Origin of the sequence: Vibrio sp. 1CM8B (assembly GCF_023161685.1) — a bacterium.
Lineage (GTDB): Bacteria > Pseudomonadota > Gammaproteobacteria > Enterobacterales > Vibrionaceae > Vibrio > Vibrio coralliirubri.
Genome location: NZ_JALNTU010000002.1, coordinates 57,672 through 173,014, shown reverse-complemented (window position 1 = coordinate 173,014; position 115,343 = coordinate 57,672). Strand labels below are relative to the sequence as shown.

The window sequence follows — 115,343 nt, the reverse complement described above, 5'->3', positions numbered from 1 at the left end:
TCTTTAAACTCCGTTGGCGAAACCAGTAAGTAGTTATCGTTAATATCCCACTGACCCGTTTCAGAGATGTTGATGACATTCGCAGGCTCAGTTTGATTACCGTAAAGTCTAACCACTGACATTCTTAAATATGTACCATTTGGTAGGTATTTCGCATTCGATGATAGTTCAACTCTACGAAGTGGGCCGATTGAGTCAGCTTGCTTGTTATCACTAATCAGCGTCACCATTTTCGATTGCCATTCATGCTGAGTGAGCAAGCGCTCTACTTTTGCATCGCTGCCCCAATATAACCAACCACTCAAGAATGCAGATAGAACCAGTAAAATAATCGATACTTTTAATTTCATGTTACTGACCACCGTTACAAATGTCGTTTAGATCCGACTGATTTGCGTAAATTCTTAGAGTTACATTTTCGCTCGAGTAATCTTGCGGATGAATGTAGTTGAGGGCAAGGTTGTTAGTTTGTCCACCTGTTGCAATCACTTCAGTCGGCTTTAGCATGCCAGTGTGATTCGTGTTGTAACGTAATACACACTTTTCTATCGCTGGCAGCCAACTGCTGAGGTCTGGGTGGTTAACCGGTGATTGAACCTTTACGCCATCGACTTCAGCCAATGTTTTGAACTCAGACTCTGCTGGGTTGGTAAACGTTAAAACGAGAATCGGCATGATGAAAGCGGCAAGCAGCAACCAAAATGTTAGCCATTTATTGGTGCTTTTAGTCGGAGCCACAACAGGCGCTGTTACTGGTTCTACTTCTACCTTGTTCTCTTGAACTTTTGCAATTGGCTCAGGTTCAACCGTTTCAGTGATCGCATCTTCAGTCGCTGCAGGCGTTGCAAACGTTAGGATAGGCTCTACGTCATTTTCTGCAATTTCAGCGGCTACTGGCTGATCATTTGATGATAGTGGGGCAGAGCGCTCAACGGTCGCAATAAATTGGTAACCGCGCTTAGGTACTGTCTTTACGAATTCAGGAGATTTAGTCGAGTCTTTGAGCATTTTTCTCAGCGTCGATACGGCTTGCGTCAAGCTTGAGTCATCCACCTCAAAACCTTGGTCTCGCCAAACATACTCGTGCAACTCATTGCGAGTGATAACTTCATTGGGTCTTTCTGACAGCATCAGGAGAATGCGGCTTTCATTGCTACCAAGACGTACGACTTCACCGTCGCTCATTTGATCAACAAGTGAATTGCTGTTTGGGTCGAATACGAACCGCTGTGCGAGAATAAACTTTGTGCCGATATTGCTCATTGAATTCTTCTATTTTGGGTTGTTTTGGGTGCGAAATAGACAAATCTCAGGTGAAGTTCCGTTAATTCTTCACCAAATCATGGCTTCTTTTATGTTCTTTTATATTTATCAGACTCAAGGATAATAAAAACAGATCAAAAAAACAGTGTTTTTATGATTTTTGACCTTGAATTTACATTTGTCATCCTCATGTTAATGAACAGAAGAGTGGCATCAAGTGTTACGCCCCTATGGTTATTCAACATAAAGTATAGATGTTTTGGAGTAAAAATGAGCGAAACGGCAACGCAAAATAAAGAGACTCGTGGCTTTCAATCTGAAGTAAAACAACTACTTCATCTAATGATTCACTCACTGTATTCAAATAAAGAAATCTTTCTACGTGAGCTGATCTCTAACGCATCTGACGCGGCTGATAAGCTTCGTTTTCAAGCTCTATCGAACGGTGACCTTTACCAAGGTGATGCAGATCTAGGTGTAAAACTTTCATTCAACGCGGAAGCAAACACGTTAACCATTTCTGATAACGGTATCGGCATGAGCCGCGACAACGTTATTGAGCATTTAGGTACAATTGCTAAGTCAGGCACTGCCGACTTTTTCTCAAAGCTGTCTGAAGACCAAAGCAAAGATTCTCAACTGATTGGTCAATTTGGTGTGGGTTTCTATTCTGCATTCATCGTCGCAGACGCGGTAACGGTTCGCACACGTGCAGCTGGCCTGCCGAACAATGAAGCCGTTCAGTGGCACTCTGCAGGTGAAGGCGATTACACAATCGAAGACATCACTAAAGAGTCTCGTGGTACTGACATTATTCTTCATATGCGTGAAGACGGTAAAGAGTTCTTAAATGAGTGGCGTCTGCGTGAAGTGATTGGTAAATATTCTGACCACATCGGCATTCCTGTTTCTATCTTCACAGCAGTGAAAGATGACGAAGGTAAAGACACCGAAGAGAAGCATTGGGAACAGATCAACAAGGCGCAAGCGCTTTGGACTCGTAACAAGTCTGATATCGAGAAAGAAGAGTACCAAGAGTTTTACAAACACGTATCTCACGACTTTGCTGATCCACTAACCTGGAGCCACAACAAGGTTGAAGGTAAGAACGATTACACAAGCCTGCTTTACATCCCAGCGAAAGCACCTTGGGACATGATGAACCGTGACCACAAGAGTGGCTTGAAACTTTACGTGCAGCGTGTATTCATCATGGATGACGCAGAGCAGTTTATGCCATCTTACATGCGTTTCGTTCGCGGTCTGATTGACTCAAACGATCTGCCATTGAACGTGTCTCGTGAAATCCTGCAAGACAACAAGGTAACTCAGTCTCTTCGTGGCGCATGTACCAAGCGTGTACTGACTATGCTTGAGCGCATGGCAAAGAATGACAATGATAAGTACCTAGAGTTTTGGAAAGAGTTCGGCCTAGTATTGAAAGAAGGCCCAGCTGAAGACATAGCGAACAAAGAGAAGATCGCTGGTCTACTTCGTTTCTCGTCAACGGAAGTGGATTCTGCTGAACAAACCATCAGCCTAGAATCTTACGTTGAGCGTATGAAAGAAGGCCAAGATAAGATTTACTACCTAACAGCAGATAGCTACGCTGCCGCTAAGAACAGCCCACACTTGGAGCAGTTCAAAGCTAAAGGTATTGAAGTGGTTCTAATGTACGATCGTATTGATGAATACGTGATGAATTACCTGACTGACTTCGACGGTAAACAGTTCCAATCGATCACTAAAGCGGGCTTAGACCTAAGCAAGTTTGAAGGTGAAGAAGAGAAAGAGAAGCAGAAAGAGACAGAAGAAGAGTTCAAATCTGTTGTTGAGCGTACTCAATCTTACCTAGGTGGTCGTGTTAAAGAAGTTCGCACGACATTCAAGTTAGCAACAACACCGGCTGTTGTTGTAACTGACGACTTTGAAATGGGTACGCAAATGGCTAAGCTTCTTGAAGCTGCGGGTCAAGCTGCACCTGAAGTGAAGTACATCTTTGAGATCAACCCTGAGCACGCTCTGGTTAAACAGATGGCCGATGAAGCAGACGAGCAAGCGTTTGGTCGCTGGGTTGAGTTGCTACTTGGACAAGCGATGCTGGCTGAAAAGGGCTCAATGGAAGATCCGTCACAATTCTTGGGTGCAATCAACGAGCTACTGACAAAGCGTTAGTCTTTCGACTTTAGGTTAAGCCAAAAATTGTAATAAAAAGCTCGCAAATGCGGGCTTTTTTTATGAACGTCGCTGAAAATCTATTAAACGTGGTCAACGTCACCGTTATCGTCACAACAAATGTTGTCGATACATTCTTTAGTCGTAAATTCAGCCTAATTGAATATTAATGTGATAGAATGCTCGACCTAATCAGCTGGAGCTAGGAACTAATTCCTTCCAGTTGTATGATTTTTAAACGTTATACCGAAACTTACCGTTTTGCTTCTGTTTACAGTTTTGCTTAACCTCAGCTGTTACCTAACTTTTCCTGTTTATCTTAAATATGAACGAGGAAGGTGGGATAGTGAGCTTCGGTATAAATCATAATTTTATAAGAGGATTAAACATGCGCATCATTCTTCTAGGTGCTCCTGGCGCGGGTAAAGGTACTCAAGCTAACTTCATCATGAACAAATTTGGTATCCCTCAAATTTCAACTGGTGACATGCTACGTGCTGCTATCAAAGCGGGTACTGAGCTTGGTAAGCAAGCAAAATCAGTAATCGACGCTGGTCAGCTAGTTTCTGATGAAATTATCCTTGGTCTTATCAAAGAGCGTATCGCTCAAGATGACTGTGAGAAAGGTTTCCTACTAGACGGTTTCCCACGCACAATCCCACAAGCTGATGGCCTAAAAGAAATGGGCATCGCTGTTGATTACGTTGTTGAATTCGACGTAGCTGACGATGTGATTGTTGAGCGTATGGCTGGTCGTCGTGCTCACCTTCCTTCAGGCCGTACATACCACACTGTGTACAACCCGCCTAAAGAAGAAGGTAAAGATGACGTAACTGGCGAAGAGCTAGTTGTACGTGATGACGACAAAGAAGAAACCGTTCGTGCACGTCTAGGCGTATACCACGATCAAACAGCTCCGCTGATCTCTTACTACGGTAAAGAAGCTGAAGCAGGCAACACTCAGTACCTTAAGTTTGACGGTACTAAGCAAGTTGCTGAAGTTAGTGCAGAACTTGAGAAAGCACTAGCATAATTGGCTAACAGCCAGTTTTAGAATTTGATATATTGGAAGCGACCTTAAGGGTCGCTTTTTTTGTTTCAATTTTTAGTACGATACCAATCTAGATAATTCGATTACACACCATTCAAGATGAAACCGTTTTTGATGAAGGTGGCTCACAATCGAGTGTAGATGTTGCGATATCCCATTTAAAGAATGATTATTCAGACATTTAGTGGGAAGCAATGATCTTAAACTTATGCAGATTAGTATATTACTTTCCAGAAAATCAAATATTGGTCTCAGGTATCTATGGAAAATAATAAAAAGCAGGGCGTTTTATTGGTGAACTTAGGTACGCCAGATTCTGCGACCCCAGCTGGCGTTCGTCGATTTTTGAGTGAGTTCTTGCACGACAAACGAGTAGTGAACCTAACTCGTTGGCTTTGGTGTCCGATTCTGCATGGGGTGATTCTTCCTATTCGTTCGCCTAAGGTCGCGAAGCTATATCAGTCGGTTTGGATGGATGATGGCTCACCTTTGCTCGTTTACTCGCAGAGACAAGCGGAAAAGCTAGAGAAAAAATTAGATATGCCGGTTGCGTTGGGAATGACCTATGGTAACCCAAGCCTTAAGATGGGCGTCGAGAAACTGATGGACCAGGGCGTAGAAGATATCATTGTACTGCCTTTGTACCCTCAGTACTCAGGCACAACGACAGCGGCTGTTTCTGATGGCTTAACCAAAGCTTTTAAGCAGATGCCTGTAATTCCAAGCTATCGCTTTATTCGTGATTACTACTCACATCCGAGCTATGCCAAAGCACTGGCTGAAAGCGTTCGCAGTCATTGGGATCAAAATGGCAGAGCCGATCACTTGGTTTGTTCGTTCCACGGCATTCCGAAGCGCTTAGCTGATGAAGGCGATATCTACCCACAGCACTGTGAAGCAACGACAAAACTGCTTGCATCAGAGCTAGGTTTATCTGAAGAAGACATCACCATGACCTACCAATCGCGATTTGGTCGAGAAGAGTGGTTGAAGCCATACACTGACGAGACACTTGAATCACTGCCAAGCAAAGGTATCAAGAAGATCGACATCATGGCACCTGCATTTTCGGTTGACTGTTTGGAAACGTTGGAAGAGATTTCAGACCAGTGTAAAGAGACTTTCATTGACGCTGGTGGTTCGGACTTTAGCTACATTATGTGTTTGAACGACAGAGACTCGCACATCGATATGATGGCAGAGTTAGTCGCTCTATATCGCTAACAGCTGCTGAGCCTTGATTACGTCTTATCGCATAAATAACAAAAGGGCTGCTCATTGAGCAGCCCTTTTTGAACTTGAAGTTTCTTCTTGAAATAGCTCTAGATATTAAGCAACAGACGTTTCTGCTGTCTCAGCTTTTGGCTCTGCTTCAAGCGTCATGTTGGTTTCTACACCATGCATCCAGGATACAAGCTTACCAGCACAAAGAAGCAATAATACGCCACTAATTGTTGCTGTAATCGCGATACCACCAAAGATAGACATCGCGCCAAGCTCACCAACGTGAGAACCCACTAGGCCTGCTACGTAGTTTGCAACCGCATTGAAGCCAAACCAAGCACCCATCATTAGTGATGCTAAACGAAGTGGAGCTAGCTTAGTGACCAACGACAGGCCAATAGGAGATAGACAAAGCTCACCAAGGGTATGGAAGAAGAAAGCACCGACTAACCATAGCATTGATGTTTTCACTGTTAGGTCGCCGCCTTGTTCCATTACCGCGCCCATCATGCATACAAAGCCAAGTGCTAAGAAGAACAATGCCATTGCAAACTTAACAGGAGAGTTGGGTTCACGCTTACCCAATTTCACCCAAAACGCGGCAATGATTGGAGCAAGTGTAATGATGAAGAATGGGTTCAAAGATTGGAACCACGCAGCAGGAACTTCAAAGCCACCAATCATACGGTCAGTATATTGTTGAGTGTAGATGTTCATTAGGCCGCCAGCTTGTTCAAAGCCCGCCCAGAATACAATCACGAACAGACCCATGATAAGAATCACTTTTAGTCTGTCGAACTCTTCTTTGGTCAGTGGCGCTTTTTCTTTAGATTTGTTCAGTGCTTTCGCTCGAGCAGCAGCAGGCACAGAACCGATGTTGCCTAACCAAGACTGAGCCATTGTCACTTGCATGATCAAGCTAATAACCATACCAATACCAGCGGCTAGGAAACCTGCTTTCCAACCAAATGAGTCGACAGCAGCGCCTGAAATTAAGCCACCAAGAAGTGCACCTAAGTTGATGCCCATGTAGAAAATGGTGAAAGCACCGTCGCGGCGGTTATCGCCTTCTTGGTACAGGTCGCCAACCATGGTTGAGATGTTCGGTTTAAACATACCGTTACCACTGATTAGCAGTGCTAAACCAAGGTACAGCGCGTTCACTTGGTCTAAACCGATGAAGCCGTTAGGTAGAGCCAGTGTAAATTGGCCAAGTGCCATTAATACACCGCCAATCAGAATTGATTTACGCTGACCCAGGTAGTTATCGGCAATCCAGCCACCAATTAATGGTGTGATGTAGACTAAGCCGGTGTAAATACCGTAGAGATCGAGTGCGTCTTTCGTTGACCAACCCAGTCCACCGTTGAGGGTAGTGTCAGTCAAAAATAAGACAAGGATGGCACGCATCGCATAGTACGAGAAACGTTCCCATAGCTCTGTGCTAAAAAGTAGAAATAGGCCTCTAGGGTGGCCAAAGATGTTGTGGTTGCTTGGCATAAGTTTTACTAATTTTAGGTATTAAAAGATTTTATAGTCATTCATGTATACACAGTGGGATAAAAGTCTGCAATAGACGTATTTTATGGTCACGACAACTTGGTTTGTGTAAGATGTTGATATTAAAGAGATTTGCTTTTAATGTTGCCCATTTTAGATGTGCTGCAAACTAATTTTCCAGATTTGAGCTGGTTGGTTAATAACCTTTATTAAATCTGTGTCGAATGAAAATCTTTAGACACATTACTTTGGTGAATTGTTTTGATATTAAATAGGATGCTATACTTATTGTGTGGGACATACATATGCTTACAACAATGAGTCTTTTGATCTCTAAATGATCTCTGTACAATGCTTAACCACTCCGACACCTATAACTTTTTGTTGATAAATTGGTCTGCTACGCATTATTTTTCGTTAGCAACGATTCATTTTATTAATGGTGATTTAACCGTTTTAGGCATGTGGTAAAATATCTAAAAATATAAAATGGCTAGTTAAATGAAACGTTGGTATTTGCTTTACTGTAAGCGTGGTGATCAAAAACGCGCTCAGCAGCACTTAGAGAATCAGGGGGTAGAGTGCTTTTACCCTCAAATAGAAGTCAAAAAGGTGGTGAGAGGGAAAGAAAAGCAGGTCAAAGAACCGCTGTTTCCGTCTTACATCTTTGTTCGCTTCGATTATGAGCAAGGTCCTAGCTTCACGACCGTTCGTTCAACACGTGGCGTTGTGGACTTTATTAAGTTCGGTTCACTGCCGCACGAGGTCCAAGGAGACTTGGTGTTTGAACTTAAAGAGTTTGAGAAGTGCTGCAGTAACGAAGTGGAAGATTGTTGTGTTGAGTTTGAATCTGGACAGGTAGTTAAGATTCAGAGTGGCCAATTTGCTGGGGTTGAAGCTATTTTCGATCAGAAAGACGGTGAGGCTCGATCGATTATGCTGGTGAAAATGATCAGCCAAGTCGTTCCAATCAGTATTGAGAACAAAGCACTACAAGCTCGCGCATAACTGCAGTAATAAAAATAGGCTTAAAACAAAAGGCGCATAATGCGCCTTTTTTAGTCTTTAGGATTTGTTCAAAACGCTCTAAGCGTTGTAAGCATCGTTGTGAACGGCTTGTACTGCACGGCCTGATGGGTCGACACAGTTTTTGAATGACTCATCCCACTCAATCGCTTTCGCTGATGAACAAGCAACTGAAGGACCACCAGGTACACACTCTGCCGCAGATTCTAGAGGGAATAGCTCCTCAAAGATTTCACGGTAAGCATAACCTTCTTTGGTTGTGGGCGTGTTGTAAGGGAAACGGAACTTAGCAGCTTCCATTTGTTGATCCGTTACTTTTGCTTCAGCCGTTGCTTTCAATGTATCAATCCAATCGTAGCCAACACCATCAGAGAACTGCTCTTTTTGACGCCATGCGATTGAATCTGGTAGGTAGTCTTCAAAACACTCACGCAGGATGTGTTTCTCCATTTTACCGTTACCACACATCTTATCTTCAGGGTTTAGACGCATTGCGACATCGATGAACTCTTTATCCAAGAATGGTACACGGCCTTCAACACCCCATGCCGCTAGTGATTTGTTTGCACGAGCACAGTCGAACATGCTTAGAGCAAGTAGCTTACGTACTGTCTCTTCGTGGAACTCTTTCGCGTTTGGAGCTTTATGGAAGTACAGGTAACCACCAAAGATCTCATCAGCACCTTCGCCAGACAATACCATTTTGATACCCATTGCTTTGATCTTACGAGCAAGCAAGTACATTGGCGTTGATGCACGAATCGTCGTTACATCGTAAGTCTCGATGTGGTAGATAACATCGCGGATGGCATCTAAGCCTTCCTGAATAGTGTAAGTCATCTCGTGGTGCACGGTACCGATCTTGTCCGCAACTTCACGAGCAGCGATAAGATCTGGTGCGCCTTCAAGGCCAACAGCGAATGAGTGCAGTTGTGGCCACCAAGCTTCAGATTGCTCATCATCTTCGATACGCATTGCCGCAAAGCGTTTAGCGACCGCTGAAGTAATTGATGAATCAAGGCCACCAGATAGAAGTACACCGTAAGGAACGTCAGTCATTAGTTGGCGTTTAACAGCTGCTTCTAGTGCTTCAGTCAGTTCTTCTTTGCTTGTGCTGTTGCCTTGTACCGCAGCGTACTCGTTCCAATCGCGGATGTAGTAGCGTTGAGGTTCCGCATCTTTCGAAGAGTAGAAGCTACCAGGAGGGAATTCACTGATCGTCTTACATACTTCAACCAATGCTTTCATCTCTGAAGCAACGTAGTAGTTACCGTGCTCATCGTAACCTTGGTAAAGCGGGATGATACCAATATGGTCGCGGCCCACTAGGTATTCGTCTTTCTCTTCATCGTATAAAACGAAGGCGAAAATACCGTTAAGCTCTTCTAGAAGGTCTGCACCCATCTCTTGGTATAGCGCTAGGATAACTTCACAGTCAGAATCAGTCTGGAACTGGTACTTATCTTCATAGCGTGCGCGAAGTTCTTTGTGGTTATAAATTTCACCGTTCACTGCAAGAATGTGCTTTTTGTCTTGGCTGTATAGTGGTTGAGCACCACTGTTCAAGCCAACAATAGCAAGACGTTCATGAGCAAGGATTGCTTTTTCACCAGCATAGATACCAGACCAGTCCGGACCACGGTGACGAAGCTTCTTAGACATTTCTAAAGCAATAGGGCGAAGTGCTGCGGCATCACTTTTAATGTCGAGAATGCCAAATACTGAACACATAGAACTTCCTTTTAAATAATTTCCAAATCAACTGCATTCAATTTGCCATTCTGGCTAAAAAAAGCAACCGGATGTGAGCAAAAAAATAATATAAAGGGTGTTCTGTTAGAAAATATCTAATTTTTATGTGCTTTTGGTGTGTGATGTTTAATTGCGGTTGGTTTTTTAAACAAAAACCTCTCAAAAGTGCGAAAAATAGTCAGTTTTGAGAGGTTTAGTTGAACACGGTCTAATACTAGATTTTATTGATATTTGGATTTAACTGTTCGCAAACGTGGCGAGCAAAACCACTACCAGCCTCGCTGTAAATGTTAAATGCCGCATCAACGCCATTCTCTTTCAGTGTTTCGAGTTGATCTGGATATTCAGCAATAGCCGCAATTTGGCCTTTAAAGTTACGTGACTTCAATTGCTCTAAAGCGGTTTGATTACCTTGGTGGTGAGGCATAGCCAGGATCACTAGCTTTACGTTTGCTGTATCTAGAATTCGTTCCCAGAAATCCGGGTCAGTCGCGTCACCAGAGATCACGTTCCTGCCATGGCTTCTGTGATTGTGCGCGGCTTCTTCGCGAACTTCAACACCTAGGCTGACTTTGCCATAGCGAGTGCGTAATTCGTCATAAGCACCAGTACCAATTCGTCCCATACCAAGAATCAGCACTTGGGCCCGACCTGGGTCAATTCGCTTATCACGTCGGTGAAGCTTTTCTGACGCATGCTCTTTTAGCCATTTACCTGACTGCTGATAAAGCTTGTGACCAGCTCGGTTTAAAGGTGCTGCGATTAAGAACGACAGTGAAACAGCAATTGCCACAGCCACCAAGATGTCACCTGACATCCAGCCCATCTTGAAGGCGAGACCACCAACGATGAGGCCAAACTCGCTATAGTTAAACAGTGATAGCGAGGCAAGTAGAGACGTTCGAACACGGAACTTGAAGCGGTTGAGTACCAAGAAGTAGAGAACACCTTTCACTGGCAGCATCAGCAAGAACAAGATTGCGAGCATAAAGCCTTGAATGGTTGGTTGCTCTGACAAACCAATGTTCAAGAAGAAACAGACAAGGAAAAGTTCTTTAAGGTTAAACAGCGACTTTGATAATTCTGAGGCTTTTGGGTGGCCAGCAAGTAACATACCTAAAACAAGAGCCCCCAAGTCTGGTTTCACACCAACCAAATGGAATAAACCAGCACCGACGACTAATGCGAAGAAGATGCCGGAAAGAACCAGCATCTCACCGTGACCAACCCAATCGAGCACTTTGTAGAACAGTGGGCGTAATAAGGGTAGGGCAAACAGAGCAATCGCATACCACTCAGGTATTTTGCCCGTAGAAGCCGTTAAGAATACTACGGCGAAGATATCCTGCATGACCAAGATACCAATCGCTAACGTTCCGTAGGTCGCATTCATTTCGCCTTTCTCTTGCAGAGTCTTAACCGCAAATACGGTACTAGAGAATGAAAGAGCAAAACCGAGCAGAACGATCTGTTCTACCGACATGGCAGCTAGCGATGAAATACCTAAGAACTTAAAGCCAAACAGGGCGACGGCGAAAAACAGAGTGGATAAAAGGTTGTGGATTGTCGCGCCAGCCCAGATCTCTTTAGAGAGTAGGGTTTTGATATCGAGCTTTAAGCCGATAGTAAATAGAAGCAGCGTGACACCAAGGTCAGCTAAAGTAATGATGGTGTCATTGGTTTCAAAGCCAAAGGCAAAAAGCCCAAAGCCTGCAACCAAAAAACCAACTAATGGGGGAAGGTGACACTTTAAAGCAATAAATCCTGCGATAAACGCAGTGGATATTAATATAAGTTCCATAACTTGTTGTTGTAGTTCCCTAGCTTAAAAAAACGGGCCGTGTTTATACAAACACGGCCCGCGGAAAATCAGAATTGTTTTTCTCTAGTCTTCGAGAAGCTTCTGCAGTAACACGCCGTTGAGCATAGCGCGCTTAATCATGGCAAAAGCTCCCATCGTAGGATGTTTATCGATCTGTGATGCTACAATAGGCAAGCCGCTATGGAAAGTCGTTAACGACTGATTCTCTACATTGCGCTTAATTGCAGGGAAAACAATCTCTTGTGCCTTGGTAATATCACCAGCAATGATCACTTTTTGAGGGTTAAATAAGTTAATCGTCATCGCGATAGCCTTACCTAACTGGTTTCCTACTCGAACTAAGCTTTGCTTGGCTAGCTCATCACCATTAATCGCGTGGTCACAAACATCTTGAATCGTAATATGCTCAAGCTCTGTTAAAGAAGACTCATAGCCTTGTTTAATCAGCTTCTGCACGCGTTCAACGATAGCTGGGTTTGCCGCTACGGTTTCAAGACAGCCGAAGTTACCACATTGGCATTGCTCGCCTAGCGGATCAATTTGGATATGACCAATTTCACCCACATTACGGTTATGACCTAGGAACACCTGGCCATTAACGATAATACCTGCACCTGTACCACGGTGAACACTGACCAAAATAGAATCTTGGCTGTCTTTACTTGCACCGAAGTAGTGCTCTGCAAGCGCCATTCCGCGAACATCGTTACCCACAAAACAAGCGACATGGAATGTGTCGCGAATAATGTCACTTAAAGCCAGGTTATCAATATCCGTGTTTGGCATGTACTCAACAACACCAGTCGTTGGGTTAACCAAGCCTGGAAGTGTGACACCAATAGCAATCAGCTGATCGATCTTTGGTTGGTGTTCAGCAATGAAAGCCTTCAAATTATTAACCAAGCCTTGGGTAAGGTCTGACTGGTCTGAATAATTCAGGTCTTGCTGTTGGAAAGCCAACTCACGACCGCCAAGGTCATGAAGGCTTATTTGAATGTAGTCTCGACCTAAACGCACAGCGACAGAATGAAAAGGTTCTACTTCTGTGGTTAGGGAGATAGCGCGTCTACCGCCAGTAGACGCTTGCTGCGCAACCTCTTTAATTAGGCCGCGCTCTAAAAGTTGGCGGGTAATTTTTGTAACACTTGCCGGTGCGAGTTGGCTTACATCAGCCACTTGTATACGACTGATAGGCCCTTGTTGGTCTATAAGTCGGTATACCGCCGCACTGTTTAGTTGTTTAACTAAGTCTACGTTACCTATTTGTCCGCCATTCATACTTAATTGTGCTCGTATTGTCCGTTAACAACAGTCGCTTTAACGTTAAAGTCTCGGTCAAATACAGCTAGGTTTGCAACCATGCCTTTTTTGATTCGACCTAGCTTGCTTTCTACACCGATAGCCGTAGCTGGGTATAGCGTAGCCATGCGAAGAGCTTCGTCTAAAGCGATACCAGCGTGCTCAACTGTATTCTGAACTGCTTCAATCATAGTCAGAGCTGAGCCGCCCAGTGTGCCGTTTTCATCAACACACTTACCATCACGGTAATATACTTTCTTACCGACAAAAATAAAGTATTCCATGTCAGCACCTGCAGGAGCTGTGGCATCCGTCACTAATACCAACTTTTCTCCCTTGATTTTATGCGCAATTCTGATGTTTGCGTAATCAACGTGGAAACCGTCGGCAATGATCCCAGCGTAAACCTCTGGTGTGTCGTAAATCGCGCCTACAACGCCCGGTTCACGACCGACCATAGGGGTCATTGCATTGAATAGGTGAGTAGCGAACGTGATACCAGATTCAAAACCTTGGCGTGCTTCTGCGTAAGTTGCGTTGGTGTGGCCGATAGAAACCACAACGCCAGCTTTGTGCAGGCGTTCAATGTGTTCAGGGTCGTTTAACTCTGGAGCTAATGTAACTTTTGCAACAAGGTCACTGTTGCCACAGATAAGCTCAATCATTTCGTTGTCAGACTTACGAATGTGATCGACGCTATGGATGCCTTTTTTCGCAACGTTCAAGTACGGACCTTCTAGGTGCAGACCTAAAGATTGGTTTTGGTACTGGTTGTGGTACTCACGAGCTGCCGTAATAACCGCACGCATATCTTCGTCTGAAGAGGTGATAAGCGTTGGTAAGAAGCTAGTACAGCCAGATTTCAGATTTGCTTTGTGCATGATCTGCATGGTTTCTGCAGTGATCTCATCGTTAAGCATTACACCGCCACAACCGTTCAGTTGTAGGTCAATGAAACCTGGACTTAGGTTTGCTCCGTCTAGGTCGCGAACCTCGATTCCCTCTGGCAATTCAGAGATAGGACAGACTTTTTTGATCAGTTCGTTTTCGATTACAACAGCATGATCGGTTAGAACATCACTACCAGTGTAAATTTTACAGTTACTTAGCGCGTACATAGTCAGCTAATCCTTATTTCGTGAGATCTTTTAAATTCGTTCGTTACCTAAATGTGGACTTAGTTTGCGAGCATCATTTACGTAACGATTTATCTTTTATGGGCAAACGGCTTCAAAACGGGAATCGATTTAAGTTGTTGAAAAATATATGAACAATTGATTGTTATTATACATTTAGGTTCATCGATAATGATTATTCACGGTGCTCTATAAGCCCGGAGATACCATCTTTTTGCCTAATGATTAGATTTGGATTTTATCCATAAATGTTCATTTTTTTGAATGATAAAATAAGTTTTATGATCTCGCTAGCAAAAACCTCTGGATTTGGTAAAAACTGGTGATTAGGATCACAAATGGTAAGGTTTTAATTTGCGGAGCAAAATTAATTGAATACACTGAATAGGACTAAATTGAGCGACTAAAATAAGTTTCTCAAACGAATTCTAAAAAATCCTATAGGGGGAAACAACTGGTGAATATTCTAGGATATGCACAGAAGCTTGGTAAGGCGTTAATGCTACCAATCGCAACGCTTCCGATTGCGGCGCTTCTTTTACGTTTAGGTCAAGGCGATCTACTTGATATTCCATTCATGGCGCAAGCTGGTGGTGCTATCTTCGGTAACCTACCATTGCTCTTTGGTCTAGGTATCGCGATTGGTCTTTCTAAAGACGGTAACGGCGCAGCAGGTCTTGCTGGTGCAGTTGCTTACTTCGTACTAACTGCTACAGCAACGACAATTAACGCAGACGTTAACATGTCATTCTTCGGCGGTATCTTCGCAGGTATCATCGCAGGTCACTCTTACAACGCTTTCCACGCGACACGCCTTCCTGAATGGCTGGCTTTCTTTGCGGGTAAACGTTTAGTACCTATCATGGCCGGTCTATTCGCACTTGTTGCAGGTGCTGTGTCTGGTGTGGTATGGCCTGGTGTTCAATCTGGTCTAGACGCACTTGCTCATGCAGTATCAACGTCTGGCGCTATCGGCCAATTCGTTTACGGTACTCTTAACCGTGCACTTATCCCTGTAGGTCTACACCACGTATTGAACTCATACTTCTGGTTCGGTATGGGTACATGTCAAGAAATCATCGTTGCTGGTCAAGGCGCATTCGCTAACATCACTCAACTTTGTGTTGACCCAGCACTTGCTAAAACTCTAGTTGTTGGCCAAGAGCACACATTCACATTCGCTAACTCTGTAACTCCAGAAATCACTACTGTAGTTAAAGAAGTGACTGAAACTGTTAAATCTGGTGACCTACACCGTTTCTTCGGCGGCGATAAAGGCGCTGGCGTATTCATGAACGGTTTCTTCCCAGTAATGATGTTCGGTCTACCAGGTGCTGCACTTGCAATGTACCTAGCTGCTCCTGCTGAAAAACGTAGCCAAGTTGGTGGCGCACTATTCTCAGTTGCATTCTGTTCATTCCTAACAGGTATCACAGAGCCGCTAGAATTCATGTTCGTATTCCTAGCTCCTGCTCTATACGCAATGCACGCTGTATTTACAGGTCTGTCTCTAGTAGTTGCTAACATGTTTGGTACTCTGCACGGTTTCGGTTTCTCTGCTGGTCTTATCGACTTCGTATTGAACTGGGGTCTAGCAACTAAACCATTCGTACTACTACTAATCGGTCTTGGCTTCGGTGCTCTATACTTCTTCACTTTCTCTTTCGCAATCCGCGCTTTCAACTTGAAATCGCCAGGTCGTGAAGATGATGACGAAGCTGTTGCTGCTCCTGCTGGCGACGCACCAAAGGGCGACCTTGCACGTCAATACCTGAAAGCTCTAGGTGGTCACGACAACCTAACTTCAATCGACGCTTGTATCACTCGTCTACGTCTAACTCTTAAAGACCGCTCTGTTGCAGATGAAGTTGTTCTTAAGAAACTAGGTGCTAAAGGTGTGGTTAAACTAGGTGAAAACAACCTACAGGTTATCCTAGGCCCACTAGCTGAAATCGTAGCTGGCGAAATGAAAGCTATCGGTGCAGGTGAAGACCTATCTGATGTAAAACTTCCATAGTAAGGGAAGTACTTAATTAAGATGTAAAGTTACTCTTAAGTAAGTGTCAAATTGAAAGCCTCCCACATGGGAGGCTTTTTTGTGCCTGCAGTTTAAGACCAGCGAACACGGTTCGTTCTATTCTTCATCGAATAGCAGAAATAATCGCAATTAACGGACGGTTCTTATTGTGCAAAGGCTAAGAATTGTGGATGATTAGCAACAATGATCTTTCTATCTTTGACTGGCGCTATAAGCGACCGTTTTCTTGGGGACGAAAGATAACTTTCTCTGACAATACTAAATACATAGAGGTGCTATAGATGAGTGAAGCTGAGGCTCGTCCATCGAATTTCATTCGCCAAATTATTGATAAAGATTTAGCGGATGGTACACACAGTAGCGTGCATACTCGTTTCCCGCCGGAGCCAAATGGCTACCTGCACATTGGTCACGCTAAATCTATTTGCTTGAACTTTGGTATTGCTCAGGACTACCAGGGACAATGTAATCTTCGTTTCGATGATACAAACCCTGAAAAAGAAGACGTTGAATACGTTGAGTCAATTAAGAATGATGTAAGCTGGTTAGGCTTCGAATGGTCTGGTGATATTTGTTACTCATCAAACTACTTCGATACGCTTTACGCTTATGCTGTGGAATTAATTAATAAAGGCTTAGCGTATGTTGACGAGCTAAGTCCTGATCAAATCCGTGAGTACCGTGGCACACTAAAAGAGCCAGGTAAAGCGAGCCCATACCGTGACCGCAGCCCTGAAGAGAACCTTGCGTTGTTTGAAAAAATGCGTGACGGTGGCTTCGAAGAAGGTAAAGCGTGTCTACGTGCTAAGATCGACATGAGCTCTTCGTTCATGGTTATGCGCGATCCTGTTATCTACCGTGTTCGTTTTGCTCACCACCATCAAACGGCTGACAAGTGGTGCATTTACCCAATGTACGACTTTACTCACTGTATCTCTGATGCGCTGGAAGGTATTACGCACTCTATCTGTACGCTTGAGTTCCAAGATAACCGTCGTTTGTACGATTGGGTTCTAGATAACATCACGATTGATTGCCAACCTCGTCAGTACGAGTTTAGCCGCCTAAATCTTGAATACACAGTGATGTCTAAGCGTAAGCTGAACCAACTTGTGGTTGAAAACCTAGTTCAAGGTTGGGATGACCCACGTATGCCTACTATTTCTGGCCTACGTCGTCGTGGTTTTACTTCAAGCTCGATTCGTGAATTCTGTAAGCGTATTGGTGTGACTAAGCAAGAGAACATGATTGAGTTCGGTTCACTTGAATCTTGCATCCGTGATGATCTGAACGAAAATGCACCTCGTGCAATGGCTGTTCTGGATCCAGTTAAGATCGTTATCGAAAACTACGAAGCAGATACAGTAGAAACGCTAACGGTTGCAAACCACCCGAACAAGCCAGAAATGGGTACTCGTGAAGTTCCATTTACACGCGAAGTTTGGATTGAACGTGACGACTTCCGTGAAGAAGCAAACAAGAAGTACAAGCGTTTGGTTCTAGGTAAAGAAGTTCGCCTGCGTGGTGCTTACGTGATCAAAGCTGAACGTATCGAAAAAGATGCAGAAGGCAACATTACGACTATCTTCTGTTCTTACGACAATGAAACATTGGGTAAGAACCCTGCAGATGGCCGCAAAGTGAAAGGCGTTATCCACTGGGTATCTGCTGATAAAGCATTACCTGCTGAGATTCGTTTGTACGATCGTCTATTCACAGTGCCAAACCCAGCCGCTGCTGATGACTTCGCTGCAACGCTAAACCCTGAATCACTTGTTACGCTAAATGGTTTTGTTGAACCTAGCTTAGCAGAAGGTGTGGCAGAACAAGCGTACCAATTTGAACGTACAGGTTACTTCTGTGTGGATTCGAAAGACTCTAAAGCAGACGCACTAGTCTTCAACCGTACGGTTGGTCTACGTGACACTTGGGGTAAAACTGAAGCTTAATGCTTGAGTGCTTAGTTTGTTAAAAGCGACCCAATAAAAAACCGGCTTAGAGCCGGTTTTTTTGTGTCTGAATAATATGGGATAAGTATCGGAGATCGTACTTATGTAGGGCCATATAAAAAACGCCGGCCTAAGCCAGCGTTCTGTATTACTTCTTCGCTTTATGCGCGTCTGGATTGCCTTTGCAATCTCCGCTAATGCTTTTTCCGTACAAGTACAAACTGTGGTTTGTTAGTTGCACGTTGTAACGCTGAGCAATCTCTTTCTGTCTTTCTTCGATAAGATCATCAGAGAATTCGATCACTTCGCCACAATCTAAACATACAAGGTGGTCGTGGTGGTGCTGTGTAGAAAGTTCAAATACAGACTTGCCGCCTTCGAAGTGGTGACGAGTTACAATGCCAGCGTCATCGAATTGGTTAAGTACTCGATAAACGGTTGCAAGACCGATTTCTTCACCTAGGTCGATCAGCTTCTTATATAAATCTTCAGCACTAATATGTTGGCAGTCTGGCTGTTGTAATACTTCTAAAATTTTGAGCCGTGGAAGGGTCACTTTAAGACCTGCATCTTTTAGCGCTTGATTATTGTCTGACATATACTTTCCTGTTGATGATCTGCAGCAATTAACAGAATTCAATATTAATACCATTATAGTTTAGTCAGGCATAACAATAAACCACGAACTTCAAAGGGTTACTTACTGACATCACAATCTGTTTTGTAAATTGGAAGTATCTCACTTATAGTGGAGGTACGACCAGTCAAGGTGACGGTGTTTCTGATATGAACATGGAATGTTGTTATGAATAAGCAACTCGCAAAAATATATAAACCCAACATTGTAAAATTTGCTCTTAATATTTGGCCTCCCTTTTGGGGAGCGGGTATTCGAATAGCCCACATTAGCGCTGACTTTAGGGTTGTTAAGACAGTACTTAAACTACGCTGGTGGAATAAGAACGCCAATCGTACTCAATATGGCGGCAGTATCTTTTCTCTTACCGATCCCGTTTACTCATTGATGTTAATGGGAATTTTAGGTGAGCGATATTATGTTTGGGATAAAGAAGCGAGCATTAACTTCATCAAGCCGGGGCAATCGGACTTGTATGCAGATTTTGAGATAAGCCAAGGGCAGCTTGATGATATCTATCGTCAGACACAGCTCGGTGAAAAGTGTTTCCCCGAATTTATTATCCACGTGAAAGATAAGCAGGGTAATGTGGTTTCTGAAATTCAACGCACCCTCTATGTAAGAAAGAAGCCGCAATTTAGAGATGACGATGAAGCATTAGAAGCTGAGTGCTAATTAATAGATTTTAAATAGCAAAAAACCTCCCATAAGGAGGTTTTTTCATATCTACATAATGGTTATTAATTGTAACAATTAACAACCACTAGAGAATTAGTCTTCTAGCTCTGCTAGGCACATCTCTTCGTGGATTTGTTTAACCCAGTTAGATACTCGCTCATCAGTTAGCTCAGGTTGACGGTCTTCATCGATACATAGACCAACGAATTGGCTGTCATCGCCTTCAACTAAACCTTTCGATGCTTCGAATTCGTAGCCTTCAGTTGATGTGTGACCTAGGATAGTACCGCCTTTCGCTTCAACGATGTCACGGATAGTACCCATAGCATCACAGAAGTATTCTGCGTAATCTTCTTGGTCGCCACAACCAAAGATAGCAACAAGCTTAGTTGAGAAATCAATAGCTTCTAGCTCTGGGAAAAAGTCATCCCAATCACATTGTGCTTCGCCGTAGTACCACGTAGGGATACCAAGCAGCAGTAGATCGAAGTTATCGATATCTTCTTTGCTGCTTTTTGCAATGTCTTGAACGTGAACGAGCTGTTTGCTCAATTGCTTTTGAATCATCTTAGCAACAGCTTCAGTGTTACCTGTATCGCTACCAAAGAAGAGACCTACACTTGCCATAGAATCATTACCTTTCATTTTGTCTGTTGTCGGTGTAATAAAGTTCGGAAGAGAATCGTTAGATCCCAGTTCCTTCCCAGCTTAGTTGGATTATCCCTTTGGCGATAAAACCCGCACAGCCAAGGAAAAGTACTAACCATACGATGCGACGACCAAATGGAGGAACATTTCCCTGCTTGAGAACGTCCTTAATTGCCATACCGATTAAAAAGAAAATCGCGGCAAACAGGAGATCTAAACCAACAGATTCGATGATGTTCATGTAGTCGTAAAGCATGGGAACCTTATATACCAATTTTGCTTGGGCGCACTATATCACTGTTGTGAGATAAAGTTAATCTGCAGTAATTACACAGCTCTCATTTATCTGCACGAAAAAGTGCAGTTAAGCGATGAATTTTCTAATTGCTCGAAGTACTTCTGCTGGTTTTTCAGCATGCAGCCAGTGACCGGTGTTGGCAATGACGTGCGCTTTTGCATTAGAAAATTGCTGTTGAACGGCTGCTTGATGTTCTGCGGTGAGGTAATCAGAATCCCCACCTTTTATGAATAAGGTTTTGACCGAGGTTTTCTCGAACGGTTCCCAGCCAATGATGTGCGCGTAATTAGCTAGCAGTGATGCGACGTTAAAGCGCCACTCCATAATGCCTTGCTCTGTTTTGAACAAAGATTTGGTCAAAAACTGGCGAACGCCATCGATCTCGATATGTTTTGCGAGAACCTTGAGTGCGTCTGAGCGTGAAGTCGGTTTTTCTTCTATCACGGCTTGTAGGCCTGCGAATACGTTGTCGTGGCGACTTTGAGTGTACGCGACTGGCGCCATATCCAAGACAATCAATTTATGCAGCGCAAGATGCTGTGTCAGTGCCATCGCTACTTTGCCACCCATCGAGTGACCAATCACAGTGACGCCTTCTAACTTAAGATCATGCAGCAGTTGAGCCACGTCTTGTGCCATCGCTTGATAGTTATGAGTGTCACTATGGAAAGATTGACCGTGGTTGCGGAGATCGATACTAAGTACCTGATGATCGGCTTTTAGATCCCTAGCGAGCAAGCCAAGGTTGTCCAGATTACCGAATAATCCATGGATCAAAACAATGGTGTGACCCTCACCTTCAATTTTATAGTTGAGCTGTACTGACATTTTTATCTTATTCATGGTGGGTTTGACGTAGAGTATCCGCGCGGATCTCGCTATAATCCCCCAGAGTTTAAACATTGAGATTGTGAAAAGCGAATGAAAACAATTGAGGTTGATGAGGACCTATACCGTTTTATTGCGGGTCAGACAGAACGTATTGGCGAAAGCGCTTCAGATATTCTGCGCCGCTTGTTACAGGTTGATAGCCAAGGCATGGCTCCGATCGAAGAGATCGTTGAGCCAAAAGGTATCGTTGTTAGCAAAGAGGTAGGCTTTACTCCAGAGAAGTTCGATGGCGTTAAAGAAATGCGCTCACTACTAATATCAGATGAGTTTGCATCACTAAAGAAAGCCATTGATCGTTTCATGCTTGTGTTATCAACACTGCATAAAATCGACCCTTTAAGCTTTTCAGAAGCAACTCAAGTAAAAGGCCGTAAGCGCGTTTACTTTGCAGATAACGAAGCGACGTTGCTAGCAAACGGCAACACGACTAAGCCTAAAGCTATTCCACAAAGTCCTTTTTGGGTTATTACTAATAACAATACAAGCCGAAAAAGACAGATGGTTGAGCAGCTTATGAGCCGCATGAATTTCCAAGCAGAATTGATAGAAAAAGTAACAGGTTCAATTTAACGAAATCTGATTTAAACCTCATAATATCCATGGATAAGAAGATATTATGAGGTTTTTTTGTTTTTAAATTTTATATATAAGGATGTCGAAAAATGGCTATGCACCCTCGTGCTGGGCAGAAAGCTCAGCAGGAAGATCTTCATAATATCCCGGCTTTAGTTGCTAACTATTTCTTACAGCAACCGGATGCTACGAACCCAGATCATAAAGTACTTTTCGGTACTTCAGGTCACCGCGGTACAGCAGACAAATCAACATTTAACGAAAACCACATTCTAGCAATTGCACAAGCGGTTGCTGAAGTTCGTGCCGAGCAAGGTACAACTGGCCCTCTTTTCTTAGGGAAAGATACTCACGCTCTATCTGAGCCTGCGTTCTCTACGGTTATCGAAGTGCTTGTAGCGAACGGTGTTGAAGTTATTATTCAAGAAAACAACGGCTTTACTCCAACACCTGGTATCTCGCACGCGATTCTTACGCACAACCTAGTGAATGACAAAAAAGCCGACGGCATTGTTATCACGCCTTCACATAACCCACCTCAAGACGGCGGTATTAAATACAACCCGACACACGGTGGCCCAGCTGAAGCTGAACTGACTCAAGCGATTGAAGACCGTGCGAACGTGATCATTGCTGAGCAAATGCAAGGTGTTAAGCGTACGCCTATCGCACAGGCTAAACAGTCTGAGCTAGTAAAAGAAGTTGACCTAGTCGCGCCATACGTCGCTGATTTGGTTAACGTCGTGGATATGGAAGCGATCCAGAAAGCAAACATTAAGATTGGTGTTGATCCACTGGGTGGCAGCGGTATTGATTACTGGCGTCAAATTGGTAAAGCGTACAATCTAGATCTTACTCTGGTAAGTGAAGCGGTTGACCCTTCATTCCAATTCATGTCTCTAGATAAAGATGGCGTAGTTCGTATGGACTGTTCTTCTCCATACGCAATGGCAGGCTTACTGGCGCTTAAAGACGAGTACGCTCTAGCATTTGGTAACGACCCAGATTACGATCGCCACGGTATCGTGACACCTAAAGGTTTGATGAATCCAAACCACTTCTTAGCGGTTTGTATTGATTACCTATACCGTAACCGTGAAGGTTGGGGTAAAGACGTTGCTGTTGGTAAGACACTAGTATCAAGTGCATTAATCGATCGCGTAGTTTCTGACTTAGGTCGCGAACTTTGTGAAGTGCCAGTTGGTTTCAAATGGTTCGTTGATGGCTTATACAACGGCCAGTTTGGTTTTGGTGGCGAAGAGAGCGCAGGTGCTTCTTTCCTACGTAAAGACGGTACGCCTTGGTCAACAGATAAAGATGGCCTGATTCTTTGTCTACTTGCGGCTGAGATCACTGCTGTAACAGGTAAGAACCCACAAGAATACTACGAAGAACTTGCCGCTAAACACGGTGAATCTAAGTACAACCGTATTCAAGCGGTAGCAAATGGTGCACAGAAAGACGTGCTGAAGAAACTATCTCCAGAGATGGTTTCTGCTGAGACGTTGGCTGGTGATGCAATTACTGCACGCCTAACACACGCTCCAGGTAATGGCGCTGCGATTGGTGGCCTGAAAGTGACAACTGAAAACGGTTGGTTTGCTGCGCGTCCATCAGGTACTGAAGACATCTACAAGATCTACTGTGAAAGCTTTAAAGGTGAAGAGCACCTGAAAGCAATTGAAGCAGAAGCTCAAGAGATTGTGAACCAAGTATTTGCAGCGGCTGGCCTATAATCGAATCTCGATTACTAGAGTTGCTACGTAAATAGAAGAAGGGTTGATGTGAAAGCATCAGCCCTTTTTATTTGTGTTGATTTTGTATAAGCGGGAAAGGTAACTGAGTTAGCTCAAACGACTAACCGTGTGGCCAACTTTGTGGCATCACAAACCAGAATTGCCCCGACTTTGTTTGCCCATGGACGAAGCGATCACCAAATTCGGTGATAGGTTCACAGGTGAAGTCATCAGTGCCAGCTGCCCATTGCTCTTTGGTGAGTGGATACAGTGGTTCACTGATTAAATGAGCCTGATCTTGATAGCACCAAAAGCCGTTTATTTGGCTTGGGTTAATGTCGTAGCCCAAACATGCAGTAGGTACGTTTTGTTCTAAGAATGGGTTGGTGTACAGACGACCTTGCATCAGTAAGTGCTTTGAGTCGACATCGATCTCTGGATATTGCTCAATAAACGCTGAAGAAGAGGACATTGCCAACTGGTGGCTGAACATCCTGTCGAGTTTCTTATCCAATTGGTCGTGAGAGTTGGGTCCAAACCATGTTTGTTCGTGGAGCAGATAAAACTTAATCGCCACTTCCCAATGTTCCAGCTTTTGGCTGCTCTCTTCTTCAAGAATAAAGTCGATTGCACCAAGAGTTCTGCCTTCCACATTGATCTGAATCTCGTCGTGCTTTATCGAGTAATTCGGTGAGGCAGCGATCACTTGCTCGCATAGATATTGGTAGAGGAAACCTAATCTAGGATTACCATCATAAGTATGTGATGAGTCGATGGCATGGTGGCTAGAGAATGCACTGAGATCCGAAACTGGTGGCTTGATTTCTAGTAATGGCGGTGAGTCGATGACCCATTGGTAAAAACGTTGCAGTGCTGTCATCTCTTCCTCATAAACTCATCGTGGGGCTTTCGACATTCTACCCGTAAATTGATATAACGACGTTATTATAAAGGTAAGCTGGAAAGAAAAATGAATAACTTACAATTAGAAAAGCTACTTAACGAAAAACTGCAGCCACAGCAGATTAAAGATTACTGTCCTAATGGTCTTCAAGTTGAAGGCGCAACAGAAGTGAAGCGAATTGTTACCGGTGTGACAGCTTCTCAAGCCTTAATTGATAAAGCGGTAGAACTGAACGCAGACGCTTTGTTAGTCCATCATGGTTTTTTCTGGAAAGGCGAGTCAGAAGCCATTCGTGGCATGAAGGGCAAGCGCATTCGTACTCTGATTAAAAATGACATCAACCTTTTAGGTTATCACTTGCCGCTTGATATTCATCCTGAGCTTGGTAATAACGCGAAACTGGCGGAGTTACTTGAGATAGAAGTTGAAGGCGGCTTGGAAGGCCATCCACAATCGGTTGCTATGTTTGGTAAATTAAAAACACCAATGACAGGTACTGAATTTGCAGCAAAAATCGATAAAGTTTTGAATCGTAAGCCATTGCATATCGCTCCAGAAAACCAAGACAAAATGATTACGACCGTCGGTTGGTGTACTGGTGGCGGCCAAGATTACATTGAACTTGCAGCTTCTCAAGGTATTGATGCGTTCATCTCTGGTGAAGTTTCAGAGCGCACCACTTATTCAGCACGCGAGCAAGACATTCATTATTTTGCTGCTGGTCACCACGCGACTGAGCGCTACGGTGTAAAAGCGCTAGGTGAATGGTTAGCGAGAGAGCATGGCTTGGATGTTGAGTTTATTGATATCGATAATCCGGTATAAGAGCAGATTCGGGATGAGGGATGTGATGTGATGTGATGTGAGTCGAGTGTATGCGTCATTCTCTAGAATTGAGCAGGAAACCTGTAGAGTTTATCTGCTCGCTTAAGGAGATCCCCAACTCGCTCGTTCCTCGCTCTTGAGGATGACGACATTGTTTCGTTTTATAGGCTCCGTCATTCCCTAGGCTGACGGAGGAAGGAATAGGGAATCTCTTAAGTTTCTTTATAAACTAAATGAGATCCCCAACTCGCTCGTTCCTCGCTCTTGAGGATGACGACATTGTTTCGCTCTATAAGTACCGTCATTCCCTAGACTGACGAAGGAAGGAGTAGGGAATCTCTTAAGGTTCTCTATAAATTAAATGAGATCCCCAAGTCACTCGTCCCTCGTTCTTGAGGATGACGAGTAACTATAAATTTGTATCCTTCGATTAGGCGGGCTAATTAGAACTCTAATGGACTCAACTTAGAGAGTTCATAAGTAATTCGTCATTCCCTAGACTGACGGAGGAAGGAGTAGGGAATCTCTCAAGGTTCTCTATAAACTGATTGAGATCCCCAACTCACTCGTCCCTCGTTCTTGGGGATGACGATATTATTTTATTCGTTCACTTCGCATTCTTGAGGATGACGGGGTTGAGAGCTTACAAAAGAAAAGGGGTTGATGTTCTCACATCAACCCCTTTTAACATTATGATTTATAGAAACTATTCACGTTCGTGAAGTGCTTTAAAGTCACGTTGTTCTTCACCAGTATACAGCTGACGAGGACGACCGATACGGTTCGTCGGATCGCTGTGCATTTCGTTCCAGTGAGCAATCCAACCGATGGTACGAGACATCGCGAAGATTACAGTAAACATAGATACTGGAATACCGATTGCCTTCAGAATGATACCTGAGTAGAAATCTACGTTCGGGTATAGTTTCTTAGAAACAAAGTACTCATCAGAAAGAGCGATACGCTCAAGTTCCATTGCCACGTCTAGTAGTGGATCTTGGATGTTTAGCTCTTTCAGTACTTCGTGACACGCTTCGCGCATTACTGTTGCACGTGGATCGTAGTTCTTGTAAACACGGTGACCGAAGCCCATCAAACGGAATGGGTCATCTTTGTCTTTTGCTTTCGCAACGTATTCTTCAATGTTATCTACGCTACCGATCTCTTCAAGCATGCGCAGACAAGCTTCGTTTGCACCGCCGTGAGCTGGGCCCCAAAGTGATGCGATACCTGCTGCGATACACGCAAACGGGTTAGCACCAGATGAACCAGCAAGACGCACTGTAGACGTAGAAGCGTTCTGTTCGTGGTCAGCGTGTAGAGTAAAGATTTTATCCATTGCACGAGCAACGATAGGGTTCACTTCATACTCTTCACATGGGTTTGCAAACATCATGTGTAAGAAGTTTTCTGCGTAGCCTAGGTCGTTACGTGGGTAGATAAACGGCTGACCGATTGAATATTTGTAACACATTGCAGCCAGTGTTGGCATTTTTGAAATCAGGCGGTATGCCGCAATTTCACGGTGTGTATCGTTGTTGACATCAAGTGAGTCGTGGTAGAACGCCGCTAGAGCGCCTACAACACCACACATTACAGCCATAGGGTGAGCGTCACGACGGAAGCCGTGGAAGAAACTAGCGATTTGCTCATGCACCATAGTGTGACGTGTCACGGTAGTCTTGAACTTTTCGTACTCAGTTCGAGATGGGGCTTCACCGTAAAGAAGTATGTAACATACTTCTAAGTAATCAGCGTTATTGGCAAGTTGGTCAATTGGATAACCACGATGTAAAAGAATGCCTTTTCCACCGTCAATAAAAGTGATTTGAGACTCACAGGATGCAGTGGCAAGAAAACCAGGGTCAAAAGTGAAAAAACCATTAGAACCTAGTGTACGAACATCGATCACTGGAGTACCAAGTACACCTTCTGTAATCGGCAGCTCGATTGGCGCTTGACCTTCAATGTGAAGGGTAGCTTTCTTATCCGCCATAACAATCTCCTTTGTTTATTATTTAATCCGTCCAGGATGTTTATGTGCCATTTTTTTACTGGTCTTACGTGGGAAAGTCAATTTTTCTGAAGCTTTGTGTGCACTTGTTAGTGTTTTTTACATTAAATTCGTTAAAAATCTGGTCTGTGTAGCATTATTTGTTACATCAATTGTATTAGAATGTTGCCAGTCGTATAGTGGCGCTGAAAAGTTTGGTTAAAACCTTATAAATGCAAGGCTAAGAAGAAATGTGAGGTGTCTTTCTTAATCGAGCAGTTAACAATTATTTTACAATTATCTAAGGCTCAACTTCAGTTATTTGTTAACTTAATGTTAAATTTTGAAGGTTTGCAATCAAATTTTGTCCATAACAATATCATAAGGTTATTTAATGACCATAATGCTCAATGGAGCTGAGTGAGCAAGCCCGTGAAAGAAAGAAAGACAAGACCTGTTAATTTAGATTTACAGACCATCCACTTTCCAATCACAGCAATAGCTTCCATCCTACACCGTGTGTCTGGGGTGATAACTTTTGTCGCGATTGGAATTTTGCTTTGGTTACTATCCATTTCCCTCTCATCCCCAGTAGGCTTTGCCGAAGCTAGCGACATTGTCGATGGTTTCTTCGTGAAGTTTATTCTGTGGGGCATTTTAACCGCTTTGGCTTACCACATTGCTGGTGGTATTCGTCACCTTCTTATGGACCTTGGTCACTTTGAAGAGCTGGAATCTGGCGCTAAGAGCGCTAAGGTTGCATTCGCAGCAACAGCGGTATTGTCTCTACTAGCGGGGATCTTAGTATGGTAAACAACGTTTCTACTTTTGGTCGTAATGGTGTCCACGATTATCTATTGATTCGTGCTACTGCCATCATTATGACGCTTTATACTATCTACCTAGTTAGCTTCTGTGCTTTCTCTGGTGATATCTCTTACGCATCTTGGACGCAATTCTTTGGTGGAACCTTCACTAAAGTCTTCACTATGTTAGCGCTTACTTCTGTTTTGGTTCACGCGTGGATCGGCCTATGGCAAGTACTAACTGACTACATCAAATGCGCAAAACTGCGTGTTGGTCTTCAAGTCGGTGTTGTTGCAGTTCTTCTTGGATATTTCTTCTCTGGTCTGTTTATTTTGTGGGGTGCGTAAGTGACTATTCCTGTTCGTGAGTTTGATGCCGTAGTTATCGGCGCTGGTGGTGCAGGTATGCGTGCCGCACTGCAAATTTCTGAGCAAGGCCTTTCTTGTGCATTGCTTTCTAAAGTTTTCCCTACTCGTTCTCATACGGTTTCAGCGCAAGGCGGCATCACTGTTGCTCTTGGTAACGCGCATGAAGACCATTGGGAACAACACATGTATGACACAGTAAAAGGTTCTGATTACATCGGTGACCAAGACGCTATCGAGTACATGTGTAAAAACGGTCCTGAGTCGGTAATCGAACTTGAAAAAATGGGCCTACCTTTCTCTCGTTTTGAGAACGGTACTATTTACCAGCGTCCTTTCGGTGGTCAATCTAAAAACTTTGGTGGTGAGCAAGCGGCTCGTACCGCAGCTGCAGCCGACCGTACTGGTCACGCTCTGCTACACACGCTTTACCAACAAAACATTAAACACAAAACGACCGTTTTCTCTGAGTGGTATGCACTGGATCTTGTTAAGAACGAAGATGGTGCAATCTTAGGTACTACTGCGCTTTGTATGGAAACCGGTGAGGTTTGCTACTTCAAAGCGAAGGCAACAATCCTTGCTACTGGTGGTGCTGGTCGTATCTACGCATCAACAACCAATGCACACATTAATACTGGTGACGGTGTTGGTATGGCGATTCGTGCTGGCGTTCCTATGCAAGACATCGAAATGTGGCAGTTCCACCCAACGGGTATCGCTGGTGCAGGTGTATTGGTAACGGAAGGTTGTCGTGGTGAAGGTGGTTACCTTCTCAATAAAGACGGCGAACGCTTCATGGAACGCTACGCACCAAACGCTAAAGACTTAGCGGGTCGTGATGTTGTTGCTCGTTCAATGATGGTTGAAATTCGTGAAGGTCGCGGTTGCGATGGCCCTTGGGGTCCACACATCAAGCTTAAGCTTGATCACCTAGGTAAAGAGACACTTGAATCTCGTCTTCCTGGTGTATGTGAACTTTCTCGTACCTTTGCTCACGTTGATCCAGTGAAAGAGCCAATCCCAGTAATCCCGACATGTCACTACATGATGGGTGGTGTTCCAACACAAGTTTCTGGTCAAGCTATTAAGCAAACTGAAGACGGCAGCGATGTTGAAATCCAAGGCCTATTTGCTTGTGGTGAAATCGCATCAGTATCAGTACATGGTGCCAACCGTCTAGGTGGTAACTCACTGCTTGATTTAGTGGTATTTGGTCGTGCGACAGGTCTACACCTAGGTGAGACACTGAAGAAGCAAGACGAAGCGAAACCTGCAACTGAAGCTGACATTGAGCGTTCACTAGAGCGTTACAACCGTTGGGAAAACAGCACAGACGGCGAAGATCCAGCGCAAATCCGTAAAGATCTTCAGCAATGTATGCAGAACAACTTCTCGGTATTCCGTGAAGGCAAAGCAATGGCTGAAGGCCTAGAAGAGCTAAAAGCGATTCGCGAGCGTCTGAAGAATGCACACCTATCTGATAAGTCTACAGAGTTCAACACTCAACGTATTGAGTGTCTAGAGCTTGAAAACTTGATGGAAACGGCATTCGCAACCGCTGTTGCTGCAAACTTCCGTACAGAGAGCCGTGGCGCACACGCTCGATTCGATTTCCCTGACCGTGATGATGAGCAATGGCTATGCCACTCACTTTACAACCCAGAGTCAGAGAGCATGACTAAGCGTGGTGTAAACATGGAACCTATCCATCGTGAAGCGTTCCCACCAAAAGCACGTACGTACTAAGGAGATATGACCATGAAACTGAATTTCTCTTTATACCGTTACAATCCAGATGTCGACCAGAAGCCTTATATGAAGGAATACACTCTAGAAGTGGATGAAGGTTCAGACATGATGCTTTTGGACGCGCTTATTCTGTTGAAAGAGCAAGATCCAACAATCTCATTCCGTCGCTCATGCCGTGAAGGTGTATGTGGCTCGGATGGTTTGAACATGAACGGTAAAAATGGCCTAGCGTGTATCACGCCATTGTCTGCGCTTTCTGGCCAAGACAAGATTGTGATTCGCCCACTGCCTGGCTTACCTGTTGTTCGTGACCTGATTGTAGACATGACTCAGTTCTACGATAACTACGAAAAAGTGAAGCCATTCTTAGTGTCTGATGGCAATGTGCCACCGGCTCGTGAAAACTTACAAAGCCCTGATGAGCGTGCTCATTTAGATGGATTGTACGAATGTATCATGTGTGCATGTTGTACAACGTCATGCCCATCATTCTGGTGGAACCCTGACAAATTCATCGGACCAGCAGGCCTGCTTGCAGCGTACCGTTGGCTAATTGATAGCCGAGATACAGCGACAGATGAACGTTTGTCCGATCTTGATGATGCATTTAGCGTTTTTCGTTGCCATGGCATCATGAATTGTGTAAGTGTTTGTCCTAAGGGATTAAATCCGACGAAAGCGATTGGTCACATCAAGACCATGCTAGTGAATCGTTCGGTTTAAGTTATATAAAAATTGCCGCCCTAGAAGTTTTGGGGCGGCCTTTTAATAGCTCGGCATAGACCGCAGCAAACGTGAAAACTACTGGTTAAGGGAAAATATGCACAACGGCGTGATGAAGGCATGGCTCGAGTCTTCACACTTGGCTGGCGCCAATGCAACGTACGTAGAAGAACTCTATGAACTGTATCTAAGTGACCCAGATTCGGTAAGTGACGAATGGAGAAGTGTTTTTGAAGAACTGCCTGTGCAAGCTTCAGAGACAGTGGAGCAACCACACTCTCGTGTTCGTGAATACTTCCGTCGACTCGCTCAAGAAACAAAGCATTACAGTGTCCAAGTTAGTGATCCAGATGTCGATGCGAAACAAGTAAAGGTTCTGCAACTTATTAATGCCTATCGATTCCGAGGGCATCAAGCAGCAAATCTAGACCCCCTAGGTTTATGGAAAAGAGCGACAGTTGATGAACTGGACCCTTCTTTCCACACTCTTACCGAAGATGACCTCAATGAGACGTTTAACGTCGGCTCTTACGCCATTGGCCAAGAGACTATGGTGCTTAAAGATCTCTACAAATCTCTAAAGCAAACTTATTGTGGCTCTATTGGTGCTGAATACATGCACATGACAAATACAGAGCAAAAGCGTTGGATCCAACAACGTTTAGAGTCTGTATCTGGTCAACCCTCTTTCAACAAAGAAGAAAAGCAAGCTTTCCTAGAAGAGCTAACTGCTGCTGAAGGTCTTGAGCGCTATCTTGGTGCGAAATTCCCAGGCGCAAAACGCTTCTCGTTGGAAGGTGGTGATGCTCTTATCCCAATGACGAAAGAAATTATTCGTCATGCTGGCGGACAAGGCATGCGTGAAGTTGTTGTCGGTATGGCTCACCGTGGTCGTCTAAACATGTTGGTCAATGTGCTTGGTAAAAAGCCACAAGACCTGTTTGACGAGTTTGCGGGCAAGCACGATGACACCTGGGGTACGGGTGATGTGAAATACCACCAAGGCTTCTCTGCGGACTTCGCAACGCCAGGCGGCAACGTTCACTTAGCACTAGCATTTAACCCATCTCACTTAGAAATCGTAAACCCGGTAGTTATCGGTTCAGTACGTGCACGTCAAGATCGCCTTGGTGATAATGATGGTAGCCGTGTACTTCCAATTACTATCCACGGTGACTCAGCTATCGCTGGTCAGGGTGTAGTACAAGAGACGTTTAACATGTCTCAAGCTCGTGGTTTCTGTGTTGGTGGTACGGTTCGTATCGTTGTAAACAACCAAGTTGGTTTTACAACGTCTAACCCTCGCGATACACGCTCTACGATGTACTGTACCGATATCGCGAAGATGGTTCAGGCTCCGATTTTCCACGTTAACTCTGATGATCCAGAAGCGGTTGCGTTCGTTGCGCGTCTTGCATTGGATTACCGTAATACGTTTAAGCGTGATGTTGTTATTGATTTGGTTTGTTACCGTCGCCACGGTCACAATGAAGCCGATGAGCCGAATGCAACACAGCCTTTGATGTACCAAAAAATCAAGAAGCACCCAACACCACGTAAGCTTTACGCTGACGTGCTAATGGAGCGCGGTGAGTTTGGTATTGATACAGCAACTCAGCTAGTTAACGAATATCGTGATGCACTTGATCACGGTGAAGTTGTGGTTAAAGAGTGGCGTCCGATGGCTCTTCACTCAGTAGACTGGTCTCCTTACCTAGGTCACGACTGGAACATCGAGTGGGATAACAAGATTGATATCGAGCGCCTGAAAGAGCTTGGTACCAAACTTTGCCAATACCCAGACAGCCACAAGCTGCAAAGCCGAGTAAATAAACTGTACAACGATCGTACTGCCATGGTGAATGGTGAGAAACAAGTCGATTGGGGTATGGCTGAAACTCTGGCTTACGCAACACTTGTTGATGATGGTAAGCGTATTCGTATCTCAGGCCAAGATTCAGGTCGTGGTACGTTCTTCCACCGTCACTCAGTACTGCACAATCAATCAGATGCAAGCACGTATGTTCCTCTTGCGAACATTCATGATAAACAAGGGCCATTCCAAGTGTTTGACTCTGTGTTATCTGAAGAAGCGGTACTCGCATTTGAGTATGGTTATGCAACAGCAGAGCCAAGTGGTCTAACCCTTTGGGAAGCACAATTTGGTGACTTCGCAAACGGTGCACAAGTTGTTATCGACCAATTCATTTCATCAGGTGAGCAAAAGTGGGCACGTCTATGTGGTCTAACTATGCTGCTTCCTCACGGTTATGAAGGCCAAGGCCCTGAGCACTCTTCTGCGCGTCTTGAGCGTTACCTTCAGTTATGTGCTGAACAAAATATGCAGGTTGTTGTTCCTTCAACACCGGCACAGGTTTACCACATGATTCGCCGTCAGGTTGTTCGACCAATGCGTCGTCCACTGATTGTAATGTCACCTAAGTCATTGCTTCGTCACCCTCTGTGTACTTCTTCTCTTGAAGATTTGGCAGAAGGCACGTTCCAACCAGCTATCGCAGAAATTGATGATCTGGCACCTGAGAACGTAAAACGCGTCGTGTTCTGTTCAGGTAAGGTTTACTTTGACCTGCTTGACCAAAGGCGTAAGAACGAGCAAGACGATGTCGCTATTGTACGTATTGAGCAACTTTACCCGTTCCCTTACGAGGACGTGAGAGCTGCCATCGCACAGTACACAAATGTAGTCGATTACGTTTGGTGTCAAGAAGAGCCACAAAACCAAGGTGCTTGGTACAGTAGCCAACATAATTTCCGAGCTGCTATCCCAGTAGGTGCTGATATTCAATACGCAGGTCGTCCTGCATCAGCATCACCAGCTGTTGGCTATATGTCAGTACACTTGAAACAACAAAAAGCGTTAGTTGACGACGCTTTGACCCTACTTAAGAACTAGAAGTAAAAGGAAAATACGCACATGACAATTGAAATTCTGGTTCCAGATTTACCTGAATCTGTGGCTGATGCAACAGTTGCTACTTGGCACAAAAAACCGGGTGAAGCGGTTGCACGTGATGAAGTCATTGTAGATATCGAAACAGATAAAGTAGTTCTAGAAGTACCGGCTCCTGAAGCGGGTGTTCTGGAAGCTATCATCGAAGAAGAGGGTGCTACGGTACTTTCTAAGCAGCTTCTGGCTAAAATCAAGCCGGGTGCTGTCGCTGGTGAACCAACGAAAGACACCACTGAAGATACAGAAGCATCTCCTGACAAGCGTCATAAAGCTGCGCTAACAGAAGAGAACAACGACGCACTAAGCCCAGCAGTTCGTCGCCTGCTTGCTGAGCACAACCTACAACCAGCTGACGTTAAAGGCACTGGTGTTGGTGGTCGTATTACTCGTGAAGACATCGACGCACACCTAGTAGCTGCGAAAGCGGCTCCGGCAGCAGCATCTGCACCAGCAGTTGAAGCGCCAGCAGCGGCTCGCAGCCAAAAACGCGTGCCTATGACTCGCCTACGTAAGACAGTTGCAAACCGTCTTCTAGAAGCGAAAAACAGCACAGCTATGCTGACTACTTTCAACGAAGTTAACATGAAACCAATCATGGACCTTCGTAAGCAGTACAAAGACCAATTCGAGAAGCGTCACGATACGCGTCTTGGTTTCATGTCTTTCTACGTGAAAGCAGTAACAGAAGCACTGAAGCGTTTCCCTGAAGTTAACGCTTCTATCGATGGTACAGATATCGTTTACCACAACTACTTCGACATCAGCATGGCGGTATCTACGCCACGTGGTCTAGTGACTCCAGTACTGAAAGACTGTGACACACTAGGTTTCGCTGATATCGAAAAAGGCATCAAAGAGCTAGCAATCAAAGGCCGTGACGGCAAGCTAACTGTTGATGAACTGATGGGCGGTAACTTCACTATCACAAACGGTGGTGTATTTGGTTCTCTAATGTCTACGCCAATCATTAACCCGCCTCAAGCGGCAATTTTGGGTATGCACAAAATCCAAGACCGCCCAATGGCTGTTGATGGCAAGGTAGAAATTCTACCAATGATGTACCTAGCGCTTTCTTACGACCACCGTCTAATCGATGGCCGTGAATCAGTTGGCTTCCTAGTGACCATCAAAGAGCTTCTAGAAGATCCTGCACGTCTGCTATTAGACGTTTAGTATCGCTAAAACGTCTAGTTAACCCCGTTAGCTGGACGTAAAAAGTTTCAAAGGCTAGGCTGCTCAACGTCTGGCCTTCAATTGAACTGTAAAGCCATTAGAAAATGGACAGCAGTTGATTTGAGAAGACCCTACAGACGTAACACAGGAAACTGTGTCGTTATGGAAATAATAATCCCTTAAGGGAAAATAAACGGAATATCAAAATGAATTTGCATGAATACCAAGCCAAACAGCTGTTTGCAGAATTCGGTTTGCCTGTACCAGAAGGTTTCGCATGTGATACTGCACAAGAAGCTTTCGAAGCTGCAGGTCGTATCAGTACAGCCAAGAAAGTCGTTAAGTGTCAAGTACACGCTGGTGGTCGCGGTAAAGCGGGCGGCGTAGAGCTACATGACACCAAAGAAGGCGTTAAAGAGTTTGCACAAAAGTGGCTAGGTAAAAACCTAGTGACTTACCAAACAGACGCTAATGGTCAGCCTGTAACAAAGATCCTAGTTGAAGAAGCATCAAACATTGCTAATGAACTTTACCTAGGTGCTGTTGTTGACCGTGCAACGCGTAAAATTGTATTCATGGCGTCAACTGAAGGCGGTGTGGACATTGAGAAAATCGCTGAAGAAACTCCAGAGTTGATTCACCAATCTGCGATCGATCCTCTAGTGGGCCCTCAAGCTTACCAAGGCCGTGAACTGGCGTTCAAACTTGGTCTAGTTGGCGATCAAATCAAACAGTTCGTTAAGATCTTCATGGGTCTTGGCCAAATGTTCTCTCAGTACGACCTAGCTCTACTAGAAATCAACCCGCTTGTAATTACTGGCGAAGGCAACCTGCTTTGTCTTGACGGCAAGATCAACATCGACTCAAACGCGATGTACCGTCAGCCAAAACTTCGTGAAATGCACGATCCTTCACAAGAAGACGAGCGCGAAGCTCACGCAGCACAGTGGGAACTGAACTACGTAGCACTAGATGGCAACGTTGGCTGTATGGTTAACGGTGCAGGCCTTGCTATGGGTACGATGGATATCGTAAACCTACACGGCGGCAAGCCAGCAAACTTCCTTGATGTAGGCGGCGGCGCGACAAAAGAACGTGTAGCTGAAGCATTCAAGATCATCCTTTCTGATGACAATGTTAAAGCAGTACTCGTAAACATTTTCGGTGGCATCGTTCGTTGTGACATGATCGCTGAAGGTATTATCGGTGCAGTTAAAGAAGTAGGCGTAACAGTTCCAGTAGTTGTTCGTCTAGAAGGTACAAACGCAGACCTAGGTCGCGAAGTACTTGCTAATTCTGATGTTGATATCATTGCAGCTGAATCTCTAACAGATGCTGCTCAGAAAGTTGTTGCTGCTGCGGAGGCTAAATAATGTCTGTATTAATTAACAAAGACACTAAAGTAATCTGTCAGGGTTTCACTGGCGGTCAAGGTACATTCCACTCAGACCAAGCTATCGCATACGGTACGCAAATGGTTGGTGGTGTTTCACCTGGTAAAGGTGGTCAAACTCACCTAGGCCTTCCAGTATTCAACACAGTACGTGAAGCAGTAGAAGTAACTGGCGCAACAGCAACAGTTATCTACGTACCAGCTCCTTTCTGTAAAGATGCAATCCTAGAAGCGATTGATGCAGGTATCGAACTGATCGTAACGATCACTGAAGGTATCCCTACAACAGATATGATCGACGTTAAAGTGAAGCTAGAAGAAACTGGCGTTCGCATGATCGGTCCTAACTGTCCAGGTCTTATCACTCCAGACGAGTGTAAGATTGGTATCATGCCTGGTCACATCCACAAGAAGGGTAAAGTAGGTATCGTATCTCGCTCAGGTACCCTTACTTACGAAGCAGTTAAGCAAACAACAGATGAAGGCTTTGGTCAGTCTACATGTGTTGGTATCGGTGGTGACCCTATCCCAGGTTCAAACTTCATTGATATCCTAAAACTTTTCCAAGAAGACCCAGAAACTGAAGCAATCGTAATGATTGGTGAAATCGGTGGTACTGCGGAAGAAGAAGCTGCTGAGTTCATCAAAGCAAACGTGACTAAGCCAGTTGTATCTTACATTGCTGGTGTTACTGCTCCTCCGGGTAAACGTATGGGCCACGCTGGCGCAATCATCTCTGGCGGTAAAGGTACTGCTGAAGATAAATTTGCAGCACTAGAAGCAGCAGGCGTTAAGACTGTTAAGTCTCTTGCTGACATCGGTAAAGGCCTACGTGAAATCACGGGTTGGTAATCAGCTGGCTTTTATCGATTGAGATAGAAGTTAACTGAACGATATTAAAAAGGCTTGGTCACTGACCAAGCCTTTTTTATGTTCTCGGGATACGAGATACGAGATTCGAAATCGTCCTGCTAAGTGCTAAGCTCGGCTTCTAACCATTTGAGATAACATAAACATCGCAGCAGCACTGATAACAACAGACGGGCCAGCAGGCGTATCATAGAACCAAGACAAGCTTAGCCCTCCGAAGACTGCGATAGAGCCAATAACCGACGCGAGGAAGGCCATTTGCTCGGGTGTATTCGCGAATTTCCTTGCTGTAGCTGCTGGGATGATCAGTAGCGATGTCATGATTAACGCACCAACAAACTTCATACCGACAGCGATCACGATACCGACCAATAGCATCAGAATCAGACGCATTAAATCAATGTTGATGCCATCAACCGCCGCGAGATCTTCGTTAACCGTCGTTGATAGTAGTGGTCGCCAAAAGATAGCAAGCACCAATCCAATCACAGCAGCACCCGCATAGATGAACACTAAATCCGTTGGAGATACTGCCAGCAAGTCACCAAATAGGTAGCTCATTAGGTCAACACGAACGTTATCTAAGAAACTCACGGCGACAAGACCCAAAGACAGAGCGCTATGCGCCAAAATACCGAGTAGGGTATCGGTCGCGACCAGCTTTTGTTTTTGTAAAGTCACTAGCAACACGGCCAGCATCAAACAACAAATCAGCAGCGCGAAATACAAGTTAATGTTGAACAGGAAACCAAGTGCTAAGCCCATCAAAGAAGCGTGAGCAAGCGTGTCACCAAAGTAAGCCATCTTACGCCACACCACGAATGAACCTAGTGGGCCTGCAATTAGTGCAATACCCAAACCCGCCAAAATAGAGGGAAGAAGAAACTCAAGCATTAGTGATGTCCGTGTTTATGGTTTGAACATTCATGTGCACCGCCCGTTACTGGTTGGCCTGCAAGGTCATGATGGTGATGTTCGTGTTGGTGATGATAAAACGCTAGTGTCTCTTGGGTCGCAGTGCCAAAGAGCGCAATATACGAAGGATGGTGTTTGATGTCTGCAGGTGCGCCTGAGCAACAGATGTGGTGGTGTAAACAGATAACATCATCTGTTTTTGCCATCACTAAATGCAGATCGTGTGAAACCATAAATACGGCACAACCAAAGCGGTGGCGAATGGTGTCAATCAAGTCATACAGGTCTATTTGCCCTTGAACATCAACGCCTTGAGCCGGCTCATCGAGAACCAGTAGATCTGGTCTTCTTAGCAATGAACGAGCAATCAGCACACGTTGGTTTTCTCCGCCAGATAGCTGGTGCATGTTACTCTTCTGCAGATGTTCAGCACCAACGAGCTTCAATGCTTCAAGGATTTCTTGCTGACTGAACTTGCCAGTGAGCTTTAGAAAACGCTCTACGTTGAGCGGTAGTGAATCATTGAGCTTTAATTTTTGTGGTACATAGCCAATTTTTAGTTTTTTAGCTTTTGTTATTGTGCCTGAAAATTTGGTCTGTAGACCCAGTACCACTTTTACTAATGTCGACTTTCCTGCACCGTTTGGCCCAATCAGGGTGGTGATTCTGCCGCGCTCTAAATTTAGAGAGATGTTGTCTAGAACTTTTCGACCGTCAAATTCGACGCTCACAGAATCTAGTTGGATTAAGTTATCCATGAATAGAACTCATTTGCAATTCGCTAATGTTATAATGTAACATTTACCTCAAGCCTAAGCTACTTTTCTATTATCGAGGGATTATGTCACGTTCATCTTTTATACTTGCTACTTTGCTTTTAGCGCCAAGTGTCGCAAGTGCCAATACTATTCTAACAAGCTTTAAACCAATTCAAATGATTGTGACGGAATTAACGCAGGGCGTTAGTGAACCGGATGTGCTAATGAACAGTAATGCTTCGCCGCACGATTATGCGCTTAAGCCATCTGATGTCAAAAAAGTTCACAGTGCCGATATGGTTATCTGGTTTGGTCCTGACCTAGAAGCCTTTTTGACTAAGGTGATTGGTTCAAAAGAAAACGTTATCAAGATCAGCGAGATTCCAGGAATTAACTTGCGAGAATTCGGACATGATGACCACGATTCTCATGAAGGACATAATCATGGTAGCCATGACCCGCATTTTTGGTTAGGTATCGATCAAGTTGAAGTAGCCGCAAAATATATCTCAGCAAAGTTGATTGAATCTGACCCTGATAACGCAATGGCGTATCAAGAAAACCTAGATTCTTTTCTGCTTGCTTTGAAAGAAAAGCAGCAATCCATTCATGAACAACTTGCGCCAGTGAAAGACAAAGGTTACTACGTATTCCACGATGCGTATGGTTACTTTGAGCAAGAGTTTGAACTGAATAACTTAGGCCATTTCACGGTGAGCCCAGAGCGTAAACCGGGTGCAAAAAGCCTGATCGCTATTAAGAAAACGCTAGTACGCGACAATGTTCAATGTGTATTCTCAGAGCCTCAATTTACTCCCGCTGTGATTGAATCAGTGACTCGCGGAAGTAACGCTAAGCAAGGTCAGCTTGATCCTATCGGTTCAACGGTTGAAGTGAAGAGTGGAAGTTATTTCGATTTTCTTCAGCAACTTACAGACAGCTACACAAGTTGCTTAAGCGGGAAGTAATTCATAACGAGTATTCTTTACTCTACTTTGCTCTCGTTAATTTATGAATCATGCCGCTTTTTGCGGCATTTTCGTGACCGCTAAGATAAAACCTCCCAACAAATAGCAAACCTCCTTTCTCCTTTTCTAATTTCCGCTAAAATAGAAAGATAATAATAAGCACAAAAAAACTCAGTTTTTGGTTAAGCAACGATAAGACGTTGTGGTGCCCAAAATTTCATGCGTTGTTGCTGTTCAGGATTAAGAGTTGTATCGAATTATCTTCAAAATGTTCATCTTAATGAGCATTTCATTTAGCGTTCTAGCGGTAAATACCTCACCCTCCGTTTTTTATCCTTTGCCCGTTCAAGCGCAAGGGAATTTCCTTGCGGCTAAAAACTTGTACTTAGGTGCCGGAGGTGGGCTCTGGGTTCATGATGTGCATGGAAAAGTACTCTTTTACGATGGTCGAACTCTATTCCCTCGTAAGGGGAGCTTACTGCAATTTTCTTCGGAAAGAGTCGCGTTTCTGAACGATGAGTTTTGGACATTTTTCGATAACGAGGTGTATCGACATAACCCTGGAATTGGCAACGAATTGGCGTTTAGCCTAAGTCCCGGAGCTGAAATAACCAATATCGGTGCATCGGGCGATTATATTTGGGTCACTGACGGCAGTAATTTCTATACCTACAACACTCAATCTTTAGAATTCAACACCTACTCTCTACTCAAACTGTACCGATACAATAACAGCAGTGACATTACGATTAACGACGCGGAGTGGGTGCTATCAAAGTGGGTGCTAGCGACCAGTTCTGGCGTTTACCTTTCAGAGAATCAAGAGTTTACCCATGTCACCGCATCCGACAAAAACCATATTGAGACGGTTTATTTTTCGAATGCTCGACGTGAGTTAGTGATCGGTACTTTAAATGGTGCTGTGATTGTAGATCTCGCGAACCCAGATAAAGAGACCATCGTTAAAGGGTCGCATGTTCTCTCGCTGGCCGAAACTTCGGACCAGTATTGGATTGGTACAGAGCACGGCCTTATTAGCTACAACTTTATTACGGGACAAATTACTCGATTCGAACAGGCCGCTAATCAAGACTTCTCGCTACCGGGTGAGAAAATATATTCGTTGATAAACGATCATGCTGGTGGCATGTGGATTGCGACAAACAACGGTATCCGATATTTCTCACTATTCAGTAAGACCTTCTCGAGAACCCCCCTAACTGGAATGGGCATGCATTCGAGTAGTGTGGTGATCAATAAAGTACTGCCTGTCAGTGACCAGTTATCTTGGGTCGCGTCCTCAATGGGGCTCTACTTGGTTGATTCTGAAAGTGAAGAGAACCCAATTCGTGTTTACTCTAACCCTGTTAATGATTTTGAGATCTTTGGCTCTTCCATTTGGTTGGCGACCGAACAAGGCATCATCAGTCTAAATACGGAAACGCTACAACCCGAAGCCCTTGATTTACCAAGGCCGATTAAGGGAGTGCACGTTGAAAACTTTGCACTTCAAGCTGATAACGTTCTTTGGATGACCTCGGGGCAAAACCTGTATTCGTTATCTATCGAAACCATGAAGCTGACGAGTTATGGCACTGACTGGTTAGTCGACAAGTTCTTGCCTGCGAAGATCACCGCTCTCAATGTCGGCTTGCTAGGTCGCATCTATATAGGAACAGACCATGGTTTCTACTCGTTCATTGATAAACGAATTAGCTTTAGTCGTTCAAGCGAACGGTTTGGTAAAGTCGTCGATATTGAAAAAGCGAAGGATGGAGCGCAGTGGTTTGCTAGCAGTTATGGCGTGTATCGAATCCCGGATGACAGCTCTGTTATTCAAGAAATCACTCTTGTTGAAGACAATATTAGCCCCAACTGCCTGATCAGCGATGACAATGGTGTTTGGTTAGGCTCTTCGAAAGGCATCAGTTATTACGGATTGGATGGGCAGCTGCATAAACACATAGGTTCGCCATTTGGTTTGATCACCAATGAATTGGCGGCGGGTGCATGTGCTCTGTTTTATAGCGAAGAGAGCCAACTTTCAAGGCTTGTTTTCGGCTCAAAGTATGGTGTAGTCAGCGCGTTGTCTAACGAGTTACTGGTATCAACAACACCTCATAACCGTGCCTTGTTGAGTAAGATAAGTGTCGACCAACAAACGGTGTCACTTGGCGGGAAAACGGCTGAACTGGATGAGATTCCTTATGGCTCATCGATGGGGTTTAAGCTGGGCATCTTACCAGCAACGTTCGCACCAGCGATGGAATATCGACTGAGCGACGATGAACCATGGAGTGAGTTTGAAGGGGGCTTGTTAACGCTCGACCATCTTCTTCCGGGGGATTACACACTTGAAGTGAAGCCGGTTAAGGACTCCCATTATCGCTTTGTGTCAACCAATCAAAGCTTCTCGATTGCAGAGCCTTGGTATCTGACCAATTGGGCTGCAGCAAGCTCTCTGATGTTACTGATTGGCGTTGTGACTATCTTAGTCTTTTGGCGTTCGCGTTATGTCACTTTTGCCAACAGGCACTTAAAAGCGCAAGTTGCACTGAAGACAGACCAATTGAGGCACCAAAGCCGGATATTACTCGCGACTAATCAACAGCTTAAAAAGCAGCTGTCCGTTAAGAATGCGCTTGTGTCTCACACTGCCAATGAACTCTCTTCTGAAGTGAATCATATTGCTGCGATGATTCCTAATTGGAATGACGAGCACGGGAAGTCGCCAATTCTAACCTTGAAAAATGGCTTAGCCCAATTGAGCAATACTCCTCAAGGGAAAGGGCAAGTTTGTTACGATATAATTTTAATCTTAGAAGCGGTACTCAAAGCCTGGCAGGATGATTTAGCCAAAGCCGGTATTGAACTGGATATTAAAGTTGAAACAAAACAACGATATGTCTCGTTGCTGTATTTTAATCTCGATATTATCTTCAATAGCTTGGTTGCGAGCATCATCAAGAGAAACTTTAAGTCGCAGAGTATGGTGGTTCTGGTTGAAGAGGTTAAGGAGCATCTTGTTGTAACCATTCGAGATCATGGCATGCCGTTCCCTAAGCTGGCATCAAGCATGGGTGACAATACCGGAAAGTCGACCGACCTTAACATCGAAAAGCTGCCGCTATTGATGAATCAGAGCGGTGGCGAGCTTAATGCCTTTGTTTCGGAGTCTCAAAATAAGGTTCAGCTTTCGTGGCCAATTGAGTACCAAGTGCTCGATAATCTGGAAGCCAGCACAATTGAACAGATTGAAACCATTAAGCTGGCCGCTTCAACGCCAGAGCAGCAAAAACTGACAGCGGAACAAGAGTGGAAGAACAGAGTGTCGCAGCTTGTGAGTGAAAACTACGCTGATGCCGAGTTCAGTACTGCAACTGCCGCTAAGTATTTGTTTATGTCTGAGAGAAGCTTACAGAGACGCTTTAAATCGGCTTACAACAAGACCTTCAAAGAGCACTTGAATGAAGTACGTCTAGAGCATGCGTGTGAGCGCTTACTCGCTGGAGAGAAGATCTCTGATGTGGCGTTTGATTCAGGCTTCAATGACCCTTCCTATTTCAGTCAAAGGTTTAAGCACCACTTTGGCATGTCACCATCTAAGTTTGCTGAAAACAACGAAGAGTAGCGTACAGCGGATACTCTGCTAGAACATAAATAAAGATACTTTAGCCTCGACATTCGTGTTGGGGCTTTTTTATGCTTCTACGAGATACGAGATACGAGATACGAGATACGAGATACGAGATACGAGATACGAGATACGAGATACGAGATACGAGATAAATGGGGGAGTTTAAAAGGTTGTTGGGATAAAAAAAAGGGAAGAAAAAAAATATCGTGGCATAGCCGGGGGGACTATACCACGGGTGCCAATGACACCTTCGCTTGCTGCCGGAGTGATATAGCAAAGCCATATCACCTCTGGAATAAAATTAAAGAGAAGTAGTTTCTCTTCGACGGAGTAACTATACGTCCAGGTACTTATTTTACTTATAAAATTAACGACAGATGCCTATGAGAAAACCGACATTATTCTAAATTATTGATAATTAATGATTTGTTGTTGTCTGGGAGGGTTTGTACTAGTGAGGTAGTTCTCACTAGTTGTTGAAAGTAACGTTTTTGACGTAAACGTTTTTAACGAAATTTACGAGTATGTATTTTCGAAAACATTGATTTCACACAATAGAATTGTGGGCATGTATGTGTATCATAGCGTTAATAACAATCTTTCTCATTATCAGTCACGAATTGGGTACTTATGAAACTCTCACAACTAGAGCAAGGAAAGGCGGCTTCTATTGTTGCACTAACAGGTTTAACACCAGACGTAAGAAAAAAACTTATGGTCATGGGTATGTTGCCAAAAACCGAGGTAACGCTTATCCGCCGTGCACCTATGGGTGACCCGCTTCAAGTTGAAGTGAGAGGTGTTTCTATCGCCATTCGTGAAAGCATTGCAGAACAAATCGAGGTTATCTAAATGGATTATCAAGTTCTTACCGTTGGTAACCCGAATAGTGGTAAAACAACACTGTTCAACGCACTGACTGGTGCCAAGCAGCACGTTGGTAACTGGGTTGGTGTCACTGTTGAAAAGAAGACGGGTTTATACTCGCACGCAGGTGATCAGTTTCAACTAACGGATTTACCGGGTATCTACGCACTAGACAGTGGTAATGATGCGAACAGCATCGATGAGTCTATCGCGTCTCGCGCTGTTTTAACTCACCCAGCAGATGTGATCATCAATGTTGTCGACGCTAGCTGTCTAGAACGAAGCTTATACATGACATTACAACTACGTGAGTTGGGTCGTCCAATGATCGTGGTGCTGAACAAAATGGATGTATTAAAGCGCGAACGTCAGGTGATTAACCTTAAAGCACTAGAGAAAGAGCTAGGTTGCCCAGTTCTAAGCTTGTCTGCAAACGACAAAGGTCAAGTGGTTCGCTTTAAAGAGCGTCTGCATAAACTGCTTGTTCAAGGTGTGAGCCTTGACCCTATCTCTATTGATTACGACGCCGCGTTAGAAGCTCTTATCCCTTCTGTTGAGTCACAATTTGATGATGCTGACGTATCTCACCGAGCGCTCGCGATTCGTGCTTTAGAGAATGATTACTTGGTATTGAATGGACTGGCTCCACAAACTCGCACTCAAATTGATAGCGTGCGTCTTGGTGCCGATTTCGATATTGACCTTGCTGTTGCTGACGCTAAATACACTTTCTTACATGACCTTTGTAAACGTGTTCGTCGCAGCGAAGGTAAACTAAGCCGTAACTTTACAGAGAAAGCAGACCAATTCATTTTGAACAAATGGGTCGGTATTCCTTTCTTCTTCGTCATCATGTACCTAATGTTCATGTTCTCTATCAATATCGGCAGTGCGTTTATCGACTTCTTTGACATTGGTGTTGGGGCAATATTAGTTGATGGTGGACACCACTTATTAGATGGCCATTTACCAGTTTGGTTAGTTACTGTACTTGCTGATGGTATTGGCGGTGGTATTCAAACGGTTGCGACCTTTATTCCTGTTATCGCTGCGCTTTATCTATTCTTAGCGGTACTAGAAAGCTCAGGCTACATGGCTCGTGCTGCATTCGTACTTGATAAAGTGATGCAGAAGATTGGTTTACCGGGTAAAGCATTTGTCCCACTTGTACTGGGCTTTGGTTGTAACGTGCCTTCAATCATGGCAACTCGTACTCTTGACCAAGAGCGCGAACGTAAACTGGCAGCATCAATGGCGCCGTTTATGTCATGTGGTGCTCGTTTACCGGTATACGCACTGTTCGCAGCGGCGTTCTTCCCTGGTGCAGGACAAAACGTAGTATTCGCTCTGTACATCATGGGTATCGTTGCTTCTGTGTTTACGGGTTTGTTCCTGAAAAACACGATCTACCCAGGTAGCAGTGATAGCTTAGTGATGGAAATGCCAGATTACGAATTGCCGACAGTGCAAAACGTAATGCTGAAAACTTGGCAGAAGCTGAAGCGTTTCGTACTTGGCGCAGGTAAAACAATCGTGATGGTTGTGGCTATTCTAAGCTTCCTAAACTCTCTAGGTATGGACGGTAGCTTTGGTAACGAAGACAGCGAAAACTCAGTACTGTCTAAAGCGGCTCAGGTTGTAACACCTGTATTCCAACCAATTGGTATTACTGAAGAGAACTGGCCTGCAACGGTTGGTATCATCACAGGTATTTTCGCTAAAGAAGCTGTTGTAGGTACATTAAATAGCCTATACACAACGCCTTCTGATGAAGAAGCGGCTGAGTTTGACTTAGCAGCAAGCCTGCAAGAAGCGGTAATGACAATCCCTGAAAACCTAGCCGGTTTGAGCTACTCAGATCCATTAGGTATTGAAGTTGGCGACTTGTCTGATTCTAATTCTGTAGCAGCTGACCAAGAAGTCGATACCTCTATCTTTGGTAACTTGAAAGACAAGTTTGTATCTGGTCATGCGGCGTTCGCTTACTTGATTCTTATCCTGCTTTACACGCCTTGTGTGGCCGCGATGGGTGCTTATGTTCGTGAATTTGGTCAGACGTTTGCACGCTTCATCGCGGTTTGGACGATGGCTCTTGGTTACTTTGGTGCGACTTTCTACTACCAAGCGGCAAACTTTGCTGCGCATCCTGTGACAAGTGCAGTATGGATGGTGGCGATTGCTGGTGGTTTTGTGGTGACGTATCGCGTCTTCAAAAAAGTGGGTAGTAAGCAGAAAGCACTAGAGGTGCAAGTAGTATGATTTTAACTGAACTTCATCAATACATTGATAGCCAAGGCGTTGCGGCTCGTAAAGAGCTCGCTGCAAAGTTTGGCATGAGTGAAGATGGCGTCGATGCGATGCTGAGTGTGTGGGTCAAGAAAGGGAAAGTTTCTCGCTTGGTCGATACGAATAAGCATGGTCATACAACGCGTATTCGCTACACCATCAGCAAACAAGATGGTTTGTCGCTTAACGTGATGATGTAGTTCGGTCTTCATTATCTCGTTAAAAAAGGCGAGATTAGAAAATTAAAAAGCCGCTTATCTAAGATGAGCGGCTTTTTGTTATGTGTCTTTTCTGAAGTGTTTTGCTTTTAAGCTCAACGAAACCAAGTCGAATTATGCTTTCTTGAAGATAGAGCTCAGTGACAGAACGTTTTGAATACGAGTCAGGATAGCGGTTTGATCTTCTTCACTGCGCTGTTCGCCCTTTGTATTTCCCCATACTGGGCCAGGCCAAGCAATGTCGTCTTTGAAGCGTGCAATATGGTGGATGTGCAGTTGTGGCACCATATTACCCAGCGCACCAAGGTTCAATTTGTCTGGTTGGAACGTGGCTTCTAGTGCTTGGCTTACCGCCTGAGATTCATGTAGGAACTGCTGTTGCTCTTTCATTGGTAAGTGGTGCAACTCTTTTAGGTTGGCACGTTTTGGTACCAAGATAACCCAAGGCACAGCGTTATCTTTGTGTAGCAGGGCTAAGCTCAGTGGAAATTCGCCGATAAGTGTGGTGTCTTTCGCAAGTTGCGGGTGAAGTTCAAAGCTCATGTTCTTTCCAATTAATTGTTTTACATGAGTATAAGGTCGGAGTTTGAATGTGGCTAGGGCTTACGTTCTCAATAAGCAGATTCCCTATCACGTTCGTGCCTCACTGTAGGGAATGACGTTTGGGGAAGTGATGGTGTATTGCTTTGCTAGTGTTACGCGCCTAGAGGTGGATTCTCAATGATGTTGGTTCTTCACTAAAGGAAGTGACGATTGGGGGGAGTGATAACGAATTGGTTTGCTGTTGTTAGGGGACTCCCTATCACGTTCGTGCCTCACTGCAGGGAATGACGGGCGTGGAAAGTGATGGTGCATTGCTTTGTTGGTGTTATTCGCTTGAGGTGGGTTCTCAATGACGTTGGTTCTTCACTAAGGAAGTGACGGTTGGGGAAAGTAATAACGATTTGGTGTGACTTGATGGCGCATTATTGATGCTGTTTTGGGTCCACAACACCTATTCTCGTCATCTCCTAGAGCGACGAAGGAGCGTAGTAGGAGATCTCTTGTTAAGTCGGACTAGGGCGGCTAGCAGTATAAATAACCGAGTAAAACGAAACCTCCAGATAAAACAAAAGGTTGACGCTTTCACGTCAACCTTTCTAATTTTCTCGAATCTCGAATCTCGAATCGTTTACATGCGCTCTAGAGTATCGATACCTAGAAGCGATAGACCTTGTTTGATTGTCTTCGCTGTTAGTGCTGCAAGCTTCAGACGGCTCTGCTTAACAGTTTCGTCTTCAGCAACTAGGATTGGGCATGCTTCGTAGAAGCTAGAGAACTGACCTGCTAGTTCGAATAGGTAGCTACACATGATGTGTGGTTGACCTTCACGAGCAACAGACTGTACTGCTTCTTCGAATTGTAGAAGTTTCGCGATAAGCGCTTTCTCTTTCTCTTCAGTGATTTTGATTTCACCTTCAAGAGAGTCCATAGAAATGCCAGCTTTAGCAAATACAGAAGCAACACGAGTGTATGCGTACTGCATGTAAGGTGCTGTGTTACCTTCGAATGCAAGCATGTTGTCCCAATCGAACACGTAGTCAGTCGTACGGTGCTTAGAAAGGTCTGCGTACTTAACCGCTGCCATAGCAACTGTATTAGCGATCGCTTTCTTCTCGTCTTCTGCAAGTTCTGGGTTCTTAGATTCGATTAGCTGTGCTGCACGAACTTCTGCTTCATCAAGAAGATCAGCAAGACGAACAGTACCACCCGCACGAGTCTTGAATGGCTTGCCGTCTTTACCTAGCATCATGCCGAATGCGTGGTGCTCAAGAGAAACAGATTCTGGGATGTAACCTGCTTTACGAACGATAGTCCAAGCTTGCATTAGATGTTGGTGCTGACGTGAGTCGATGAAGTAAAGTACGCGGTCTGCGCCTAACTCTTCAAAACGATATTTTGCACAAGCAATATCAGTTGTTGTGTAAAGGAAACCGCCGTCGCGCTTCTGGATGATAACGCCCATTGGGTCGCCATCTTTGTTTTTGTATTCGTCTAGGAATACAACTTGTGCGCCGTCATCTTCTTTAGCAAGACCTTGTTCTTTTAGGTCTGCAACGATGGTAGGAAGCATGTGGTTGTACATGCTCTCGCCCATTACGTCATCACGAGTTAGTGATACGTTTAGACGATCGTAGTTGCGTTGGTTTTGAATCATTGTTACGTCAACAAGCTTCTTCCACATCTCAGCGCAGAACTCGTCGCCGCTTTGCAGCTTAACAACGTAGCCACGTGCTTTAAGTGCAAACTCTTCGTCTTCGTCGTAAAGCTTTTTAGATTCACGGTAGAAGCCTTCAAGATCAGCAAGTTCCATCGAAACTTCGCCAGACTCAGCTTGAACGCGCTCAAGGTTTGCGATAAGCATACCGAATTGAGTACCCCAGTCACCGATGTGGTTAGCACGGATAACGTTATGGCCTAGGAATTCAAGAGTACGAACAACCGCATCACCGATGATCGTTGAACGTAGGTGACCAACGTGCATCTCTTTCGCAACGTTTGGTGCAGAGTAATCTGCAACAATTGTTTGTGTTTCTGCAACGGCTACACCAAGGCGAGAATCAGCTAATGCTGCGTCTGCTTGTTGTGCTAGGAAAGCTTCATCTAGGAAGATGTTAAGGAAACCTGGGCCTGCGATTTCAACTTTAGAAGCGATACCGTCTAGGTTTAGAACGTCCAATACTTTTTGAGCAAACTCTCGAGGATTAGTGCCTAGTCGCTTAGCAACGCCCATAACGCCGTTTGCTTGGTAGTCACCAAATTGTGGTTTTGCAGATTGGCGAACAGCGGCAGGAGAGCCTGCAGGTGCGCCAGCGGCTTCTAGAGCCTGAGATACTTTGTCATTAATAAGTGCTTGGATATTCACACGCGTTTCCTTCAATTCAAGGATGATAAGAGTGGCCGTTATTTCGAGGTCATTAAATTGGTTAATTATGCGTCTAGTTAACGATTTAATGCCGAAATGAACAACAGACACTGTTTAAGTTCACAAAAATGGCGTTAATCATACCAATTTTGTAGGGTTTCTTATAGGTCGAATTGATAGAAAATTAACATTTCCTGAGTGGTTTTTGGCAATCGACTTTTACCAAGACACGTTTGCATGTTTAAGGATCGGAAAGAACATACTTATTGAGTCTTTTTTGTAAAAGCAACGCTTGTTGCAAAAGGCAAAACTGATAACATGCAGCCATTATTTGGAGAACGCAGACAATGATGATGAGCCTGAAGCAAGCTGAACTAGAACCACAACAAATGATCGCCCGCCTTGATACCTTTATGGCAAAAATCGAGAACCTAGGAAATACATTAGGTTTGGATTTAAGCTTTGCTCAAGCGGATCATATTGCGCTGCGAATCAATGACACTGAGTTGGCCAAATCTGCGCATCAAGCATGGTCTGAGTACGGCTCTACAATTTCAGAGGCGATGATCAATGGTCGTCCAATTGTGGTGTTGGCTTTCGATGAACCCTTGCAAAGCCTTGGCTGGAAAATTGAATGCTTGGAGTTGCCATATCCAGCAGAAGGTAAGATTTATCCAAGCCAAGATTGGGAACATGTCGAGTTTGTGATTCCTTCTCACGCCCAAACGGCTGATGAGTACTTAGCGGATCTTAAAGAAACTTACCCGCAGTTCGCTGCTAACTTTGAAACGCTGGCTGAACAAGGCGTTAAGATCAAACTCTCTAGCCCGAAAGGCGAGGGTGAACGTTTGAATAACCCAACAGTGGCTTTTAAACATCAAGGGATTTGCATCAAGCTGCACCCACATTCGTTGAAGAAGATTGTAGAATCAGAGCAAGCTTAGTTTTAGTCGATAGTTTAAAGGGGCGAGATTCCTGATCTCGCTTAGGCTCGTCGGAATGACGGATGTTTGCAGTGGCTGTGTGGGTCTGCTAACTATCGCGAGTGCTTTTAAAATATAAAAGTATCTAGATAGAGATCCGATGGTTGAACACCGTCATTCCCGATAGCGACGAAGGAGCGTGGTCGGGAATCTCATAAAGCTGGTCTGATTATCAGGTACAAAAAACGCGTAATGGGGCAATCCTATTACGCGTTTTTTTATTGGGTTCTAATAGTTGTTGAACCTACAGAATCACAGTCTTGTTGCCGTAAACAAAGACGTGATCATTGATCACCTTGTTTAGCGCCTTACTCAATACGTTCTTCTCTACGTCACGACCGGCTTGTGCCATGTCTTTCGCGCTGAAGTTGTGATCCACAGGGATAACATCTTGCTTAATGATTGGGCCTTCATCCAAATCATTAGTCACAAAGTGCGCTGTAGCACCAATGATTTTTACGCCGCGCTCATACGCTTGTTGATATGGCTTCGCGCCAATAAATGCTGGCAAAAAGCTGTGGTGGATATTGATGATCTTGTGGTTGTATTTTTCAACAAACCCTGGAGTCAGCACTCGCATGTACTTAGCCAAAACAAGGTAATCAGCCTCGTATTGGTCAATCACTTCTAGCATCTTCTTCTCATGTTCTTCACGGTTTAGCCCTTCGTGAGAAACATGATGGTAAGGGATGTCAAAACGTTCAGTTAGGCTTTGCAGAATGTCGTAGTTACCGACAACCGCCGCGATTTCAACGTCTAAACTGCCATCGAAGTTCTTCATTAGAATGTCGCCAAGGCAGTGTGCTTCTTTGGTCACGAGTATCACAACACGCTTGCGAGATGAATCAACAAGCTTACGTTTCGTGTTTTGTGGCAGGGCTTGGTCTAAATCGGCAAGCAAGGTTTCATCATTGAAATACCCTTCAAGCTCGGTGCGCATAAAGAAGTGGCCACTTGTGTTATCTACGAACTCATTGTTGTGAATAATATTGAGTTGGTGCTTATAACAAATGTTGGTGATCTTAGAGATGAGGCCCGGGGCATCAGTACAATGTGTTAGTAAAGTTTTTCTTTCCATTTGCATCTTACTTCCATGAAATATTTTTATTCTTCAAATTAAATGCAGGCCGTCGAACGGTGAACTGAGCCGCAATATCACCGTTATAATTAATCTATTATCAAGTTGGTTTCAACAAATTCTGCTGCTGATTTATCGCTTTGATAAATTGTTTGATATAGAAATATCAGTTTTTAGATAGAAAAACAGGCAGAAGCTTCATTTTTTAAAGTTTTGACCGTAGTACGCATTTGAACTTCAACCGAGGCATTTACGCCTTGGCCAAAAATAGAGGTGATACTTATGGATAAAGAGTTATTAGCCAAAAAACTGTACTGCAAGCGAGTGAATTCATTGGCGGGTGGCACTGCGTTAGATGGTAATGTTCTAGATGAAATGTGGGAAAGCAAGACCTCGCCAACCGATGCAGTGAAGGCCATGCAACCTTGTGATAACCATTTTGAAGGCGCCTCTTGGTTGTCACGTTATCTAAGTCGAAAATAAAAACGATTCTCTGATTCTTACTTCTTCAGTTCTTACCTTTAAGGTAACTCAAGTTACGTCAAACCAAACCAAACACCTCCGGTGCGAAGTCATTCTTGATTCGCGCCGGCTCACTAAACCTGCCATAATTCGTCTTCTATTTTTCTAAACTTCGTACTCTATGATATCTAAAACGTTTTCTGCTGATGGTGCTCTGGGTAAAGCGATCCCAGGGTTTCAACCACGACAAGCTCAGCTAGACATGGCTGAAGCGGTTTCACAAGCTATTGAGCAACAGAGCCAATTAGTTGTTGAAGCGGGAACGGGTACCGGTAAGACCTTTGCTTACTTAGTGCCAGCGCTGCTTAGTGGCAAGAAAACCATCATTAGTACGGGGTCTAAAAACCTTCAAGAACAGCTGTTTCACCGAGATTTACCATTGATGGTCGATGCGCTTGGCTTTTATGGTCAGGTTGCGTTACTCAAAGGGCGTTCAAACTATTTGTGTTTGGACAGGCTCAGCCGTCAAATGATCGAGAGTCATGGCGCTCATACCGATCCAACACTGCTGGCTCAGTTAGTGAAAGTTCGTAGTTGGTCATCATCAACACAAACAGGTGATTTGGGCGATTGTGATGATATCGCTGAAGACAGCCCGGTTATCCCAACTATTACCTCGACCAATGACAACTGCTTGGGCAAAGAGTGCCCAAGTTATACCGATTGCTTCGTGCTTAAAGCGCGTAAAAAAGCGATGGATTCTGATGTTGTTGTAGTGAACCACCACTTGTTCTTAGCGGATTTAGCGATTAAAGAGACCGGATTTGGTGAGCTGATTCCTGAAGCCGATGTGTTTATTTTCGATGAAGCGCATCAACTTCCCGATATTGCCAGCCAATACTTCGGGCAATCGGTTTCCAGTCGACAGATCCAAGAGTTAGCCAAAGACATTGAAATCGCTTACCGCACTGAAGCGAAAGACATGCGTCAGCTACAGAAAGTGGGGGATAGGCTCGTTCAGTCTGCAGCCGATCTGCGCATTGTGCTCGGTGATACTGGCTTTCGCGGCAACTGGCGTGAGGCCTTAAAATCCGAATCGATTGCACGAGAGTTGGTTCGTTTGCAAGATGCTCTACAACTAGCTGTTGATGTATTGAAATTAGCTCTTGGGCGAAGCCAGCTGTTAGATACCGCTTTCGAACGTGCAAACATGATTAAGTCACGTATCGAACGTGTGTGCGATGTGTCGATTACTGGCTATTCGTATTGGTATGACACCACGCCACGCCACTTTGCTTTGCACATCACACCATTGTCGGTCGCGGATAAATTCCACGAACAGATCGAGCTTAAACCGGGCGCTTGGGTATTTACCTCAGCAACCTTAGCGGTGTCGGACGATTTCGATCACTTTACCTCTCGACTCGGGTTAAAACCGTCGGCACAGTTTTCACTGCCAAGCCCGTTTGATTACCCAAATCAGGCGCGTTTGTGTGTACCTCGTTATCTTCCTGAACCGAATAGCCCAGGCCTCGCGGATAAGCTAGTAAGAATACTGACTCCCGTGATTGAGCAAAACCAAGGCCGCTGTTTCTTTTTGTGTACTTCACACAGCATGATGAAAGAGTTGGGGGAGCGATTCCGTGAAACACTCTCGGTTCCAGTGCTGCTGCAAGGTGAGACAAGTAAGCAAAAAACCTTAGCCGAATTCATGGAATTAGGTAACGCATTGCTGGTGGCTACTGGCGCTTTCTGGGAGGGGATAGATGTTAGGGGCGACGCATTAAGCTGTGTTATCATCGATAAATTGCCCTTTACCGCCCCTGATGACCCTTTACTTAAGGCTCGCATCGAGGACTGTAAGTTAAAAGGGGGTGATCCTTTTGCACAGGTACAGTTGCCAGACGCCGTGATTACCTTGAAACAAGGTGTCGGCCGATTGATACGTGACAAGCGCGATAATGGCGCTTTGATTATTTGCGATAACCGATTGGTGACTCGTGATTACGGTGGCATATTTTTGGCGAGTTTACCGCCTATCCCACGTACCCGTGACTTAGGGATCATTAAAGAATTCTTAGCTAAAGACCATTCAACCGCTGCTGAGTAATTGGCATTGTTGAGCTTAGCCATTATTTTTAGACTAGATAACAGATATTTGAGACACAAATGAGCGCGAAAATTCTTGCAGTAGATACCGCAACTGAAAACTGTTCAGTTGCACTAGTAATTGGTGACCAGGTGTTCGCACGTAGCGAAGAGGCTCCTCGAGACCATACGAAAAAAATTCTACCAATGGTTGATGAAGTACTGAAAGAAGCGAATGTCGCTTTAACCGATATTGATGCTATCGCGTTTGGCCAAGGCCCAGGCAGTTTCACGGGTGTACGTATTGGTATTGGTATTGCTCAAGGCTTGGCTTTTGGTGCGGATTTACCGATGATCGGTGTCTCTACACTGGCTGCGATGGCGCAAGGCAGCTACCGTAAATTTGGTGAAACTCATGTTGCGACAGCGATTGATGCGCGTATGAGTGAAGTGTACTGGGCTCGCTACAGCCGCGAACAAGATGGCCGCTGGAATGCTGTTGATGCAGAGTGTGTTACACCACCAAGTGAATTGGCTGCGCAGCTTGAAGCGGACTCTGAAACATGGGCAAAAGTAGGTACAGGTTGGGAAGCGTACGCAGAACACATGGATACGCTAGCGATCAACACCAAAGCATGTGAAGTGCTATTCCCAGAAGCTCAAGATATGGCTTTCCTTGCTCAATTCGCTTATGCAGAAGGCAAGGCGGTTGCAGCAGAAGAGTCTGAGCCTGTTTATCTTCGTGATAAAGTGACTTGGAAAAAACTGCCTGGTCGCGAGTAAATACGTATTATTTTGGCTCTGCATTTACTTTGCAGAGCCGCTATTAAAACCAGACACAAAGTCATTAAATTAGGTACAAAATTTCTTAAGCATGGTTTCAATAAACGGCTTACCTCCTTCTTCGATAGGTAATACATCCAAAACCAATCGAACCAATAAAAAGAATGAGGTAAAAAAAGGCGATGCAAAAACCTCAGTTGGCCAGCCAACTAAGGTCGCAAATGCTGTCTCGCATTCTATTCGTCAAGTCAAAGAGTCTGAAATTCATAAAGCTCAGGTTCAATATGATCTTCCAGAAGGGCGTGGACGACGTGCGATGGAAGAGTATATGGATGTAATGAATCAAGCTAAAAAAGAGGAACTTGCGAAGCTTATTGGGGTCGATATTTACATCTAGCTTTGTACTTTCATCTATCCTGTTCTAAGGACCAGCATTATGTTTTCTCTCATGTCTAAATCTCGCTTATTTTTCCTTGTTGCCTTCTCATCGTTAGTGATGGGGTGCTCATCTCTACCTGAAGAACTCAATGCAAATTCCGAACAAGTAGTGACAGACTACCAAGAGTGGGTTAATACAGTGCCTGATGCGGGGGATGTTCGTTTAGGTGGCGTGATTGCGAAAGTGACTAACTTGGAGAACAAGACTCGCGTTGAAGTGGTTAATTTACCTATTTCTAGCAGCGGTAAGCCGGATATTGATGCAGAGCCAAAGGGACGCTTTGTCGGTTACATCGATGGCTATGTTGAACCATTGAGCTTTGCTGAAGGCCGCTTAGTCACCTTAGTTGGAACATCAAATGGCACTGAAGATAGCACTATTGGTGATTACCCTTATACCTTTCCAGTCATGAATGTCTACAACCAGCGCTTATGGCAGATCACCGAGCGAGTAGTTATCAATGACTTTGCGCCAACTTATTATTCTTGCCGCAGTTTGCACTGTCGCAGCTTTCAAACCATGCCTAAGTCAGGGCGTGTGATTCAAGATGTGGAATAGTCGAACCTTAACTCAACACTCTCAACGACAGGGGCACTATACAATCAATGATTGAAAAGTCATATTCCCTTGCGAGCGGTACGCTTGCGACACAACAGATGGGCAACCTAGAAACGACCGCTACGACGGTCGTTTTTATTCATGGGTGGTTAGATAATTCAGCCAGTTTTAATCAGGTTATGCAGCAATTAGCCAAGTGTTCTTCTAGCGCTCACCTTGTTGCTATCGATCTTTTCGGACACGGTTTTTCGTCGCACAAATCGGGAAGCTACTACCCATTTCACGACTATATTGATGATTTGCATCAGTTGGTGACTAAATTATCGCCAAACAGACTGGTGCTAGTAGGACATTCACTTGGTGCATTGATCGCAAGTTGTTATAGTGCCGCCTTTCCTGAAAAGGTGTCGGGATTAATTCAAATTGAAGGTCACGGACCTCTTTCCGAAGCTCCCCAAGAAACGGTTTCTCGTTTGAGAGATGGGGTACTCAGTCGTCTTCGACAGCGAAGAAAGCCTTCACGTCCTCTAGCAAGCCTTGAGGATGCTATTAAGCTGAGAGCTCACGCCAACCAAATTAATGCTGAATTAATCGCTCCTATTGTTGAACGAGGTATTGTCGAGTTCGAGAACTCTTGGCAATGGCGATGCGACCCTAACTTAAAATGTGACTCGTTATATCGAATGTCACAGGCGCACGCTGAAGCGATTATGGCGGCTATTGAATGCCCTCAATTAATAATTTTAGGGAATGATGGATTTCGACATTTGCAGCATAATCGCTACAAATCAGTGCATAGTCCTCTGAATATAGAGACTGTTCCTGGCGGACATCATTGTCATTTAGAGAGCCCAGAGCTAGTTTCAGAGCTAATTCTTGGTGTAGTTAACAAAATTTAAACAAGTGTTTGAGCCTTTTAGTGCTCATGCACTAAAGCTGTGCTGTAATACCGCAATGATAAAAAGCGGCGAAGCAGTCGTCAGCTGATAAACGAGGAGTAACATCGTGGATAAACCTTGGCTTTCACGTTATCCAAGTGACGTACCAGAAACGATCAACCCAGATCAGTACCCATCTCTTGTAGAAATGTTTGAACAGTCGGTACAGAAGTACGCGGATCAACCTGCATTTGAGAACATGGGCTCGATTATGACATTCCGTAAGCTTGAAGAGCGCAGCCGTGCTTTTGCCGCTTACCTACAGAATGACTTGAAACTGAAGAAGGGCGATCGCGTCGCGCTAATGATGCCAAACCTACTGCAATACCCAATTGCACTATTTGGTGTATTGCGTGCCGGTATGATTGCAGTGAACGTCAACCCACTGTACACACCTCGTGAGCTTGAACATCAACTGAACGATTCTGGTGCAAAGGCGATCGTTATCGTATCTAACTTTGCGAGCACGCTAGAGAAAGTGGTGGATAACACTCCGGTTAAACACGTTGTCCTAACTAGCCTTGGGCAAATGTTGCCACGCGCTAAAGGGACTATTGTCGACTTCGTAGTGAAATACGTAAAAGGTATGGTGCCTAAGTATGACCTACCGGGTGCTATCTCATTCAGGAAAGCATTGCACAAAGGCCGTCGTCTTCAATACGTGAAGCCGTTTATGGCTGGCGATGATATTGCGTTTCTACAGTACACGGGTGGTACAACGGGCGTAGCGAAGGGCGCAATCCTAACGCACCGCAATATGATTGCAAACGTACTTCAAGCGAAAGGGGCATACGGTCCTGTTCTGCAAGAAGGTCGTGAGTTGGTTGTAACGGCATTACCGCTTTACCACGTATTTGCTCTGACAGTGAACTGCTTGCTGTTTGTTGAGATGGGTGGTCGCAACCTTCTGATCACAAACCCTCGTGATATTCCTGGTTTCATTAAAGAGCTGCAAAAGGTTCCGTTCACCGCGATTACGGGCGTAAATACCCTGTTTAATGCGTTAGTGAATAATGAAGACTTCCACGAGTTGGATTTCAGTAACCTGCGCTTATCTGTTGGTGGCGGTATGGCCGTTCAACGCGCTGTTGCAGAGCAATGGAAGAAAGCGACAGGTATTCACTTGCTAGAAGGCTATGGCTTGACCGAGTGTTCACCATTGGTAACAGGTAACCCATACGACCTTAAAGATTACACGGGCGCTATTGGTTTGCCTGTACCATCGACAGATGTACGTATTGTTGATGATGAAGGCAAAGTGGTTGCTAATGACCAAGTAGGTGAGCTACAAGTTCGCGGTCCACAAGTGATGCAAGGCTACTGGCAACGCCCAGAAGCAACCAAAGAAGTGATTGACCAAGACGGTTGGTTATCTACGGGTGACATCGTTAAATTTGATGACGAAGGCTTGCTGCATATTGTTGACCGTAAGAAAGATATGATTCTTGTGTCTGGTTTTAACGTTTACCCGAACGAGATTGAAGATGTAGTCGCGCTACATGGCCAAGTGTTAGAAGTAGCGGCTATCGGTCAACCTCATGAAGTATCTGGTGAGCTGGTTAAGATTTACGTTGTGAAGCGTGATCCGAGCCTGACCAAAGAAGACATTATTGCGCACTGTCGTGAACACCTAACGGGTTACAAGATCCCTAAACTAGTTGAGTTCAGAGATGATCTTCCAAAGACTAACGTAGGTAAGATCTTGCGCCGCGTACTACGTGAAGAAAACGATGCAGAACTTGCGAAACGCGCTAGCGAATAATTAGTCAGTTTACGAGAAAGCACTGCACTAAAACCTTTGAGGCGCTTAATCTAAGCGAGCGCTGAAAAATGGTGTTAGAATGCCGACAGTTAATGTCGGCATTTTTGTATCCGGCGATCAAATAGAAACCTGTGAGAGTTTTTGTGGATTATCAAATCATTACCCAATTGAAAGACCTTGAGCGAGTTTGCCAACAAGCACGTGAAGCCGATGTCGTTATGCTTGATACGGAGTTTGTTCGTACAAGAACCTATTACCCTCAATTAGGCTTGATTCAGTTATTTGATGGTGAAACGCTATCACTGATTGACCCTATTGCTCTTGGTGAAATGACACCATTTGTTGGGTTGTTGAAAGATGCTTCTGTTCTGAAAGTGCTGCACGCTTGCGGTGAAGATTTGGAAGTGTTCCAAAACGCATTTGGCTGCACACCAACACCAATGGTCGATACACAGATCATGGCGGCTTTCTTAGGTCATGGCTTATCAACGGGCTTTGCTGCTCTTGTTTCAGAGTTTGTCGGTGTTGATCTCGATAAGAGTGAATCTCGCACTGACTGGCTAGCTCGTCCGCTTTCTCAAAAGCAATTGGACTACGCAGCGGCAGACGTGCATTACCTAATGCCAATGTACAACAAGCTTCTAGAAAAAGTGATGGAAGCAGGTTGGTGGGAAGCGGCTCAACAGGAGTCTGATTTACAAGTTGCCAAGCGCATCCGTAAAGTAAACCCAGATACAGCCTACCTTGATATTAAAGGGGCATGGCAGCTTAAACCTAAGCAGCTAGCGATCTTGCGACCTCTAGCAACTTGGCGTCTAAAAGAAGCTATAAAGCGCGATTTAGCGCTGAACTTTGTCTTCAAAGAGCAAGATTTATGGGCTGTAGCGCGATTTGCAATGAAAGACCCCAAGCACATGGAGCAAGAAGGTTTTGATTACCGCTCTGTGCGTCGCCATGGTGCCAAGATCAGCTCAATCGTTAAGTTGGCTGAACATACACCAGAAGAAGAGTACCCAGCACCAGTAGAACGTCTAATGGACTTTCCTGGTTACAAGCAACTGTTCAAAGTGTTGAAAGATGAAGTGAAAACTGCGTCACAACACAGTGGCTTAGCGACGGAATTTTTGGCATCTAAGAAGCAACTTAACCAAGTGTTAAGCTGGGTGTGGAAGCACGATCGTAACCCTGAGAAGCTGCCTGATGTTATGCACGGTTGGCGTTTAGATGTGGTTGGCGAAAAACTGAGTAAAGCGATCAAATAACCGTTTGCTGCTTTAAAGCCTAACTTAGTTACAGCTATAAACTGCACATATAAAAAAGAGAGCCTAGGCTCTCTTTTTTATTCAATCAATACAAGCAAGTGTATTACCTGCCGATCTTGTACAGAAAGATTATCGCTCTTCTTCTGGAAGCTTAACATTCAGCTCTAGCACTGAGATGTCGTCATCTTTGTGTTCAAAAGTCAGATCAACCATTGATGGATCAACCTCAACGTACTTGGCTATACACTTCAAGATGTCTTCTTTTAGTTGCGGCAGGTAAGACGGCGCTGGGTCGTCATGGCTGCGTCGTTCGGCAACAATGATCTGCAAACGTTCTTTGGCTAGATTTGCGGTTGTCTTTTTCTGTGGTCTAAAAAACTCTAATAATGACATTGTGCATTAGCCCCCGAACAGTCGTTTGAAGATGCCTTTCTTCTGTTCCGTTAAGAAGCGGAAGTCAACTTGGCTACCCAGTAGTCGCTCTACAGTATCATTGTAAGCCATACCTGCGTCGGTTGCTTCGTCAAAGATAACTGGAACACCCTTGTTCGATGCATTGAGTACCGCTTGGCTCTCTGGAATTACACCCAGTAGAGAGATGTGCAGGATTTCTTCAACGTCTTCAACACTGAGCATCTCACCTTGAGTAACACGTGCTGGGTTGTAGCGAGTCAATAGAAGGTGTGTTTTCACTGGTTCTAAGCCATCTTCTGAACGACGAGACTTAGAGTCAAGAATACCTAGAATACGGTCTGAATCGCGTACTGAAGAGACTTCTGGGTTCGTGGTTACAATCGCTTCATCAGCGAAGTACAACGCCATCAGAGCGCCTTGTTCGATACCCGCAGGAGAATCACAGATGATGAAATCAAAGCCCATTTCATCCAGTTCACCAAATACACGACGAACACCATCTTTTGTTAGTGCGTCTTTATCACGAGTTTGAGAAGCAGGAAGAATGAACAGGTTCTCTGTGCGCTTGTCTTTGATCATCGCTTGGTTCAGCGTTGCTTCACCATTGATAACGTTAACGAAGTCGTACACAACACGACGCTCACAACCCATAATTAAATCTAGGTTACGCAGACCGATATCAAAGTCGATAACTGCGGTTTTCTTTCCTTTTAAAGCCAGACCCGAGGCAATAGCTGCACTGGAGGTCGTTTTGCCTACCCCGCCTTTACCTGACGTTACAACGATAATGCGTGCCATTCTGTTTTCCTTTTATTTCTCTTATATTGCGAGGACATCAACGTGTAATACATCGTTTGCCATACTGAACATGGTTTTCTTCTGCCAGTACTCGCTTTCAATTTGATCGCTGAGCCAGTAATTTCCAGCAATGGAAACCAGCTCGGCTTGTAAGTCATTACAAATTATTTTTGCTTCAGTTTGACCACTTGCACCCGCAATCGCACGGCCGCGTAAAGTGCCATGAATATGGATGCTGCCATCGGCAATCACTTCCGCGCCTGCACTCACATGGCTGAGTATCAATAGATCGCCATCTTTCGCATAAACCTGCTGACCAGAACGAATCGGGGTTCTAATCACCTTGATTGGTGCCATCTTCGCTGGAGCTTGAGACGGCGACTTGCTTGCCGTCATCACCGCAAAACCGGCTTCTTTAGCGAGGTTTTGCATTCGCTTATCAGAACAGCCTGCCACACCAACCGGGATCATGCCCGCTTGAGATATACCATTTTTAAGTTGCACAAAATCGATATCGCCCGCGACTTTGCTGATGTTGATAACAACAGGTGCGGCAGCGAAAAACGTAGGTGCTTGGTCTACTTTCTCTTGAAGAAAAGAGACTGCATTTTCGACTTGATCATCGGATAAGTGCAAAACAGATAGCGTGAAACTGCTACCTTTTAGATCTGGGTTACTAGACATCGAAAAACTACAGGACCTCAATAGCGGATTGGTACAATTTCTTTATCAATAAAATAAAGGGCATTGCCTGAAACTAGGTTTATCATGTTATATTCCCAAACCAAGCACAGCAAGTAATCTTGTTGTCAAATGAACGTTTTGTTCCCAATATTTCCCTAACATAAACTATTGATCTCGCAAGTGAGAGTTTTGTAGTCATAAACATTTAAAAAAGGTTTGTCATGCTGTGTTCTATATATAAAAGTTCAAAGAAAGAAGGAACATACCTTTATATCCCTAAGAAGGATGATTTTTCACAAGTTCCTGACGCATTGATGCAAATGTTTGGTAAACCTAGTTTTGTAATGGTAATTAAAATGGACGGCCGTAAACTTGCTCAAGTGAACATCGATAAAGTGAGAGAATCACTGAACACCGATGGTTTCTTTTTGCAGGTTCCGCCACCACCAGTTAACGAACTTGAGCTTCATAAAGAGCGTAAAGCTCAAAATAAAGGTCAAGACGAAGAGTGATAGCCACCTCAATTCAAGGAGGAGTGATCGTTGAGTAAATTTTCGAAAACCATATTGGCTGTGTCGGCATTACTATTGGGTAATAGCCTGACCATTGGCTCAGTTCAAGCTGAAGAGCTTAGCTTTGAGCAATATGTAGAAAAACTAAAGCAACAAGGTCGTGAAGAAGGTATTTCTGAAGCGATCATTGATGAAGCCTTTGATGGTGTAACGTTTAAGCCACGTGCGGTAAAAGCCGACAAAAACCAACCTGAGAAAAAACTGACTCTGGATGAATACATTCCACGAGCGGTTCCAGATTGGAAAGTGAAGCAGGCAAGGTCACTCTATAAGGAACACTACACCGCGTTAAAGCGTATTGGTGATGAATATGGTGTTCAACCAAGGTTCATTGTCGCGCTATGGGGTGTTGAGAGTAATTTTGGTAAGTTCACGGGCAATTACAGCGTTATCGACGCCCTAACGACCATGGCTTATGAAGGCCGCAGAGAAGCTTTCTTCCGTAGCGAAGCGATGGCGGCATTGAAGATTCTTGATCAAGGCCATATTGCACCAAAAGAGATGAAAGGCTCTTGGGCTGGTGCGATGGGTCAGCCTCAGTTTATGCCAAGTTCATTCTTAGCGTATGCCGCTGATGGCAGTGGCGACGGTAAGAAAGACATTTGGGGTACTGAAGAAGACGTATTTGCTTCAGCGGCCAATTATCTCAGCCAATCAGGATGGGATGACAAATATACTTGGGGTCGTCAGGTTCATGTTCCGTCAACTGTGTCTATTGACTTACAAGGTCGAGACGCAGACAAAGCGAAATACTTAAAAGAGTGGTCTGAACTCGGTATTAAACGCTATGACGATCGCCCACTGCCAACGCTTGATGAAGACATTAAAGCTTGGTTGATAATGCCAGATGACGAAGCGGGTCGTTCGTACCTCATTTACAACAACTACAATGTGTTAATGAAGTGGAACCGTTCTTATTACTTTGCTTTGGCTGTAAGCCATCTAGCCGACAGAATTAAGTTTGATTAACAGACCTAAGTCGCTTTGAATAGCATTTGGCCTACCATAGGCAGAACGAACTAAAGGACTCTTCGGAGTCCTTTTTGATTTTATATTTCAGAGATTTAATAAGGTGATCTTGTGCTAACAGATAGAGCTGCACAGATGGTGATATTCCATGCGCTAATCAAGCACGAAGGCTTTACCAGTGCTGCAAAAAGCTTGAACGTTTCGGTGTCTCATATCAGTAAGCAAGTCGCTTTGCTTGAAGACTCAATCGGCATCAAGCTGGTGCAACGAACCACACGAAGCCTCACGCTGACCGAAGCGGGAGACGTGTTCTATCAACATTGTGAGCAGCTGTTTAACACGGTGAAAGCAGCTCAGATGGATATGGACAGCCAGCGCGATGATATCTCTGGAATACTACGCGTCGGGTTGTCGCAGTCATTTGGCACACTCCATATCATTCCGGCGATTGATCAACTCAGACAGCTTTATCCTCAATTGAGAATCGAGGTCCACTTGTTCGACTATAAGGTGGACATGATTGAAGAGCGATTGGATCTCTGGATCACCAACAATGAAGACTTGCCTGAAGGTTACATTGCGCAGCGTTTAGCAGACAGCCAGTTTGTGGTGGCTGCGTCACCGGATTATCTGATTAAGGCCGGGACGCCACATGTACCTTCCGATTTGATTGACCATAACTGCCTTATCTATCGCAGCCGTGAACGAGATTACACATCGTGGGCGTTTGATAACGGGCAAGAAAACCTTAGCGTTAAAGTTGCGGGTGATTACTCAGTCGATTTGGCTGAGGCAGTACGAGACGCGGCAGTATCAGGGTGGGGCGTTGCTTATTTGGCGACTTACTTAGTGAAAGAAGAGTTTAGAACGGGCAAGTTGATTCAAGTATTACCAGAGTGGAGAGCCAGTCAGTTGATGCCATTTTATGCCGTTTACCCGAGTCGAAAGAACATGCCGAAGAAGCTTTCAGCTGTGATTGAGTTCATCAAAGATCATATTGGGTCGCCGACGTATTGGGACAAAAACCTCAAAACTTGCGTTGAACTGCATCGTTAACTGTTTCCTAATCTATAAATATAATTTCCATATGGAAAAAGTATGCTTTTTAATCAAAGTTAATTATTAAAATTCAATAACTTAATTATATTCATGGTTATATCGTGATTACCCCAACATCACGTTAACAACCTCAGCTTGCCGCAAACGATTTCCTCTATAGAATGCGTCGCCTTTCCTATCTACAACTTTTAGGTTGACGCACATGGCTTCCCTACTTGGAATTATCACTATTTTAGTTGCCGCTTGGTTACTATCTACGGACAGAAAAAATATTCCACTAAGAACAGTCTCTTTGGCTTTCTTATTACAAATCTCATTCGCGCTATTGGTTCTGTATGTACCAATGGGTAAAGAAGCGTTGAATGCAGCCACGGGTGCGGTATCTAGCTTGATCAACTACGGTCAAGAGGGGATTAACTTCCTATTTGGTGGCCTAACGAATAACGGATTTGTTTTCGCGATTAATGTTCTCGGCATCATTATCTTTTTCTCTGCACTGATTTCAGGTTTGTACCACATCGGCTTTATGCCAAAGGTGATCAACCTTATTGGTGGTGCGCTACAGAAATTCTTGGGCACAGGTCGTGCGGAGTCACTGTCTGCGACTGCCAACATCTTTGTCGGCATGATTGAAGCGCCATTGGTGGTTAAACCTTACTTAAAACACATGACAGATTCACAACTGTTTGCTGTGATGGTGTGTGGTTTGGCGTCTGTAGCTGGTGGTACGCTAGTGGGTTATGCATCGCTTGGCGTTGACCTAAACTTCCTGATCGCTGCGGCATTCATGTCTGCACCAGCCGGTCTATTGATGGCTAAAATCTTAGTACCTGGCAGCTCAGATGACGCTCAAGAAAATATTGAGTCTGATGTAGAAATTCCACGAGCAACAAACGTAGTTGAGGCAATGGCAGATGGGGCTATGTCTGGACTTCGTATTGCCGTTGCGGTGGGTGCAACACTTCTTGCCTTTATCAGTGTGATTGCAATGCTGAATGGCTTGCTAGGTATCGTTGGCGGCTGGTTTGGCGTAAACCTAAGCTTCGAACTTATCCTAGGTTATGTGTTTGCACCCGTTGCATGGCTGATCGGTGTACCGTGGTCTGAGGCTGTGGTTGCGGGCTCATTGATCGGTAACAAGATTGTTGTGAACGAGTTCGTGGCTTTCATCCAACTAATGGATGCTAAAGAGGCGCTAAGTGAGCACTCACAAGCGATCGTAACTTTTGCTCTATGTGGCTTTGCTAACATCTCTACCATGGCGATTCTTATCGGTGGTTTGGGCAGCTTAGTTCCAGAGCGTCGCTCTTTCATCTCACAATATGGCTTCAAAGCAATTTGTGCAGGTGTGTTTGCTAACTTAATGAGTGCCGCTATTGCTGGTGTTGTACTTTCTCTATAGCTAACGGATCATGACTTTACTCCCCCTATAGTAAAGTGACTGATTAATCACAATAATATTCGGTTAGCGTGAAAAAGAGAGCCTATAGTGTAAGAACGTAGGCTTTCTTATTTCATTGAATAGTTTGTACCACAGGGTGTGGTGCAAACCTTTTAGGGGCACAAATGGATTTGTCGATTACTTCATCTTTGGCGTTAATTGGACTCTTGTCTTTAGCTTGTCAGCTGCTCGGTTGGCGTTTACGTCTTCCCGCTATTCTTCCTCTCCTTATCGTCGGCCTGTTGCTAGGTCCCGGCCTGAATATCTTAAATCCCGATGCCATTTTCGGTGATGTGCTGTTTCCTATGATTTCATTAGGGGTTGCTATCATCCTGTTTGAAGGTGCATTGACCCTAAATTTCAAAGAAATCAGAGGCCATGGCCGGATGGTGACTCATCTCGTGAGTTTCGGCCTGTTGATAACATGGGCGTGTATCGTAGTGGGTGCTTACTACTTTGTGGACTTCAGTTGGCCGTTAGCCGCTCTATTTGGGGCATTAGTCGTGGTAACTGGCCCTACTGTAATCGTACCGATGCTTCGCAGTATTCAGCCTAAATCTTCCTTAGGCAGTATCTTGCGATGGGAAGGGATAGTGATTGATCCGATTGGCGCTCTGTTTGCGGTTCTCGTCTACGAGTACATCGTTTCTTCTGCCGACCCTACTGGACACGTTCTGTCTGCTCTGGGCCTGACGCTAGTAATAGGTTTAGGCTTAGGGATCATCGGTGGCCATTTGATTGCCAAGATGCTGCAAGGGCATTGGGTACCGCATTATTTACGTAATGTGGCTGTGCTGACGCTAATGTTGGCGGCGTTTTCTTTCTCGAATGACTTGAGTGAAGAATCGGGTTTATTAACCGTGACCATAATGGGGATCTGGCTTGCCAACGTGAAGGGCTTGGATATCGAAGACATCATCGAATTCAAAGAAACCTTGACCGTGTTGCTCATCTCAGCGTTGTTTATTCTGTTAGCGAGCAGGCTCGATTCCGGAACCTTCCTCTCGATAGGTTGGGGTGGTGTTGGCTTGTTAGCGGTAGTGATGTTGGTGGCGCGTCCTTTGAGTGTATGGATCAGCGGGATCGGCACGGATCTTACCTCTGCGGATAAATGGTTTTTAAGCTGGATGGCACCGCGCGGGATCGTGGCAGCCGCGGTTTCTTCTCTGTTTGCAATCAAGCTTCAAGAGAAGCAATTAATCGAAGGCGCGGATTTACTGGTGCCAATGGTGTTCTTGGTCATCATAGGTACGGTTGTGATTCAGAGCCTTACCGCGAGTTGGTGGGCGAGAAGGCTAGGTGTGACTCAAGAGAAGGCGCAAGGTGTTATCTTCTTTGGTGCGACTCAGTTTTCACGCCAGTTTGCCAAAGTGCTAGCCACACACAACATCAACAGTGTGCTTGCGGATACCAACTGGGAAAGTATTCGCTTGGCGCGTATGGAAAACTTGAATGTTTATTTTGGTAACCCGGCTTCGAGCCACGCTGAAAATAATCTGGAATTGGATGGAATAGGGCGTGCGATGATCGTGTCGCCTTATCGTCAAACTAACCCGTTAGTTAGCATGCACTATCAAGATGAGTTTGGTGGAAATAAGGTGTTTGAGCTTGAATCTTCAGAGAATAAACATGAAAGGCACCAAGTGAGTCGCGATGGCAATAGAAGTCTGTTTTCGGAAGGGATTACCTATTCTAAGCTTAACTCACTGATGGCTCAGGGTAGCCAAATTAAAAGTACAGGTTTGACCGAGGCATTTGATTTAAACGAGTTTAACGCGCTGTACCCTAAAGCTATCCCTCTTGGGGTGATTAATGGCGGTGATTTCCGTTTAATTACACAAGGAGCTGAGTTGGAAAAACTTATATCAACGGAGTGTGAGCTTATTAGTTTATTACCGCCTTCTGAACAGGTGGAAAAAGTCGAGACTCCAGATAAGTAGCAATGAGCACTTCATCAAAAGCGCGTCGCCTTGTTTCAAAAACGAATAGCTAAGTATCAAAAAAGCCGCAACGTTCATCACGTTGCGGCTTTCTAATTCTATTTATATGCGCTGCGGACTACTTCGAGTGAAATTGCTCACAAGCGATCATGGTGTTCTCGATTAGGCTCGCAACCGTCATTGGACCAACACCACCCGGTACTGGTGTGATGAAGCTTGCGCTTTCTTTCGCTACGTCGTATTCAACGTCACCCACTAATTTGCCAGATTCCAAACGGTTGATACCCACATCGACCACAACAGCGCCTTTCTTAATCCAAGCGCCAGGAATGAAGTTTGGTTTACCTACGGCAACTACAACAACGTCTGCTTGACGTACGTGGCCTTCAAGGTCTTTGGTGAAGCGGTGACATGTTGTCGTCGTACAACCTGCTAGAAGAAGTTCTAGCGTCATTGGGCGACCTACGATGTTTGATGCGCCAACCACAACCGCGTGTTTACCACGTAAGTCGATGTTGTAACGGTCAAGCAGCGTGATGATGCCTTTTGGCGTACAAGAGCGAAGCTTGGGCATGCGCTGAGCCAAACGGCCGACATTGTACGGGTGGAAGCCATCAACGTCCTTTTCTGGCGTGATACGCTCAAGTACGTGAGTGCTATCAATGCCAGCTGGTAGAGGCAGTTGAACAAGAATACCGTCGATCTCTGGATCGTCGTTCAGTTGGTCTACCAGTGTTAACAATTCGTCTTCTGTCGCAGTGGCTGGCAAGTCGTAAGATTTAGATACGAAGCCAACTTCTTCACACGCTTTACGCTTACTTCCAACGTAAACCTGAGAAGCAGGGTCTTCACCCACTAAAACAACCGCTAGGCCCGGAGCGCGTAATCCAGCTTCAGTACGAGCTTTTACACGTGCAGCAACTTCGGAGCGAACCGTTTGAGAAATTAGCTTTCCATCAATATTTTGAGCAGTCATGAATTTCCTTAGTATTGATATTCAAGTTAGTGGCTGATGTTTTTGGCGCATTATTCCAGAAAATCTTTTTGATTACCATCAAGCAAACGTTTGCTTTGGTCTATTTTCCAACACTTATATGTTTGTTGGCCTTTTTTTACCCACTTAGATCAGAATGTTACATAAAGCCGTTGCTTTACTGATTCGAATTCGTATAATTCGTTCCTGTAGCGCGCCCTTAGCTCAGCTGGATAGAGCACCTCCCTTCTAAGGAGGTGGTCGAAGGTTCGAATCCTTCAGGGCGTGCCATTATTTAAAGAAACCCGATAACTCTCCGAGTTGTCGGGTTTTTTGCATTTAAGGGCAATCTAATCTTCTTTGTCTCAGTGGCCTTCTTTAGCAGTGTATCTGTTGGCTTCTGTTATACAGCCACGACCTCTGGAATGTATCGAAGGCCTAACATCGTACACCCATCTTCTAAGTAACTATCCGTCACCACGTCGAAACCGAATTTACCATAGTAGTCTTTAAGGTGTGCTTGTGCCGAAATAAAAATTGAGCAGTCAGGATAAATCTTTCGAGTTGCATCAAAACTCACCTGCATGAGTTGGTTACCTATCTGTTTGCCTCGATAGTCCTTCGCGACAATCACTCGTCCGATACAAACATCGTTGGCGTCTGAATCGAGCAGGGGAAGAACATCGGTTGGATACCCAAGTTTCTGAGCCATAATTCGACTGTAAGCCACTAAGTGTCCGTTCTCGTAGCCCATGACGTGATAAGTCTCTGGATGGTTATCTTTGCCATCCAAATCGCTGTAGGGCGTGTTCATATCCACGATAAAAATATCAACTCTTTGCTGCAAGAAATCATAGAGCTCTTGAACAGACAGATCTGCGAACTTTTTAACTCTCCACTCAATCATTATTCTTCTCCTTATTATTGTGGGCTACAACATAGAGAGTATTTGAAGTGACTTCATTAACCTTTGTTAATTGGGCAATGTTGCTGGTGAAAACAGCCACTTCAAAGCGACGCTCATTTCTCTTTGTCATTCATTTCATTCGGCTCATGTAATAGAAAGTTAAAATTGTTCGTTTTTTGGGGTTTACATCATTTGGTAATAAAGCCACTATGAATTCACGAAGAATAGACAAGTAAAGTTATTAGCCAGTCGGTTTAGGAATCAAACCTTCTGCTCAATAGCTGATTTAGAGGAAGTAATGGCAGGAAACAGTATCGGACAACATTTCCGCGTGACCACGTTCGGAGAAAGTCACGGTATCGCACTAGGATGTATCGTAGATGGGTGCCCACCAGGATTAGAAATTACCGAAGCAGACCTTCAAAGAGATTTGGATCGTCGTCGCCCTGGTACTTCTCGTTATACAACGGCTCGCCGTGAAGCGGATGAAGTGAAAATCTTATCAGGTGTGTTTGAAGGCCAAACTACGGGCACTTCTATTGGTCTATTGATTGAAAATACAGACCAACGCTCTAAAGACTATTCCGAAATTAAAGACAAGTTCCGCCCAGGTCACGCTGACTATACCTACCATCAAAAGTACGGTGTACGTGATTACCGTGGCGGCGGTCGCTCTTCTGCTCGTGAAACTGCAATGCGTGTTGCGGCAGGTGCAATTGCGAAGAAATACCTGAAACAAGAATTTGGTGTTGAAATCCAAGCTTACCTTTCTCAAATGGGCGATATCTCAATTGATAAAGTGGATTGGAATGAGATCGAAAACAACGCGTTTTTCTGCCCAGATGCCGACAAAGTGCCTGAGTTTGACCAACTGATTCGTGACTTGCTAAAAGAGGGCAACTCGATCGGCGCGAAGATTCAAGTGGTTGCGACTAAAGTGCCTGTAGGCCTTGGTGAGCCAATCTTTGATCGTCTAGATGCAGACATCGCGCACGCTCTAATGAGCATCAACGCGGTGAAAGGTGTTGAGATAGGTGATGGCTTTGATGTGGTTAATCAACGCGGTAGTGAACACCGTGATCCATTAACTCCAGAAGGTTTCAGCAGCAACCATGCTGGCGGTATCTTAGGTGGTATTTCTACTGGCCAAGATATTGTGGCAAGCATTGCGCTTAAACCAACATCAAGCATTACCGTTCCTGGTGACACGATCACTAAAGACGGTGAAGCAACGCAGCTAATCACTAAAGGTCGTCATGATCCATGTGTGGGTATTCGTGCCGTGCCAATCGCAGAAGCAATGTTAGCGATTGTATTGCTTGATCACTTGCTACGTCACCGTGGTCAAAACTTTGGTGTGACAACTGAAACGCCAAAAATCTAGTTCTGCTTCGTTTAATTCAGAACAGATTTGAAACTGATTTGATAAAAACAAAAAGGGTTGCTTCGTAATGAAGCAACCCTTTTTATATTGTGCGTAATTGAGAATATATTACCTAATGTACCGAGCTTTCCGGATCAAGCTGGAACGAAGGTAAACGCCACTTGAATCGTACGGCCGCCATGCGCAGCAAGTAACCAACCACAAGCGTAACAATCGTCGCAGTTACGTCGTTAATGCCAAGCTCAAGCAAACCTAGGTATAAACCTGAAGCGACAAGTGCGACAGATGCATACAGCTCTTCATGCAGAACCAATGGCGTTTGACGACAGATAAGATCGCGCAGCAAACCACCAAAGACACCGGTGACTAGCGCAGACACCATACAGATCATTGGGTGCAGACCCATGGTCATCGCTACCTTAGTACCAATAATACTGAACACGATAAGCCCTAGTGCATCTAAACGAATGAACAAGCCTTTTAGCTTGATTACCCATTTAGCCAGTCCGGTTGTAATAACACCTGCGATACAGGTGATCGCCAGATACTGCGGGTTTTCAACCCAACCTAAAGGGTAATGGCCAAGTAAGATATCTCGTACTGTACCGCCGCCAATTGCCGTTGCACTCGCAACCAACATTACACCAAACCAATCCATTTTTTGTTTGCCAGCACTGAGAGCGCCGGTCATGGCTTCTGCCGTGATGCCAATGATATACAAAACACTTAGTAGCATTGCTGTAGCTCTATAATTTAGGTCTATAAATTGGAGTCTTATAGGCCATAGGGATATAAAAATGAAGCGCGAGTGTAGTAGTAAAAACGCTGATTGACGAATGAATATTTGTACCGTGAATAGGCATTTCAGATTAGCTAAACTAATCATTCACCTCAAAGTAGTGTAATCTGGGAGCTGCAATCGATTGTCACGGTAAAGTATTGTGGTCAACCCAATGCCATTGCTTGTGATAGGGCTTTACCGAGCGCTGAAAAAAACGCAAAATGCCCCAGTTATTTTTACTTAAATTTGATTTTATGACGCACCAATACCCAGACATCATCGATATTTTCAATCAAACCTTTTTCGAGAGTTACAATACCAAGCTCGAATTGGGTGCAGACGAGCCTATTTACCTGCCAGCTGATGAACAGATTTCTCACCACCGTATCGTATTTGCTCGCGGCTTTTATGCGTCTGCCCTTCACGAAATAGCACACTGGTGTGTCGCGGGACCTGAACGTCGTTTGTTGGAAGATTTTGGCTATTGGTATGAACCTGATGGTCGAACTGAGGCGGTTCAAGCTGAGTTTGAAAAAGTAGAAATTCGCCCACAAGCGTATGAATGGATCATTGCGATGAGTGCGGGCTTTCCTTTTAATGTCAGCTGTGACAATCTACACGGCGATTTTGAGCCAGATCGTTTGGCCTTTATGAATAAAGTACACAGTGAAGTCATGGGTATCTTTGAAGCTGGTCTTCCGCCTCGCGTGAAAATGCTCTCTGAAGCATTACGCAGCTTTTACGATGTAGAACCTTTATGTACTAGCCAATTTATTGTGAAATAAGAGAATATTATGATTATCGAATTTGAAGAAAAACTACTTGAAGTAATTGATGCTCGCATTGAAAACGCATCAGACGATGAACTGTTTGCTGGTGGTTACTTACGTGGTCATATTTCTCTTTCTGTGGCTTCATGTGAAGAAGAAGGCATTGAAGATGTGGCAGAAGTAAAAGCTCGTATTGAACAGAGCCTAGACGACGCTCGCTCTGAACTAACACCAGCAGACCGCACTATCGTTAATGACCTTTGGGTTGAGCTACAAAACCAAGCTTAATCTCGATGCATTGATACTATCCGCTCAGTCCTTTCCTTTCCATTTTGCTGAGCGAACTGGTTTATTTGAGACTCGTTCGAAATTTTTGAATGAGTCCGTTCATTTCTTGTGATGGTTCCATTTTCTTACTACGTTATTCTAATCCCACTTAACGGAATTACAGAAAAGGTCACATCATGAAAGTTATCGCATTTGGCGCAAGCACAAGTTCTACCTCAATCAACAAAACACTAGCAACTTACGCAGCAAACTTGATTGAAGGTGCTGAAGTTAAAGTCCTAGACATCAACGATTACAATGTTCCTATGTTCAGTGAAGACACTGAAAAAGAGATTGGCCAAGCGGAAGGCGCTCAAGCGTTCTTGCGCGACCTAGCTGAAGCTGATGCGTTTGTTATCTCGTTCGCAGAACACAATGGTCACTACCCAGCAGCGTATAAAAACCTATTTGATTGGGCGACACGCATTGAGCGTTCAGTATTTGGTGAGAAGCCGGCGGTTTACCTAGCAACTTCACCGGGCCCTGGCGGCGCACAAACGGTACTGGGCGCAGCATCAGGTTCTGCACCTTACTTCGGTGGCAACGTGCAAGCGTCAGTTTCAGTACCAAGCTTCTACGATAACTTTGATTTTGAGTCTGGCTCTATCAGCAACGAAGAGATCGCTCTACAGATTAAAGACGCGGTTGCTAAGCTGTAAATACTACTTCGTTTAGAGCAACACGAACAACAAAAAGCCCGAGCGACATAATGTCGTTCGGGCTTTTTAGCTTTTTAGTTTCAGATATTTCAGATGTTCAGAATAGCTGAACTAGAAACTACGGCTTTGATTTAGAGTGCTTGTCAGCAACCCATCCAGCCGTTAATGCCTTACCTTTACGCAGTCTGCGTACCCACATTCGACTTGGGTGAATCGCCTCAAGCACATCAACAGGCAAGGGCAGCGGATCGCCACAGATCTGTGATGCTAATACTTCAGCTAATAATGGTGCAGAGCTTAAACCACGCGAACCCAGTCCGATAAAGCAATAAAGATTAGGGAAGCTTGTTACCGTTTGAACATCCTCAACCGAGTCACGCTGCGGGTTGAAATTGTGCAGATCTTGATACTGTTCCTTAATGGCTTCAAAGTCACCAACGTTTCCGACAAACGGAAGGTGGTCACGGCTTACGCTTCGGATACCTTGGCGCGCTAAGTTGTCACTGGTATCGACATCTTTTGTCCACGCTTGGTCTGGTAGTGACCCATGTAGGCGCTCGCCATTGTGCTGCTGAACCTCAATATCAAATTCTTGATCGATATTGGTTTTGTCGTAGTTAGCACCAATACAGTGATGACCATTGTTTGGATTCTGTGGCGTCAGGTAGCCATCAAAGCACAACACGGTTTTTAGCTGGCTGAGATTTTCCGTGGTCGGAATATGGCTCACTTGGCCTTTAACCGGAGTCAGTGGTACCGGCTGAGTTTGTTCAAACTGAGTGAACTTGTGTCCATTCGCGACAACCACTTGGTCGTGCTTGGTTTGAACCTCACCTTGAGGTGTCTCAATCGTCAGTAACCATTGCTGCTCTGCTTCTAACCATTCAAGTTGCGTTACTTGATGTTGATAGTGTGCGCTCACTTGGTTGCTCTCTTCTAACTTGCCAATCAAGCCTTGAGTAAGCTGAAGAGGGCTTAGCCAGCCGCCCAACGGAAAGTAAACACTCTCTTTATCGACCGGTAAGCCAATTTTTTCGTTGGCTTGCTCTGGTGATAAACGTTGAATTAGGTCGGTGTGGAAGTTGCCTTCCAACATGCGGTTGAGCTTTTTAGTGGAGCCTTGATCCCACATCAAGATGTTCACGCCACACCAGCTGTGATCAAATTGGATAGACTGAGCCGCTTGATTAATAAATTGACGAGCAAACAGTAATCCTGGGCCAAACACGCGAGACACGTTCGAGGTCGCTTCACTCAATAACGGGTAAATCGCTCCTTGGTTGTTACCCGAGGCATTGCCCGCAGCTTGTGGGTGTTCACAATAAAGGGTGATGTTTTTACCACGACGGCTTAGCGTTTTGGCTAATGCAGCACTGGCGACGCCACCACCAATGATCGCAATGTCTTGTGATTCACTGGGTTTAGAAAGGCCATACCAAGGTTTGATGTTGGTATGAGCGTGCTTTTCGCCAAGTCGGCCGGCAATCATTTCTCGCTTAGTACCAAAGCCTTTAACCTTTTTCATTTCAAAGCCAGCTTCAATTAAGCCACGGCGAACAAAGCCAGCAGCGGTGAAAGTGGCGCAACTACAATCTTGCTTAGCGAGCTTGGCCATGCCGTTGAATAGGTTTTGATTCCACATCTCTGGGTTCTTGCTCGGAGCAAAACCATCTAAGAACCAAGCATCAACCAAGCCTTCACGTGGGGTTGGTACGTTAGGCATACAATCTTTAATATCGCCAAACCACAAATCAAGCGTGATTGCGCCGTCGCCCAGCACAATGCGGTGACACTCAGGTAGAGCGATAGGGTAGTGTTCTTGGAGTTGCGTCGCATACTCGGCTAATTCTGGCCACGATTGGTGTGCTTTGATGAGATCCTCTTTATTTAAAGGATATTTTTCAAAACTGATGAAATGTAACTCTTTGGTCATCGCTTGTGGGTTATCTTTAAGAAAAGCATCGAACCATTGCCAAACGGCAAGAAAGTTCAAACCTGTGCCAAAGCCGGTTTCAGCAATCACAAAGCGGCGTTGTTCATGTTCAAGCCAACGCTCTGGAAGGTGGTTTTGCTTTAAAAAGACGTAGCGAGTTTCTTCTAAACCGTTAACATTGGAGAAGTAAACGTCGTCAAATTGGTCTGAAACTGGCGTGCCAGACTCATTCCATTCCAGTTCTGCATTAGTAATTGAAGTCATAAAATCTATCATTTTGTGATTTGAAGCGATATGTTGGTAGGGATTGTACGAATTTCTAGGAAAGCTGACCACTTTTGTTAGGCTTCTTAGTTATCATCTAGCTGAATTTAGAATTATAGGAATGTCACATGAAACGAGTCGTAATCACCGGTATGGGTATTGTTTCAAGTATCGGTAACAACGTCGAAGAAGTTTTAGCATCACTGAAAGAGGGTAAATCTGGTATTACCGCTTCAGAGCAGTTCAAGGAAAATGGCTTGCGCTCTCAAGTATGGGGTAACCTAAAAATGAACCCTGCTGACCATATCGATCGCAAAAAAATGCGCTTTATGGGTGATGCAGCGGCATTCGCTTATCTTTCAATGGAGCAAGCAATTGCTGATTCTGGTTTAACTGAAGATCAAGTATCTAATGACCGCACGGGTATCGTTGCGGGTTCAGGTGGTGCTTCATCTCTAAACCAAGTAAACGCGGTAGACATCATCCGTGAGAAAGGCGTGAAGCGCGTTGGTCCATACATGGTTCCACGAACAATGGCTTCTACGGTTTCTGCTTGTCTAGCAACTCCTTTCAAAATCCGTGGTGTGAACTACTCTATGAGCTCTGCATGTGCGACATCTGCACACTGTATTGGTCACGCAATGGAGCTTATCCAACTTGGTAAGCAAGACGTTGTATTCGCTGGTGGCGGTGAAGAACTGGATTGGTCTCTGACTATGATGTTCGACGCAATGGGTGCACTTTCTACTAAGTACAACGACACGCCAGAACTGGCTTCTCGTACCTACGATGCAGACCGTGACGGTTTCGTTATCTCTGGTGGCGGCGGCATGCTAGTTATCGAAGAGCTTGAGCACGCCGTTGCTCGTGGCGCGAAAATTTACGGCGAGATCGTAGGTTACGGCGCAACTTCAGATGGCTACGACATGGTTGCTCCTTCTGGTGAAGGCGCGGTTCGTTGTATGAAGATGGCAATGCAAAACGTTGATGGCGTTGACTACGTGAACACTCACGGTACTTCAACTCCAGTTGGCGACGTGAAAGAGCTAGGCGCTATTCAAGAAGTATTTGGTGGCAACAGCCCAGCAATTTCTGCAACTAAAGCGATGACAGGTCACGCTTTAGGCGCTGCTGGCGTACACGAAGCAATTTACTCAACGCTAATGCTAGACAACGGCTTTATCGCTCCAAGCATTAACGTTTCTAACCTAGACGAAGCTGCTGCTGGCCTAGACATCGTAACTGAAGCTCGTGATCAAGAGCTAACAACGGTTATGTCTAACAGCTTTGGTTTCGGCGGTACGAACGCAACGCTAGTAATCAAAAAGTACCAAGCTTAACTTAAGCTTGAGTTACAGAGACAAGGTTAATCGTTAAAGGGTTGCGCTAGTGCCGATTCAACACGCACAGGTCACCCAGTAATAATGACCATCAGAACAAAGTTTTTAGACGTAGGTTGGTAAACGTGTTTTTCAAACATAGTTTTTAAATCTGGGTTTAGAAATTGAAAGGTTTCCAGAGCTTGACCAGTCCTGACCTTGGTTAGTACTGGTTGAACAGACGCAAGACTCTGTCTCCTGGAGAGCGAGATAGGATCCTTTTGTTCTGGATGTTTGCCCGATTGTTTATTCAATCGGGCATTTTTCGTTTTAGCCTTTCGATCTTGGGTGTTCACTTTGGTTTCGGTTCTTGTCTACCAAGGTTAGGTGATTCGGCCCTTTATTTATAATGTATTCCAATTGCTACTCGACACCGTGTGTGGAATTTTGCACAATCATTTCAATTCACATTTAGGTCGATAGACCCCAACAAAAGTACTCGCCAAATGAAAATCTTAATCGACGAAAATATGCCTTACGCTGAAGCGCTTTTTAGCCAGCTAGGGGAAGTGAGAATGAAGTCTGGTCGCACATTAACAGCTGACGACCTAGTTGACGTAGACGCATTGATGATTCGCTCTGTTACCAAGGTAAACGAGTCATTGATCAGCAAAGCCAATAAGCTGAAGTTTGTCGGTACTGCGACGGCTGGTATGGATCACGTTGACCAAGAATTGATGAAAGAGCGTGGCATTTTCTTTACTGCGGCGCCTGGCTGTAACAAGGTGGGTGTTGCTGAGTACGCGTTCAGTGCGATGATGGTGCTTGCGCAGCAACAAGGCTTCTCTGTTTTTGATAAAACGGTTGGTATTATCGGCTGTGGTCAAGTGGGCAGTTACTTAGCGAAGTGCCTAGAAGGCATTGGTATCAAAGTTCTGCTGAACGATCCTCTAAAACAGCAAGAAGGTGATACTCGCGAATTTACTGAGCTAGAGACTCTGCTTGAGCAATCAGACGTTATTACATTGCATACACCGATCACTAAGACGGGTGAGTTTCCAACGCATCACTTGATCAATGAGCAAGTGCTGAACAACTTACGTGCTGACCAAATCCTGATTAATGCAGCTCGAGGTCCTGTGGTTGATAACCAAGCGCTAAAAGCTCGCCTGCAAAAAGCCGATGGTTTTACTGCAGTGCTTGATGTGTTTGAGTTTGAACCTGAAGTCGACTTTGAGCTTCTTCCGTTACTCGCTTTTGTAACGCCTCACGTAGCGGGCTACGGTTTAGAGGGTAAAGCGCGTGGTACCACGATGATCTTCAACAGTTATTGTGAGTTTTTAGGTACTGAACAGCGTGCGTATGCAAGTGACTTATTGCCGACAGCGCCTGTACCTCAAATGAAATTAGATAGAGCTTGGGATGAAGCAACACTGCACAATTTGACTCAGTTGATCTATGATGTGCGCAAAGACGACGCCTTATTCCGTCGCAATATCGCTACGCCGGGTTCTTTTGACAAGATGCGTAAAGAATATTGGGACCGCAGAGAGTACAGTGCAGTCGAGTTAACGGGCGACGAATCTTGTAATTTAACGCCGTTATCTAAACTCGGTTTTATGGTAAAGCCAACTTTATAAAAGAGAGAAACAATGAGCCAAGAATTTAATATTGCTATTTTAGGTGCGACTGGTGCGGTTGGTGAAACCATTCTTGAAGTACTTAAAGAGCGTAAATTCCCTGTCGGTGAAATGCACTTACTAGCAAGTGAACGTAGTGAAGGCAAAACTTCCCGTTTTAACGGCAAAACAATACAAGTACAAAACGTAGAAGACTTCGATTGGTCTCAAGTACATATTGCGTTTTTCTCTGCAGGTAGCGAGCTTTCAGAGCGTTGGGCTCCAATTGCGGCTGATGAAGGTGTTGTTGTTATCGATAACACATCACGTTTCCGTTACGAATACGATGTTCCTCTGGTTGTGCCTGAAGTGAACCCTGAAGCAATTGCTGAGTTCCGTAACCGTAACATCATCGCGAACCCTAACTGTTCTACTATCCAAATGGTAGTAGCTCTGAAACCAATTCACGATGAAGTGGGCCTTGAGCGTATTAACGTTTCAACTTACCAATCTGTGTCTGGTGCAGGTAAGCCAGGTATCGATGAGCTAGCGGGTCAAACGGCTAAGCTTCTTAACGGTATGCCAGCTGAAAATTCAGCGTTCTCACAACAGATCGCCTTCAACTGTATTCCTCAAATCGATGAATTTACCGAGAACGGCTACACGCGTGAAGAGATGAAGATGGTTTGGGAAACTCAAAAAATCTTTGCTGACTCTTCAATCACAGTGAACCCGACTTGTGTTCGTGTACCAGTATTCTACGGTCACGCAGAATCTCTACACATTGAAACTCGCGCACCAATCGGTGCAGAGCAAGTGGTTCAGCTTCTAGAGAACACAGAAGGTGTTGAAGTATTCCAAGCGCTAGACTTCCCAACTCAAGTTCGTGATGCAGGTGGTAAAGACCACGTAATGGTTGGTCGTATTCGTAACGACATCAGCCATCACAGCGGCGTGAACATGTGGGTTGTCGCTGATAACGTTCGTAAAGGCGCAGCAACAAACGCAGTTCAAATCGCTGAAGTTCTGATTCGCGATTACTTCTAAGCTTTATTGCTTTGATAAACAAGCCTCACTCTTTAGTGGGGCTTTTTTAATCGATTAAAAATATTGTTAGTCAAATTGTGTGAAATTGCTGCGAATATTGTTGCTGCAACACATTTTTTGTTTTCATCTCTATAGTTTTACGTCATTTATCCGATATATTTAATAGATCATCACTTTTCCGAATTTAAGCACCTAGCTGAGCCTTTTATGTTTCAAATTTTCAAGCCGTGGTTAATGCCTTTTGCCTTTATCATTGCGACTCAGATTTCTGTTGTTCGTGCAGATTCCATTCGAGTTGTAGGGCCTAATGGCCAGATACAATCAGCGCCTACGTTTTCAGAACCACTTCAAAGAGCGCAATCGAATAGCGCTGAGCCTTCACGTTTCTATGGTCCAACTCGCGGCTCAGAAACATTGTGGTCTATTGCTTCAAAGTTACGCCCTGATAACTCCGTGTCAGTCCAACAAACTCTGTTGGCTATTTATCGCTTAAACCCACAAGCGTTTGAAAACCAGAATATCCATAGCCTGCTGCCTGCCAGTAATTTACGAGTGCCTTCTTTAGAGCAAGCACGTGCAAGCTCGACGCAGCAAGCTATCAACATCATGAACTCACATCTTGCTAAGCTTGATGCTCCTGCAAGTAAGCCTGTCGCTTCAAAACCCAAAGCGCCGAGTTCTGATGCAAAAAATGTTGCTCCTGCTAAGCAAGTAAGCACTACTGAAACCGCTAAAAAGCCATTGTCTCCAACTCAATCATCTATAGCTCCATCTGCTCCAACCCAAGAGATGAACAAGTTAGAGAAGCAGCTAGAGCTTTCAGAAACTGAACTCCTGTCACTTGAAGAGAAAAACCACCAACTTCGTTTGATGTTATCGAATGTTCAATCGGAAGTTGATGAGCTAAAAACTGAGCTCAGCGATGAAGATCGCATTCGTAGCGAAGTGGAAAAACTGCTTGATGAAGAGCGCAGAAAGAACGCCGAAATTGAAAAAATGGCACCAAGTGCCATGGACGAACTGTTATCGAATGGTTGGTTAGTAGCGGCTCTGGCGATTATTCCAGGCCTGCTAATTGGTTTGATCGTTGTGATGCTGTTAGGCCGTCGTTCTAAAAATGATGAGCAACAGCAAACTGCTCAAGAGCAACCGATTCAGCCAGAACCAAGCACCGTTGCGCCTATTACATTGGGCGACGAGATGGATGACCTTAACGAGCTGTCTTTAGACGATGACTTGTTTGGTACGGAAGATGACGCCAACAAGTTGTTTGACGATCAAGCGCTAGCTGAGGAAGACGATGTCTTTGCCGGCTTAGATGAATCTGATCTCGATTTTAATCTAGATGGTGAAGACGATGACCCGTTCGCCAGTATTGGCGAAAACGGTGATTTAGACACCAACTTCGACGATCTAGATTTAGACAGCAGCAACGGCATTAGTGTTAATGGTGAAGAGAAAGCGCTTGGCCTTGAAGAGATGGAGCGTGCGCTCGATAAAACAGCGGAAAGTGCCGTCGATACTGATGATGTCGACTTCGACCTTTCTGATGATAACGCAATGTCTGCGGATGACATTGAAGCTTTACTATCTCAAGAGTCTGAAACTGAAGATCTCGGTTCCAACGAGCTAGACCAATCTTTATTAGATGATCTGTTTGCTCTTGATGACGAAGATGATGATAGCTTCGATATTGATGCTCTGATTTCGGAAGAGCAAAGTGATTCGCCTTCTAGCACTGAAACACCAGCAAGCGATGATTTTGACATCGATGCGCTTATCTCTGAGCAACAAAGTGAGACCAAGCCTGCTGATTTGAGTAATGACGACTTTGATATTGATGCTCTAATCTCTGAACAACAGTCTCCTGAGCCTGAGCCTGAGCCTGCGTCACCAACAGCGAATGATGATATTGATGACATCTTTGCCCAAGTTGCCGCTCAGAACGATCAAGCGAATGACCCTTTCAACCTCGATAGCGACGATGAGATTGCCACTAACCTAAACAGTGGTTTGGCGTCTGATGATGATATCGAAAACATTCTGTCTCAGTTCGATAAGCCAATCGTAGATGAAGAACCTCAAGACAGCGTTGACCTGCTTGATGAGCAATTGGCAGGAGATGACGTTGATCTAAGTAACTCGACCGACCTTCTTGATGAAATGTTGGAAGACGAATCGGGTGATGAGTCTGAAAGTGAGCCTTTAGGCTTTGATTCTCTGTCTGAACTGGAAGAGCTCTCTGGTTTATCGACCGATGATGACATAAACATCGCAGAAGACAGCACGGAAACCTTGGATGAATTGATAGGTGATTCTGACGATGATGATTTCGAACTTGATGCCGAAAGTACCGACTTACTGGATGATTTCCTTGATAGTGAATTGTCAGATGATGAGCTTTCAGAAGATGCCCCAAAATCAGAATCTCTAGACCCGTTTGATGACTTACTGACAAGTGGCATTGAAGACGTGCTTGAATCTGAAGATAAGACGTTTGATAAAGAGCTAGACGCAGCCTTTGGTTTTGACAACGCTAACGATGAGCCTGAAAAGGACTCAGACGTTGAGCTTACTCCGTTAACCTTTGAAACATCCGAAGTTGAGCCTGAGCAAGCATCGGACATTAGTGAAACACCACAACCTGAAGTCGTTACTGATGAATCGTTAGATTCTGAAATGACTCAAGAAAGTTCTGACATTAAGCCAGAAAATGATGAAGCCTTTAATCGTGATGGTTTTATCGATGATTTGTTTGGTGTCGCACCGGCAACGGATGCTTTGCTTGATGAGTCGCTAGAAACAACAGACGAAGCGTTGATTGATGAGTTGATGACTTCTGATGACAATGATTTGTTGCCAGCAATAGAAAAGCCTGTTGAACCATCAATTGAAAATACGGTTGAACCAGAGCAAGCGTCTCTTTCAAATAGCAACGAAGTATCAGCGCAAGAAACTGCATCATCGGTGGAAGATGATGAATTGGATATCGACTCGCTGTTATCTGAGAATTCTGATTTTGATAAACCAGATTTTGAAGAGCGAGTTCAAGAAGAGACCGCACAACAAGAATCAGAGCCAGAGCCGAAAGAAGCCGACGTCCAAGAGCAGCGTGAAGGCGAAGACATTGCTGCTAGCTTTGAAGAACAAACTTCGCCATCCTCTTTAAATGATATCTCTGAAGATGAAGAAGAGACGGTTGAAGACTGGTTAGCTGAAGCCATCGACGATGTAGAGTCGCCAGCGAACGTTACCTCTGATTTTGACTTTGAACCGAAAATCCAAGGTAGCGATCAGCTTGAAGATGTCGTTGAATCCTTGCCAGAGCCAGAGCCAGAGCCAGAGCCAGAGCCAGAGCCAGAGCCAGAGCCAGAGCCAGAGCCAGAGCCAGAGCCAGTTCGTGCTGCAAACATGCCAGAGATCATTCCGAATGAATTTGGTGTGCCACAAGACGATGATTGGCTGATTGAAGATGAGGCGTCTGAACCAGAAGCATTAGCGGAAACTGACGTAACACCAGAGCTAGTGACACCTGTCGCTGAACCGCAAGTTGAAGCTACACCACAAGCGGAAGTAGCAGAACAAGCTGAAGTTCTAGGACAAGAAGGCGAAGAAGAATTCTCGTTTGATGACTTTGAACTACCAGAGTTTAGTGAAGAAGATGCACTAGCGGAAGCTGATGCTGAATCAACAACAGAATCAGTATTGCCAGCTATTGATGCTCAACCAAGTGTTGAACCTCAAACTGAAGCCCAAGTTACAGCTCAAGGGCAAGGCGACGAAGAGTTTTCGTTTGATGATTTCGAGTTACCTGAGTTTGGCGAAGAAGACGCACTAGCGGAAGCTGATGCTGAATCAACACCAGAACCAGTAACGCCTGCTATTGATTCTCAACCAACTGTTGAATCGCAACCAACCGCTGAGCCTCAACTAGATGCTGCACCACAGGCTGAAACTGCGAAACCAGAAAGCGAAGAAGAGTTCTCGTTTGATGACTTCGAACTCCCAGAGTTTGGTGAAGAAGACGCGTTAGCAGAAGTGGTGAGTGAGCCTGATGAAGCGCAGTTAGAGCAAGACTTAGCGCCTGACACCGAGAAGTTCGAGTTCGATGATCTTGATCTTCCTGAGTACGATGAAGAAAGCGCAAAAGCGGATTCTGTTTTAGATGATATTGAGCAAAGCAATGCTGAGCCGGTGGCGGAAGACCAAGGCGTAGAGTTTGATGAGTTTGATTTACCGGAATACGGTGAAGACGAAGCGATCTCTGATGCGTTTGCAGAGAAGCCAACACCACTGACTTCTTTCAGTCCACAAGGAGAAGAGCAAGATGCGTTGCATGATCTGTTCTCAAATCCTCAGAGCTACAGTCAGGCTGATGATTTCTCGAATGCACAAGACTCTGAGCCGGCTGGTTTTGCACAGCCAGAACAATCACTGAGCGCGGCTTCAGAACCAAACTCAACGCCAACAGCGCTTCAAGACGAACCACTAGAAGGCTTTGATGACTTTGATGAGACAGCATTAGCTGAGTTGCTTTCTGAAGATGTTCAAGACTCTGTCGACAACATGTTCGATAAGCCATTGGACGCAACTTCTATTGATAGCGCAGGGCTAGATATTGACGCCATGCTTGAAGTTGGCGGCGAAGACTGGAAAGGCTTTAACCTAGCGCCAGAACAACAATCGAGCATGCATAATGATGTGCCTGATGACCAACAAGAGATTTGGGCATCGGCTGAGCAGCAAGCTGAACCGAAAATCAAAGAAGAGAATTGGGCTCAACAAGACAACCTAACCGAATCAGGCAACAGTCGTGATAAGCAGTACATGACGATTGATGAACTGATGGCTCAAGTCGAGCAAGAAGGTGAAGAAGTCATTAATCCAGACGATGAAGAGCTTAAACTGGATGTTGGTCTAAACGAATTCCCTGATGTTATCGGTGATATTGGCAATTATGATGTCGACAGCAATGCAGAAGCTGCAGGTAAGCTTGATTTGGCCAAAATCTACATCGAGATGAGTGACTCGCAAGGGGCAATTAAGCTTCTAGAAGAGGCAATCGTTGACGGCAGCGATGATATTCGTCGAGAGGCCAAAAATCTTATCGATACGCTAAACGGTCGATAAATTAACAAATCAGAAAGGGTAGCGTTGGCTACCCTTTATTTTAAGGCGATACAGAGCACTATTGTTTGATTTGGTTTTTCAAAAGCACCGTATCAGTCGACGCTGATTGTTTATTGAAGTTTTAGCCCCATCCTATTTGGGCTAGCACTGATTTCCGTATATACTTCTCGCCCATTTTCAAAGAGAACAAGAACATGAAAATTGCTTTAGGTATTGAATATAACGGTACCCACTACTTTGGTTGGCAGCGCCAACGAGACGTGAAAAGTGTCCAAGAAGAATTGGAAAAGGCTCTTTCAGTTGTCGCGAATCACCCTGTAGAAGTTATGTGCGCAGGTCGTACAGATGCCGGTGTTCACGGTACGGGACAAGTCGTTCACTTTGAAACTAATGTTGATCGTAAAATGGTGGCATGGACAATGGGCGCGAATGCTAACATGCCAAAAGATATTGCGGTTCGTTGGGCGACAGAAGTGAATGAGGATTTCCATGCTCGTTTCTCGGCAACAGCTCGCCGTTATCGCTACATTATCTTTAACCATGCACTACGCCCAGGTATTTTGAATTCAGGGGTGAGCCATTATCATGGTCATCTTGATGAGAAAAAAATGCATGAAGCGGGTCAATACTTACTTGGTGAGAATGACTTCACTTCGTTTAGGGCAACACACTGTCAATCTCGTAGCCCATGGAGAAACATGATTCACTTGAACGTGACTCGTCATGGACACTACATTGTGATCGATATTAAAGCGAATGCGTTTGTTCACCACATGGTGAGGAATATTACTGGTAGCCTTATTGCCGTAGGTAAAGGTGAGCAGAAACCAGAGTGGATCCAGTGGCTTTTAGAAGCTAAAGATCGAAAAGTAGCCGGCGCAACTGCAAAAGCGGAAGGTTTGTATCTGGTGGATGTTGATTATCCTGAACATTTTGAGCTACCACGAGAGCCAATTGGTCCTCTATTTTTACCGGATAATTTGAACTAAATGTGAGACTTAGGTTCAAAAATTATTACGGTTTAGTGCGTAAGATAGTCCCAGAAAATAGGTACAACCAGTTTTTTATCTACAGTCGCTGTTTTATGTGCTTTAATTCCCACGCATAATTCCCAAATTTATTTCTTTCGCAATCAAGCGGAAGAATCGAAACAAAAAGGTCTTCCATGAGTTGGCTTGAAAAGATTTTAGAAAAAAGCAACATCGTAACATCTCGTAAAGCGTCTATCCCTGAGGGTGTTTGGACTAAATGTACTTCTTGTGAGCAGGTTCTGTACCATGCTGAACTAGAGCGTAACCTAGAAGTATGTCCAAAATGTGACCATCACATGCGCATGAAAGCACGTCGCCGTCTGGATACATTCCTAGACAAAGGTGAGCGTGTTGAACTAGGTGCTGATCTTGAGCCACAAGACAAGCTGAAGTTTAAAGACTCTAAGCGTTACAAAGAACGTATCTCTGCTGCTCAAAAGAACAGTGGTGAAACAGACGCATTAGTTGCAATGAAAGGCGAACTATTGGGTTTACCTATCGTAGCGTGTGCTTTTGAATTCTCATTCATGGGCGGCTCAATGGGTTCTGTTGTTGGTGCTCGTTTCGTGAAAGCGGTAGATGCTGCTATCGAGAACAACTGTGGTTTAGTGTGTTTCTCTGCAAGTGGTGGTGCTCGTATGCAAGAGGCATTGATGTCTCTAATGCAAATGGCGAAAACCAGTGCTGCGCTTGAGCGTTTGTCTGCGAAAGGCCTACCGTTTGTTTCAGTCATGACTGATCCAACAATGGGTGGTGTTTCTGCAAGTTTGGCAATGCTTGGCGATATCAACATTGGTGAGCCAAAAGCACTGATCGGTTTTGCTGGACGTCGTGTAATCGAACAAACGGTACGTGAAGACCTTCCTGAAGGTTTCCAACGCAGTGAGTTCCTACTAGACCACGGTGCTATCGACATGATCGTTGACCGTCGTGAGATGCGTCAGCGCGTTGCAAGCCTTGTTGCTAAAATGACCAACCAGCCTTCACCATTAGTAGTTTCTGTGAACGATTCACCGAATGAAGCTACTTATGAAGTACCAGAAGCGCCAGAAAAAGGGTAAAGTACCTTCTAACAAACCAACTTTATTATGGTTATGAGTTAGATGAGTCAACAACCTATTCCTCAAGCCACATCCTCTTTGGAGATGTGGCTTGATTATTTATCAAACATCCACACAAGCGCTATTGATCTTGGATTAGACCGAGTTCAGGCCGTCGCCTCTAAGGCAAACCTCACCAAACCTGCTCAACATGTTATTACTGTTGCCGGAACCAATGGCAAAGGCTCAACATGTGCACTGATGGAAGCGATTCTATTGGACGCTGGTTACTCAGTTGGTGTCTACAGCTCTCCTCACTTAATTCGCTATAACGAACGTGTTCGTATCAACGGCCAAGATCTATCTGATGAAAAGATGGTTCAGTCTTTCGATTTCATTGAGAAAGAGCGTGGCGAAATCAGCCTGAGTTTTTTCGAATATGGCACTTTAGCGGCGTTACGTGCATTTCAAACTGAAGCGGTTGATGTTGTGCTTTTAGAAGTGGGTTTAGGCGGGCGCTTAGACGCGACCAATATCGTTGAGCATGATGTTTCTGTGATTACTAGTTTGGCTGTCGACCATGTTGACTGGCTAGGTGATGACATTAATGTGATTGGCTTTGAGAAAGCGGGCATTTATCGCAGCGGTAAACCCGCTATCTGTGGTCAACCCAAGCCACCAGCAACGGTTGCAGCGCACGCTGATGATATTAAGGCTGAGTTCTACCAAGTCGGTATTCAATACACTTATGATGTTGACGGTGATACGTGGAACTGGCGCAGTGGGGCATTCCAACTAGAATCACTACCTATTCCAAGCCTGCCGCTACCTAACGCGGCAACAGCATTAATGGCATTGGGCACATCAGAGCTTAGTATTAGTGACGTGAACGTGGTTAACGGCATGAAGAATGCGCAGCTTCCAGGGCGTATGCAGCAAATTAGCGAACAACCCGTGATTGTGCTGGATGTGGCGCACAACCCGCATTCTGCTGAATACTTTGCGCAGCAAGTTACGAAAAAGTATGCAGGTAAAAATTTACACGTTGTAGTCGCCATGCTTCATGACAAAGATATCCCAGCGACATTGGAAGTATTAGCGCCAATCGCAACTCATTGGTATCCAGCTTCATTGCAAGGGCCACGCGCTGCGACAGCCGCTGAACTGTGTCAAAGCCTACCAGAAGGCGTAGAACAGCATTCAAACCCTGTCACAGCTTTTGAAGCGGCTTTAGCTTCTGTTAAAGGTGACGATGTTGTGTTGGTTGTCGGTTCTTTCCATACCGTGGGTGAAGTGTTGGAGCATTGGCAGAAAAAAGGAAACTAAATGGCAAGTAAATTCCAAAGCCGATTAGTCGGCACCATCATTTTAGTGGCCATTGGCGTGATTGTATTACCCGATGTGCTAGATGGTAAGAAGCTCCACTATAAAGAAGAGTTTGCAAGCATTCCGATTAAGCCTGAGCTTGATAGTAATGTTGAAGTGTTTGAAGTACTCGATCCCGTTGAAGATCAGATAGCGCTACCAGATTCTCCGGTTGAGCAAGTGGTTGAAAGTGGTCGTACTGATAATTCAGATTCGCAAACGGCATCGGTTTCTGAAAAAGAAGCAGATAAAGTAGCAGTCGTGGTTAAGCCAGTACCGGAAAAAAATGAATACCAAGACAGTGCTTGGATTATTCAATTGATGGCTTTGAAGAATGCTGACAATGCAAAAAACGTTGTTAAGGATCTGCAAAAGCGTGGTTATCAGGCTCACACCAAGCAAGAAAAAACATTTACGCGAGTAATTATTGGCCCGGATGTCTCTAAATCCAAACTTGAGCGACAAATTAAGGAATTAGAAAAAATTACGGGTTCAAAAGGCCAATTGCTCAAATTTAAACCGTTAAACCCATAAGAAAACGTTTGCGTCAGCATTTTTTCTGTTAAAATGCGCGCCAACTTAAGATGAAGAATTCATGAATTGGTTAGATTTTGTCATTTTAGGCGTGATCGGCTTCTCTGCCGTGATCAGTTTAGTCCGTGGTTTCGCTAAAGAAGCCTTGTCACTCGTTATTTGGTTTGGAGCATTTTTTATTGCTAGCCAGTACTACGCTAAATTAGCGATGTACTTCACCAATATCGAAGATGAGATGTTTCGAAACGGAACTGCGATAGCAGCATTGTTTGTTGCAACGTTAGTTGTGGGTGCCTTAGTTAACTATGTCATCGGTCAACTAGTTCAGAAAACAGGCCTGTCAGGTACAGACAGAATCCTCGGTGTCGTCTTTGGTGGCTTACGTGGTGTTTTGATTGTTTCTGCAGTGTTGTTTTTCATGGATGCGTTTACTGCATTCCCAAGTTCTGAGTGGTGGAAGAATTCGCAATTGGTTCCGGAATTTAGTCGAATCATTGCGCCGTTCTTCGAGCATTTACAAGCAACATCTAGTTTCTTATCTGGCGCGCTCTAGCGCCAGTTAATGTCGAAAAATCGAGGATTAGGACATGTGTGGTATTGTTGGAATCGTGGGTTCAACACCTGTAAACCAGTCTATTTATGACGCTTTAACGGTATTGCAGCATCGTGGCCAAGATGCCGCTGGTATTTGTACCATAGAAAGCAATCGTTTCCGTCTGCGTAAGGCGAACGGTTTAGTAAAAGATGTTTTTGAAGCAAAACACATGCAGCGCCTACAAGGTGAAGTCGGTATTGGCCATGTTCGTTATCCTACTGCGGGTAGTTCAAGTGCGTCTGAAGCTCAGCCTTTCTACGTAAACTCTCCTTTTGGCATTACGTTGGCGCACAACGGTAACCTGACGAACGCAAACGAAGTTCGTGAAAAGTTGTTCGAAAAAGACCGTCGTCATGTAAACACAACCTCTGACTCTGAAGTTCTACTGAACGTATTAGCTCATGAGATCGATACCGTTAAAGGTAACGTAACTTCAGATGACGTTTTCCGTGCTGTGGCAAATGTGCACCGTACAATTCGTGGTGCTTACGCTGTAACGGCGATGATCATCGGCCACGGTATGATCGCATTCCGTGACCCACACGGTATTCGTCCACTGTGTCTTGGTAAGCGTGAAGTTCAAGGTAAAACAGAGTACATGGTTGCGTCTGAATCGGTAGCACTCGATGCTGTTGGTTTCGACTTCATGCGCGACGTAGCACCAGGTGAAGCTATCTACGCAACGTTTGACGGTGAGCTTTTCACTAAGCAATGTGCAGACAACCCACAACTAAACCCATGTATCTTTGAGTTTGTATACTTTGCACGCCCAGATTCATTCATCGACAAAATCTCGGTTTACAGCGCACGCGTTGAGATGGGTGAGATGCTTGGTAAGCGTATTAAAGAAGAGTACGCAGACTTAGATATTGATGTGGTTATCCCAATCCCTGAAACATCAAACGATATTGCGCTACGAATCGCTCAAGCGATCAATAAGCCATACCGTCAAGGTTTCGTGAAAAACCGTTATGTTGGCCGCACGTTCATCATGCCTGGTCAGCAACAGCGTAAGAAGTCGGTTCGCCGTAAGCTCAACGCAATCCGCTCTGAGTTTAAAGGTAAGAACGTTCTTCTGGTTGACGATTCTATCGTTCGCGGCACAACATCAGAGCAGATCATTGAGATGGCTCGTGATTCTGGCGCAAACAAGGTCTTCATGGTTTCAGCTGCTCCAGAGGTTCGCTTCCCTAACGTTTACGGCATTGATATGCCGAGCGCGACAGAGCTGATTGCTCATGGTCGTGATAACGAAACGATTTGTAAGCAGATTGGCGCAGACGCATTGATTTTCCAAACGCTACCAGATCTGATTTCTGCAGTGGGTATGGGTAATCAAGACATCTCTCGTTTCGATACTTCTGTATTTAACGGCGAGTATGTAACGGGCGATATCGACCAAGCGTACCTAGATTTCCTAGACTCTTTGCGTAATGATGACTCAAAGGTTCAACGTGAGATTCAACAAGATCTTGCTAACTTAGAGTTACACAACGAAGGCGCTTAATTAGCGTTTCGTCAGTAATAAAGAGTTTTAGTTAGCCATGATTCATTATTGCTAGCGATAAAGAAAATAAAAAACCAGAGGTTCGGCTCTGGTTTTTTTGTTTATAGAGAAGGGGATTGACCTTAATGAATGTGGTATGCGATCACAAAATCAATAAACAATCTCACTTTCTCTGGTAGATGGTCTTTGTGGTTATAAAGCATGTAAATATCACGAGGGTTAGCGCTCCAGTCTTCTAAGACTTGTACCAAGCTGCCATCTTCAATGTATTCACGGATCATCACGTCAGGCATTAGGGTGATACCTAGGCCTTCTGAGCACGCTTGTCTCACGACATTAAGCGCATTGGCGTTGAAACGACCTTTTTCGCTATTCACCACCGTTTCTTCATTCGAATTACTCAGCTGCCACTTAATCAGCGGATAGCCTTTGAGTAGCGAATGGTTCGCTAGCTCTTCAGCATGGCTTGGAGCTGGGTTCTTCGCTAAGTACTCAGGGCTCGCGATAAGAATATCTTTGACTTCACTGATTTTTCGAGCGATTAGGCTTGAATCACGCTGCGGTCCGACACGGAAAATCACGTCCCACTCCGTTGGATCCAGCTGATCTGCTTGGTTGTTCATCATCAGCTCAATATTGATATCAGGGTATTGAGTCATGAATTCACTGAACATTGGCATCATCATGCGCTTGGTCAGATTTGAGGGTGCCGTAATACGAATCTTACCGGAAGCGCCTTTGCACACGTCGGTTAACTCTTCTGCAGTAGAAGAGAGACGTTGCAACAGCGGAGAGCATTCATTGAAGAAACGTTCGCCTGCCTCTGTTAAAGAAAGTTTACGCGCGTGTCTATTGAGAAGCCTAAGGTTCAAAGAATCTTCTAAGGCTTGGATGCGTCGTGTGATGGTCGCAACCGGAATCATAGTCTTGCGCGATGTTGCGGTGTAGCTCCCATTTTCAACGACGAGTCGAAAGAGGTTTAAATCATCTAATTTCATAAATCCAGACACATTTGTTTACAATCTCATCTAATTTATACGTAACAGTGAGATCAATGTTTGCGTTACGTCAACTCGTTGCACTATTTACAAGTATTCCAACCCTCGTCACGAATTACCAGTAAAGAGTGCAAATTTGTGTATTTAGCATTTTATTACTAAGTTTTATATTAGTTCTTAGAACAGATAACAATAATAATTCGACTTAGTTTTGTGAGGTTATAGATTATGTACAAAACTCACAGTCAGCCAGTAATGACCTCGGCTCAGGAAGTAATTAACCAAAAATGCGTGATGTTGGTTGATGATGATCCTATTTTTCGCCGTATAACCAGCGCGTACCTAGATAAGGTCGGTTATAAAGTGGTTGAGGCTGAAAATGGACTGGACGCTTTGCAGAAACTTAGAGACTCAGCGCCAGATTTAATTGTGTGTGACTTATCAATGCCAATACTTGATGGCATCGAGCTTGTGGAAGAGCTCAGTTTGGAGTACCCGTCACTGCCTATGATCGTGGTGTCCGGCACTGATGATATGTCTGATGTGGCTAAAGCGTTGCGATTTGGTATTAAAGACTTCTTAGCGAAACCGTTAGAGGATCACCGTCACCTAGGAAGTGCGATTGCGAATACATTGACCGATTCGTTCGATAACATTTCAGACCAACGAGATTTTTCGAGCCAGTGGTTCTGTGTGGATGATGGGGGAGAGATCCCTGAAGACCAAGAACTGCATTGGCATCTGGATTACCTTCAAGATAATCCAAGCGCAGCAAAAGACTTACTGCATGCGTTGCTTCCAGAGAAAGATACGCGACAAGGATCATGGCGTTGCAGTTACCGGTTACTGCAATCAACAGAGATGATGCCACTTGTGTTTGATTATGCGTGGATGATGAACGGGCAGTTTGCTTTTTACCTCGTCGATTCATCGTCGTCTGATAATGGCGGCTCCGCGACAACATTGTTAGTGAGAGCGCTGTTCCACGATTACATAAGAAACAGAAAAGATTTTAACGTTGATCTCAAAGATATCGCTGAGATCTTAGAGAAGGGGATTCGTTGCTCTAAATGTTCCACCCCAGTGAATGCTTTGTTTGGTGTTGCGGACCTTGCCGAGGGAACCATCTCCATTTTACCTGCGGGTTTAGATGGGCAATGGTCGAATGGTGAATTGAATCAACATATTGCAGCAGGTGAGCGCTTGGGCGAGAACTGCAAGAAGAACTTTATTACGCGGGACCTTCCGATCGAACAGGGCTGCCAACTTTCGTTGAGCCTACTTGGATCGGCAAGTTTTAGTTTAGACATACACCAAGGGTCTACTGATTAACCCTATATTTCCTCGGTTTTTGTGAATAATTGATTAAGGTATAGTTGCGCAAATGGTGTAGCTATGCCTTTTTTGTTAAATGTCGATTTAGCAAAGCGGGTTTGGTTCGCCGGATACTTACCTTTACTAACAAAAACAAGAAGCAATCATGGCAGATAACAAAGACTTTCAAGACCCGTTTAATGTATTCTACTTTTTAGGATTTTTAGCCGCATTTTTAATGATTCCATTGCTACCAGCAACACTTACGTTGATCCGTGTATTCAATGGTTACGCAACATTCTAGTTAAGCTGTCGTCGCCGGTTGGTGATAGCTAACTCAAGGAGGCCACAATTAGCGTTCGAGTTTTAAGCCTCAATATTGCTGGTGGCCTTTGTATATTTCTCGCAGTTCTAGGGATAGTTTTGCCCGTTCTGCCAACCACTCCTTTTCTCCTTCTTGCTAGCGCATGCTTCATGCGAAGCAATCCGAAAGTTCATAAATGGATGCATGAGCACAAAACGCTGGGTCCTTTGTTGAATAATTGGTATCAACACGGTGCCGTCACCAAACAAGTTAAAACGCGTGGCGTATTCTTTATCTTGTTGAGTTTTGCGTTATCCATCTACTTTGCCCCTATCATTTGGGTCAAGGCTTTCCTAATTTGCGTACTTGTTATTCTTCTCACATGGTTTATGCGACTTCCAACCCATGAGTTGGTTGCTGACAGCAAAGAAAATCACTACCATTAAGCCAGTGTGCCTGCTTGTATAGCGGGCGTTTATTATTTCAGCAATCAGAGTTATGACTCTCGTTGCAATGAATACCAATCGTACCTTTCCTTAATTCCGAGCGTTGATGTTTGATTCGTTAACGAGAGTTTGGAAAGCGGCCTAATGAAGTGCATAAGATTATGAACACAGAAAAAATCTCTCTGATCAAAGCAAGCATCAAAAGCATTCCTGATTACCCTAAAGCGGGTATTTTGTTCCGTGACGTAACAAGCTTGATGGAAGATCCAGTAGCTTACAAAGCGACTATCGACCTGCTAGCGGAAACATACAAGGACATGGGCTTTACTAAGATCGTTGGTACTGAAGCTCGTGGTTTCCTATTTGGTGCGCCTTTGGCACTTGAGCTAGGTGTTGGCTTCATTCCTGTTCGTAAGCCGGGCAAGCTGCCTCGTCAAACTGTGGCACAATCTTATGAGCTTGAGTACGGCACCGACACTCTAGAAATCCATACTGATGCTATCGTTGAAGGCGATAAAGTGCTTATGGTTGATGATTTGCTAGCAACGGGCGGTACGATTGAAGCAACAACAAAGTTGATTCGTCAGCTTGGTGGTGTGGTAGAACACGCTGCATTTGTTATTAACCTTCCAGAAATCGGTGGTGACAAGCGCTTACAAGGCTTAGGTCTAGAAGTGTTTAGCATCTGCGAATTCGACGGTCACTAATCCTTTTCGGAATTATTCATGAGCTATCTTGCGTTAGCGCGAAAATGGCGACCAACCAAATTCAAAGAAGTGGTTGGTCAAGCCCATGTTTTAACAGCATTAGAGAATGCCCTCAGCCAGAATAGGTTGCACCACGCATACCTGTTCAGCGGTACACGAGGTGTTGGTAAAACAACCATCGGCCGTTTGTTTGCTAAGGGACTCAACTGTGAAACAGGCATTACCTCAACACCTTGTGGTGAATGTGCAACCTGTAAAGAAATCGATGAAGGTCGCTTTGTTGACCTACTTGAGATTGATGCGGCATCACGTACAAAGGTAGAAGATACCCGCGAGCTTCTGGATAATGTTCAGTACAAGCCTGCACGTGGCCGCTTCAAGGTTTACCTAATCGATGAAGTCCACATGCTTTCTAGGCACAGCTTTAACGCACTTCTAAAGACGTTAGAAGAGCCGCCTGAGTATGTGAAATTCTTGCTTGCAACAACGGATCCACAGAAGCTTCCTGTAACGATTTTGTCGCGTTGTCTGCAGTTCCATCTTAAGCCGATCAGCGTTGATAATATTCACGAGCAGCTCGATCATATTCTTGAACAAGAAGATGTGACGTCTGAATCTCGTGCGCTTGGAATGATTGCTCATGCTGCTGATGGCAGTATGCGTGATGCACTAAGCCTTACAGACCAAGCTATCGCATTGGGTAACGGCAATGTCGTAACCGATACTGTTGCTCACATGCTCGGAACACTGGATACCGACCAAGCTATCCACTTGCTTGAAGCGATTAGCAGTAAGCAGCCACAGCAAGCGATGGCGTGTATCCAAAGCCTTGCTGAGAACGGTGTTGAGTGGGATGGTTTGCTGAATCAGCTTGCGGCCCAACTGCATCGTCTTGCGATGTTCCAAGCTTTGCCATCTACATTAGATAAGGCACAGCCTGATGCAGAGAAGCTTGAACTACTGAGCAAAGCGCTTAGCCCACAAGACATTCAACTCTACTACCAGATCGTGTTGAAAGGACGTGAAGACTTACCATTGTCGCCAACCGCTCGCGTTGGTATTGAGATGGTGGTTTTACGCATGTTGGCATTTAGACCAGCTGAACAAGCGGTTGCTACTGCAATCTCGACTCAGTCGGCAAGCCCAGCGCCAGTTCAAGCAGCTCAAGCTCAGAGCGTTGCTCAATCAGTGAGTCAACCTGCGCCAATGGCAGCTCCGAGACAGCCTCAGATGCAACAACAGGCGCCTCAACAGCAGCCTATGCAGCAGCAACCCGTACAACAGGCTCCGCAGCAGAATCCAGCACAGTATTCAGATTCGCAAGGTTGCGCTGATCACTCAGGCAACCAAGGTTATCCAGAACAGGATTACCCGCATAGCCAGTATGATGCGCCTCCTGCTTATGATGAGCGTCCAAGCTACGGTGCAGAGCAGCCTCAGCAGCAACAAACGAATTATCAGAACCAGAGTCCGGTTCAACAGCCAAGCGCTGCACCTTCTGCTCCGCAAGAGCAGCCAGCGCGTGCAACTTCGCCTGTGAGTGGTTTACGCCACCAATTACGTTCTCAACGTAGAGGCAGTTCGGCAACAGAAAACAAAGGCTCGGCGCCAAAAAAGGCTAAAGCGACACCAGCTAAAACTTCAGTTCTTGATCGAGTTGCTCAGCAACACGGTGGTTCTGAGCGGGTGTCGCCAGCTTCTTTATCAGCCTCTTCGACAGAAAATGTGACCAACGATAATGAACCTTATCGCTGGAAACCGTCTAAACCTGTAGTGAAAGAGGTGAGCAAAGAGCTTACACCTACTCAAATCAAGCGTGCGTTAGAGCATATTAAGACACCAGAAATGGTCGACAAATTGCTTCAAGAGTCGATTGCTCAAGATGAATGGTCCGCCACGATTCAAAAGCTAGAGACAGCCAAGCTTGTTGAACAGTTAGCATTGAACTCAGTGTTTGCTAAAAACGACACATCAATCACTTTAACGTTAAGAGCGAGCCAAGCTCACTTGAATACGGACCGTGCACAGAGTGAGCTATTGCAGTCTCTCAATACTGTGCTTGGGGAAGAGTGTCATTTGAGTGTTGAAATCGGTGATGGTGGAGAAACGCCGCTAGAATTACGAGAACGATTGTATCAAGGTAAGTTGAAAGACGCGTTTACCGCTTTAGAAAACGATGCCAACGTACAGTTCATTGAAAGACGTTTTGCCGCTGAACTCGACAGAGACAGCGTTCGTCCTATCTAGAACGTTTTCTTGTTTAGTGACCGGCGTATCATCCCAGATAAGCAAACCTGAGAACTGAACATCGAGGGGTTGAATCACACTGTTTTAACCCCCATTTAAGCTCGTATAGCTTAATTAATTTTAATAAACCAATTAGACCAGAGAGTATTAACATGTTTGGTAAAGGCGGTATGGGCAACATGATGAAGCAAGCCCAGCAAATGCAAGAGCGCATGCAAAAGCTTCAAGAAGAAATCGCAAATATGGAAGTTACAGGTGAGTCAGGTGCTGGCCTTGTAAAAGTAACGATCACTGGTAGCCACAGCGTTCGCCGTGTTGATATCGATGAAAGCCTAATGGAAGACGATAAAGAGATGCTTGAAGATCTTATCGCTGCTGCTTTCAACGATGCGGCTCGTCGCGTTGAAGAAACTCAAAAAGAGAAAATGGCTAGCGTAACTGGCGGAATGCAACTTCCACCAGGTATGAAGATGCCTTTCTAAGTAACTTATTCTTAAAGGTTAATTCAGGTGGTGGTTTGTGTTGAACAGGCTATTACCTGAACATTAGAACGGTTAAATATGCGTACCAGTCATATGCTGGAGCATTTGATGGAGGCCTTACGTTGTCTACCTGGGGTTGGCCCCAAGTCGGCGCAGCGTATGGCCTTTCATTTGTTACAGCGCGATAGAAAAGGCGGCCTACAGTTGGCTGAAGCTCTTAGCCAAGCAATGACCGAAATTGGTCACTGTAATGAGTGCCGTACTTTTACTGAAGAAGATACTTGCCACATTTGTACCAATCCTAAACGTCAGGAAAATGGTCAAATCTGTGTAGTAGAGAGCCCTGCAGACATTGCAGCAATAGAAGCGACAGGCCAATATTCAGGCCGTTACTTTGTATTGATGGGTCACCTTTCACCACTTGATGGCATTGGTCCAAGTGACATCGGTCTCGATGTTTTGGACTACCGCCTGCGTCGTGGTGATATCTCTGAAGTAATCCTAGCGACTAACCCAACAGTTGAAGGGGAAGCAACAGCGCATTACATTGCTGAGCTATGTAATGCCCATGAAGTGAACGCTAGCCGTATCGCTCATGGTGTTCCCGTTGGTGGTGAGCTAGAGCTGGTGGATGGCACCACGCTTTCGCACTCCTTACTCGGTCGTCATAAGATCTAAAAAAGCCGCTTGGTGAATCATCACTAAGCGGCTTTTTCTTTTATTGCTTTAGACGTTTTTCAGCGCTTAATCTGAACCTCTTACCGCTTTGTATATCATCGCGCCAATCACGGCACCAATAATCGGTGCAACCCAGAATAACCATAATTGCGAAACGGCCCAATCACCGACAAACACCGCCACGCCAGTACTTCGAGCAGGGTTCACAGAGGTGTTAGTGACAGGGATACTGATAAGGTGAATCAAGGTCAAACAGAGACCAATTGCAATGGGTGCAAACCCAGCAGGCGCTTTTGAATCAGTTGCGCCCATGATCACGAATAGGAATACCATGGTCATGACCACTTCACAGACCAGTGCAGCAGTTAGTGAGTAGCCGCCCGGTGAGTGTTCACCGTAACCATTTGAAGCAAAGCCAGATGCCGCAGCGTCGAAACCTGCTTGGCCTGAAGCAATCACAAATAACACTCCACCCGCGATAATACCGCCAATGACCTGGGCAATAATGTAAGGTGCGACGTCTTTGGCATCAAAGCGACCACCGCTCCACAATCCAATAGTAACAGCAGGGTTGAGGTGACAGCCGGATATATGGCCAATAGCAAAAGCCATGGTGAGTACGGTTAAACCAAAGGCGAGGGAAACCCCGAGCAAGCCGATACCTACATCGGGAAAAGCGGCGGCTAAGACGGCACTACCACAACCACCTAACACCAACCAAAATGTACCGAACATTTCTGCGATATACCTATTCATAACGATCCTTATTAATCTGTACCAGTATCAACAAGATAGTTTAGATTTCGAAGAATTGTGAAATCTTGGGCATATAGGAGGAAGAAAAGGTCAGCTAATCTTAGGTAATGGCTTCTAACTCGATCAGGTTATCAAGGGCTTCTTGGTCGGTTTGACCACAAATGATAGGGCAAGCTTTGAATTGGTGACATACCTTCGGGCGTGAAGGTTGACCAAACAATTTGCAGAGATCTTGCTCATTTAATTGGATGCAGCGTACGCCAGCAGGCTTACCATTAGGCATTCCAGGAATAGCAGATGTAATACTCGGAGCGATACAACATGCTCCACAACCAAGACGACATTCCATCAAATTAAACTCACTAAATAACAGGGTGCGCGATAGTAGCAAAAAATGATGAGAGTGACAGCTGTTGATTGAATCAAAGAATGAACAATTATTATCCTTGAACTTTTTATGGGCTAGCGGTATAACACGCACCCCAGTAAAAGAGTAAGAAGTAATCCTATGACGAATCCATTTTGGCAAGAAAAGACACTAGAGCAAATGACCGAGAATGAGTGGGAATCACTTTGTGACGGTTGTGGTAAGTGCTGCCTGCATAAACTAATGGATGAAGATAGCGATGAAGTTTACTACACCAACGTTGCGTGCAGCTGGTTAAACGACAAAACATGCTCGTGTAAAGACTACCCGAACCGCTTCACTTCAGGTGAAGAGTGTTTGAAGCTGACTCGTGACAAGATCGATGAATTTCACTGGCTACCAGACACTTGTGCTTACCGTCTTCTATCAGAATCTAAGCCGATCCCTGAGTGGCACCCATTGATCACCGGATCAAAAACAGAGATGCATGCAGCAGGTGAAAGCGTTCGTAACAAAGTAGTGTACGAAATTGATGTTGTCGATTGGGAAGACCACATCTTGAACCACCCAAACCGCTAGTTAACGAAGGCTAGTCAATCACCCGAATAAAAAAAGGCTCACATATCTGTGAGCCTTTGTCGTATTTAGGAGGGTCCAAATCAATGGACTGTGTCATGGCTAATGTCAAGCAAGCGGTAAGTCTGCAACCACCTGGTTGAACGTGATACGAGCATTCTGAGCTTGCTCAGATAACTCGATCTTTTTCGCTTGTGCGGCACTAAGATTACTCTCGGCCTGCTCAAGTGCTTGTTGTAGGTTCTCTGGTAACTCATGAGTTTCCATTTGTGAACCTTGCTCTAACACATAAGCGCGAATTTCTTTCTTCACTGCGGCAAGTTCTGTGTAAGCAACACGCTCAAGTTCTGCAGCTTCTTGTGCTGCATCTCTTTCTTTCTCAAATTGAGCCAGCGCCATACCTTCTGCAGACCATGGATCCATGTCTGGCAGTTCTTCGATGTTAATCGTTGGTTCGATGTACGCGTCTTGATGGCGCAGGTCGAGGTTAGTTGCACGAACTGCAGAGATCATCAGCATCACAGAAATAGCCAATAGCGGTAAACCACCAACAATTGCTGCAGTTTGTAGTGTACTTAGGCCACCTAGGAACATCAGAATCGTTGGTAAGAACGACAGAGTGAATGCCCAGAACATACGGTTCCAACGCATTGGCTCTTCAGTCACATTGTTTTGAACCACAGACGCAAGGATGTATGAGATAGAGTCAAACGTCGTTGCTGTAAAGATGATACAAAGCAAAGTGAATACTGCGATAACTAGAGTGCTCATTGGCAACTGCGCTAGCATCGAGAAGATTGCTTTGGTTGCGCCTTCAGCATTCAGGATAGCAACTACATCTAATTCACCAGAAAGCTGAAGTGATAAGCCGTAGTTACCTAGAATCATGAAGAATAAGAAACAACCTAGTGAACCGAAGAAGATCGAACCTGACACCATTTGTTTGATGGTTCTGCCGCGAGAGATACGCGCAACAAACAGACCCATACTCGGTGCAAATACTAGCCACCATGCCCAGTAGAAAATCGTCCAGTCTTGTGGGAAGTGAGTGTTTTCGAATGTACCGTAGCCACCAAATGGTTCAGCCCACGTTGCCATCACGAAGAAGTTAGACAGTAGACGACCAATTGAGTCTAAACCTGTTTCTAACATGAAGATTGTTGGACCCGCGATCAGAACGAAAGCCAACAGACCCATTGCACCCCAGAAGTTGATGTTACTTAGGATCTTGATGCCTTTTTCCAATCCAGCATAAGATGAGTAAGCAAAAATCGCAGTACACACTAAAAGCACCATCACTTGCGTTAGGTTATTTTTAGGTAGACCAAATAGGTGATTCAGACCTTCAGTGATTAGAGGTGCAGCTAAACCTAACGTTGTTGCAGCGCCGCCTAATAGACCGAAAATGAAAAGGATATCGACGATTTTTCCAGGTACGCCTTTACTGCGGTGTTCACCAAGAACAGGCATTAACGCACTAGAGATCTTTAGAACTGGCTGTTTACGTACATAGAAGAAGTAAGCGATAGGAATCGCAGGGATCAAGTAGATAGACCACGCGATTGGTCCCCAGTGGAACAAACCGTAAGTTGCAGCCCAACGAACCGCTTCTTCACTGCCCGGCTCTAGTTGGAAAGGCGGTGATTGGTAGTAGTAAGCCCACTCAATACAGCCCCAGTACAAGATACTTGCACCGATACCGCCACAAAATAGCATTGCAGCCCATGATGCTGTTTTGAATTCAGGCTCTTCATCAGCTTCGCCCAGTTTAATTTGTCCCATATCACTGAACACAACGTAAACCATAAATGCACAGGCAGCGAGGCCTAGCGCAAGATATAAAAATCCAAGTTGGTCCGTCATGAATGTTTTCGCAACCGCAATCCAGTCTGCGCCCTGTGCAGGGAACAAAATGAGCGGGAAAACTATCGTGAGTAGGAGTGCAATCGCACCAAAGAAGGTAGGCTTATCAATAAGCTCAAAAGTGTTTTTCACGAGTATTATTCCATTAAAATGAGAGCGGAATTATGGAATGAACTCGTTTTTTAGACCAAATCTGGTCTGTTGTCGTGACGACAAATCGCTTTAATGCAGAGAGGAAGGTGCAGTAACAGAGGGGAACGTTAGATTAAGGCAAGTAGAATGCCACCCACGGTTGCCGCTGCGGATAAGTATTGCCCAGCTGAATAAGAACCATCGTCCTCTTCTTCAATCTTATCTGGGTGATCCATACCTAAAGCGCCATGAGCAAATGACTCAACCTTATCGGTCACGGTCGCGTTTTCAGCTTCGACTTTCTTGGCTTCTTTATCGATTTCTTTAAGGGCAGATAATAGGGCTTTGCCTTCATCAGAAAGCTTGACGGTATTTTGCTCAACCTTTAGCGGTGCAGGCTTTTCAGCTTCAGTGCTTTTAGCTTGTGCATTCATTTGCGAAGGTGAATACAGCTGAGTATTACTCGTTCCTACTGGCGTCATATCGCTCTCCTTACCTATCCTTAAATATAGTATCGGCAGAGGTGTGAAAAACTTGTGCAATTAATTATCGGTAGTGATGTTTTTTTATTCGCACATTACATTTTCATCTGCTTGGTTAAATCGTCTATTTACTAAGCAAGTCTTGTGCCGATAAGAATGTTTGATTTAGATAGAGTTAGGATGAATGACGGGAACGTGATCAAGTCTTGACGATGGACTAATTATCTAGGATTAGCCCACCGACTCTTCGGCTTAGAAGAGTGGTTTAGTCACATTCTAGGCTAGCGCTGCGTTTTGATAGGTGCTTGTATGCCTTCATTCGGTTCTCTTTCTTAACAAAGCGAGCCGGTGGCGAAAGCACTTCAAGCTGATAATCGCTGCTATCCGATGAGATCTCTTCAACTGGGCTGATGATGGCGATTTTCAAATCAGGGTTACGACGTAGAATTGATGCCGCTGTGCCTAAGCCACCTTCTGTATGGAATTTGCCGGCTACATGAATCACTTGTTTCTCTGGGTTTGATGCTAGGTAATCCACAATCGACTCAGCCATGGTTTCATCCCAGGTTACCTGAGCGGCAAACTGTTTTTCTGTTTGCTCTGGCGTACCGTGGTGCATAGAAGCCATTAACTTTTCTTTGTAAGGGCTATCGCCAGTATTCACTTCGGCAGCTATCCATTGGCGTTGCTCGGTCGATAATTGGTCTAGGTAAGGCAATCCTTTACGGCCAATACACTGCACGAATGGCTTTGGTGCATTTGCCGCAATAACATCGACGTCGTTGGCTTTTGCGAACTCAACTAACGCGCGGTAATCACTTTCGTAATTTGGCCAAGCTGCCGCTTGAGACATGAGAATTTGTTCGCCAATTTCGCCGTTTAAGTATTGGTCAAGTGTGGCTTGGTGCTCTCGAGTGAATTGTTCCATTGAAAGCGCAATGTTTGATGTTGCGTTGCGGCGCGCTTTTAAGAAGTCGGTTTGGAAGCGGTGAATGGCAGAATGCGTGTGCCATTCGCCAATTAGAACCACATCAGCGTCAATCAGCTGCTCGGGTAATGCATCGAGAGAAAGTGTTTCGCCTTGTGGAGAAGCGAACTGGTAGTCATAGAATGTGGAAACGGATTCCGTTTGAGCCACTTTTTGAGAAGTGTCTTTTGCAGGTTGACTAGCACAAGCCGTGAGAAGAGTAGCTAATCCGATAAGAATAATACGTTGCATGAAATGCCTCCTTGAAGAACACGCATACTAAAGGAGGCAAGATAAGATTTCAATGCAAACGATAATCAATATCAATTAAATTTGTTTGCGGTACACTCGCAGCATAAAGTCAGCTTCACAGTTGAATTGCTCTGCCTCGGTGAGTTGTTGTTTAAACTCTTCACTCGCCTTCCAAGCAAACGGCGTCATCTGTAGCAGGTCGAATGCATCTGACCCCGATAGTTCCATCATATAGTTTAGTTGCTCTTGGTGCTCAAGCGTAAAACCTTCGATCACTTCTGGATCTTCATCGTGCAAACGAACGCCATCATAAATTACATCACGCAGTTGATACAGGTGTCGGCTAGCTGGTGTCACGGTGATCACCACACCACTGTCTTTGATGGTGCGTTGTAACTCTTCAGCCTTGCAAGGCGCATAAATGCGTAGAATGCCGTCTAAGCTGCTTTCAGCAAAGGGTAGGCGATGACTTGATGCAACTGAGAAGTCGACAGCAGGGTAGCGTTTAGCGGCGTATTTGATAGCAATCTTAGAAATGTCTAGGCCAAAAGTCGCACCATTCTTTTCTTGAAGATTCACAGCAATTTCGTTGGTGTAATACCCTTCGCCACAACCAATATCCAATAGGCTAGGTGCCTCAGCTGGTAGATAGCGAGAACACAATGTCACCACCGCATGGCGCATTGGGTCATAGTGGTTACCTTCAAGGAAACGACGACGTGCCTGCATCATCTCTTTGTTGTCACCTGGATCTTTTGAGCGTTTGTGGTGCGCAGGCATCAAATTGACATAGCCTTCTTTCGCTAGGTCGAACTGATGGTTCTTTTCACACTTAAACGTACGATCGTTTTGAGATAAAGGTTGGTGACACAAAGGGCATTGGTAAGTCATTGCGAACTCGAGGTAGAAATTTCAAGTCCAAAATTTTAACAGGAAGCATAGTGGGGCGCTAGAATAAACGCAGCTGTGTTGGTTAACGGCAATCCGAGAGTAGATAGAACCAGTCAGTGAAGAGATAGAGCCAACGAATGGTTGGCTCTATTAGTTATGAGCGAGTCGCTGATAAAACAGAGAACTCAGCTTTTAGCTAAAGAAGTTAACTTGATTCTTCAACGATTCCGCTTGTTTCTGAAGTTCATCAGCACTGTGTGAGGTCTTAGCGCTGGTTTCACGGCTTTGTTGGTTCAAGTCGCTGATCGCATGCGCGTTCGCTGCTATCTCTTGAGAAACCTGAGCTTGCTCTTCTGATGTCGCAGCAATGGTTTCAGCTTGAGAAGCAATAGATTCAACTTGAGAAGCAATCGACTCTAGTGCGGTGCCTGCTTCTTGCGCTTTATCGAGTACTTGGTTGGCGTTCGATTGGCTTTGCGTCATAAGGTTTACGGCATTGTGGGTCGAAGACTTTAGCTTCTCGATGATGCTCACTACATCTTGTACTGATGTTTGTGTTCTATGAGCGAGCGTTCTTACTTCATCAGCAACAACGGCAAAACCACGACCTTGTTCACCCGCTCGTGCCGCTTCAATCGCAGCGTTCAATGCAAGCAAGTTGGTTTGCTCTGCGATGTCATCAATCATCTTGGTGACGGTTTGAATGCTTTCGCTATCAGAGCTTACTTGCTCGATAGCCGATGCTGACTTGTCTAATTGATCATTCAGTTGGGCAACATCAATACACACACCTTCAACGACTTCTAAACCTTTCTGGCTGTCTTCATTGGCAAGGCGAACATTTTCCGCAATGCTGTTTACCTGCTGCGCTACTGATTCAGCGGAGGTGGCCATCTCTTCTATGGCAGTAACGACTTGCTCAACTTGTGCTTGTTGGCGATCGGATTGACTCAAGTTGTGGCTAGCATCTTGTGACACACTGCTTGAGCTGTTCTGTACTTGGTCACTGGTTGCACGAATCTCGCCCACGAGTGTGCTCAGCTGGGCTGCCATGTTCGCAACACCGGTATTCAGATTGCTGATCTCGTTCTTGGTCTGCTTACCATTGTTTGGAATATGCAGGCTTACTTCGCCTTTTCCTAGACGTAGCATGTACTCGTTTAAAGTCGTTAACGGTGTCAATGTGCGGTTCAACACGAAGGTTAACGCGACGATGGTGGCGGCAGCAATTAAGGTCGCAATAATGGCGATGAGCTTGAGCAATTCGTCGCTACCTTTAGTCACTTCCTTGATAAAAGTACCGCCAAGCAGTTTCCAATCCCACCCAGGAACTTCAGTGTAGACAAGGTACTTCTCACCAACGGTTTCTTTAACCTTGTATGGATATAGAATTAGACCTGATGGCTGTTCAAAGATCTGATAGAAAGGTTTGTTGCCGTCGTAGTCAGCCACGTCAACAATCGATTTACCATCGCCAACGTTAGTCGGATGCAACAAGTACTGCCCTTGGTGCTCTTTCTCATTATCAACAATGATGGTGTATCCGGTGTCACCCCAAGAAACAGAGCGTAGAGATTCAAACAGGCTTTGAGTCGCCTCTTCTACTGGCAGACCAATGAAAGAGATACCGTTTACTTTGCCTTGAGCATTGGTCAAAGGCGCATAGTAGGTGATGTAACGTTGACCGAAGAGCTTAACTTGAGAGTAATAAGGCTGGCCATTTTTGAGCTTGCTATAGCCTGGATGATTTTTCCCTAGTGTGGTCGCAACGACTCGTTCGCCTGAAGGTTTTTTAAGAGAGGTCGACACACGAATAAAGTCGTCGCCAAATGGAGCAAATAGGGTCGCTACGGCACCGGTGTCGCGGGTGAAGCTATCAACGAGTTTCGTGTCGTTTATTAGGCTCTCACCGTATTGAGTCATGTTAGGAATGGAATGACCGTTGAACTCAACGTCATAACTTTCAACATAAACACCTGCTAGGTAACCGTTGCGAAAAGTGGACTCTAAAACTTTGGCGGTGTGCAGGTAGGCATCGAACTGACCAGAGATGGTTTTGGCCATCGCTTCTACCTTGGATTGGTGTTCTTTTAACGTGTTGTCTAATAACACCTGAGAGGCATTTCTATACACGAGTGTTGCAATGGAGCTAAAGGCGACAAGCAAGCACAGCAAAATGACCAACTTAAGTTGGAAGCCAACACTTTGATTTTTGTATTTCTCGAACATGAATTCACTATCCTGTCTTCATTGAGGTGTTGTTAAGTGGTTTTACGGAAGTTTGTTATTGAGCTTTCTATCATAGGTACTTATTTATCGGCAGTAATTGATAATAATTAATGAATTGATAGTTATATTTATAAACTAGAGTGATGAGAGCTAAATGGTGTGGGGTTGAACAAAGAGGTGATGGGCTAATCGGCTTGTGTTAAAGCATTGATTACTAGGCGATGCGAGTGAGGTTAGGGGCAATAAAAAATGCAGCTCAATGAGCTGCATTTTTGTTTTTAATTAAACTCGCTAGCGGTCTAGTTTGAGGCAATTACCGTAATCAGCTGGTGGCTTTCACCTGGCTTTAACGTTTTGCCTGCTTCTAGGCTTGGTGCGTGCAGTGTTGATTCAACACATAGCATGGTTAGGTAACCGTCGTCTTGCATGTCGCCCATACCAGCAGCACCTTCTGCCCACGGGTTCCACAGTACTGCAGAGTTATGGCCGTGGTTTTCAACTGTTAGTGTACGATCAAGTTTTTTGTCGGCAACAAGAATTTGCGCTTCTGGTTGTGTGTAAACACGGTCAATAGTGTCAGTCAGTACCAGCTCAGCACCGCCTTGGCAGATCTTGCCACCTTGCAGGCTATCAATGTACTCAGCACCCATACCTGTGGTCTTTGTGCTGTGAATATCGCCAACATTTAGGTAAGTGTGCAGCGCGCCAGAGAAAGTCCATGGTTGCGAATCTGTGTTCTTCACATCCAAAGTTACTTTTAGTTGGTCGCCAATCTCAACGTTTAAGCGAGCATCGAATTGATGATGCCATACTGCCAGAGTCGCTTCGCTAGGTTTCAGACCTAAGCTTACAATCACGCCAGCTTCGCTTTCACGGTGCTCAACCAATTGCCATTCACTTGAACGGGCAAAACCATGCGCTGGTGCTGCAATGCGACCAAACCAAGGCCAACATACTGGAATACCACCACGCAGAGCTGTTTTACCATCGAACTTAGCTTGTTGGCTCATCCAAATTAGGTCTTCTTGACCTTGCGGTTGGAATGACACCACATGAGCGCCAAACAGTGAAATCGCTGCGTTTGCTTTATCGTGGATAACGCGAACCAGTTTTACACCTTCGTGTTCAACGATAGTCACGTTGTCAGAAAGTACCGCTAGTGCAGGTAGAGTAGATAAATCCATTACATGATCCTTCTAAGGAAATTGAATTCAAATGCTGACTAGAGTGATGCTTGTGTTTTCATGAGTGATAAACAGAGCCAGTATTAGAATTGAATTTTACGTTTGGGCTATCTTGATGAGCTTAGATAGACGCGGTTTAAAAGATAGCAGGCATTAAAAAGGCGACACTAAGGTCGCCTTTTTCAAAGTCTGCTCAAAACAGTCTTCGCTAATGCTTATCTAAAGCGATTTCTAAAAAGAAATTACTTAGAGATGTGAGCGATTAGGTCTAGAACTTTGTTTGAGTAACCGATTTCGTTGTCGTACCAAGATACAACTTTAACGAATTTGTCAGTTAGAGCAACACCAGCTTTAGCATCGAATACTGAAGTTTGAACTTCACCGATGAAATCTTGTGATACTACTTGGTCTTCAGTGTAACCAAGAACGCCAGCCATTTCGCCTTCAGAAGCTTCTTTCATTGCAGCACAAATTTCTTCGTAAGATGCAGCTTCTTTTAGGTTAACAGTTAGGTCAACTACAGATACGTTAGCAGTTGGTACACGGAAAGCCATACCAGTTAGAAGGCCGTTTAGTTCTGGAAGAACAACGCCTACAGCTTTAGCAGCACCAGTTGAAGATGGGATGATGTTTTGAGAAGCACCACGGCCACCGCGCCAGTCTTTAGCAGAAGGGCCATCTACAGTTTTTTGAGTTGCTGTAGTAGCGTGAACTGTAGTCATAAGACCAGACTCAATGCCCCACTTATCGTTAAGTACTTTAGCGATAGGTGCAAGACAGTTAGTAGTACAAGAAGCGTTAGAAACGATGTCTTGACCAGCGTAAGATGCTTGGTTAACGCCCATTACGAACATTGGAGTTGCATCTTTAGAAGGACCAGTAAGAACTACTTTCTTAGCGCCAGCAGTGATGTGCTTACGTGCAGTCTCGTCAGTTAGGAAAAGACCAGTTGCTTCAGCAACTACGTCTACGTCGATAGCATCCCACTTAAGGTCTTCTGGGTTACGCTCAGCTGTAACACGTACAGTTTTACCGTTAACGATTAGGTTACCGCCTTCAACTTCAACAGTACCGTTGAAACGGCCGTGAGTTGAGTCGTACTTAAGCATGTATGCCATGTACTCTACGTCGATTAGATCGTTAATACCTACTACTTCGATGTCTGCACGCTCTTGAGCTGCGCGGAATACGAAACGGCCGATACGGCCAAAACCGTTAATACCTACTTTGATAGTCATTGTAGTTGCTCCACAACTTAATTTCTGATTAAAGATAACTGGTAGTAAAATTACAGAATCCAGTATACATCTGCAATAGATAATCCGACTTAACTTGTTTAATGTCAAAAAAAAGCGACGCTTTTCTTAACAATTGGGTGTAAGTGGTTGAAAATTGACCATTGCAAGTGGCTCTGTACCCTTCCAGTTGGGTAAAATACCCCTAAATGATGATTCACTTATGAGTGTATATGTACAATGTTTCCTGGTGAGAAAGTATGTGCTACAAAACGACTGATATGCAAGCCTTTATAGAAAAAAGTAAATATAATAACTGAGAATGTGGAGAGATATTAACGTGATTCAAAAGGGAGGAAATATGATAAAGCCTGATGAATACTGGCGTGAACGCCTAACAGACGACGAATTTGCAGTGTGTCGTGAACGTGGTACTGAAGCCCCATATAGCGGTAAGTTACTGCACAACCATAAGACTGGCGTCTATAGCTGCACATGCTGTGAAAGCCCTTTGTTCCTGTCGGATAACAAATATGACTCTGGGTGTGGTTGGCCAAGCTTTGATGCCCCAGTGAATGATGAAGCAGTACGCTATATAGAAGATCTAAGTCACGGAATGAAGCGTGTAGAGATCCGTTGTACCGCCTGTGATAGCCATTTAGGTCACGTTTTTCCTGATGGTCCGAAGACCACAGGTGAACGGTTCTGTGTTAATTCAGTGTCGTTAATTTTCAACAAAAATGATGAAAGTACGAAATAACTTGTAACTATTGTCTAATCCTTACAGGTCGCATTTGTCGATTTAGGAATGCTGAAACGTCCAAGATTTCAGATTTAACTCTAGTACAAATAAAAACAGCTACCAAAAAGGTAGCTGTTTTTATTTGAAAGCAGGAGAATAAGAAGCTTAAGTTAGAACACTATAAATGAAGCGCTCAGTAACTTGGGACGATTGAAGGGCTGTAAATTCCATCCTCAATCGCTTCGACAATGTTGTCTGCGTCTTTATTTAGCTTCTTATAGGTTGCCTTGTCGAAATGATACAACACGGTGAGCTCGGCTTCAGAAGCAATCGGCACATCAAAGTCTTTGGCAACCATTGCCCAAACGTACGCTTTTTCCATATGACCCAGGCTGTGGTTGATACTGGCCATCGACTTGAAGATTTCAGTGTTGGCTGCCGAGCCATTAGAAAGCGTTAACGCATTATTGAGTAGCTTAAGTGTCTTTATATGATTGCGGGTAGTATAGAAGGTTGCCAAGGCATACTGCATCTCGGCTGTGTTTAACGCTTCAGAGCCTTCTAGTTGTAGGAAACTGCGTCTGGCATTGGTGTCCCCAGTTTGCGACCACAAGAAGTACAGCGTTTCCGGTGTATCGGATTTCGATAGCTCATCAACAATGCGCTCAGACTCTTCGATACTGTGCATTAAAGAGGTAAAGCGACGCTCTTGCAGCTTAGATTGATCGATCGTTTCGATCTGTGCCGCGAGCTCTAGACACTTTTTGTAGGCAGTGACTAATTCGAATTCTTTAATTTTGTTGATTTCGGTGGGTTGCTTCTGAACTTCAAATCGATGCCAGATGAGGTCGGTACGTGCGACACGACATTGCCCATCGTTCATGTTCAATTGTTCACACTGAAGACCCGGGTTGCTTTGGCACAGTTGATCGGTATTTTTGTTCCCTTCAAGACACCCAACCAGAGTGAAAGGCAATAGGCTAATCGCCAACCATTTCATAATTTTCATATTCCTTCACTTGTGATCAGATGCACTTATTATTGGTCAGGTTCTTGACTCAATTCTGTTACGGGTTATTTTCTGGTGAAAATTGTTAAAACTAAGGCTTTACCATGGATGCAGAACAACTTCTTAGCGCAATGACACCCGAGGTCTACGAACGTTTAACCTACGCAGTTGAAACGGGTAAATGGCCAGAAGGTACGGCGCTCTCAAAAGAACAGCGCGACTCGTGTATGCAAGCGGTTATGTTATACCAATCTAAACATAACTCTGAAGCTCAACATATGACAATTGCAGCTGGTGGTGAGATTAGCTTTAAATCTAAGTCTGAACTAAAGAAACAGTTTAAGTCAGATCAAGAAGACATTGTTAGGGTTAACCCGAATCATTAAGCTTAAATTACAACAAAGGGGTGGCAATGTGCCACCCCTTTTAGTTTAACTCGTTTATTTATAAGCAATAAAACGATTTAGTTCACGTTAAGCCGCCGTTACTTTCATAGAATAATTGGGTTTAACGTGAACCCTTGAACAGGTTATAAGCTCATCTCACCGCGCAACACTTGTTGCATCTGAGCCTTCACTTCTTCGTAGCCTAGGTTTTGGCTTAATAGATAATGCAACTTCGCCAGTGCCGCTTCTGGTGTCATGTCATAACCACTCACCACGCCCGCTTCTGCTAGTGCACAACCTGTCGCGTAACCACCCATGTTGACTTTACCAGCCAAACATTGAGTTAGGTTCACCACAATAACACCGCGCTCTGAAGCATCTTTAAGGTGCTGAAGCAGTTCTGGGTTTTGTGGTGCGTTACCCACACCAAAAGTAAGCAGAATCATCGCGTTAACAGGTTGTAATAGCGTGTTACGGATCACTTCGTGTGAGATGCCTGGGTACATTGTGATTACGCCGATAGGTTGCGGAGTAATGTTATGAACCTTGAAAGCACCTTCAGGTTGTTCGTTTACCTTGACGTTATTGCTAAGTTGGATATTGATACCCGCTTCTAGCAATGGGTTCAGGTTTGGAGATGTAAACGCATTGAAGCCATCTGCGTGTGATTTTGTGCTGCGGTTACCACGCATCAACTTGTTGTTGAAGAACAGTGTCACTTCGTTGATTGGGTAGTTTGCTGCAATGTGTAGCGCATTCAGCAGGTTTGCTTGTCCGTCTGAACGAAGCTCTGCTAATGGGATCTGAGAGCCCGTAACAATCACAGGTTTGCCGAGGTTTTCAAGCATGAAAGACAGTGCTGAGGCAGTGTAAGCCATAGTGTCTGTACCATGCAGGATAACGAAACCATCGTACTTATCGTAATTCGCGCGAATGTCATCAGCGATAGTCTGCCAATCAAGTGGCGTCATATCTGAAGAGTCCATTAATGGAGAGTATTCGTGAATGGTGTACTCAGGCATCTCTGGGCGATGGAATTCAGGCATGCCAGCTAGCTGCTTATCCATGAAACCTGCGACAGGAACATAGCCGTGGTCAATAGACTTCTGCATGCCAATTGTGCCGCCGGTGTACGCGATATAGATGTGTTTTCTTTCCATGGCGATTAATACTTAGTGTGATGTAGGGAACAGGGGGGCGATTATAGCGAATTATCATGCAATAAAAAGAGGCACCTCACACAGAGGCACCCCTTAGTTATTGAGTTATTGGCTCAACTTATTGAACTTGGCAATTTAAGCAGAAAGCGTATCGGCCTTGTGGGTCGTTAAAGTTGCCTAACAGCTGGCTATCTTGAGCTAACTGCTGAGTAACCGGCTGTAAACTGCTTGGTATCATCGATTGAATATCTAGGCCTATCGACATCTGAACTTGGTTCATAAATTCTTGAATAAATTGTTCAGTAGCCGAAAGTGGCTCTTCTACCCAGTAGATGTTGTAACTTTCAAGCTCTGCAAGTGAAGCTGCTGCTGCAACCGCATCATCGAAATCACCAATCTCATCGACTAAGCCTTTCTGAATCGCATCTTGACCTGTCCAAACTCGACCTTGAGCAATCTTGTCGACAGCATCGACTTCCAGACCGCGATTTTCTCCAACTAGGCTGATGAATCGGCGGTATCCGTTTTCAATGCCCATTTGGAACGCGTCTTTCGCGCCATCGCTAAGTCCAGTTGTAATACCAAGACCTGAGAAAGGTGAGGTGCCAACGCCATCAGTGTAAACACCAATATCGTTCAACCCTTTTTCGAAGGTGGTGATAACACTGAAGATACCAATTGAACCCGTTAGTGTGGTTGGTTGAGCTAGGATCTTATCCGCACCCATCGAAATCCAGTAACCACCCGAAGCCGCAAGGCTAGACATCGACACAACAACCGGCTTACCCGCTTGCTTGATCGCTTCTATTTCATTGCGAATAACTTCAGAAGCAAAGGCACTGCCACCTGGGCTATCGACACGAAGTACAACGGCTTTTACTTTGTCGTCGTTACGTGCTTGGCGCAGTAGGGCTGCTGTGGTATCTCCGCCAACGGTGCCACGTGGTTGCTTGCCATCCATAATTGCGCCGCTCGCTACAATCACGGCAACGTCGTGTGATTCACTGGTCATGTCTGGAAGCATGGTTGCACGGTATTCGTAGTAACCAAACGCGTTGTAGCTGTCTTGGCCGTCACTGCCGAAAACATCGGCAAGCTCTTGCCGAACTTGTTGGCGTGTCGCTAACTCATCCACTAAGCCAAGTTTCTCGGCCAGTTTTGCAATGTCACCGTCCACAGACTCCAGCTCTTTCAAGAAGGTGTCCATGCTTGGGTTCAGTGTTTTAGCATCGATCTGGCGGTTGTTGCTGACGTCATCAACGTACGCACCCCATAGCTGGCTTAACCAACGAGAAGCGGACTCTTTCGCTGCGTCTGACATGTCGTCACGAATGAAAGGCTCGATAGCTGACTTGTAAGTACCCACACGGAACACGTGCGTGTTTACGTCTAGTTTCTCTAACAACGTTTTGTAGTAAAGCGAGTAAGCGCTATAACCTTTAAGAAGAACTCCACCATCTGGTGATAGGAAGACCTTAGTTGCGTAGCTGGCTAGGTAGTATTGGCTTTGGTTGTAAAAGTCACCCACCGCATAAATCGGTTTGCCTGTAGCTTTGAACTCATTCAATGCTTTAGCAATGTAGCGTAGCTTGGTCAGGTTAGTTTCTGGCAACTCTTTGAGTGCTAAAACGATACCTGTAACCTTGTCATCGTCTTTTGCGTAGCGAATCGTTTCGACGATATCAAACAGGATGTTCTCTTTTGGAAGGTCTTTGCCAAGCAGCGAACCGGTGACCGAATCCATCGGATTGATATAGCGACTTTGTTCCACAATAGGGCCAGACAGGTTAAGCACTAAAGCCGAATCCTGTGGAACAGTCGGTTGAGCCGTATCTGAATGGAAGTACACAAAGTAGATGATGGCGATACTGAGTAAAAAGACTAGGTTAACCAGCGCAAGACGTACAAACGTAATGAGCTTCCAAATCCCTTTAAAGATCATACCTATAAATTTGAATATTTTTTTCATTCTGTCTCCGCAGTGAGATCACGTCGCTTTAACAAGCCGTAGTACCATTAATCTCAATAATATGAACTGCTTAGTATCCTACGATAATTCCCAAGCTCAAACTACACCAAGAATTGTTAATCGATATATATTCTCATTAAGTGTAGTCAAATTAAGGGTTTCTGAACGATTAATACCTTCAGCATTATGATCGGTGTTACAAAAATGTAAACGGTTGTTTGAACTTTTGGTAATTGAACTATACTGTGGTCAGACCACAAGGATAAAATAATAGAAGTGATGTCTGCCATGTACCCACATTTACTTGAACCACTCGATCTTGGATTTACCCAGTTACGTAACCGTGTATTGATGGGATCAATGCATACAGGTTTAGAAGAAAATAAAGAAGGTCTCCACAAACTCGCCGCGTTTTATGAAGAGCGAGCAAAAGGAGGCGTTGGCCTTATTGTTACCGGTGGTTTCTCTCCTAATTTACGTGGCAGATTGACCCCATTTAGTGCTGAATTCAGTAAAGTGAAGCACG

The 115,343-nt window shown here is 44.7% G+C and carries 100 protein-coding genes and 1 tRNA gene (2 of these 101 cut by a window edge); 63 read left to right on the top strand and 38 right to left on the bottom strand.

Going from position 1 to position 115,343, the window contains the following annotated elements; translation table 11 throughout:
• Together MSG36_RS04515 and MSG36_RS04510 are read right to left on the bottom strand one after the other, a co-directional pair.
• A protein-coding gene (locus MSG36_RS04515) for a regulatory protein ToxS (protein WP_017066005.1) crosses the window boundary here: on the bottom strand, nucleotides 1-350 show its 5' portion. Its footprint begins 166 nt before the window's first position; only the first 350 of its 516 coding nucleotides appear in the window; the start codon lies at nucleotides 348-350; its stop codon lies off the left edge, out of view.
• Nucleotide 351: 1 nt separating this feature from the next.
• The gene (locus MSG36_RS04510; RefSeq protein WP_048617831.1) at nucleotides 352-1,263 is read right to left on the bottom strand and encodes a transcriptional regulator; all 912 of its coding nucleotides are present in this window, start codon (nucleotides 1,261-1,263) and stop codon (nucleotides 352-354) included.
• Between the two features lie 270 nt (nucleotides 1,264-1,533).
• On the opposite strand from MSG36_RS04510, the gene htpG reads away from it, so the two are divergent.
• From htpG to hemH, 3 genes are all read left to right on the top strand, one after another.
• Nucleotides 1,534-3,438: a molecular chaperone HtpG gene (gene htpG, locus MSG36_RS04505; RefSeq protein WP_248366513.1), complete on the top strand. Its 1,905-nt coding sequence runs from the start codon at nucleotides 1,534-1,536 to the stop codon at nucleotides 3,436-3,438.
• Between the two features lie 388 nt (nucleotides 3,439-3,826).
• A complete protein-coding gene (gene adk / locus MSG36_RS04500; protein ID WP_048660860.1) occupies nucleotides 3,827-4,471 on the top strand; it encodes an adenylate kinase in 645 nt (214 codons plus the stop codon).
• Nucleotides 4,472-4,750: 279 nt separating this feature from the next.
• Nucleotides 4,751-5,713 (top strand): ferrochelatase, encoded by a 963-nt coding sequence (gene hemH, locus MSG36_RS04495; protein ID WP_248366511.1) that lies wholly within the window; start codon nucleotides 4,751-4,753, stop codon nucleotides 5,711-5,713.
• A 105-nt stretch (nucleotides 5,714-5,818) separates the two neighbouring features.
• On the opposite strand, the gene MSG36_RS04490 is transcribed toward hemH, so the two are convergent.
• Complete coding sequence (locus tag MSG36_RS04490; RefSeq protein WP_065675883.1) at nucleotides 5,819-7,213, bottom strand: peptide MFS transporter; 1,395 nt, start codon at nucleotides 7,211-7,213, stop codon at nucleotides 5,819-5,821.
• 501 nt (nucleotides 7,214-7,714) lie between these two features.
• Between MSG36_RS04490 and rfaH the strand changes: the two genes are divergently transcribed.
• The gene (gene rfaH, locus MSG36_RS04485) at nucleotides 7,715-8,221 is read left to right on the top strand and encodes a transcription/translation regulatory transformer protein RfaH (protein WP_065675884.1); all 507 of its coding nucleotides are present in this window, start codon (nucleotides 7,715-7,717) and stop codon (nucleotides 8,219-8,221) included.
• Nucleotides 8,222-8,299: 78 nt separating this feature from the next.
• On the opposite strand, the gene asnB is transcribed toward rfaH, so the two are convergent.
• From asnB to nagA, 4 genes are all read right to left on the bottom strand, one after another.
• On the bottom strand, nucleotides 8,300-9,970 hold the full coding sequence (asnB, locus tag MSG36_RS04480; protein ID WP_017062196.1) for an asparagine synthase B: 1,671 nt from the start codon (nucleotides 9,968-9,970) through the stop codon (nucleotides 8,300-8,302).
• Nucleotides 9,971-10,205: 235 nt separating this feature from the next.
• Complete coding sequence (locus tag MSG36_RS04475) at nucleotides 10,206-11,792, bottom strand: cation:proton antiporter family protein (RefSeq protein WP_065675885.1); 1,587 nt, start codon at nucleotides 11,790-11,792, stop codon at nucleotides 10,206-10,208.
• 84 nt (nucleotides 11,793-11,876) lie between these two features.
• On the bottom strand, nucleotides 11,877-13,091 hold the full coding sequence (locus MSG36_RS04470) for an ROK family protein (protein ID WP_017062194.1): 1,215 nt from the start codon (nucleotides 13,089-13,091) through the stop codon (nucleotides 11,877-11,879).
• 2 nt (nucleotides 13,092-13,093) lie between these two features.
• A complete protein-coding gene (gene nagA, locus MSG36_RS04465; RefSeq protein WP_065675886.1) occupies nucleotides 13,094-14,230 on the bottom strand; it encodes an N-acetylglucosamine-6-phosphate deacetylase in 1,137 nt (378 codons plus the stop codon).
• A gap of 475 nt (nucleotides 14,231-14,705) precedes the next feature.
• On the opposite strand from nagA, the gene nagE reads away from it, so the two are divergent.
• Together nagE and glnS are read left to right on the top strand one after the other, a co-directional pair.
• Complete coding sequence (gene nagE / locus MSG36_RS04460; RefSeq protein WP_048612171.1) at nucleotides 14,706-16,265, top strand: N-acetylglucosamine-specific PTS transporter subunit IIBC; 1,560 nt, start codon at nucleotides 14,706-14,708, stop codon at nucleotides 16,263-16,265.
• A gap of 302 nt (nucleotides 16,266-16,567) precedes the next feature.
• The gene (gene glnS, locus MSG36_RS04455) at nucleotides 16,568-18,235 is read left to right on the top strand and encodes a glutamine--tRNA ligase (protein ID WP_017063407.1); all 1,668 of its coding nucleotides are present in this window, start codon (nucleotides 16,568-16,570) and stop codon (nucleotides 18,233-18,235) included.
• A 148-nt stretch (nucleotides 18,236-18,383) separates the two neighbouring features.
• Here glnS and fcrX read toward each other — a convergent pair whose 3' ends face one another.
• Nucleotides 18,384-18,833: a ferric iron uptake transcriptional regulator FcrX gene (gene fcrX / locus MSG36_RS04450; protein WP_048612168.1), complete on the bottom strand. Its 450-nt coding sequence runs from the start codon at nucleotides 18,831-18,833 to the stop codon at nucleotides 18,384-18,386.
• 207 nt (nucleotides 18,834-19,040) lie between these two features.
• Here fcrX and MSG36_RS04445 point away from each other — a divergent pair, with 207 nt between their 5' ends.
• The gene (locus tag MSG36_RS04445) at nucleotides 19,041-19,547 is read left to right on the top strand and encodes a DUF4442 domain-containing protein (RefSeq protein ID WP_019820496.1); all 507 of its coding nucleotides are present in this window, start codon (nucleotides 19,041-19,043) and stop codon (nucleotides 19,545-19,547) included.
• Between the two features lie 96 nt (nucleotides 19,548-19,643).
• On the opposite strand, the gene fldA is transcribed toward MSG36_RS04445, so the two are convergent.
• The 3 genes from fldA to MSG36_RS04430 all read right to left on the bottom strand — a co-directional run bounded on the left by fldA (nucleotide 19,644) and on the right by MSG36_RS04430 (nucleotide 21,324).
• A complete protein-coding gene (gene fldA, locus MSG36_RS04440; protein WP_010436745.1) occupies nucleotides 19,644-20,177 on the bottom strand; it encodes a flavodoxin FldA in 534 nt (177 codons plus the stop codon).
• Nucleotides 20,178-20,235: 58 nt separating this feature from the next.
• Nucleotides 20,236-20,454, bottom strand: coding sequence for a DUF2788 domain-containing protein (locus tag MSG36_RS04435; RefSeq protein ID WP_004737900.1), 219 nt, complete (start codon nucleotides 20,452-20,454; stop codon nucleotides 20,236-20,238).
• A 108-nt stretch (nucleotides 20,455-20,562) separates the two neighbouring features.
• Complete coding sequence (locus MSG36_RS04430; protein WP_248366746.1) at nucleotides 20,563-21,324, bottom strand: alpha/beta fold hydrolase; 762 nt, start codon at nucleotides 21,322-21,324, stop codon at nucleotides 20,563-20,565.
• A 93-nt stretch (nucleotides 21,325-21,417) separates the two neighbouring features.
• On the opposite strand from MSG36_RS04430, the gene seqA reads away from it, so the two are divergent.
• Both seqA and pgm read left to right on the top strand, forming a co-directional pair.
• Nucleotides 21,418-21,957: a replication initiation negative regulator SeqA gene (gene seqA, locus MSG36_RS04425; RefSeq protein WP_017061953.1), complete on the top strand. Its 540-nt coding sequence runs from the start codon at nucleotides 21,418-21,420 to the stop codon at nucleotides 21,955-21,957.
• A gap of 92 nt (nucleotides 21,958-22,049) precedes the next feature.
• Nucleotides 22,050-23,696 (top strand): phosphoglucomutase (alpha-D-glucose-1,6-bisphosphate-dependent), encoded by a 1,647-nt coding sequence (pgm, locus tag MSG36_RS04420; RefSeq protein ID WP_017061952.1) that lies wholly within the window; start codon nucleotides 22,050-22,052, stop codon nucleotides 23,694-23,696.
• 121 nt (nucleotides 23,697-23,817) lie between these two features.
• On the opposite strand, the gene MSG36_RS04415 is transcribed toward pgm, so the two are convergent.
• Nucleotides 23,818-24,576 carry a DUF1853 family protein gene (locus MSG36_RS04415; RefSeq protein ID WP_065675889.1) on the bottom strand — a complete coding sequence of 253 codons (759 nt, stop codon included), beginning with the start codon at nucleotides 24,574-24,576 and terminating at the stop codon, nucleotides 23,818-23,820.
• A 90-nt stretch (nucleotides 24,577-24,666) separates the two neighbouring features.
• On the opposite strand from MSG36_RS04415, the gene MSG36_RS04410 reads away from it, so the two are divergent.
• Complete coding sequence (locus MSG36_RS04410; RefSeq protein WP_065675890.1) at nucleotides 24,667-25,425, top strand: Nif3-like dinuclear metal center hexameric protein; 759 nt, start codon at nucleotides 24,667-24,669, stop codon at nucleotides 25,423-25,425.
• Nucleotides 25,426-26,131: 706 nt separating this feature from the next.
• Here the strand turns inward: MSG36_RS04410 and MSG36_RS04405 are convergent.
• On the bottom strand, nucleotides 26,132-27,421 hold the full coding sequence (locus MSG36_RS04405) for a citrate synthase (RefSeq protein WP_048617859.1): 1,290 nt from the start codon (nucleotides 27,419-27,421) through the stop codon (nucleotides 26,132-26,134).
• 417 nt (nucleotides 27,422-27,838) lie between these two features.
• Here MSG36_RS04405 and sdhC point away from each other — a divergent pair, with 417 nt between their 5' ends.
• The 8 genes from sdhC to sucD all read left to right on the top strand — a co-directional run bounded on the left by sdhC (nucleotide 27,839) and on the right by sucD (nucleotide 37,454).
• Nucleotides 27,839-28,231 (top strand): succinate dehydrogenase cytochrome b556 subunit, encoded by a 393-nt coding sequence (gene sdhC, locus MSG36_RS04400; protein ID WP_017061948.1) that lies wholly within the window; start codon nucleotides 27,839-27,841, stop codon nucleotides 28,229-28,231.
• A complete protein-coding gene (gene sdhD, locus MSG36_RS04395; protein ID WP_010436768.1) occupies nucleotides 28,225-28,572 on the top strand; it encodes a succinate dehydrogenase, hydrophobic membrane anchor protein in 348 nt (115 codons plus the stop codon). Before sdhC ends, sdhD begins: the two co-directional genes overlap by 7 nt.
• The gene (gene sdhA / locus MSG36_RS04390; RefSeq protein ID WP_048606450.1) at nucleotides 28,573-30,339 is read left to right on the top strand and encodes a succinate dehydrogenase flavoprotein subunit; all 1,767 of its coding nucleotides are present in this window, start codon (nucleotides 28,573-28,575) and stop codon (nucleotides 30,337-30,339) included.
• A 12-nt stretch (nucleotides 30,340-30,351) separates the two neighbouring features.
• Nucleotides 30,352-31,065: a succinate dehydrogenase iron-sulfur subunit gene (locus tag MSG36_RS04385; protein ID WP_010436773.1), complete on the top strand. Its 714-nt coding sequence runs from the start codon at nucleotides 30,352-30,354 to the stop codon at nucleotides 31,063-31,065.
• A gap of 97 nt (nucleotides 31,066-31,162) precedes the next feature.
• Nucleotides 31,163-33,979, top strand: coding sequence for a 2-oxoglutarate dehydrogenase E1 component (gene sucA, locus MSG36_RS04380; RefSeq protein ID WP_017061946.1), 2,817 nt, complete (start codon nucleotides 31,163-31,165; stop codon nucleotides 33,977-33,979).
• A 21-nt stretch (nucleotides 33,980-34,000) separates the two neighbouring features.
• Nucleotides 34,001-35,209, top strand: coding sequence for a 2-oxoglutarate dehydrogenase complex dihydrolipoyllysine-residue succinyltransferase (gene odhB / locus MSG36_RS04375; RefSeq protein ID WP_248366508.1), 1,209 nt, complete (start codon nucleotides 34,001-34,003; stop codon nucleotides 35,207-35,209).
• Between the two features lie 206 nt (nucleotides 35,210-35,415).
• Entirely contained in the window at nucleotides 35,416-36,582 is a 1,167-nt protein-coding gene (gene sucC, locus MSG36_RS04370; protein ID WP_010436793.1) for an ADP-forming succinate--CoA ligase subunit beta, read from the top strand.
• Nucleotides 36,582-37,454 carry a succinate--CoA ligase subunit alpha gene (sucD, locus tag MSG36_RS04365; protein WP_004734209.1) on the top strand — a complete coding sequence of 291 codons (873 nt, stop codon included), beginning with the start codon at nucleotides 36,582-36,584 and terminating at the stop codon, nucleotides 37,452-37,454. Before sucC ends, sucD begins: the two co-directional genes overlap by 1 nt.
• Before the next feature lie 126 nt (nucleotides 37,455-37,580).
• On the opposite strand, the gene znuB is transcribed toward sucD, so the two are convergent.
• Together znuB and znuC are read right to left on the bottom strand one after the other, a co-directional pair.
• Nucleotides 37,581-38,366 (bottom strand): zinc ABC transporter permease subunit ZnuB, encoded by a 786-nt coding sequence (gene znuB, locus MSG36_RS04360; protein ID WP_048606441.1) that lies wholly within the window; start codon nucleotides 38,364-38,366, stop codon nucleotides 37,581-37,583.
• The gene (znuC, locus tag MSG36_RS04355; protein WP_048617861.1) at nucleotides 38,366-39,145 is read right to left on the bottom strand and encodes a zinc ABC transporter ATP-binding protein ZnuC; all 780 of its coding nucleotides are present in this window, start codon (nucleotides 39,143-39,145) and stop codon (nucleotides 38,366-38,368) included. The genes znuB and znuC overlap by 1 nt, the downstream gene beginning before the upstream one ends.
• A gap of 83 nt (nucleotides 39,146-39,228) precedes the next feature.
• On the opposite strand from znuC, the gene znuA reads away from it, so the two are divergent.
• From znuA to MSG36_RS04330, 5 genes are all read left to right on the top strand, one after another.
• Nucleotides 39,229-40,113 carry a zinc ABC transporter substrate-binding protein ZnuA gene (znuA, locus tag MSG36_RS04350; RefSeq protein ID WP_048617863.1) on the top strand — a complete coding sequence of 295 codons (885 nt, stop codon included), beginning with the start codon at nucleotides 39,229-39,231 and terminating at the stop codon, nucleotides 40,111-40,113.
• 268 nt (nucleotides 40,114-40,381) lie between these two features.
• Nucleotides 40,382-43,744 (top strand): AraC family transcriptional regulator, encoded by a 3,363-nt coding sequence (locus MSG36_RS04345; RefSeq protein WP_248366744.1) that lies wholly within the window; start codon nucleotides 40,382-40,384, stop codon nucleotides 43,742-43,744.
• Between the two features lie 636 nt (nucleotides 43,745-44,380).
• Nucleotides 44,381-44,602, top strand: coding sequence for a FeoA family protein (locus tag MSG36_RS04340; RefSeq protein WP_004734203.1), 222 nt, complete (start codon nucleotides 44,381-44,383; stop codon nucleotides 44,600-44,602).
• A complete protein-coding gene (feoB, locus tag MSG36_RS04335; protein ID WP_050711741.1) occupies nucleotides 44,603-46,876 on the top strand; it encodes a Fe(2+) transporter permease subunit FeoB in 2,274 nt (757 codons plus the stop codon).
• A complete protein-coding gene (locus MSG36_RS04330; protein ID WP_010436811.1) occupies nucleotides 46,873-47,103 on the top strand; it encodes a FeoC-like transcriptional regulator in 231 nt (76 codons plus the stop codon). The genes feoB and MSG36_RS04330 overlap by 4 nt, the downstream gene beginning before the upstream one ends.
• A gap of 132 nt (nucleotides 47,104-47,235) precedes the next feature.
• On the opposite strand, the gene MSG36_RS04325 is transcribed toward MSG36_RS04330, so the two are convergent.
• Together MSG36_RS04325 and argS are read right to left on the bottom strand one after the other, a co-directional pair.
• Nucleotides 47,236-47,664 (bottom strand): HIT domain-containing protein, encoded by a 429-nt coding sequence (locus tag MSG36_RS04325; RefSeq protein WP_048611464.1) that lies wholly within the window; start codon nucleotides 47,662-47,664, stop codon nucleotides 47,236-47,238.
• 628 nt (nucleotides 47,665-48,292) lie between these two features.
• Nucleotides 48,293-50,026 (bottom strand): arginine--tRNA ligase, encoded by a 1,734-nt coding sequence (gene argS / locus MSG36_RS04320; RefSeq protein WP_248366506.1) that lies wholly within the window; start codon nucleotides 50,024-50,026, stop codon nucleotides 48,293-48,295.
• 347 nt (nucleotides 50,027-50,373) lie between these two features.
• Between argS and MSG36_RS04315 the strand changes: the two genes are divergently transcribed.
• Entirely contained in the window at nucleotides 50,374-50,970 is a 597-nt protein-coding gene (locus tag MSG36_RS04315) for a VOC family protein (protein ID WP_060982227.1), read from the top strand.
• Between the two features lie 283 nt (nucleotides 50,971-51,253).
• On the opposite strand, the gene purU is transcribed toward MSG36_RS04315, so the two are convergent.
• A complete protein-coding gene (gene purU, locus MSG36_RS04310; RefSeq protein WP_060982490.1) occupies nucleotides 51,254-52,087 on the bottom strand; it encodes a formyltetrahydrofolate deformylase in 834 nt (277 codons plus the stop codon).
• Between the two features lie 282 nt (nucleotides 52,088-52,369).
• Here purU and MSG36_RS04305 point away from each other — a divergent pair, with 282 nt between their 5' ends.
• The 8 genes from MSG36_RS04305 to rnd all read left to right on the top strand — a co-directional run bounded on the left by MSG36_RS04305 (nucleotide 52,370) and on the right by rnd (nucleotide 60,379).
• Nucleotides 52,370-52,570 (top strand): hypothetical protein, encoded by a 201-nt coding sequence (locus MSG36_RS04305; protein WP_060982228.1) that lies wholly within the window; start codon nucleotides 52,370-52,372, stop codon nucleotides 52,568-52,570.
• A 160-nt stretch (nucleotides 52,571-52,730) separates the two neighbouring features.
• Complete coding sequence (locus MSG36_RS04300) at nucleotides 52,731-54,659, top strand: ATP-dependent DNA helicase (protein WP_248366504.1); 1,929 nt, start codon at nucleotides 52,731-52,733, stop codon at nucleotides 54,657-54,659.
• Between the two features lie 59 nt (nucleotides 54,660-54,718).
• The gene (tsaB, locus tag MSG36_RS04295; protein WP_248366502.1) at nucleotides 54,719-55,420 is read left to right on the top strand and encodes a tRNA (adenosine(37)-N6)-threonylcarbamoyltransferase complex dimerization subunit type 1 TsaB; all 702 of its coding nucleotides are present in this window, start codon (nucleotides 54,719-54,721) and stop codon (nucleotides 55,418-55,420) included.
• Between the two features lie 91 nt (nucleotides 55,421-55,511).
• Nucleotides 55,512-55,817: a hypothetical protein gene (locus MSG36_RS04290; RefSeq protein ID WP_017074520.1), complete on the top strand. Its 306-nt coding sequence runs from the start codon at nucleotides 55,512-55,514 to the stop codon at nucleotides 55,815-55,817.
• A gap of 39 nt (nucleotides 55,818-55,856) precedes the next feature.
• Nucleotides 55,857-56,417 (top strand): Slp family lipoprotein, encoded by a 561-nt coding sequence (locus MSG36_RS04285; RefSeq protein ID WP_248366500.1) that lies wholly within the window; start codon nucleotides 55,857-55,859, stop codon nucleotides 56,415-56,417.
• A gap of 47 nt (nucleotides 56,418-56,464) precedes the next feature.
• On the top strand, nucleotides 56,465-57,316 hold the full coding sequence (locus MSG36_RS04280) for an alpha/beta hydrolase (protein WP_248366498.1): 852 nt from the start codon (nucleotides 56,465-56,467) through the stop codon (nucleotides 57,314-57,316).
• A gap of 106 nt (nucleotides 57,317-57,422) precedes the next feature.
• The gene (fadD, locus tag MSG36_RS04275; protein WP_248366496.1) at nucleotides 57,423-59,117 is read left to right on the top strand and encodes a long-chain-fatty-acid--CoA ligase FadD; all 1,695 of its coding nucleotides are present in this window, start codon (nucleotides 57,423-57,425) and stop codon (nucleotides 59,115-59,117) included.
• A 143-nt stretch (nucleotides 59,118-59,260) separates the two neighbouring features.
• Nucleotides 59,261-60,379, top strand: coding sequence for a ribonuclease D (rnd, locus tag MSG36_RS04270; RefSeq protein WP_248366494.1), 1,119 nt, complete (start codon nucleotides 59,261-59,263; stop codon nucleotides 60,377-60,379).
• A 129-nt stretch (nucleotides 60,380-60,508) separates the two neighbouring features.
• Here rnd and minE read toward each other — a convergent pair whose 3' ends face one another.
• The 3 genes from minE to minC are packed head-to-tail and all read right to left on the bottom strand — an operon-like array spanning nucleotide 60,509 to nucleotide 62,275.
• Nucleotides 60,509-60,772 carry a cell division topological specificity factor MinE gene (gene minE / locus MSG36_RS04265; protein WP_050711744.1) on the bottom strand — a complete coding sequence of 88 codons (264 nt, stop codon included), beginning with the start codon at nucleotides 60,770-60,772 and terminating at the stop codon, nucleotides 60,509-60,511.
• Between the two features lie 6 nt (nucleotides 60,773-60,778).
• Nucleotides 60,779-61,591, bottom strand: coding sequence for a septum site-determining protein MinD (minD, locus tag MSG36_RS04260; protein WP_248366492.1), 813 nt, complete (start codon nucleotides 61,589-61,591; stop codon nucleotides 60,779-60,781).
• A 21-nt stretch (nucleotides 61,592-61,612) separates the two neighbouring features.
• Nucleotides 61,613-62,275, bottom strand: a complete 663-nt coding sequence (gene minC, locus MSG36_RS04255) for a septum site-determining protein MinC (protein WP_017063419.1) — start codon at nucleotides 62,273-62,275, stop codon at nucleotides 61,613-61,615.
• Nucleotides 62,276-62,496: 221 nt separating this feature from the next.
• On the opposite strand from minC, the gene MSG36_RS04250 reads away from it, so the two are divergent.
• The 5 genes from MSG36_RS04250 to MSG36_RS04230 all read left to right on the top strand — a co-directional run bounded on the left by MSG36_RS04250 (nucleotide 62,497) and on the right by MSG36_RS04230 (nucleotide 68,256).
• The gene (locus MSG36_RS04250; RefSeq protein WP_017079488.1) at nucleotides 62,497-62,787 is read left to right on the top strand and encodes a YcgL domain-containing protein; all 291 of its coding nucleotides are present in this window, start codon (nucleotides 62,497-62,499) and stop codon (nucleotides 62,785-62,787) included.
• A gap of 30 nt (nucleotides 62,788-62,817) precedes the next feature.
• Nucleotides 62,818-63,816 carry a lytic murein transglycosylase gene (locus MSG36_RS04245; protein ID WP_162926797.1) on the top strand — a complete coding sequence of 333 codons (999 nt, stop codon included), beginning with the start codon at nucleotides 62,818-62,820 and terminating at the stop codon, nucleotides 63,814-63,816.
• Between the two features lie 135 nt (nucleotides 63,817-63,951).
• Nucleotides 63,952-64,872: a LysR family transcriptional regulator gene (locus MSG36_RS04240; RefSeq protein ID WP_017063421.1), complete on the top strand. Its 921-nt coding sequence runs from the start codon at nucleotides 63,952-63,954 to the stop codon at nucleotides 64,870-64,872.
• A gap of 205 nt (nucleotides 64,873-65,077) precedes the next feature.
• Nucleotides 65,078-66,277, top strand: coding sequence for a NupC/NupG family nucleoside CNT transporter (locus MSG36_RS04235; RefSeq protein ID WP_248366490.1), 1,200 nt, complete (start codon nucleotides 65,078-65,080; stop codon nucleotides 66,275-66,277).
• Nucleotides 66,278-66,441: 164 nt separating this feature from the next.
• A complete protein-coding gene (locus tag MSG36_RS04230) occupies nucleotides 66,442-68,256 on the top strand; it encodes a sodium:proton antiporter (RefSeq protein WP_248366488.1) in 1,815 nt (604 codons plus the stop codon).
• A 118-nt stretch (nucleotides 68,257-68,374) separates the two neighbouring features.
• Here the strand turns inward: MSG36_RS04230 and folD are convergent, their stop codons facing one another.
• Entirely contained in the window at nucleotides 68,375-69,232 is an 858-nt protein-coding gene (gene folD, locus MSG36_RS04225; protein WP_017062367.1) for a bifunctional methylenetetrahydrofolate dehydrogenase/methenyltetrahydrofolate cyclohydrolase FolD, read from the bottom strand.
• 211 nt (nucleotides 69,233-69,443) lie between these two features.
• Here folD and MSG36_RS04220 point away from each other — a divergent pair.
• Nucleotides 69,444-69,520: transfer RNA gene (locus MSG36_RS04220), tRNA-Arg, on the top strand.
• A gap of 112 nt (nucleotides 69,521-69,632) precedes the next feature.
• Here the strand turns inward: MSG36_RS04220 and MSG36_RS04215 are convergent.
• Nucleotides 69,633-70,136, bottom strand: coding sequence for a GNAT family N-acetyltransferase (locus MSG36_RS04215; protein ID WP_061038774.1), 504 nt, complete (start codon nucleotides 70,134-70,136; stop codon nucleotides 69,633-69,635).
• A 298-nt stretch (nucleotides 70,137-70,434) separates the two neighbouring features.
• On the opposite strand from MSG36_RS04215, the gene aroC reads away from it, so the two are divergent.
• Nucleotides 70,435-71,520, top strand: a complete 1,086-nt coding sequence (aroC, locus tag MSG36_RS04210) for a chorismate synthase (RefSeq protein WP_004734182.1) — start codon at nucleotides 70,435-70,437, stop codon at nucleotides 71,518-71,520.
• 112 nt (nucleotides 71,521-71,632) lie between these two features.
• On the opposite strand, the gene MSG36_RS04205 is transcribed toward aroC, so the two are convergent.
• A complete protein-coding gene (locus tag MSG36_RS04205) occupies nucleotides 71,633-72,256 on the bottom strand; it encodes a trimeric intracellular cation channel family protein (RefSeq protein WP_004734183.1) in 624 nt (207 codons plus the stop codon).
• Between the two features lie 299 nt (nucleotides 72,257-72,555).
• Between MSG36_RS04205 and MSG36_RS04200 the strand changes: the two genes are divergently transcribed.
• From MSG36_RS04200 to MSG36_RS04190, 3 genes are all read left to right on the top strand, one after another.
• A complete protein-coding gene (locus tag MSG36_RS04200; RefSeq protein WP_050643038.1) occupies nucleotides 72,556-73,086 on the top strand; it encodes an elongation factor P hydroxylase in 531 nt (176 codons plus the stop codon).
• Between the two features lie 9 nt (nucleotides 73,087-73,095).
• A complete protein-coding gene (locus tag MSG36_RS04195; RefSeq protein ID WP_017063425.1) occupies nucleotides 73,096-73,359 on the top strand; it encodes a YfcL family protein in 264 nt (87 codons plus the stop codon).
• A gap of 176 nt (nucleotides 73,360-73,535) precedes the next feature.
• Nucleotides 73,536-74,057, top strand: coding sequence for an NADPH-dependent FMN reductase (locus MSG36_RS04190; RefSeq protein WP_061038778.1), 522 nt, complete (start codon nucleotides 73,536-73,538; stop codon nucleotides 74,055-74,057).
• 118 nt (nucleotides 74,058-74,175) lie between these two features.
• Here MSG36_RS04190 and mnmC read toward each other — a convergent pair whose 3' ends face one another.
• Nucleotides 74,176-76,326 carry a bifunctional tRNA (5-methylaminomethyl-2-thiouridine)(34)-methyltransferase MnmD/FAD-dependent 5-carboxymethylaminomethyl-2-thiouridine(34) oxidoreductase MnmC gene (mnmC, locus tag MSG36_RS04185; protein ID WP_248366486.1) on the bottom strand — a complete coding sequence of 717 codons (2,151 nt, stop codon included), beginning with the start codon at nucleotides 76,324-76,326 and terminating at the stop codon, nucleotides 74,176-74,178.
• A 56-nt stretch (nucleotides 76,327-76,382) separates the two neighbouring features.
• Here mnmC and fabB point away from each other — a divergent pair, with 56 nt between their 5' ends.
• The 10 genes from fabB (at nucleotide 76,383) to purF (ending at nucleotide 91,441) form a co-directional block, all read left to right on the top strand.
• Complete coding sequence (gene fabB / locus MSG36_RS04180; protein WP_017062353.1) at nucleotides 76,383-77,594, top strand: beta-ketoacyl-ACP synthase I; 1,212 nt, start codon at nucleotides 76,383-76,385, stop codon at nucleotides 77,592-77,594.
• 485 nt (nucleotides 77,595-78,079) lie between these two features.
• A complete protein-coding gene (locus MSG36_RS04175; protein WP_248366484.1) occupies nucleotides 78,080-79,213 on the top strand; it encodes a 4-phosphoerythronate dehydrogenase in 1,134 nt (377 codons plus the stop codon).
• A gap of 12 nt (nucleotides 79,214-79,225) precedes the next feature.
• Nucleotides 79,226-80,239, top strand: a complete 1,014-nt coding sequence (locus MSG36_RS04170) for an aspartate-semialdehyde dehydrogenase (RefSeq protein ID WP_017062350.1) — start codon at nucleotides 79,226-79,228, stop codon at nucleotides 80,237-80,239.
• Between the two features lie 207 nt (nucleotides 80,240-80,446).
• Nucleotides 80,447-85,369, top strand: coding sequence for a FimV/HubP family polar landmark protein (locus tag MSG36_RS04165; RefSeq protein WP_248366482.1), 4,923 nt, complete (start codon nucleotides 80,447-80,449; stop codon nucleotides 85,367-85,369).
• 194 nt (nucleotides 85,370-85,563) lie between these two features.
• Nucleotides 85,564-86,358 carry a tRNA pseudouridine(38-40) synthase TruA gene (truA, locus tag MSG36_RS04160; RefSeq protein ID WP_004734161.1) on the top strand — a complete coding sequence of 265 codons (795 nt, stop codon included), beginning with the start codon at nucleotides 85,564-85,566 and terminating at the stop codon, nucleotides 86,356-86,358.
• Between the two features lie 176 nt (nucleotides 86,359-86,534).
• A complete protein-coding gene (gene accD / locus MSG36_RS04155; protein WP_017062348.1) occupies nucleotides 86,535-87,461 on the top strand; it encodes an acetyl-CoA carboxylase, carboxyltransferase subunit beta in 927 nt (308 codons plus the stop codon).
• Nucleotides 87,462-87,503: 42 nt separating this feature from the next.
• On the top strand, nucleotides 87,504-88,766 hold the full coding sequence (gene folC, locus MSG36_RS04150; protein WP_050647390.1) for a bifunctional tetrahydrofolate synthase/dihydrofolate synthase: 1,263 nt from the start codon (nucleotides 87,504-87,506) through the stop codon (nucleotides 88,764-88,766).
• On the top strand, nucleotides 88,767-89,339 hold the full coding sequence (locus MSG36_RS04145; RefSeq protein ID WP_048611509.1) for an SPOR domain-containing protein: 573 nt from the start codon (nucleotides 88,767-88,769) through the stop codon (nucleotides 89,337-89,339).
• A 61-nt stretch (nucleotides 89,340-89,400) separates the two neighbouring features.
• Nucleotides 89,401-89,892 (top strand): CvpA family protein, encoded by a 492-nt coding sequence (locus MSG36_RS04140; protein WP_009848678.1) that lies wholly within the window; start codon nucleotides 89,401-89,403, stop codon nucleotides 89,890-89,892.
• A 34-nt stretch (nucleotides 89,893-89,926) separates the two neighbouring features.
• Nucleotides 89,927-91,441, top strand: a complete 1,515-nt coding sequence (purF, locus tag MSG36_RS04135) for an amidophosphoribosyltransferase (RefSeq protein ID WP_017066676.1) — start codon at nucleotides 89,927-89,929, stop codon at nucleotides 91,439-91,441.
• A 122-nt stretch (nucleotides 91,442-91,563) separates the two neighbouring features.
• Here purF and MSG36_RS04130 read toward each other — a convergent pair whose 3' ends face one another.
• The gene (locus MSG36_RS04130) at nucleotides 91,564-92,439 is read right to left on the bottom strand and encodes a LysR family transcriptional regulator (protein WP_017067604.1); all 876 of its coding nucleotides are present in this window, start codon (nucleotides 92,437-92,439) and stop codon (nucleotides 91,564-91,566) included.
• Between the two features lie 228 nt (nucleotides 92,440-92,667).
• On the opposite strand from MSG36_RS04130, the gene MSG36_RS04125 reads away from it, so the two are divergent.
• The 7 genes from MSG36_RS04125 (at nucleotide 92,668) to recR (ending at nucleotide 98,617) form a co-directional block, all read left to right on the top strand.
• Nucleotides 92,668-93,771 (top strand): response regulator, encoded by a 1,104-nt coding sequence (locus MSG36_RS04125; protein WP_248366480.1) that lies wholly within the window; start codon nucleotides 92,668-92,670, stop codon nucleotides 93,769-93,771.
• Nucleotides 93,772-93,919: 148 nt separating this feature from the next.
• On the top strand, nucleotides 93,920-94,057 hold the full coding sequence (locus MSG36_RS04120; RefSeq protein ID WP_017067606.1) for a hypothetical protein: 138 nt from the start codon (nucleotides 93,920-93,922) through the stop codon (nucleotides 94,055-94,057).
• A 74-nt stretch (nucleotides 94,058-94,131) separates the two neighbouring features.
• Entirely contained in the window at nucleotides 94,132-94,503 is a 372-nt protein-coding gene (locus MSG36_RS04115) for a YbaN family protein (protein ID WP_029225617.1), read from the top strand.
• Nucleotides 94,504-94,664: 161 nt separating this feature from the next.
• Nucleotides 94,665-95,210 (top strand): adenine phosphoribosyltransferase, encoded by a 546-nt coding sequence (gene apt, locus MSG36_RS04110; protein WP_017062340.1) that lies wholly within the window; start codon nucleotides 94,665-94,667, stop codon nucleotides 95,208-95,210.
• Nucleotides 95,211-95,228: 18 nt separating this feature from the next.
• Entirely contained in the window at nucleotides 95,229-97,457 is a 2,229-nt protein-coding gene (gene dnaX / locus MSG36_RS04105) for a DNA polymerase III subunit gamma/tau (RefSeq protein ID WP_248366478.1), read from the top strand.
• Nucleotides 97,458-97,609: 152 nt separating this feature from the next.
• The gene (locus MSG36_RS04100) at nucleotides 97,610-97,939 is read left to right on the top strand and encodes a YbaB/EbfC family nucleoid-associated protein (protein WP_017062338.1); all 330 of its coding nucleotides are present in this window, start codon (nucleotides 97,610-97,612) and stop codon (nucleotides 97,937-97,939) included.
• 78 nt (nucleotides 97,940-98,017) lie between these two features.
• A complete protein-coding gene (gene recR / locus MSG36_RS04095; protein WP_019823189.1) occupies nucleotides 98,018-98,617 on the top strand; it encodes a recombination mediator RecR in 600 nt (199 codons plus the stop codon).
• 66 nt (nucleotides 98,618-98,683) lie between these two features.
• On the opposite strand, the gene aqpZ is transcribed toward recR, so the two are convergent.
• Together aqpZ and MSG36_RS04085 are read right to left on the bottom strand one after the other, a co-directional pair.
• Nucleotides 98,684-99,373, bottom strand: a complete 690-nt coding sequence (gene aqpZ, locus MSG36_RS04090; RefSeq protein WP_048610468.1) for an aquaporin Z — start codon at nucleotides 99,371-99,373, stop codon at nucleotides 98,684-98,686.
• A gap of 100 nt (nucleotides 99,374-99,473) precedes the next feature.
• The gene (locus tag MSG36_RS04085) at nucleotides 99,474-99,722 is read right to left on the bottom strand and encodes a YkgJ family cysteine cluster protein (RefSeq protein WP_248366476.1); all 249 of its coding nucleotides are present in this window, start codon (nucleotides 99,720-99,722) and stop codon (nucleotides 99,474-99,476) included.
• Between the two features lie 159 nt (nucleotides 99,723-99,881).
• Here MSG36_RS04085 and MSG36_RS04080 point away from each other — a divergent pair, with 159 nt between their 5' ends.
• A complete protein-coding gene (locus MSG36_RS04080; protein WP_017059388.1) occupies nucleotides 99,882-100,319 on the top strand; it encodes a YcgN family cysteine cluster protein in 438 nt (145 codons plus the stop codon).
• Between the two features lie 105 nt (nucleotides 100,320-100,424).
• Here the strand turns inward: MSG36_RS04080 and MSG36_RS04075 are convergent, their stop codons facing one another.
• From MSG36_RS04075 to gap, 7 genes are all read right to left on the bottom strand, one after another.
• Nucleotides 100,425-102,311 carry a BCCT family transporter gene (locus tag MSG36_RS04075; protein WP_248366474.1) on the bottom strand — a complete coding sequence of 629 codons (1,887 nt, stop codon included), beginning with the start codon at nucleotides 102,309-102,311 and terminating at the stop codon, nucleotides 100,425-100,427.
• A gap of 128 nt (nucleotides 102,312-102,439) precedes the next feature.
• Nucleotides 102,440-102,793 (bottom strand): hypothetical protein, encoded by a 354-nt coding sequence (locus tag MSG36_RS04070; RefSeq protein ID WP_048611520.1) that lies wholly within the window; start codon nucleotides 102,791-102,793, stop codon nucleotides 102,440-102,442.
• A gap of 265 nt (nucleotides 102,794-103,058) precedes the next feature.
• Complete coding sequence (locus MSG36_RS04065) at nucleotides 103,059-104,012, bottom strand: ChaN family lipoprotein (RefSeq protein ID WP_248366471.1); 954 nt, start codon at nucleotides 104,010-104,012, stop codon at nucleotides 103,059-103,061.
• Nucleotides 104,013-104,087: 75 nt separating this feature from the next.
• Entirely contained in the window at nucleotides 104,088-104,903 is an 816-nt protein-coding gene (gene rlmA, locus MSG36_RS04060; RefSeq protein ID WP_248366469.1) for a 23S rRNA (guanine(745)-N(1))-methyltransferase, read from the bottom strand.
• Between the two features lie 192 nt (nucleotides 104,904-105,095).
• Nucleotides 105,096-107,132 carry a methyl-accepting chemotaxis protein gene (locus MSG36_RS04055; protein WP_248366466.1) on the bottom strand — a complete coding sequence of 679 codons (2,037 nt, stop codon included), beginning with the start codon at nucleotides 107,130-107,132 and terminating at the stop codon, nucleotides 105,096-105,098.
• Between the two features lie 299 nt (nucleotides 107,133-107,431).
• Nucleotides 107,432-108,316, bottom strand: coding sequence for a D-hexose-6-phosphate mutarotase (locus MSG36_RS04050; protein WP_248366462.1), 885 nt, complete (start codon nucleotides 108,314-108,316; stop codon nucleotides 107,432-107,434).
• A 242-nt stretch (nucleotides 108,317-108,558) separates the two neighbouring features.
• Nucleotides 108,559-109,554, bottom strand: a complete 996-nt coding sequence (gap, locus tag MSG36_RS04045; RefSeq protein WP_017059382.1) for a type I glyceraldehyde-3-phosphate dehydrogenase — start codon at nucleotides 109,552-109,554, stop codon at nucleotides 108,559-108,561.
• 319 nt (nucleotides 109,555-109,873) lie between these two features.
• Between gap and msrB the strand changes: the two genes are divergently transcribed.
• A complete protein-coding gene (msrB, locus tag MSG36_RS04040; protein ID WP_019823761.1) occupies nucleotides 109,874-110,311 on the top strand; it encodes a peptide-methionine (R)-S-oxide reductase MsrB in 438 nt (145 codons plus the stop codon).
• 175 nt (nucleotides 110,312-110,486) lie between these two features.
• Here msrB and MSG36_RS04035 read toward each other — a convergent pair whose 3' ends face one another.
• The gene (locus tag MSG36_RS04035) at nucleotides 110,487-111,293 is read right to left on the bottom strand and encodes a DUF2989 domain-containing protein (protein WP_172380070.1); all 807 of its coding nucleotides are present in this window, start codon (nucleotides 111,291-111,293) and stop codon (nucleotides 110,487-110,489) included.
• A gap of 113 nt (nucleotides 111,294-111,406) precedes the next feature.
• Here MSG36_RS04035 and MSG36_RS04030 point away from each other — a divergent pair, with 113 nt between their 5' ends.
• Nucleotides 111,407-111,688: a DUF1315 family protein gene (locus tag MSG36_RS04030; RefSeq protein WP_010437067.1), complete on the top strand. Its 282-nt coding sequence runs from the start codon at nucleotides 111,407-111,409 to the stop codon at nucleotides 111,686-111,688.
• Nucleotides 111,689-111,831: 143 nt separating this feature from the next.
• Here the strand turns inward: MSG36_RS04030 and ansA are convergent, their stop codons facing one another.
• The gene (gene ansA, locus MSG36_RS04025; protein ID WP_019823767.1) at nucleotides 111,832-112,848 is read right to left on the bottom strand and encodes an asparaginase; all 1,017 of its coding nucleotides are present in this window, start codon (nucleotides 112,846-112,848) and stop codon (nucleotides 111,832-111,834) included.
• 118 nt (nucleotides 112,849-112,966) lie between these two features.
• A complete protein-coding gene (gene sppA, locus MSG36_RS04020) occupies nucleotides 112,967-114,817 on the bottom strand; it encodes a signal peptide peptidase SppA (RefSeq protein WP_248366459.1) in 1,851 nt (616 codons plus the stop codon).
• Between the two features lie 279 nt (nucleotides 114,818-115,096).
• Here sppA and MSG36_RS04015 point away from each other — a divergent pair, with 279 nt between their 5' ends.
• Nucleotides 115,097-115,343 carry the start of an NADPH-dependent 2,4-dienoyl-CoA reductase gene (locus MSG36_RS04015; protein WP_248366457.1) on the top strand. The gene runs 1,763 nt beyond the window's last position, so the window shows 247 of its 2,010 coding nt (coding positions 1-247); the start codon lies at nucleotides 115,097-115,099; its stop codon lies off the right edge, out of view.

What these genes read in the sequence shown, in the direction of transcription:
- MSG36_RS04510 (WP_048617831.1), bottom strand. Translation starts at nt 1,263, where the DNA reads ATGAGCAATATCGGCACAAAGTTTATTCTCGCACAGCGGTTCGTATTC.
- htpG (WP_248366513.1), top strand. Translation starts at nt 1,534, where the DNA reads ATGAGCGAAACGGCAACGCAAAATAAAGAGACTCGTGGCTTTCAATCT.
- adk (WP_048660860.1), top strand. Translation starts at nt 3,827, where the DNA reads ATGCGCATCATTCTTCTAGGTGCTCCTGGCGCGGGTAAAGGTACTCAA.
- hemH (WP_248366511.1), top strand. Translation starts at nt 4,751, where the DNA reads ATGGAAAATAATAAAAAGCAGGGCGTTTTATTGGTGAACTTAGGTACG.
- MSG36_RS04490 (WP_065675883.1), bottom strand. Translation starts at nt 7,213, where the DNA reads ATGCCAAGCAACCACAACATCTTTGGCCACCCTAGAGGCCTATTTCTA.
- rfaH (WP_065675884.1), top strand. Translation starts at nt 7,715, where the DNA reads ATGAAACGTTGGTATTTGCTTTACTGTAAGCGTGGTGATCAAAAACGC.
- asnB (WP_017062196.1), bottom strand. Translation starts at nt 9,970, where the DNA reads ATGTGTTCAGTATTTGGCATTCTCGACATTAAAAGTGATGCCGCAGCA.
- MSG36_RS04475 (WP_065675885.1), bottom strand. Translation starts at nt 11,792, where the DNA reads ATGGAACTTATATTAATATCCACTGCGTTTATCGCAGGATTTATTGCT.
- MSG36_RS04470 (WP_017062194.1), bottom strand. Translation starts at nt 13,091, where the DNA reads ATGAATGGCGGACAAATAGGTAACGTAGACTTAGTTAAACAACTAAAC.
- nagA (WP_065675886.1), bottom strand. Translation starts at nt 14,230, where the DNA reads ATGTACGCGCTAAGTAACTGTAAAATTTACACTGGTAGTGATGTTCTA.
- glnS (WP_017063407.1), top strand. Translation starts at nt 16,568, where the DNA reads ATGAGTGAAGCTGAGGCTCGTCCATCGAATTTCATTCGCCAAATTATT.
- fcrX (WP_048612168.1), bottom strand. Translation starts at nt 18,833, where the DNA reads ATGTCAGACAATAATCAAGCGCTAAAAGATGCAGGTCTTAAAGTGACC.
- MSG36_RS04445 (WP_019820496.1), top strand. Translation starts at nt 19,041, where the DNA reads ATGAATAAGCAACTCGCAAAAATATATAAACCCAACATTGTAAAATTT.
- fldA (WP_010436745.1), bottom strand. Translation starts at nt 20,177, where the DNA reads ATGGCAAGTGTAGGTCTCTTCTTTGGTAGCGATACAGGTAACACTGAA.
- MSG36_RS04435 (WP_004737900.1), bottom strand. Translation starts at nt 20,454, where the DNA reads ATGCTTTACGACTACATGAACATCATCGAATCTGTTGGTTTAGATCTC.
- MSG36_RS04430 (WP_248366746.1), bottom strand. Translation starts at nt 21,324, where the DNA reads ATGTCAGTACAGCTCAACTATAAAATTGAAGGTGAGGGTCACACCATT.
- seqA (WP_017061953.1), top strand. Translation starts at nt 21,418, where the DNA reads ATGAAAACAATTGAGGTTGATGAGGACCTATACCGTTTTATTGCGGGT.
- pgm (WP_017061952.1), top strand. Translation starts at nt 22,050, where the DNA reads ATGGCTATGCACCCTCGTGCTGGGCAGAAAGCTCAGCAGGAAGATCTT.
- MSG36_RS04415 (WP_065675889.1), bottom strand. Translation starts at nt 24,576, where the DNA reads ATGACAGCACTGCAACGTTTTTACCAATGGGTCATCGACTCACCGCCA.
- MSG36_RS04410 (WP_065675890.1), top strand. Translation starts at nt 24,667, where the DNA reads ATGAATAACTTACAATTAGAAAAGCTACTTAACGAAAAACTGCAGCCA.
- MSG36_RS04405 (WP_048617859.1), bottom strand. Translation starts at nt 27,421, where the DNA reads ATGGCGGATAAGAAAGCTACCCTTCACATTGAAGGTCAAGCGCCAATC.
- sdhD (WP_010436768.1), top strand. Translation starts at nt 28,225, where the DNA reads ATGGTAAACAACGTTTCTACTTTTGGTCGTAATGGTGTCCACGATTAT.
- MSG36_RS04385 (WP_010436773.1), top strand. Translation starts at nt 30,352, where the DNA reads ATGAAACTGAATTTCTCTTTATACCGTTACAATCCAGATGTCGACCAG.
- sucA (WP_017061946.1), top strand. Translation starts at nt 31,163, where the DNA reads ATGCACAACGGCGTGATGAAGGCATGGCTCGAGTCTTCACACTTGGCT.
- odhB (WP_248366508.1), top strand. Translation starts at nt 34,001, where the DNA reads ATGACAATTGAAATTCTGGTTCCAGATTTACCTGAATCTGTGGCTGAT.
- sucC (WP_010436793.1), top strand. Translation starts at nt 35,416, where the DNA reads ATGAATTTGCATGAATACCAAGCCAAACAGCTGTTTGCAGAATTCGGT.
- sucD (WP_004734209.1), top strand. Translation starts at nt 36,582, where the DNA reads ATGTCTGTATTAATTAACAAAGACACTAAAGTAATCTGTCAGGGTTTC.
- znuB (WP_048606441.1), bottom strand. Translation starts at nt 38,366, where the DNA reads ATGCTTGAGTTTCTTCTTCCCTCTATTTTGGCGGGTTTGGGTATTGCA.
- znuC (WP_048617861.1), bottom strand. Translation starts at nt 39,145, where the DNA reads ATGGATAACTTAATCCAACTAGATTCTGTGAGCGTCGAATTTGACGGT.
- znuA (WP_048617863.1), top strand. Translation starts at nt 39,229, where the DNA reads ATGTCACGTTCATCTTTTATACTTGCTACTTTGCTTTTAGCGCCAAGT.
- MSG36_RS04345 (WP_248366744.1), top strand. Translation starts at nt 40,382, where the DNA reads ATGTTCATCTTAATGAGCATTTCATTTAGCGTTCTAGCGGTAAATACC.
- MSG36_RS04340 (WP_004734203.1), top strand. Translation starts at nt 44,381, where the DNA reads ATGAAACTCTCACAACTAGAGCAAGGAAAGGCGGCTTCTATTGTTGCA.
- feoB (WP_050711741.1), top strand. Translation starts at nt 44,603, where the DNA reads ATGGATTATCAAGTTCTTACCGTTGGTAACCCGAATAGTGGTAAAACA.
- MSG36_RS04330 (WP_010436811.1), top strand. Translation starts at nt 46,873, where the DNA reads ATGATTTTAACTGAACTTCATCAATACATTGATAGCCAAGGCGTTGCG.
- MSG36_RS04325 (WP_048611464.1), bottom strand. Translation starts at nt 47,664, where the DNA reads ATGAGCTTTGAACTTCACCCGCAACTTGCGAAAGACACCACACTTATC.
- MSG36_RS04315 (WP_060982227.1), top strand. Translation starts at nt 50,374, where the DNA reads ATGATGATGAGCCTGAAGCAAGCTGAACTAGAACCACAACAAATGATC.
- purU (WP_060982490.1), bottom strand. Translation starts at nt 52,087, where the DNA reads ATGGAAAGAAAAACTTTACTAACACATTGTACTGATGCCCCGGGCCTC.
- MSG36_RS04305 (WP_060982228.1), top strand. Translation starts at nt 52,370, where the DNA reads ATGGATAAAGAGTTATTAGCCAAAAAACTGTACTGCAAGCGAGTGAAT.
- MSG36_RS04300 (WP_248366504.1), top strand. Translation starts at nt 52,731, where the DNA reads ATGATATCTAAAACGTTTTCTGCTGATGGTGCTCTGGGTAAAGCGATC.
- tsaB (WP_248366502.1), top strand. Translation starts at nt 54,719, where the DNA reads ATGAGCGCGAAAATTCTTGCAGTAGATACCGCAACTGAAAACTGTTCA.
- MSG36_RS04290 (WP_017074520.1), top strand. Translation starts at nt 55,512, where the DNA reads ATGGTTTCAATAAACGGCTTACCTCCTTCTTCGATAGGTAATACATCC.
- MSG36_RS04285 (WP_248366500.1), top strand. Translation starts at nt 55,857, where the DNA reads ATGTTTTCTCTCATGTCTAAATCTCGCTTATTTTTCCTTGTTGCCTTC.
- MSG36_RS04280 (WP_248366498.1), top strand. Translation starts at nt 56,465, where the DNA reads ATGATTGAAAAGTCATATTCCCTTGCGAGCGGTACGCTTGCGACACAA.
- minE (WP_050711744.1), bottom strand. Translation starts at nt 60,772, where the DNA reads ATGTCATTATTAGAGTTTTTTAGACCACAGAAAAAGACAACCGCAAAT.
- minD (WP_248366492.1), bottom strand. Translation starts at nt 61,591, where the DNA reads ATGGCACGCATTATCGTTGTAACGTCAGGTAAAGGCGGGGTAGGCAAA.
- minC (WP_017063419.1), bottom strand. Translation starts at nt 62,275, where the DNA reads ATGTCTAGTAACCCAGATCTAAAAGGTAGCAGTTTCACGCTATCTGTT.
- MSG36_RS04250 (WP_017079488.1), top strand. Translation starts at nt 62,497, where the DNA reads ATGCTGTGTTCTATATATAAAAGTTCAAAGAAAGAAGGAACATACCTT.
- MSG36_RS04240 (WP_017063421.1), top strand. Translation starts at nt 63,952, where the DNA reads ATGGTGATATTCCATGCGCTAATCAAGCACGAAGGCTTTACCAGTGCT.
- MSG36_RS04235 (WP_248366490.1), top strand. Translation starts at nt 65,078, where the DNA reads ATGGCTTCCCTACTTGGAATTATCACTATTTTAGTTGCCGCTTGGTTA.
- MSG36_RS04230 (WP_248366488.1), top strand. Translation starts at nt 66,442, where the DNA reads ATGGATTTGTCGATTACTTCATCTTTGGCGTTAATTGGACTCTTGTCT.
- folD (WP_017062367.1), bottom strand. Translation starts at nt 69,232, where the DNA reads ATGACTGCTCAAAATATTGATGGAAAGCTAATTTCTCAAACGGTTCGC.
- MSG36_RS04215 (WP_061038774.1), bottom strand. Translation starts at nt 70,136, where the DNA reads ATGATTGAGTGGAGAGTTAAAAAGTTCGCAGATCTGTCTGTTCAAGAG.
- aroC (WP_004734182.1), top strand. Translation starts at nt 70,435, where the DNA reads ATGGCAGGAAACAGTATCGGACAACATTTCCGCGTGACCACGTTCGGA.
- MSG36_RS04205 (WP_004734183.1), bottom strand. Translation starts at nt 72,256, where the DNA reads ATGCTACTAAGTGTTTTGTATATCATTGGCATCACGGCAGAAGCCATG.
- MSG36_RS04200 (WP_050643038.1), top strand. Translation starts at nt 72,556, where the DNA reads ATGACGCACCAATACCCAGACATCATCGATATTTTCAATCAAACCTTT.
- MSG36_RS04195 (WP_017063425.1), top strand. Translation starts at nt 73,096, where the DNA reads ATGATTATCGAATTTGAAGAAAAACTACTTGAAGTAATTGATGCTCGC.
- MSG36_RS04190 (WP_061038778.1), top strand. Translation starts at nt 73,536, where the DNA reads ATGAAAGTTATCGCATTTGGCGCAAGCACAAGTTCTACCTCAATCAAC.
- fabB (WP_017062353.1), top strand. Translation starts at nt 76,383, where the DNA reads ATGAAACGAGTCGTAATCACCGGTATGGGTATTGTTTCAAGTATCGGT.
- MSG36_RS04175 (WP_248366484.1), top strand. Translation starts at nt 78,080, where the DNA reads ATGAAAATCTTAATCGACGAAAATATGCCTTACGCTGAAGCGCTTTTT.
- MSG36_RS04170 (WP_017062350.1), top strand. Translation starts at nt 79,226, where the DNA reads ATGAGCCAAGAATTTAATATTGCTATTTTAGGTGCGACTGGTGCGGTT.
- MSG36_RS04165 (WP_248366482.1), top strand. Translation starts at nt 80,447, where the DNA reads ATGTTTCAAATTTTCAAGCCGTGGTTAATGCCTTTTGCCTTTATCATT.
- truA (WP_004734161.1), top strand. Translation starts at nt 85,564, where the DNA reads ATGAAAATTGCTTTAGGTATTGAATATAACGGTACCCACTACTTTGGT.
- accD (WP_017062348.1), top strand. Translation starts at nt 86,535, where the DNA reads ATGAGTTGGCTTGAAAAGATTTTAGAAAAAAGCAACATCGTAACATCT.
- folC (WP_050647390.1), top strand. Translation starts at nt 87,504, where the DNA reads ATGAGTCAACAACCTATTCCTCAAGCCACATCCTCTTTGGAGATGTGG.
- MSG36_RS04145 (WP_048611509.1), top strand. Translation starts at nt 88,767, where the DNA reads ATGGCAAGTAAATTCCAAAGCCGATTAGTCGGCACCATCATTTTAGTG.
- MSG36_RS04140 (WP_009848678.1), top strand. Translation starts at nt 89,401, where the DNA reads ATGAATTGGTTAGATTTTGTCATTTTAGGCGTGATCGGCTTCTCTGCC.
- purF (WP_017066676.1), top strand. Translation starts at nt 89,927, where the DNA reads ATGTGTGGTATTGTTGGAATCGTGGGTTCAACACCTGTAAACCAGTCT.
- MSG36_RS04130 (WP_017067604.1), bottom strand. Translation starts at nt 92,439, where the DNA reads ATGAAATTAGATGATTTAAACCTCTTTCGACTCGTCGTTGAAAATGGG.
- MSG36_RS04125 (WP_248366480.1), top strand. Translation starts at nt 92,668, where the DNA reads ATGTACAAAACTCACAGTCAGCCAGTAATGACCTCGGCTCAGGAAGTA.
- MSG36_RS04120 (WP_017067606.1), top strand. Translation starts at nt 93,920, where the DNA reads ATGGCAGATAACAAAGACTTTCAAGACCCGTTTAATGTATTCTACTTT.
- apt (WP_017062340.1), top strand. Translation starts at nt 94,665, where the DNA reads ATGAACACAGAAAAAATCTCTCTGATCAAAGCAAGCATCAAAAGCATT.
- dnaX (WP_248366478.1), top strand. Translation starts at nt 95,229, where the DNA reads ATGAGCTATCTTGCGTTAGCGCGAAAATGGCGACCAACCAAATTCAAA.
- MSG36_RS04100 (WP_017062338.1), top strand. Translation starts at nt 97,610, where the DNA reads ATGTTTGGTAAAGGCGGTATGGGCAACATGATGAAGCAAGCCCAGCAA.
- recR (WP_019823189.1), top strand. Translation starts at nt 98,018, where the DNA reads ATGCGTACCAGTCATATGCTGGAGCATTTGATGGAGGCCTTACGTTGT.
- aqpZ (WP_048610468.1), bottom strand. Translation starts at nt 99,373, where the DNA reads ATGAATAGGTATATCGCAGAAATGTTCGGTACATTTTGGTTGGTGTTA.
- MSG36_RS04085 (WP_248366476.1), bottom strand. Translation starts at nt 99,722, where the DNA reads ATGGAATGTCGTCTTGGTTGTGGAGCATGTTGTATCGCTCCGAGTATT.
- MSG36_RS04080 (WP_017059388.1), top strand. Translation starts at nt 99,882, where the DNA reads ATGACGAATCCATTTTGGCAAGAAAAGACACTAGAGCAAATGACCGAG.
- MSG36_RS04070 (WP_048611520.1), bottom strand. Translation starts at nt 102,793, where the DNA reads ATGACGCCAGTAGGAACGAGTAATACTCAGCTGTATTCACCTTCGCAA.
- MSG36_RS04065 (WP_248366471.1), bottom strand. Translation starts at nt 104,012, where the DNA reads ATGCAACGTATTATTCTTATCGGATTAGCTACTCTTCTCACGGCTTGT.
- rlmA (WP_248366469.1), bottom strand. Translation starts at nt 104,903, where the DNA reads ATGACTTACCAATGCCCTTTGTGTCACCAACCTTTATCTCAAAACGAT.
- MSG36_RS04055 (WP_248366466.1), bottom strand. Translation starts at nt 107,132, where the DNA reads ATGTTCGAGAAATACAAAAATCAAAGTGTTGGCTTCCAACTTAAGTTG.
- MSG36_RS04050 (WP_248366462.1), bottom strand. Translation starts at nt 108,316, where the DNA reads ATGGATTTATCTACTCTACCTGCACTAGCGGTACTTTCTGACAACGTG.
- gap (WP_017059382.1), bottom strand. Translation starts at nt 109,554, where the DNA reads ATGACTATCAAAGTAGGTATTAACGGTTTTGGCCGTATCGGCCGTTTC.
- msrB (WP_019823761.1), top strand. Translation starts at nt 109,874, where the DNA reads ATGTGGAGAGATATTAACGTGATTCAAAAGGGAGGAAATATGATAAAG.
- MSG36_RS04035 (WP_172380070.1), bottom strand. Translation starts at nt 111,293, where the DNA reads ATGAAATGGTTGGCGATTAGCCTATTGCCTTTCACTCTGGTTGGGTGT.
- MSG36_RS04030 (WP_010437067.1), top strand. Translation starts at nt 111,407, where the DNA reads ATGGATGCAGAACAACTTCTTAGCGCAATGACACCCGAGGTCTACGAA.
- ansA (WP_019823767.1), bottom strand. Translation starts at nt 112,848, where the DNA reads ATGGAAAGAAAACACATCTATATCGCGTACACCGGCGGCACAATTGGC.
- sppA (WP_248366459.1), bottom strand. Translation starts at nt 114,817, where the DNA reads ATGAAAAAAATATTCAAATTTATAGGTATGATCTTTAAAGGGATTTGG.